General features: G+C 63.0%; 98 protein-coding genes, 2 pseudogenes and 1 riboswitch (1 of these 101 running past the window's edge). Of the genes and pseudogenes, 48 read left to right on the top strand and 52 right to left on the bottom strand.

Annotated elements, in window-relative coordinates; genetic code table 11:
* The 14 genes and pseudogenes from AC788_RS16980 to AC788_RS16915 form a co-directional block, all read right to left on the bottom strand.
* Positions 1-212: pseudogene (locus AC788_RS16980) on the bottom strand (amino acid ABC transporter permease); the annotation flags it as partial.
* Between the two features lie 75 nt (positions 213-287).
* Positions 288-1,085, bottom strand: coding sequence for a transporter substrate-binding domain-containing protein (locus tag AC788_RS16975; RefSeq protein ID WP_049861738.1), 798 nt, complete (start codon positions 1,083-1,085; stop codon positions 288-290).
* A gap of 237 nt (positions 1,086-1,322) precedes the next feature.
* A complete protein-coding gene (gene mdoH / locus AC788_RS16970; RefSeq protein ID WP_049861737.1) occupies positions 1,323-3,899 on the bottom strand; it encodes a glucans biosynthesis glucosyltransferase MdoH in 2,577 nt (858 codons plus the stop codon).
* Positions 3,892-5,592, bottom strand: coding sequence for a glucan biosynthesis protein G (locus AC788_RS16965; protein WP_177327973.1), 1,701 nt, complete (start codon positions 5,590-5,592; stop codon positions 3,892-3,894). Before AC788_RS16965 ends, mdoH begins: the two co-directional genes overlap by 8 nt.
* A gap of 320 nt (positions 5,593-5,912) precedes the next feature.
* On the bottom strand, positions 5,913-6,350 hold the full coding sequence (dtd, locus tag AC788_RS16960; RefSeq protein ID WP_049861736.1) for a D-aminoacyl-tRNA deacylase: 438 nt from the start codon (positions 6,348-6,350) through the stop codon (positions 5,913-5,915).
* Complete coding sequence (gene pip / locus AC788_RS16955; RefSeq protein ID WP_049861735.1) at positions 6,347-7,318, bottom strand: prolyl aminopeptidase; 972 nt, start codon at positions 7,316-7,318, stop codon at positions 6,347-6,349. Before pip ends, dtd begins: the two co-directional genes overlap by 4 nt.
* A gap of 90 nt (positions 7,319-7,408) precedes the next feature.
* Positions 7,409-8,554, bottom strand: a complete 1,146-nt coding sequence (gene srmL, locus AC788_RS16950) for a PheS-related mystery ligase SrmL (RefSeq protein ID WP_049861734.1) — start codon at positions 8,552-8,554, stop codon at positions 7,409-7,411.
* Positions 8,555-8,713: 159 nt separating this feature from the next.
* On the bottom strand, positions 8,714-9,535 hold the full coding sequence (locus tag AC788_RS16945) for a quaternary amine ABC transporter ATP-binding protein (protein WP_049861733.1): 822 nt from the start codon (positions 9,533-9,535) through the stop codon (positions 8,714-8,716).
* Positions 9,532-10,383, bottom strand: coding sequence for an ABC transporter permease (locus tag AC788_RS16940; RefSeq protein WP_049861732.1), 852 nt, complete (start codon positions 10,381-10,383; stop codon positions 9,532-9,534). Before AC788_RS16940 ends, AC788_RS16945 begins: the two co-directional genes overlap by 4 nt.
* Positions 10,384-10,424: 41 nt before the next feature.
* Positions 10,425-11,393: an ABC transporter substrate-binding protein gene (locus tag AC788_RS16935; protein WP_049861747.1), complete on the bottom strand. Its 969-nt coding sequence runs from the start codon at positions 11,391-11,393 to the stop codon at positions 10,425-10,427.
* A 113-nt stretch (positions 11,394-11,506) separates the two neighbouring features.
* A complete protein-coding gene (gene hutC / locus AC788_RS16930) occupies positions 11,507-12,217 on the bottom strand; it encodes a histidine utilization repressor (RefSeq protein WP_177327972.1) in 711 nt (236 codons plus the stop codon).
* 142 nt (positions 12,218-12,359) lie between these two features.
* Complete coding sequence (locus AC788_RS16925) at positions 12,360-12,884, bottom strand: lipocalin family protein (protein WP_442965547.1); 525 nt, start codon at positions 12,882-12,884, stop codon at positions 12,360-12,362.
* 301 nt (positions 12,885-13,185) lie between these two features.
* Positions 13,186-14,196, bottom strand: a complete 1,011-nt coding sequence (locus AC788_RS16920; protein ID WP_049861729.1) for a class 1 fructose-bisphosphatase — start codon at positions 14,194-14,196, stop codon at positions 13,186-13,188.
* Positions 14,197-14,510: 314 nt separating this feature from the next.
* Positions 14,511-16,961 (bottom strand): glycogen/starch/alpha-glucan phosphorylase, encoded by a 2,451-nt coding sequence (locus AC788_RS16915; protein WP_049861728.1) that lies wholly within the window; start codon positions 16,959-16,961, stop codon positions 14,511-14,513.
* 187 nt (positions 16,962-17,148) lie between these two features.
* Between AC788_RS16915 and AC788_RS16910 the strand changes: the two genes are divergently transcribed.
* Entirely contained in the window at positions 17,149-17,559 is a 411-nt protein-coding gene (locus AC788_RS16910) for a YkgJ family cysteine cluster protein (RefSeq protein ID WP_049861727.1), read from the top strand.
* 136 nt (positions 17,560-17,695) lie between these two features.
* Here AC788_RS16910 and AC788_RS22260 read toward each other — a convergent pair whose 3' ends face one another.
* The 4 genes and pseudogenes from AC788_RS22260 to thiI form a co-directional block, all read right to left on the bottom strand.
* The gene (locus AC788_RS22260; RefSeq protein WP_442965546.1) at positions 17,696-18,394 is read right to left on the bottom strand and encodes a methyl-accepting chemotaxis protein; all 699 of its coding nucleotides are present in this window, start codon (positions 18,392-18,394) and stop codon (positions 17,696-17,698) included.
* A 420-nt stretch (positions 18,395-18,814) separates the two neighbouring features.
* Positions 18,815-19,603: pseudogene (locus AC788_RS22255) on the bottom strand (cache domain-containing protein); the annotation flags it as partial.
* A 399-nt stretch (positions 19,604-20,002) separates the two neighbouring features.
* Complete coding sequence (gene typA, locus AC788_RS16900; RefSeq protein WP_049861725.1) at positions 20,003-21,823, bottom strand: translational GTPase TypA; 1,821 nt, start codon at positions 21,821-21,823, stop codon at positions 20,003-20,005.
* 151 nt (positions 21,824-21,974) lie between these two features.
* Entirely contained in the window at positions 21,975-23,429 is a 1,455-nt protein-coding gene (gene thiI, locus AC788_RS16895; RefSeq protein ID WP_049861724.1) for a tRNA uracil 4-sulfurtransferase ThiI, read from the bottom strand.
* Positions 23,430-23,849: 420 nt separating this feature from the next.
* On the opposite strand from thiI, the gene glnA reads away from it, so the two are divergent.
* From glnA to ntrC, 5 genes are all read left to right on the top strand, one after another.
* Entirely contained in the window at positions 23,850-25,256 is a 1,407-nt protein-coding gene (gene glnA / locus AC788_RS16890; protein ID WP_049861723.1) for a glutamate--ammonia ligase, read from the top strand.
* A gap of 132 nt (positions 25,257-25,388) precedes the next feature.
* Positions 25,389-25,904 carry a DUF4124 domain-containing protein gene (locus AC788_RS16885; protein WP_049861722.1) on the top strand — a complete coding sequence of 172 codons (516 nt, stop codon included), beginning with the start codon at positions 25,389-25,391 and terminating at the stop codon, positions 25,902-25,904.
* Positions 25,901-26,500, top strand: a complete 600-nt coding sequence (locus tag AC788_RS16880) for a DUF4124 domain-containing protein (protein ID WP_049861721.1) — start codon at positions 25,901-25,903, stop codon at positions 26,498-26,500. Before AC788_RS16885 ends, AC788_RS16880 begins: the two co-directional genes overlap by 4 nt.
* 270 nt (positions 26,501-26,770) lie before the next feature.
* Complete coding sequence (gene glnL, locus AC788_RS16875; protein ID WP_043191452.1) at positions 26,771-27,856, top strand: nitrogen regulation protein NR(II); 1,086 nt, start codon at positions 26,771-26,773, stop codon at positions 27,854-27,856.
* Positions 27,853-29,289, top strand: a complete 1,437-nt coding sequence (ntrC, locus tag AC788_RS16870; RefSeq protein ID WP_049861720.1) for a nitrogen regulation protein NR(I) — start codon at positions 27,853-27,855, stop codon at positions 29,287-29,289. Before glnL ends, ntrC begins: the two co-directional genes overlap by 4 nt.
* Before the next feature lie 716 nt (positions 29,290-30,005).
* On the opposite strand, the gene AC788_RS16865 is transcribed toward ntrC, so the two are convergent.
* Positions 30,006-30,446, bottom strand: coding sequence for a hypothetical protein (locus tag AC788_RS16865; protein WP_049861719.1), 441 nt, complete (start codon positions 30,444-30,446; stop codon positions 30,006-30,008).
* On the opposite strand from AC788_RS16865, the gene trmL reads away from it, so the two are divergent.
* Complete coding sequence (gene trmL / locus AC788_RS16860) at positions 30,445-30,900, top strand: tRNA (uridine(34)/cytosine(34)/5-carboxymethylaminomethyluridine(34)-2'-O)-methyltransferase TrmL (RefSeq protein WP_049861718.1); 456 nt, start codon at positions 30,445-30,447, stop codon at positions 30,898-30,900. The genes AC788_RS16865 and trmL overlap by 2 nt on opposite strands.
* Positions 30,901-31,002: 102 nt before the next feature.
* On the opposite strand, the gene secB is transcribed toward trmL, so the two are convergent.
* Genes secB through AC788_RS16845 form a run of 3 tightly spaced genes read right to left on the bottom strand, consistent with a single transcriptional unit; the run spans position 31,003 to position 32,202 of the window.
* Positions 31,003-31,485: a protein-export chaperone SecB gene (gene secB / locus AC788_RS16855; RefSeq protein ID WP_049861717.1), complete on the bottom strand. Its 483-nt coding sequence runs from the start codon at positions 31,483-31,485 to the stop codon at positions 31,003-31,005.
* A 47-nt stretch (positions 31,486-31,532) separates the two neighbouring features.
* The gene (gene grxC / locus AC788_RS16850) at positions 31,533-31,787 is read right to left on the bottom strand and encodes a glutaredoxin 3 (protein WP_049861716.1); all 255 of its coding nucleotides are present in this window, start codon (positions 31,785-31,787) and stop codon (positions 31,533-31,535) included.
* A 1-nt stretch (position 31,788) separates the two neighbouring features.
* A complete protein-coding gene (locus AC788_RS16845; RefSeq protein WP_049861715.1) occupies positions 31,789-32,202 on the bottom strand; it encodes a rhodanese-like domain-containing protein in 414 nt (137 codons plus the stop codon).
* A 217-nt stretch (positions 32,203-32,419) separates the two neighbouring features.
* Here AC788_RS16845 and gpmI point away from each other — a divergent pair, with 217 nt between their 5' ends.
* The 4 genes from gpmI to AC788_RS16825 all read left to right on the top strand — a co-directional run bounded on the left by gpmI (position 32,420) and on the right by AC788_RS16825 (position 37,396).
* On the top strand, positions 32,420-33,955 hold the full coding sequence (gpmI, locus tag AC788_RS16840; RefSeq protein ID WP_049861714.1) for a 2,3-bisphosphoglycerate-independent phosphoglycerate mutase: 1,536 nt from the start codon (positions 32,420-32,422) through the stop codon (positions 33,953-33,955).
* Between the two features lie 3 nt (positions 33,956-33,958).
* Positions 33,959-35,251, top strand: coding sequence for a murein hydrolase activator EnvC family protein (locus tag AC788_RS16835; RefSeq protein ID WP_049861713.1), 1,293 nt, complete (start codon positions 33,959-33,961; stop codon positions 35,249-35,251).
* 62 nt (positions 35,252-35,313) lie between these two features.
* The gene (locus AC788_RS16830; RefSeq protein WP_049861712.1) at positions 35,314-36,639 is read left to right on the top strand and encodes a S41 family peptidase; all 1,326 of its coding nucleotides are present in this window, start codon (positions 35,314-35,316) and stop codon (positions 36,637-36,639) included.
* A 1-nt stretch (position 36,640) separates the two neighbouring features.
* Positions 36,641-37,396: a divergent polysaccharide deacetylase family protein gene (locus tag AC788_RS16825; RefSeq protein WP_082223697.1), complete on the top strand. Its 756-nt coding sequence runs from the start codon at positions 36,641-36,643 to the stop codon at positions 37,394-37,396.
* Between the two features lie 17 nt (positions 37,397-37,413).
* Here the strand turns inward: AC788_RS16825 and AC788_RS16820 are convergent, their stop codons facing one another.
* The 7 genes from AC788_RS16820 to AC788_RS16790 all read right to left on the bottom strand — a co-directional run bounded on the left by AC788_RS16820 (position 37,414) and on the right by AC788_RS16790 (position 46,174).
* Positions 37,414-38,172, bottom strand: a complete 759-nt coding sequence (locus tag AC788_RS16820) for a substrate-binding periplasmic protein (protein ID WP_049861711.1) — start codon at positions 38,170-38,172, stop codon at positions 37,414-37,416.
* 87 nt (positions 38,173-38,259) lie between these two features.
* Positions 38,260-38,715, bottom strand: a complete 456-nt coding sequence (locus AC788_RS16815; protein ID WP_049861710.1) for a chemotaxis protein CheW — start codon at positions 38,713-38,715, stop codon at positions 38,260-38,262.
* Positions 38,708-42,697 (bottom strand): response regulator, encoded by a 3,990-nt coding sequence (locus tag AC788_RS16810; RefSeq protein WP_049861709.1) that lies wholly within the window; start codon positions 42,695-42,697, stop codon positions 38,708-38,710. The genes AC788_RS16815 and AC788_RS16810 overlap by 8 nt, the downstream gene beginning before the upstream one ends.
* Positions 42,698-42,699: 2 nt before the next feature.
* The gene (locus AC788_RS16805; protein ID WP_049861708.1) at positions 42,700-44,757 is read right to left on the bottom strand and encodes a methyl-accepting chemotaxis protein; all 2,058 of its coding nucleotides are present in this window, start codon (positions 44,755-44,757) and stop codon (positions 42,700-42,702) included.
* Positions 44,758-44,815: 58 nt separating this feature from the next.
* On the bottom strand, positions 44,816-45,355 hold the full coding sequence (locus AC788_RS16800) for a chemotaxis protein CheW (protein WP_049861707.1): 540 nt from the start codon (positions 45,353-45,355) through the stop codon (positions 44,816-44,818).
* 9 nt (positions 45,356-45,364) lie between these two features.
* On the bottom strand, positions 45,365-45,730 hold the full coding sequence (pilH, locus tag AC788_RS16795; RefSeq protein WP_049861745.1) for a twitching motility response regulator PilH: 366 nt from the start codon (positions 45,728-45,730) through the stop codon (positions 45,365-45,367).
* Positions 45,731-45,784: 54 nt separating this feature from the next.
* Positions 45,785-46,174, bottom strand: a complete 390-nt coding sequence (locus AC788_RS16790) for a response regulator transcription factor (RefSeq protein ID WP_049861706.1) — start codon at positions 46,172-46,174, stop codon at positions 45,785-45,787.
* Positions 46,175-46,393: 219 nt separating this feature from the next.
* Between AC788_RS16790 and gshB the strand changes: the two genes are divergently transcribed.
* The 7 genes from gshB (at position 46,394) to AC788_RS16750 (ending at position 52,565) form a co-directional block, all read left to right on the top strand.
* The gene (gene gshB / locus AC788_RS16785; protein WP_049861705.1) at positions 46,394-47,347 is read left to right on the top strand and encodes a glutathione synthase; all 954 of its coding nucleotides are present in this window, start codon (positions 46,394-46,396) and stop codon (positions 47,345-47,347) included.
* Positions 47,348-47,436: 89 nt separating this feature from the next.
* Entirely contained in the window at positions 47,437-48,342 is a 906-nt protein-coding gene (locus AC788_RS16780) for an energy transducer TonB (RefSeq protein ID WP_049861704.1), read from the top strand.
* 61 nt (positions 48,343-48,403) lie between these two features.
* Positions 48,404-48,973 carry a YqgE/AlgH family protein gene (locus AC788_RS16775; RefSeq protein ID WP_049861703.1) on the top strand — a complete coding sequence of 190 codons (570 nt, stop codon included), beginning with the start codon at positions 48,404-48,406 and terminating at the stop codon, positions 48,971-48,973.
* The gene (gene ruvX / locus AC788_RS16770; protein ID WP_049861702.1) at positions 48,973-49,413 is read left to right on the top strand and encodes a Holliday junction resolvase RuvX; all 441 of its coding nucleotides are present in this window, start codon (positions 48,973-48,975) and stop codon (positions 49,411-49,413) included. The genes AC788_RS16775 and ruvX overlap by 1 nt, the downstream gene beginning before the upstream one ends.
* A gap of 349 nt (positions 49,414-49,762) precedes the next feature.
* Entirely contained in the window at positions 49,763-50,281 is a 519-nt protein-coding gene (pyrR, locus tag AC788_RS16760) for a bifunctional pyr operon transcriptional regulator/uracil phosphoribosyltransferase PyrR (RefSeq protein WP_049861700.1), read from the top strand.
* Positions 50,282-50,292: 11 nt separating this feature from the next.
* Positions 50,293-51,297 (top strand): aspartate carbamoyltransferase catalytic subunit, encoded by a 1,005-nt coding sequence (locus AC788_RS16755; protein WP_049861699.1) that lies wholly within the window; start codon positions 50,293-50,295, stop codon positions 51,295-51,297.
* Entirely contained in the window at positions 51,294-52,565 is a 1,272-nt protein-coding gene (locus AC788_RS16750) for a dihydroorotase (protein WP_049861698.1), read from the top strand. Before AC788_RS16755 ends, AC788_RS16750 begins: the two co-directional genes overlap by 4 nt.
* 135 nt (positions 52,566-52,700) lie before the next feature.
* On the opposite strand, the gene AC788_RS16745 is transcribed toward AC788_RS16750, so the two are convergent.
* Positions 52,701-53,108, bottom strand: a complete 408-nt coding sequence (locus AC788_RS16745) for an NINE protein (RefSeq protein WP_049861697.1) — start codon at positions 53,106-53,108, stop codon at positions 52,701-52,703.
* Between the two features lie 249 nt (positions 53,109-53,357).
* Here AC788_RS16745 and AC788_RS16740 point away from each other — a divergent pair, with 249 nt between their 5' ends.
* On the top strand, positions 53,358-53,993 hold the full coding sequence (locus AC788_RS16740; RefSeq protein WP_049861696.1) for a C40 family peptidase: 636 nt from the start codon (positions 53,358-53,360) through the stop codon (positions 53,991-53,993).
* A gap of 154 nt (positions 53,994-54,147) precedes the next feature.
* Here AC788_RS16740 and AC788_RS16735 read toward each other — a convergent pair whose 3' ends face one another.
* Positions 54,148-55,182 (bottom strand): type IV pilus twitching motility protein PilT, encoded by a 1,035-nt coding sequence (locus AC788_RS16735; RefSeq protein ID WP_043191513.1) that lies wholly within the window; start codon positions 55,180-55,182, stop codon positions 54,148-54,150.
* A gap of 66 nt (positions 55,183-55,248) precedes the next feature.
* Between AC788_RS16735 and AC788_RS16730 the strand changes: the two genes are divergently transcribed.
* The 8 genes from AC788_RS16730 to AC788_RS16695 all read left to right on the top strand — a co-directional run bounded on the left by AC788_RS16730 (position 55,249) and on the right by AC788_RS16695 (position 61,610).
* Positions 55,249-55,989: a YggS family pyridoxal phosphate-dependent enzyme gene (locus tag AC788_RS16730; protein ID WP_049861695.1), complete on the top strand. Its 741-nt coding sequence runs from the start codon at positions 55,249-55,251 to the stop codon at positions 55,987-55,989.
* Positions 55,986-56,807 (top strand): pyrroline-5-carboxylate reductase, encoded by an 822-nt coding sequence (gene proC / locus AC788_RS16725; RefSeq protein WP_049861694.1) that lies wholly within the window; start codon positions 55,986-55,988, stop codon positions 56,805-56,807. Before AC788_RS16730 ends, proC begins: the two co-directional genes overlap by 4 nt.
* A gap of 9 nt (positions 56,808-56,816) precedes the next feature.
* Positions 56,817-57,407, top strand: a complete 591-nt coding sequence (locus AC788_RS16720) for a YggT family protein (RefSeq protein ID WP_049861693.1) — start codon at positions 56,817-56,819, stop codon at positions 57,405-57,407.
* Between the two features lie 151 nt (positions 57,408-57,558).
* A complete protein-coding gene (gene metX / locus AC788_RS16715; protein ID WP_049861692.1) occupies positions 57,559-58,698 on the top strand; it encodes a homoserine O-succinyltransferase MetX in 1,140 nt (379 codons plus the stop codon).
* Between the two features lie 7 nt (positions 58,699-58,705).
* Complete coding sequence (gene metW / locus AC788_RS16710) at positions 58,706-59,326, top strand: methionine biosynthesis protein MetW (RefSeq protein WP_043191520.1); 621 nt, start codon at positions 58,706-58,708, stop codon at positions 59,324-59,326.
* A gap of 168 nt (positions 59,327-59,494) precedes the next feature.
* Positions 59,495-60,091, top strand: coding sequence for an RdgB/HAM1 family non-canonical purine NTP pyrophosphatase (gene rdgB / locus AC788_RS16705; protein ID WP_049861691.1), 597 nt, complete (start codon positions 59,495-59,497; stop codon positions 60,089-60,091).
* On the top strand, positions 60,088-61,275 hold the full coding sequence (hemW, locus tag AC788_RS16700) for a radical SAM family heme chaperone HemW (RefSeq protein WP_049861690.1): 1,188 nt from the start codon (positions 60,088-60,090) through the stop codon (positions 61,273-61,275). Before rdgB ends, hemW begins: the two co-directional genes overlap by 4 nt.
* Before the next feature lie 11 nt (positions 61,276-61,286).
* Entirely contained in the window at positions 61,287-61,610 is a 324-nt protein-coding gene (locus AC788_RS16695; RefSeq protein WP_043191527.1) for a DUF3392 domain-containing protein, read from the top strand.
* 134 nt (positions 61,611-61,744) lie between these two features.
* Here AC788_RS16695 and trmB read toward each other — a convergent pair whose 3' ends face one another.
* The 4 genes from trmB to AC788_RS16675 form a co-directional block, all read right to left on the bottom strand.
* On the bottom strand, positions 61,745-62,467 hold the full coding sequence (gene trmB / locus AC788_RS16690) for a tRNA (guanosine(46)-N7)-methyltransferase TrmB (RefSeq protein WP_049861689.1): 723 nt from the start codon (positions 62,465-62,467) through the stop codon (positions 61,745-61,747).
* Between the two features lie 9 nt (positions 62,468-62,476).
* Positions 62,477-63,271 carry a thiazole synthase gene (locus AC788_RS16685; protein ID WP_043191531.1) on the bottom strand — a complete coding sequence of 265 codons (795 nt, stop codon included), beginning with the start codon at positions 63,269-63,271 and terminating at the stop codon, positions 62,477-62,479.
* A 54-nt stretch (positions 63,272-63,325) separates the two neighbouring features.
* Complete coding sequence (gene thiS, locus AC788_RS16680) at positions 63,326-63,526, bottom strand: sulfur carrier protein ThiS (RefSeq protein WP_049861744.1); 201 nt, start codon at positions 63,524-63,526, stop codon at positions 63,326-63,328.
* An 85-nt stretch (positions 63,527-63,611) separates the two neighbouring features.
* Positions 63,612-63,983, bottom strand: coding sequence for a DUF423 domain-containing protein (locus AC788_RS16675; protein WP_049861688.1), 372 nt, complete (start codon positions 63,981-63,983; stop codon positions 63,612-63,614).
* A 46-nt stretch (positions 63,984-64,029) separates the two neighbouring features.
* Between AC788_RS16675 and mtgA the strand changes: the two genes are divergently transcribed.
* The gene (mtgA, locus tag AC788_RS16670; protein ID WP_049861687.1) at positions 64,030-64,785 is read left to right on the top strand and encodes a monofunctional biosynthetic peptidoglycan transglycosylase; all 756 of its coding nucleotides are present in this window, start codon (positions 64,030-64,032) and stop codon (positions 64,783-64,785) included.
* Between the two features lie 79 nt (positions 64,786-64,864).
* On the opposite strand, the gene rpoH is transcribed toward mtgA, so the two are convergent.
* From rpoH to ftsY, 4 genes are all read right to left on the bottom strand, one after another.
* The gene (gene rpoH / locus AC788_RS16665; RefSeq protein WP_043191535.1) at positions 64,865-65,719 is read right to left on the bottom strand and encodes an RNA polymerase sigma factor RpoH; all 855 of its coding nucleotides are present in this window, start codon (positions 65,717-65,719) and stop codon (positions 64,865-64,867) included.
* Between the two features lie 165 nt (positions 65,720-65,884).
* The gene (gene ftsX, locus AC788_RS16660; protein WP_049861686.1) at positions 65,885-66,916 is read right to left on the bottom strand and encodes a permease-like cell division protein FtsX; all 1,032 of its coding nucleotides are present in this window, start codon (positions 66,914-66,916) and stop codon (positions 65,885-65,887) included.
* Positions 66,913-67,584 carry a cell division ATP-binding protein FtsE gene (gene ftsE, locus AC788_RS16655; protein ID WP_043191541.1) on the bottom strand — a complete coding sequence of 224 codons (672 nt, stop codon included), beginning with the start codon at positions 67,582-67,584 and terminating at the stop codon, positions 66,913-66,915. The genes ftsX and ftsE overlap by 4 nt, the downstream gene beginning before the upstream one ends.
* Positions 67,581-69,044 (bottom strand): signal recognition particle-docking protein FtsY, encoded by a 1,464-nt coding sequence (ftsY, locus tag AC788_RS16650; RefSeq protein ID WP_049861685.1) that lies wholly within the window; start codon positions 69,042-69,044, stop codon positions 67,581-67,583. Before ftsY ends, ftsE begins: the two co-directional genes overlap by 4 nt.
* Positions 69,045-69,276: 232 nt before the next feature.
* Between ftsY and AC788_RS16645 the strand changes: the two genes are divergently transcribed.
* Genes AC788_RS16645 through AC788_RS16630 form a run of 4 tightly spaced genes read left to right on the top strand, consistent with a single transcriptional unit; the run spans position 69,277 to position 73,743 of the window.
* Positions 69,277-70,632 carry a M16 family metallopeptidase gene (locus AC788_RS16645; protein ID WP_049861684.1) on the top strand — a complete coding sequence of 452 codons (1,356 nt, stop codon included), beginning with the start codon at positions 69,277-69,279 and terminating at the stop codon, positions 70,630-70,632.
* Positions 70,625-72,100 (top strand): M16 family metallopeptidase, encoded by a 1,476-nt coding sequence (locus tag AC788_RS16640; protein WP_049861683.1) that lies wholly within the window; start codon positions 70,625-70,627, stop codon positions 72,098-72,100. Before AC788_RS16645 ends, AC788_RS16640 begins: the two co-directional genes overlap by 8 nt.
* Positions 72,100-72,687 (top strand): 16S rRNA (guanine(966)-N(2))-methyltransferase RsmD, encoded by a 588-nt coding sequence (rsmD, locus tag AC788_RS16635; RefSeq protein ID WP_049861682.1) that lies wholly within the window; start codon positions 72,100-72,102, stop codon positions 72,685-72,687. Before AC788_RS16640 ends, rsmD begins: the two co-directional genes overlap by 1 nt.
* Positions 72,688-72,708: 21 nt before the next feature.
* Positions 72,709-73,743: a hydrolase gene (locus AC788_RS16630; protein WP_049861681.1), complete on the top strand. Its 1,035-nt coding sequence runs from the start codon at positions 72,709-72,711 to the stop codon at positions 73,741-73,743.
* Here AC788_RS16630 and AC788_RS16625 read toward each other — a convergent pair.
* Positions 73,706-74,560 (bottom strand): sulfurtransferase, encoded by an 855-nt coding sequence (locus tag AC788_RS16625; RefSeq protein WP_049861680.1) that lies wholly within the window; start codon positions 74,558-74,560, stop codon positions 73,706-73,708. The genes AC788_RS16630 and AC788_RS16625 overlap by 38 nt on opposite strands.
* Before the next feature lie 269 nt (positions 74,561-74,829).
* Here AC788_RS16625 and coaD point away from each other — a divergent pair, with 269 nt between their 5' ends.
* Together coaD and AC788_RS16615 are read left to right on the top strand one after the other, a co-directional pair.
* Positions 74,830-75,312 carry a pantetheine-phosphate adenylyltransferase gene (gene coaD / locus AC788_RS16620; protein WP_049861679.1) on the top strand — a complete coding sequence of 161 codons (483 nt, stop codon included), beginning with the start codon at positions 74,830-74,832 and terminating at the stop codon, positions 75,310-75,312.
* Between the two features lie 101 nt (positions 75,313-75,413).
* Positions 75,414-75,665: a YfhL family 4Fe-4S dicluster ferredoxin gene (locus AC788_RS16615; RefSeq protein WP_049861678.1), complete on the top strand. Its 252-nt coding sequence runs from the start codon at positions 75,414-75,416 to the stop codon at positions 75,663-75,665.
* 21 nt (positions 75,666-75,686) lie between these two features.
* Here AC788_RS16615 and AC788_RS16610 read toward each other — a convergent pair whose 3' ends face one another.
* Entirely contained in the window at positions 75,687-76,034 is a 348-nt protein-coding gene (locus AC788_RS16610) for a hypothetical protein (protein ID WP_049861677.1), read from the bottom strand.
* A gap of 153 nt (positions 76,035-76,187) precedes the next feature.
* Positions 76,188-77,000 (bottom strand): bifunctional DNA-formamidopyrimidine glycosylase/DNA-(apurinic or apyrimidinic site) lyase, encoded by an 813-nt coding sequence (mutM, locus tag AC788_RS16605; protein ID WP_049861676.1) that lies wholly within the window; start codon positions 76,998-77,000, stop codon positions 76,188-76,190.
* A 187-nt stretch (positions 77,001-77,187) separates the two neighbouring features.
* On the opposite strand from mutM, the gene AC788_RS16600 reads away from it, so the two are divergent.
* The 3 genes from AC788_RS16600 to AC788_RS16590 all read left to right on the top strand — a co-directional run bounded on the left by AC788_RS16600 (position 77,188) and on the right by AC788_RS16590 (position 82,231).
* On the top strand, positions 77,188-78,384 hold the full coding sequence (locus tag AC788_RS16600; RefSeq protein ID WP_049861675.1) for a class I SAM-dependent rRNA methyltransferase: 1,197 nt from the start codon (positions 77,188-77,190) through the stop codon (positions 78,382-78,384).
* 408 nt (positions 78,385-78,792) lie between these two features.
* Positions 78,793-80,634 (top strand): dihydroxy-acid dehydratase, encoded by a 1,842-nt coding sequence (ilvD, locus tag AC788_RS16595; protein WP_049861674.1) that lies wholly within the window; start codon positions 78,793-78,795, stop codon positions 80,632-80,634.
* A 205-nt stretch (positions 80,635-80,839) separates the two neighbouring features.
* Entirely contained in the window at positions 80,840-82,231 is a 1,392-nt protein-coding gene (locus AC788_RS16590; RefSeq protein ID WP_049861673.1) for an L-cystine transporter, read from the top strand.
* 58 nt (positions 82,232-82,289) lie between these two features.
* Here the strand turns inward: AC788_RS16590 and AC788_RS16585 are convergent, their stop codons facing one another.
* Positions 82,290-82,802, bottom strand: a complete 513-nt coding sequence (locus tag AC788_RS16585; RefSeq protein ID WP_049861672.1) for a dihydrofolate reductase — start codon at positions 82,800-82,802, stop codon at positions 82,290-82,292.
* A 65-nt stretch (positions 82,803-82,867) separates the two neighbouring features.
* Between AC788_RS16585 and AC788_RS16580 the strand changes: the two genes are divergently transcribed.
* Positions 82,868-84,247 (top strand): DUF2868 domain-containing protein, encoded by a 1,380-nt coding sequence (locus tag AC788_RS16580; protein ID WP_049861671.1) that lies wholly within the window; start codon positions 82,868-82,870, stop codon positions 84,245-84,247.
* Positions 84,240-85,598 (top strand): DUF3482 domain-containing protein, encoded by a 1,359-nt coding sequence (locus tag AC788_RS16575; RefSeq protein WP_049861670.1) that lies wholly within the window; start codon positions 84,240-84,242, stop codon positions 85,596-85,598. The genes AC788_RS16580 and AC788_RS16575 overlap by 8 nt, the downstream gene beginning before the upstream one ends.
* Positions 85,599-85,803: 205 nt before the next feature.
* Here AC788_RS16575 and AC788_RS16570 read toward each other — a convergent pair whose 3' ends face one another.
* Entirely contained in the window at positions 85,804-88,068 is a 2,265-nt protein-coding gene (locus AC788_RS16570; protein ID WP_049861669.1) for a heavy metal translocating P-type ATPase, read from the bottom strand.
* Positions 88,069-88,152: 84 nt separating this feature from the next.
* On the opposite strand from AC788_RS16570, the gene cadR reads away from it, so the two are divergent.
* The 4 genes from cadR (at position 88,153) to AC788_RS16550 (ending at position 90,849) form a co-directional block, all read left to right on the top strand.
* Positions 88,153-88,602: a Cd(II)/Pb(II)-responsive transcriptional regulator gene (cadR, locus tag AC788_RS16565; protein ID WP_049861668.1), complete on the top strand. Its 450-nt coding sequence runs from the start codon at positions 88,153-88,155 to the stop codon at positions 88,600-88,602.
* Positions 88,603-88,717: 115 nt separating this feature from the next.
* Complete coding sequence (locus AC788_RS16560; RefSeq protein WP_049861667.1) at positions 88,718-89,017, top strand: helix-turn-helix domain-containing protein; 300 nt, start codon at positions 88,718-88,720, stop codon at positions 89,015-89,017.
* Complete coding sequence (locus tag AC788_RS16555) at positions 89,014-90,279, top strand: type II toxin-antitoxin system HipA family toxin (RefSeq protein ID WP_049861666.1); 1,266 nt, start codon at positions 89,014-89,016, stop codon at positions 90,277-90,279. Before AC788_RS16560 ends, AC788_RS16555 begins: the two co-directional genes overlap by 4 nt.
* Positions 90,280-90,375: 96 nt before the next feature.
* Positions 90,376-90,849 carry a GNAT family N-acetyltransferase gene (locus AC788_RS16550; protein ID WP_049861665.1) on the top strand — a complete coding sequence of 158 codons (474 nt, stop codon included), beginning with the start codon at positions 90,376-90,378 and terminating at the stop codon, positions 90,847-90,849.
* 136 nt (positions 90,850-90,985) lie between these two features.
* Here AC788_RS16550 and AC788_RS16545 read toward each other — a convergent pair whose 3' ends face one another.
* Both AC788_RS16545 and lgt read right to left on the bottom strand, forming a co-directional pair.
* Positions 90,986-91,957 carry a thymidylate synthase gene (locus tag AC788_RS16545; RefSeq protein WP_049861664.1) on the bottom strand — a complete coding sequence of 324 codons (972 nt, stop codon included), beginning with the start codon at positions 91,955-91,957 and terminating at the stop codon, positions 90,986-90,988.
* A 54-nt stretch (positions 91,958-92,011) separates the two neighbouring features.
* Entirely contained in the window at positions 92,012-92,824 is an 813-nt protein-coding gene (gene lgt / locus AC788_RS16540) for a prolipoprotein diacylglyceryl transferase (RefSeq protein ID WP_049861663.1), read from the bottom strand.
* Between the two features lie 352 nt (positions 92,825-93,176).
* Between lgt and AC788_RS16535 the strand changes: the two genes are divergently transcribed.
* Positions 93,177-93,920 carry an NRDE family protein gene (locus AC788_RS16535; protein ID WP_049861662.1) on the top strand — a complete coding sequence of 248 codons (744 nt, stop codon included), beginning with the start codon at positions 93,177-93,179 and terminating at the stop codon, positions 93,918-93,920.
* 6 nt (positions 93,921-93,926) lie between these two features.
* On the opposite strand, the gene AC788_RS16530 is transcribed toward AC788_RS16535, so the two are convergent.
* The 3 genes from AC788_RS16530 to AC788_RS16520 all read right to left on the bottom strand — a co-directional run bounded on the left by AC788_RS16530 (position 93,927) and on the right by AC788_RS16520 (position 96,490).
* Entirely contained in the window at positions 93,927-94,754 is an 828-nt protein-coding gene (locus tag AC788_RS16530; RefSeq protein WP_049861661.1) for a TIGR03915 family putative DNA repair protein, read from the bottom strand.
* Complete coding sequence (locus AC788_RS16525) at positions 94,751-95,971, bottom strand: putative DNA modification/repair radical SAM protein (protein ID WP_049861660.1); 1,221 nt, start codon at positions 95,969-95,971, stop codon at positions 94,751-94,753. Before AC788_RS16525 ends, AC788_RS16530 begins: the two co-directional genes overlap by 4 nt.
* 123 nt (positions 95,972-96,094) lie before the next feature.
* Positions 96,095-96,490 carry an acyl-CoA thioesterase gene (locus AC788_RS16520; RefSeq protein ID WP_043191602.1) on the bottom strand — a complete coding sequence of 132 codons (396 nt, stop codon included), beginning with the start codon at positions 96,488-96,490 and terminating at the stop codon, positions 96,095-96,097.
* 197 nt (positions 96,491-96,687) lie between these two features.
* A riboswitch (S-adenosyl-L-homocysteine riboswitch) is annotated at positions 96,688-96,795 on the top strand.
* Positions 96,796-96,815: 20 nt separating this feature from the next.
* Between AC788_RS16520 and ahcY the strand changes: the two genes are divergently transcribed.
* The 4 genes from ahcY (at position 96,816) to AC788_RS16500 (ending at position 102,213) form a co-directional block, all read left to right on the top strand.
* Entirely contained in the window at positions 96,816-98,225 is a 1,410-nt protein-coding gene (ahcY, locus tag AC788_RS16515; RefSeq protein WP_049861659.1) for an adenosylhomocysteinase, read from the top strand.
* Between the two features lie 69 nt (positions 98,226-98,294).
* On the top strand, positions 98,295-99,140 hold the full coding sequence (gene metF / locus AC788_RS16510) for a methylenetetrahydrofolate reductase [NAD(P)H] (RefSeq protein ID WP_049861658.1): 846 nt from the start codon (positions 98,295-98,297) through the stop codon (positions 99,138-99,140).
* Positions 99,141-99,280: 140 nt separating this feature from the next.
* A complete protein-coding gene (locus tag AC788_RS16505) occupies positions 99,281-100,111 on the top strand; it encodes a substrate-binding periplasmic protein (RefSeq protein WP_049861657.1) in 831 nt (276 codons plus the stop codon).
* 221 nt (positions 100,112-100,332) lie between these two features.
* Complete coding sequence (locus AC788_RS16500) at positions 100,333-102,213, top strand: DEAD/DEAH box helicase (protein ID WP_049861656.1); 1,881 nt, start codon at positions 100,333-100,335, stop codon at positions 102,211-102,213.
* Between the two features lie 137 nt (positions 102,214-102,350).
* On the opposite strand, the gene AC788_RS16495 is transcribed toward AC788_RS16500, so the two are convergent.
* From AC788_RS16495 to AC788_RS16485, 3 genes are all read right to left on the bottom strand, one after another.
* Positions 102,351-102,950, bottom strand: coding sequence for a YceI family protein (locus AC788_RS16495; protein WP_049861655.1), 600 nt, complete (start codon positions 102,948-102,950; stop codon positions 102,351-102,353).
* A 37-nt stretch (positions 102,951-102,987) separates the two neighbouring features.
* Positions 102,988-103,539, bottom strand: a complete 552-nt coding sequence (locus AC788_RS16490) for a cytochrome b (RefSeq protein WP_049861654.1) — start codon at positions 103,537-103,539, stop codon at positions 102,988-102,990.
* A 195-nt stretch (positions 103,540-103,734) separates the two neighbouring features.
* Positions 103,735-105,209, bottom strand: the 3' portion of a protein-coding gene (locus AC788_RS16485; protein ID WP_049861653.1) for a flavin monoamine oxidase family protein. Its footprint extends 298 nt past the window's final position; only the last 1,475 of its 1,773 coding nucleotides appear in the window; its start codon lies beyond the right edge, outside the window; its stop codon occupies positions 103,735-103,737.

The raw sequence follows: 105,209 nt of genomic DNA, 5'->3' as shown, positions 1-105,209 counted from the left end.
CGCCCGCCCTCCCGAGTGATCTGTTCGACGCTGCCGTAGCCTTCGGCGCGCTGCGGCTGTTCGGCCTGGTAGACGAAGTATTGCGGCACCCGATTCCAGTGCCACTCGTAGGAGATGCGCGAGGTCGCGGCGTACAAGCTGAAAGCCAGGCCGATGAGCACCAGCGCGGTCAGCCCGTGCCAGGGCCATTGGGCTTTGTGGTGTTTGATCACAGGGAGTTCAATCCGCTAGGAGACCGACGCGCGGGGCAAGCCCGCGCGTCAGGGAGAGTCTGGCCAGAGGCGCAGTCACTGCATTTCGTTGAGCCAGTTCTTGTTCACGAACCACTTCTTGTGGATACGATCGTAGCTGCCGTCTTCACGGGCCTGGCGCAGGAAGTTGTTGATGAAGTTGAGGCTGTCGTAGTCGCCCTTCTTCAAGCCGAACGCCAGCGGTTCGTAGGTGAAGGGCTCGTCGAGGTAGACCAGCTTGCCGTTGCCGACCTTGTCCACCGCCACCACGTTGTAGGGCGAATCATAGATGAATGCGTCGGCCTTGCCGTTGACCACATCGAGTACCGCTTCGGGCTCGTTGTCGTAGCCATGGTATTGCGCCTTGGCGATCAGCTTGCGCGCCACGAACTCACCGGTGGTGCCTACTTTGGAAGTGATACGGTAGTCCTCCGAGTTCAAGTCCTTGTAGGTCTTGATCTTCTCGGCCAATTCCTTGCGAATCAGCAGGGTCTGGCCGACGACGATGAATGGATCGCTGAAGTTGATGCGCAGGTTGCGTTCCTGGGTCAGGGTCAGGCCGCTGCCGATCATGTCGAACTTGTCGGTCATCAGGGCGGGAATGATGCCGTCCAGGCTGGTCGATACCAGTTCCAGCTTGACGCCCATGGACTTGGCCATGGCCTTGAGCAGGTCGACTTCGAAACCGATGATTTCGCCACGCTTGTTGGTCATTTCGAACGGCATGTAGGTGGGGTCCATGCCCACGCGCAGTGTGCCGCGCTTGACCGCTTCATCGATAGCGCCCGCGTGCGCCGAACCCACGGCCGCCATGGCCATGACGCCGAGCAGCAGCATCGACAGATACTTGTTCATCACCAATTCCCCTAGCCAACTTCGGGCACGACCCGGCCTGGGCGCACCATTTCGGGGTGCGATCCTAACTCAAACGGGGGGCTGGACAAAGTTTGGTACTGAAATTAGTGCCGGATGGCACTGTTGGGGGGCATGGCGGGGATATTGGGGTGCGACCTTCGCGGCCACTGACTGCTCCTACAGGTGTTTAGAGATTCCTGTAGGAGCGGTCAGCGGCCGTGAAAAGGTCAAGTGCGGTCAGGCGTTCTGCAGGCCTGTTGCCGGTACAGCACCGAGCGGTTGCTCAGGCTGAGCCGGGCGTTCCGCTTGCTTGGACTGGCGCCAGGCATCCAGCCAGGCCGTGTTCTGATCGGCCCAGACATGCTCATGCAGACGCGAGATCGCCACCGGATCGCTGAGCAGCGACATGCGCGTGTTGTTATCGAGCTTCTGCGGACCACCTTGCAAAGCCTGATGGACCCACTGCGCACGCATGCTCTCGATCGGTGCGGCCTTGCCATGCCGTGCTGTACCCAAACCATAGGCCAGGGCGTTCTGGCGCGGATCGACGACCGCACGCACGAAACCGTCCTTGAGCGCGTTGTCGCGGTTTTCCTGGGTGTAGCGATCGGTGGAAACCAGTTCCTGTGGCGTGTCGTACTCTTCCGGGATCAGGAACAGCTTCTCCTCCCGAGCCTGCACACCCAGGTTGGTCCGGCTGGAAATCACCGATACCGGAATCGACAGCATCAGCGAACCCACGATTGGCGTCAGCCACCATAGGAAGCTGGGGTTCAACCAGATCACCAGGGCAGCCCAGGCCGCACCCAGCAGGGTTTGCGAGCCGTGACGCTTGATCGCCTCGCTCCATGAAGTGGAGTCGTCGTCGCGTTGCGGCGAGTTCCAGGTAGCCGCCCAGCCCAGGAACGCGGCCAGCACGAAACGGGTGTGGAACAGCATCCGCACCGGCGCCAGCAGCATGGAGAACAGCATCTCCAGCAGCATCGACAGGGTGACCTTGAAGCGACCGCCGTATTCCTTCGCACCCTTGGCCCAGATCAGGATGATGCTCAACAGCTTGGGCAGGAACAGCAACACGATGGTGGTGGAGAACAGCGCCACCGCCTTGTCGGGGTGCCATTGCGGCCACAATGGGTACAGCTGTCGTGGCGCCAGGAAGTAGGTCGGCTCCATCAGCGTGTTCACCGCCAGCAGGGCCGTGGACAACACCAGGAAGAAGAACCACAACGGTGCCGACAGGTACGACATCACGCCGGTCAGGAACACCGCCCGGTGAACCGGGTGCATGCCCTTGACCAGGAACAGACGGAAGTTCATCAGGTTGCCGTGGCACCAGCGGCGATCGCGTTTGAGTTCGTCGAGCAGGTTGGGCGGCAACTCTTCGTAGCTGCCTGGCAGGTCGTAGGCAATCCACACGCCCCAGCCGGCACGGCGCATCAAGGCCGCCTCGACGAAGTCGTGGGAGAGGATCGCACCAGCGAACGCACCCTTGCCCGGCAACGGCGCCAGGGCGCAGTGCTCGATGAAGGGCTTCATGCGAATGATCGCGTTGTGGCCCCAGTAGTGCGATTCGCCCAACTGCCAGAAGTGCAGACCGGCCGTGAACAGCGGACCGTACACGCGCGTGGCGAACTGCTGCATGCGTGCATACAGGGTGTCCATGCCCGACGCCTTCGGCGCAGTCTGGATGATGCCGGCGTCCGGCGTCGCTTCCATCAAGCGCACCAGGCTGGTCAGGCATTCGCCGCTCATCACGCTGTCCGCGTCGAGTACGACCATGTAGCGGTATTCGCTGCCCCAGCGACGGCAGAAGTCGTCGAGGTTGCCGCTCTTGCGCTTGACCCGACGACGACGGCGACGATAGAAGATGTGGCCGAAACCACCGGCTTCGCGGCACACCTGCAACCACGCCTGTTGCTCGGCAACGGCGATGTCGGGGTCATTGGTGTCGCTGAGCACGAAGAAATCGAAGCGATCCAGATCGCCGGTCGCCTTCACCGATTCGAACGTGGCGCGCAGACCGGCGAAGACGCGTGTCACGTCTTCGTTGCAGATCGGCATCACCAGCGCGGTACGCGCCCCTGCTTCGATCGGCTCATTGCCCGCGCTGGCACCGGAAATGCGGTACTTGTCGCGACCGGTGAGCAGTTCGAGGAAGCCCATCAACGCCGTCCAGAACCCCGCCGATACCCAGCAGAAAAGGATACCGAAGAGGATCAGGATGCTGGTCTGCAGGAAGTACGGCAGGACCTGGGTGGCGGTCTGCATGATCGGCTGACGAACCACTTCGTCGAGGTCGACCATGCCCCAGCCCTGGTACGGCATGATGCCTTTCATGTACCAGCCGGCGACGATGGTCTGGCCGAGCATCAGCACCAGCAGAATGTAGCGACGCATCGAACCGACCCAGCGCCAGCGCGCTTTCGGTAGCTCGCGCTTGTCGCTGGTCGGCTCGGGCTTGCTGGCCTTGCCGGTCAGCTTGCGCCATGCCCGAACCAGGACATTGGTGCGCCAAGGCTCGGGAACCACCAGCGTGCGGTGGATCGGTGGCGTGGCCTTGAGCTGCAGGCGACCGCTGGCGTCGACGCCGAACATCTCGGCCTCTTCCAGTTCGACAGCCGAATCCAGCCGCAGGCGCTGTTCGACCGAGTTCTGTGCGCCGAGCACGGCATCGTGCGCCGGGCGCCCGGACAGGCGCTCGTGCAGTTCGGTGAAGGACGTGCAGTCGGCAAGTTCTGCGCGCTGCGCGTCCCCCAAGGGCAATTGAGCCAGGTATTCGCCAAGCGATTCTGGCCGAGCTGGAGAATTAGTCATCGGCGGGCAACTGGTAGCTCCAGGTTTCAGTCAGGACCTGTTCGGTCTTGACCGGTTCGGTAGGTGTGACAGGAGCGGTTTCGGCAGCGGCTTCCGGCGCGGTCGCTGCAGGGGCCTGGGCCACTTCGGCTGGCTTCTCGGCCTTGCCGTGCGCCTTGTCATGCTTGTGCGCAGCCTTGTCTTCGACCGGTTCGGCAGCCTTGACGGGCTCCACCGGCAGATCCTTGACCAGCGCCGCACGCATTTCCACGGCCTTGTTCGGATCCTTGACCTTGACCCGCAGGGTCAGGCGCCAGCCTTTGGTTTCCGGGTTGTAGCGAACGTTGTTCTCGACCAGCTCGGCGTTGTCATCGACGCTGACCTGGCTGCGAACGGCGGCGTCCTCAGGCAGAGCGGCCAGCACCGGACCCTGATAGTCGATCAGGAAGGCGATGCTGCCATCGGCCTGACGAATCAGGTTGGACTGCTTCACGTCGCCGGTCGAGCGCAGAGTCTGGTCGACCCAGGCAATGTCGGGCGAATGGAACTCGTCTTCGTCCATCGTCCAGTGCAGGCGGTAGTTGTGCTCCAGCGCCACGCCCGGCTCCGGGATCTTCTCCGGGTTCCAGAACGCCACGATGTTGTCGTTGGTTTCGTCCGCAGTGGGGATTTCCACCAGGTCGACGGTGCCCTTGCCCCAATCACCCTTCGGCTCGATCCAGGCGCTTGGGCGCTTGTCGTAGCGGTCGTCGAGGTCTTCGTAGCGGGAGAACTCGCGGCCACGCTGCAGCAGACCGAAGCCCTTGGGGTTCTCGACGGTGAAGCTGCTCACGGCCAGGTGCTTGGGATTGTTCAGCGGGCGCCACAGCCACTCACCGTTGCCGGCATGGATGGACAGGCCGGTGGAGTCATGCAGCTCGTGGCGATAATTCTGCACACGGGACGGCTGGTTGGAGCCGAATAGGAACATGCTGGTCAGCGGCGCGATACCCAGGCGGCTGACACGGTCACGCAGGAACACCCGCGACTCGACGTCGACGGTGGTGTCCTTGCCAGGACGCAGGGTCAACTTGTAGGCGCCGGTGGAGCGCGGCGAATCGAGCAGGGCAAAGATTACCAGCTGCTTGTCGCCTTCGTTTGGCCGTTCTACCCAGAATTCGCGGAAGCGCGGGAACTCTTCACCCGACGGCAGTGCCGTATCCAGGGCCAGGCCGCGGGCCGAGAGGCCATAGACCTGACCCTTGCCGATGACGCGGAAGTAGCTCGCGCCCAGCATGGTCATGATCTCGTCCTGCTTGTCCGCCTTGTTGATCGGGAACAGTACGCGGAAACCGGCGTAGCCCAACTGCTCGGTGGACTTGGGATCGAACTGCAGGTCGCCGAAATCGAAACGCGCAGGGTCGTACTTGATTTCATTGACGGCAGTGGCGGTGACTTCGTTGATCTTCACCGGCGTGTCGAAATGCATGCCCTGGTGATAGAAAGACAGCTTGAACGGGGTCTTGGCATCAGCCCATTCTGCGTTCTCGTTGCGGAAACGGATTTTCTGGTAGTCCGCGAACTTCATGTCGCGAAACTCTTTGGGCAAGTTGCTGCGCGGGGTTTCGAATTTCTGACCGGCAAGCTCCTTGGCGCGTCCGGCAACATCGTCCAGGCTGAAGGCCCAGAGTTGGCTGGCGCTGAACAGGCAGAACAGTGCAGACCCGGCCAGCATCGCTTTGCGCAACCGAGTGCGGGGTGTTCTTGAAGCATTTAAAGGACTAACAATCACGAGCAACCCTCGCCGAAAACATATCGAAAAACCAACGGCCAGCAATCTTGCGCCGGGTTGGCGAGCACTGTTCCGACTCCAAAAGGGCTTAATGATTCCCCAAGCGGAGCCAGACACGCTTCAAACTGGAAATACCGGGTAGCAAAACGTGGCCCCCCTGGCGCGCGATTATCTAGTACGTCGCGTCACAACGCATCAGGGTAGCCCAAGTATTTATGCTACGAAGAGAGGTCGACGACCGCAAACTCGCCATCAATAGGCCACTAACTTTGTAACAGGAAGGTTACAGGCCCATCATTGGTCAAGCTTACCTGCATATCGGCACCGAATTGCCCTACCTGAACCTGCCCATGCGCTTTTTTTGCAGCCTCGACCAGGTGGTCGAAAAGCGCCTGCGCCAAGGCCGGTGGCGCTGCGGTGGAGAAGCCTGCGCGCAGGCCGCTGCGGGTGTCCGCCGCCAGGGTGAATTGCGACACCAGCAGCAACCCGCCGCCGACGTCCTTGAGCGACAGATTCATCCTGCCCTGCTCATCGCTGAACACTCGATAGTTGAGCAGCTTATGCAGCAGCTTGTCGGCACTGGCGGCGGTGTCGTCCGGTTCGACGGCCACCAGTACCAGCAAACCCTGATCGATGGCGCCTATGGTCTGCCCGGCGACCTCGACACGGGCCTGGCTGACCCGTTGCAGCAGCCCCTTCATGCCTCTTCCAGAGGCAAATCCAGCAAACGGCGCGCCATCTGTTCGGCGGCACGCACCAGCGCATCGGTGATGCCCGGCTCGGAGGCGGCGTGGCCGGCGTCGCGAATCACCTGCAGTTCGCTGTTGGGCCAGGCTTGATGCAGCGCCCAGGCGTTGTCCAGCGGACAGATCACGTCATAGCGGCCATGCACGATCACCGCCGGCAAATGGGCGATACGCGGCATGTCGCGGATCAATTGATCCGGCTCCAGGAAAGCGTTGTTGACGAAGTAGTGGGTCTCGATGCGGGCAATCGACAGTGCACGTTGCGGCTCGGAGAAGCGGTCGACCACCAACGGGTTGGGTCGCAGGGTCGCGGTACGGCCTTCCCAGGTGGACCACGCCTTGGCAGCGTGCATCTGGGCGATCTGGTCATTGCCGGTGAGGCGCTTGTGGAAGGCCTGCAACAGGTTGCCGCGCTCCTCCAGCGGGATCGGGGCGACGTAGTCCTGCCAGTAGTCAGGGAACAGGCGGCTGGCGCCGCACTGGTAGAACCATTCGATTTCCTGAGGGCGGCACAGGAAGATTCCGCGCAGAATCAGGCCATGCACGCGCTCGGGGTGCGTCTGCGCATAGGCCAGTGCCAGGGTCGAGCCCCAGGAACCGCCGAACAGGACCCACTTGTCGATGCCAAGGTGTTCACGAATGCGCTCCATGTCCGCCACCAGCCGCCAGGTGGTGTTGTTCTCGATGCTGGCGTGGGGCGTGGAACGACCGCAGCCGCGCTGGTCGAAGGTGACGATGCGATAGACGTTCGGATCGAAGTAGCAACGGCTCTGCGCGTCGCACCCCGAACCCGGACCGCCGTGGATGAAGAGCACCGGCAGGCCCTGCGGCGAACCGCTCTCGTCGACATACAGCACGTGCGGCTCTTCCACGGCCAGATCATGCCTGGCGTAGGGTTTGATCTGCGGGTACAGGGTTTGCATCGTGCGCTCCGTTGGAAGTTGGGTCTCTGCCGTCGGCCATCATAAACCCGAATGGCCACTTGGCGCATTCTCCCTATCCATTGCAGGGTTTCACAAGCGCTCTCCTACCAGATAGGCGCCACCGGGCACGCCTCGATGAAGGGCCGCGCGGATGTCCCGGTACAGGTCATCGGCCTGTTGCGCGGTCAAGGACTGGGCATGGTCGCGCAGCACCACCTGCAGCACCAGGTTGTGCTGGCCACGCACGATACCCAGACGCTTGATGGTCAGGGAAGGCAATTCCTCGAACGACCAGCAGCCCCGTATGTGCAGTTCTTCGATCCAGCCGGCGCGATAGCCGGCCACCTGCAGGACATGCTCTGTGATGTCCTCGATGCCCAATCCCGGTTCCACCGCCAGCGACAGGTCACGGCTGATGGCCGGCTGGCGATACAGCGGTTGCCAGGCCTTGAGGTCGCCCATCTGCGCCTGGACCTGGGGATGGCCGTCACGCAGCAGACGAATGTCCGGAACACCCTTGCGCAGCATCGCCAGGCGATCCAGCCCCAGGCGCAGCACCAGACCGCCATGGGCCTGGGGATCGACGTCCAGGCGTTGCAGGAACGCCGGGCAGATGCAACCGCAAGCCAGAATATCCACCGGCGCCTGGCGGGTGACCAGGCTGACATTGAGGCCATCGCGGGTAAAACCGCAGACGCCCGAGCTGTGCGCCCACATGCGTCCCGGCACGGCGATGTCCAGCACGTCGCCTACCAGCCGCAGCAGCTCCTGACGATTGCCCAGCGCGGCGTCGCCCACTACCCAGATGTCCATCTGGTGCGGTTCGGCGCAGTGCCAGCGATCGCGGATGTCGCGACGGAAAGTGATGCCGGGCGCGGCGAGCATGATGGTTTCGCCCGGCGCGCGACGCCCCGCCGCCGCCTGCAGGCCGGTGATGACCGCGCTGCTGGTCTGGGTGCGCAGCAGCAATTCATCATCGACCCAACAGCTGTGAGTGCTGACTTCATCCATCACTTGGGGATCGTCACCGCACAGCTGAAAGTTTTCCACTGCGGAGATGATCCGCGGTCCCTTGTGCACTTCGGCCAGGGGCCAGCCTTGGCGCACCAGACCCGCGAGCAGATCCCTGACCAGCAGGCGTACCGCGTGGGGCGGTTCGCAGGCATCGGTCAAGTCGGCAATGCGCAACGCCTTGTGGATGGCTTCATGGCTGAGGTAGTGCTTGGTGACGGGCATGCAGGCATTCCTTGTTCCTGAACGGATGCCTGCACGCTAGGCAGGGTATTGCGGGACAACAATCGGAAGTTTCTGAAAGAGGCACTTTTCAGAAACTTCCGACAGAAATGTCTGACAGCAATGTCGGCAGACGCTTTCGAGACCCCACCACCGGTTGCCTCAAACCGCAACGCTGCGACGCTGCACGAACCGGTCGACGTAATCGTCAGCCGGGTTGTGCAGAATTTCCCTGGCAGTCCCGGCCTGGATCAAGCGCCCATCCTTGAGGATGGCGATCCGGTTGCCCAGGCGAATCGCCTCGTCCAGGTCGTGGGTGATGAACACGATGGTCTTGTGCAGGCGGGTCTGCAGCTCCAGCAGCTGGTCCTGCATTTCCGCGCGGATCAACGGGTCCAGAGCGCTGAACGCTTCGTCCATGAGGATGATGTCGGTGTCCGCCGCCAGTGCCCGCGCCAGGCCCACGCGCTGGCGCATGCCGCCGGACAGCTGCTGGGGATAGGCACGCTCGTAGCCGTTGAGACCGACCGCCTCGACCCACTGCTGCGCCCGCTCCTGGCACAGCGCCTTGCTCTCACCGCGAACCTTGAGCCCATAGGCAACGTTGTCGAGCACGCTCTTGTGCGGCAACAGGCCGAAGCTCTGGAACACCATGCTGATCTTGCGGCGGCGAAATTCGCGCAGCGCTGGCATGCCATAGCGCAGGATATCTTCGCCATCCACCAGAATCTGGCCACTGGAAGGGTCTACCAGTCGGTTGAAATGCCGCACCAATGTCGACTTGCCCGAACCGGACAGCCCCATGATCACGAACACCTCCCCCGCTGCGATCGACAACGACAGGTCATCGACGCCAACCACGCAACCGGTTGCGGCCAGCACCTGTTCCTTGCTTTGGCCTTGCTGGCTCAGCGCCAGCGCCTCTTTCTCGCGCTTGCCGAATACTTTGTAGACGTTGCGCACTTCGATCTTGGGTGGGTTCATCGGCCTACCTCGTGACGGGGACGACCATAGGCCTGAGTGATGCGGTCGATTACGACCGCCAGAATGACGATCGCCAGCCCCGCCTCCAAGCCCTTGCCCACGTTCAGCGTCTGAATGCCGACCAGCACGTCTTCGCCCAGGCCGCGCGCGCCGATCATCGAGGCAATCACCACCATGGACAGCGCCATCATCGTGGTCTGGTTGATACCAGCCATGATGCTGGGCAAGGCCAGCGGCAGTTGCACGCCGAACAGCTGTTGCCAGCGGTTGGCGCCGAAGGCGTTGATCGCTTCCATGACCTCTCGATCCACCTGGCGAATACCCAGGTCGGTCAGGCGAATCAGCGGCGGTGCCGCGTAGATGACGGTGGCGAAGATGGCAGGCACCTTGCCCAGGCCGAACAGCATCAGCACCGGGATCAGGTACACGAAGCTGGGCATGGTCTGCATGATGTCGAGCAGCGGCATCAACACCGCACGCAGCCGGTCGCTACGCGCAGCAAGAATGCCCAGGGGAATGGCGATCACTACGGAAATCACCGTGGCCACGAGCATCAAGGCCAGGGTCTGCATGAGCTTGTCCCACAAGCCCACGGCTCCCACCAGAAACAGCAGGCCAACGATGACCACGGTGGTCAGCCATTTGCGCGAGGCATGCCAGGCGATGCCGCCGACGATGGCCAGCATCAGCCACCAAGGCGTCATGCGCAGCAGGCTTTCCAGGTTGACGATGGCCCACAGCAGTGTGTCGGAGATCTGCCGGAACACATCGCCGTAGCGGGTGACCAGCGCATCGACGCCGTCGTTGACCCAGTCGGCGATGGAGAAGGTGAAACTCTCAGGAAACATGGAGCGCTCTCGGTGCAAGGGGCTTCAATACAAGGGGCACGTTACAGCGCCGCTTCGATCTTGCTGGCTGCCGCTTCACTGACCCACGGTTTCCAGACTTCCGGGTGCTCCTTGAGGAACAAGCGCGCCAGCTTGGGCGACTCGATACGCTCGCGGCTCATGCGCGCCAGGTTCTGGTTGAGCAGGTCGATGGGCAGGTTGACCTTCTCGAACACGGGAAGCAATTCCGGTGCACCTTCGTGGAAGGCTTTGGACAGGCCCACCTTGATGCTGATGGTCTTGTCCACACCGGGCTTTTCCGCCAGCTTGACCACATCGACCTGACCCAGCAGCGGAGTCGGCGACCAGTAGTAGAACAGGATCGGTTCGCCACGCTTGTAGCTCGACAGCACAGCCGCATCCAAGGCTGGCCCGGTGCCGGGGCGGAAATTGGTGTAGCTGTCCTGCAAGCCATAGCTCTTGAGCATTTCGCTGTTTTCCAGCTCGCACGTCCAGCCTGCCGGGCAGTTGTAGAAACGGCCCTTGCTCGGCTCTTCCTGGTCCTTGAACACCTTGGCGTATTTGCCCAGGTCGGCGATGGCGGCAAGATCGGGGGCCTTGGCGTCAAGGCCGCGCTTGGCGTCGCCTTCGATCACGTAGCGCGGCACGTACCAGCCTTCCACGGCGCCGGTGATCGGTGCGCCGACCCCGACCACTTTGCCCGCCTGCTCGGCCTTGTTCCAGACTTCGCTGCGGCCGACCCACTCCTCGGCAAACACCTGGATGTCGTTACTGCCCAGAGCACTTTCCATGGTGATGGAGTTACCGGGCAAGCTGTCGGTCTTGCAGTCGTAGCCATGCTCGAGGACGAATTGCAGCAGGTCGGTGAGCAGCATGCCGCTCTCCCAGTTCAGGCCGGCGAATTTCACCGGCTTGCCCGATTCGCACCAGCCAGCGGCTTGGCTGCTGGTGGCACCGGCCAGCAAGCCCAGAGACAGGGTCGTTGCCAGGAGGGTCTTGTTCAGTTTCATCGGGTCCTGCTCCACATAGGCCATGGTCACGGCGATCTATGGGTGTGACCGCACGATGAGCCATTGTTCTGCGCGACGAACGGCAGATTGGCATATTTGTGCCGTGGGGAGGCCTATTTGGTGAAGCGGCCTTCCAGGCGATGGCGTGATCCGGGGTGGATCAGGCGCGCGGCGGTGACGGGCGTCTTGCCCGACCAGGTACGCCGCAGGATCAGCAGGCAGGGTTCGCCACGCTCGATCTGCAGCAGCTCGCACTCGCTGGGGTTGGCCAGCATGGCTTCGACCACGTGCTCGCCGGCAGTCAAAGGTGCCACACGGGTCAGGTAGGCATAGGGGGTTTCTTCGACGAAATCCTGCTGCAGGTACTGCGGGGCGATCTGTGCGTTGACGTAACGATCCTCGATCTGCACAGGGATGTCGTTTTCGTAGTGCACGATGATCGAATGAAACACCCGCTGGCCTTCGCGCATGTTCAGGGTCAAGGCGCGTTCGGCACCGGCCGCCTCTTCTTCCAGCAGCACTAGGCGGCTGCTGTGACGATGGCCGCGAGCGGCGATCTCGTCGGCGACGTTATGCACTTCGAACAGCGCCGACTGGCTTTTCGGCTCGGCCACGAACGTACCCACGCCCTGCATGCGCACCAGCAGGCCTTCGGCCGTCAGCTCGCGCAGGGCACGGTTGATGGTCATTCGGCTGAAGCCCAACTGATTGACCAGCTCGCTTTCCGAGGGCACCCGGTAGTGCGGTGGCCAGGTGCCGTTGAGGATCTGCACCGCGATCATCTGTTTGACGCGGGCATACAAGGGCGCCGGACTTTCGCCCATCTGGGCAGCCAGCGCAGGGACAACAGGCGGAGTCGGCACGGGAATTCCTTGATTGATTCGTAGGGCACAGCGAGCGACATTGTAACGCGACTCGCGCCTGGGCTGTAACGCCACTCGTGCCGGGCGCAAGTCGCGACAGGCCTTATTTGCCGATATCGGCATCCGCCGCGCGCCAGATCAGGCGACTGGTGTCATAGCCCTGCTGACGTGCCTTCGCCAACATCCGCTCGCGCACTGCGGTGGACACCTGGGGAGTACGTGACAGCAGCCACAGGTACTTGCGGCTCGGACTGCCGACCAGCGCATGCTGGTAGCTGTCGTCCACGTCCAAGACCCAGTAGTCGCCTTTGGCCAGGCTTGGCGCCATCCGGGAGAACCAGTTGTCGAACACTACCCACAGCTTGTCGGTCTTGCCCAGGACCTGTGGCGACGCCGTGCCCTTGGCTTCGCTCCATCCACCACTTTCGGTACGGCAACGGTTGAGCACGCCGATATTGCCATCGGTTTGCAGGGTGTAGTGGGCTTCGGACTGGGCGCAGTTGCGTTGGAAGAACATGGGCAATCTGGCCACTTCGTACCAGGTGCCTTGATAGCGTTGCAGGTCTACGCTGTCGACGGTGCGTGGCGCCATGCTGGCGTCGGGGGCGTTGCTGCAGCCGGCGATCATCAGCGACAGGCACAGGGGTAGCAAGGCGAACTTGCGCAACGACATGGGGGCTCTCCTTGAACGACAGACACAGGGTGTGTGCTGCTTAGAAGAGCGCAGACCGCGTGGGTTCCAATTGCGACCCTCATGGCTTGTGGGTTGGGGGTTGGGGGTTGTGGGTTGTGGCCTGTGGGAGCGGGCTCTGCCCGCGAAGAGAGCAGCGCGGTATATCAGGCAGATCGAGGTGAAGCCTTCGCGGGCAGAGCCCGCTCCCACAAAAGGGGGGGCGGGAATCTGCTGAAGCTTGCTAGCCGCGCGACGTTTACTTGGTGTGGTAGCCGGTCACGCGCTCGACTTCCTGCTTGGAGCCCAGGAACACCGCCACACGCTGGTGCAGGCCTTCGGGCTTGATGTCCATGATGCGCTGGCGGCCGTCGGTCGAAGCGCCGCCGGCCTGCTCCACCAGGAACGACATCGGGTTGGCTTCGTACATCAAACGCAGCTTGCCTGGCTTCTCCGGCTCGCGGCTGTCGCGTGGGTACATGAACAGGCCACCGCGGGTCAGGATGCGGTGCACATCGGCGACCATCGAAGCGATCCAGCGCATGTTGTAGTTTTTCTTCAGCGGGCCTTCTTCACCGGCCAGCAACTCGTCCACGTACTGGGTCACCGGGGCTTCCCAGTGGCGCTTGTTGGACATGTTGATGGCGAATTCGGCGGTGGTTTCCGGGATCTGAATGTTTTCGTGGGTCAGCACGAAGCTGCCCATCTCGCGGTCCAGGGTGAAACCCTTCACGCCGTTGCCCAGCGTCAGGATCAGCATGGTCTGCGGGCCGTAGATGGCGTAACCGGCAGCGACCTGCTGGGTGCCAGGCTGCAGGAAGGCTTGTTCCTTGAGGCTGTCGTTCTGGCTCAGGTGCTCGGTAGGGCAGCGCAGCACCGAGAAGATAGTGCCGACCGAGACGTTGACGTCGATGTTGGAGGAGCCGTCCAAGGGGTCGAACACCAGCAGGTACGCACCTTTGGGGTACTGGCCGGGAATCTGGTAAGCGTTGTCCATTTCTTCGGACGCCATGCCGGCCAGGTGACCGCCCCATTCGTTGGCTTCGAGCAGGATGTCGTTGGACAGCACGTCCAGCTTCTTCTGCACTTCGCCTTGGACGTTTTCGGTGCCCATGCTGCCAAGCACGCCACCCAGGGCGCCCTTTGACACCGCATGGCTGATCTCTTTGCACGCGCGCGCCACCACTTCGATCAGGAAGCGCAGATCGGCCGGCGTGTTGTTGCTACGGGTCTGCTCGATCAAGTAGCGACTCAGGGTAACGCGGGACATGGACGACTCCGGAGTAGAAAAGGGGGTTGGGGAAAGCCCGCACAGTTTACACGGGTGCGGTCAAACCTAGCGAGCGCTAGCCACGCCGCGGCAGCTATCAGATGGCTATCAATGGAGATAGTTCGGTAAGGGGGTGTATCAGGTGCACCGCCGCATGCCCTTCGCGGGCAGAGCCCGCTCCCACAGTTGGCAGGTGTGGGAGCAGGATGTATCAAGTGCGCCGCCGCACGCCCTTCGCGGGCATAGCCCGCTCCCACAATTGGCAGGTGTGGGAGCGGGCTCTGCCCGCGAAGGAAACACCGCGGTTCCTGGCCTTACTCCAGCGCCTGCCAGATATCCTGCGCATACTCGCGAATGGTCCGGTCAGACGAGAACCACCCCATCCGCGCCGTGTTGAGCACGGCCATGCGCCACCACTTGTCGGCGTCGTGCCAGGTCTCCTCGACCTTGCGCTGCGCATCCCAGTACGCATCGAAATCGGCACACAGCAGGAAGCGGTCATAGCTGGTCAACGAGTCGACCAGACCAGCGTAGCGCGATGGATCGTCGGACGAGAACACACCGCCACGAATGGCCTGCAGAACGTCGTTCAAACGATGAGAAGCAGCGACATCACCATGGGCGCTGAAGCCCCCGGCATGTTTGCGCTCTTCGACCTGGGCAGCAGTCATGCCGAAGATGAACATGTTCTCCTTGCCCAGGAAGTCGCACATTTCCACGTTGGCGCCGTCCAGCGTACCGATGGTCAACGCGCCATTGAGGCCGAACTTCATGTTGCTGGTGCCCGACGCTTCGTAGCCGGCCGTGGAAATCTGCTCGGACAGGTCGGCCGCCGGAATGATGCTTTCGGCCAGGCTGACGTTGTAGTTGGGCAGGAACACCACCTTGAGCAGACCGCGTACGGTCGGATCGTTGTTCACCACCCGAGCGATGTCGTTGGCCAGCTTGATGATCAGCTTGGCCTGGTGATAACTGGCCGCCGCCTTGCCGGCGAAGATCTTCACCCGCGGCACCCAGGCCGTTTCCGGCTCGGCGCGAATCGCCTGATAGAGCGCCACGGTGTGCATCAGGTTGAGCAACTGACGCTTGTACTCGTGGATTCGCTTGACCTGAACGTCGAACATCGCCTCGGGATTGACCGTTACGCCGACGCGCTCATGAATGATGCGAGCCAGCGCTTTCTTGCTGTTCAGTCGTTGCGCCGCGAAGGCCTTGCGGAACTCGGGTTGCTCGGCATACGGCTCGAGGTTCTTGAGCAGCCCTTCCGGATTGTCGAGCAGTTCCGGGCCGAGCTTGTCGACCAGCATCGCGGTCAGCTCGCTGTTGGACTGATACAGCCAGCGGCGGAAGGTGATGCCGTTGGTCTTGTTGTTGATCCGATCGGGATAGAGCTTGTGCAGCTCGGAAAACACCGTGCTGCGCATCAGCTGGGTATGCAGGCCCGATACGCCGTTGACGCTGTGCGAACCGAGGAACGCCAGGTTGCCCATGCGCACACGGCGACCGTTGTCTTCTTCGATCAGCGAGACCGCGCGCAGCACGTCGACATCGTGCTGGCCTTTGGCGCGCAGCGAGTCGATGTGATAGGCGTTGATCAGGTAGATGATCTGCATGTGGCGCGGCAGTACACGCTCCATCAGGCCCACCGGCCAGGTTTCCAGCGCCTCGGGCAACAGCGTGTGGTTGGTGTAGGCCAGGGTGTTGACGGTGATTTCCCACGCGGTTTCCCACGCCAGACCATGTTCGTCCACCAACTGACGCATCAATTCCGCCACGGCGATGGAGGGGTGGGTATCGTTGAGCTGGATCGCGGCCTTGTCGGCCAGGTTGAGGAGGCTGTCGTTGCCGTTCAGGTGACGACGCAACAAGTCGTGGAGGGAGGCTGCAACGAAGAAGTACTCCTGGCGCAGACGCAACTCCTGACCGGCTTCGGTGCTATCGGCCGGGTACAGCACCCGCGAGATGCTCTCGGCACGGGCCACTTCGGCCACGGCGCCGAGGTGGTCGCCCGCATTGAAGCGCTCCAGGTGCAGGTCTTCCATCGCCCGTGCGCGCCACAGGCGCAGGGTATTGACGCTGGAGCCACGCCAACCGACCACCGGGGTGTCGTAGGCGATCGCGCGTACGGTTTCGCTGGGCCACCAGACCTGCTTCTGCTGGCCTTCGCTGTCGGTGACGGTTTCCACATGGCCGCCGAAGCTGATCGGGTAGATCACCTCGGGACGCTCGAACTCCCAGGGGTTGCCGAAATTAAGCCAGTTTTCGGTCTGCTCCTGCTGCCAGCCATCGACGATGGCCTGACGGAACAGACCGTGTTCGTAGCGGATGCCATAGCCATGGGCGGCGACGCCCAAGGTCGACATGCTTTCCATGAAGCAGGCCGCCAAGCGTCCAAGGCCGCCGTTGCCCAGCGCCGCATCGGGCTCGAGCAGGCGAATGCGCTCCAGATCCACGCCCAAGTCGGTCAACGCTTCACGTGCGATGTCCAGCAGGCCGAGGTTGCTCAGGCTGTCGTAGAGCAGCCGACCAATGAGAAATTCCAGGGAGAGGTAATAGACCCGTTTCTGGCCCTTGCGGTAGATCTGCCGGGTGTGATCCATCCAGTGCTCGACCATGTGGTCGCGCGCCGCGAGGGCAATGGCCTCGAACCAGTCATGGTCGAATGCGTGATCGGGGTCCTTGCCCACCGCGTAGGTGAGTTTGGCGAGTACAGCAGCGCGAAAATCGGCCACCTCGGCGTCACGGACAAGCGGTTCCTGAGACATGCAATGCGTCCTCGGGGAAATTGACGATACTGGATGGAATACCTGAGCCTAGACGCTTCGACACACACTCAATGCTCAGGTTCGTAACTTTGCACCATTCGCGGGGTTTCGGGCAGAAGGTTGTTCACTTTTTCACCAATGCCGGTATGATCGCGCGCCCTGATCCATCTTGCCTGATGACCTGACGATGAAAAGCTCTTTGATTGCCGCCGCCGAAGTGGACCGCCTGGACACCTGGCAGAAATATTCTGCGCCGATGTGCGGCGCCTGTATCTCGACCTGCTGCACGCTGCCGGTGGAAGTGAAGATCAAAGACCTGATCCGTATCGGTGTGGTGGACGAGTTCGAGAAAGGCGATCCACCCAAGAACGTCGCCAAGCGGTTGCAGAAGGAAGGCATCGTCGAGCGCTTCAACCAGAAGTCGGGCATTTTCACCCTGACGCGCATGAGCAACAACGATTGTCTGTACCTGGACAAGAAAAGCCGCCTGTGCACGATCTACGAAAAGCGCCCGGACACCTGCCGCAACCACCCCAAGATCGGACCTCGCCCCGGCTACTGCGCCTACCAGCCCAAACCGATATCGCGCCAAGGCTGACCCACCCCAGCTCAATGCGGGAGCGGGGTGCCAATGCCGGCCTCTTCGCGGGCAGAGACCCGCTCCCACAGAGGCGGTGATCATCTGTGGGAGCGGGTCTCTGCCCGCGAAGGGGGCGCCGCCGAATGACCGCCGGTCACCGCTGCCGACTCACCCCCGCCAGCCGCGTCGACAGCGCCTGCATACCCTGGCTCAGTTCGCTGAGACTGGACGCGTCACGCGCGCCGTCCTCACTGGCCGCGTGAATGCGCACCGCCAGCTCGGTGATCTCCTGAGTGACATGGCTCTGCTCCTGGGCCGCCACGGCGATCTGCTGGGTGCGCTGGACGATGTCGTCGAAACCCACCACCGTGCTGCCCAGCGATACGCTCAGCACACCGGCCTGCTGCGCCACGGTGCGCGTCCGGTCCTCGCCCGCCACCATGGTATCGACCGCCTTTACCGACGCCTGACGCAGCTCGCCGATCATCTGCTGAATCTCGTCGGCCGACGTCTGGGTGCGCCCGGCGAGGGTGCGCACCTCATCGGCGACCACCGCAAAGCCTCTGCCCTGCTCGCCCGCGCGAGCCGCCTCGATGGCAGCGTTGAGCGCCAGCAGGTTGGTCTGCGCGGAAATCGACTTGATCACGTCGAGCACACCGCTGACGCTCTCGATGTCCTGACCCAAGCGGGTGATGGCCTGAGCCACGCTGGCAATATCGCCGGTCAGAGAATCGATCGTCTGACTGTTCTGCTGCACATGCCCCTGACTCTCGCGCGCCGTCGACAGCGACAGCTGCGCGGTGTCGGAACACTCCGTGGTGTTGGAGGCAACCTCTTGGGCGCTGGACGACATCTCGGTGATCGCGGTGGCCAGCAAGGTATTGTCCTGGCGCTGGGTTTCCGCGCGCTCGGCCATGATCACTGACAGCCGCGCGACATCATCGGACTGCTGCTGCAAGCGCAGCGCCTCATCGGCAATCGCCTTGAGCATGTTGCGCAGGTTGCCGGCGTAGCGGTTGACCGCTCCGCGCAACTGGCCGATCTCATCGGCCCGTGCCACGTCCAGTTCTGCGCTGGTGCCACCGCCCTGCTCGCCCAATTTGTCGATCTGTGCCGTGGTTTCGTTGATCTGACTGAACACCGCGCGTCCGGCCAGCCAAGCCAGGCCAAACACCAGTGCCAGGATCGGCAGCAGGGTGGTGAGGATATCGATGGTCAACTTGCTGGCAATGCCGGTCATGTGTGCCTGGGGCGTGGCCAGGCCCACTGTCCAGCCACTGGCCGGAACCCGCGTGAGGCTGATGTAACCTGCCCCACCCAGCTGCGCATCATGATCCACCTGAAAGGTCTGCGCCTCACGCTGGCCGCTGCTGCGCCACTGGGTGACGGCCTTGAACCAGGGATAGGCGGCGAGCAGTGCCGTTTCGTCAGCAGGCGCCGGTTGCTCGCCGGTGGCCGGGAAATACAGGACCTTGCCGGACGGATCGATCGCAAAGGCATAGCCACCGGTGACCTGCCCATTGGACTTGAGGAAGTCGGCCAGGCCCGTGAGGGTCAGGTCGATGGTCGCCACGCCGGCGAAACGGCCGTCGTGGCTGTAGGGCACGGTACAGGTGGTCATCAGAATCTTGCTGACCGGGTCCTCGTAGGCATCCGACCAGGCGCAGCGACCGGGCGTGGAGGCCTTGCCCTGCACGTACCAGTCGGCGGTGTGATAGTCATCCACAGTGCTGGCGTTGTACTCCTCCGAATACCCCAGGCTCTGGCCGCTGCGCGCCCAATAGAAACTGCGACGGGCCACGCCTGCGCTGAATGCGTCCGGCTCGGGCCACAGGCCACCGCCGGCGATGGCGGTATTGCCTTGGGAATCGATGATTGGAGCCAAGGTACTTTTCACCAGCTCGACGTCCGCTGGCAGCGTCGCTCCCAGGCTCGCCAGGGCAGCGACGCGGCCTTCGATCTCGGCCAGTTCGACCGACAGTTGCCGCGCGATGGCCGTGGCCGACTGCTCGGCGCTCTTGGTGTTGGACTGGATCAGCTTGGGCTCGCCGCTGAGCACCATGACCGCATAGATGGCGGCCGCAGTTACCAGCAGGATAAACACGATGCCCAGGCTGAAGCGGGACATGATCTTGGTGGGTAGCAGGCGCATGGGGCCCCCTTCGGAGGGAATCGATATTGCCTGCGCTATCGGCCTGGGGGTGGAAAACTGGAGGGCGAACGATAGAGGGCTTTGCGGTGCCAAAGCCGGCCTCTTCGCGGGCAGAGACCCGCTCCCACAGTGGTGGCGATCATCCGTGGGCGGCGAGCCCTCTGCCCGCGAAGGCCTCCCTGACACACCCAAGCCCCCTGTGGGAGCGGGTCTCTGCCCGCGAAGAGGCCAGACCTGCCAACGCACTGCCATAAAAAAGCCCCCGAACGCTTTCGCGCCGAGGGCTTTTCAATCAACCGGAACTACGAATCAGTTCTTGGCTTTCTTGGCAGCGCGGGTACGCTCGCCTTCGTCCAGGATCTTCTTGCGCAGACGGATCGACTTCGGCGTGACTTCGCACAGCTCGTCGTCCTGGATGAATTCCAGGGCCTGTTCCAGAGTGAAGCGAACCGGTGGAACCAGAGCGATGGTCTCGTCTTTACCCGAGGCACGCATGTTGTCCAGCTTCTTGCCTTTGGTTGGGTTGACGCCCATGTCGGTGTCACGGCTGTTCAGGCCGACGATCTGACCGTTGTAGATCTCCTGACCGTGCTCGACGAACAGCTTGCCGCGCGCTTGCAGGGTTTCCAGGGAGTAGGTCAGCGCCTTGCCGGTTTCGACCGAAACCAGTACGCCGTTCTGACGGCCGGACATGTGGCCCGACTTCATCGGAGCGTAGCGATCGAAGATCGAGGTCAGGATGCCAGCACCGTTGGTCAGGGTCAGGAACTGGTTACGGAAACCGATCAGACCACGAGCAGGGATGTTGTATTCCAGACGAACACGGCCCTTGCCATCCGGCACCATGTTGGTCAGGTCGCCTTTACGCAGACCCATTTCTTCCATGACCTTGCCCTGGGATTCTTCAGGGGTGTCGATGGTGACGTTCTCGAACGGTTCCTGCTTCTCGCCGTCAACCTGGCGGATGATCACTTCCGGACGACCAACACCCATTTCGAAGCCTTCGCGACGCATGGTTTCGATCAGTACCGAGAGGTGCAGCTCACCACGGCCGGAGACCTTGAACTTGTCGGCCGAGTCACCTTCTTCAACGCGCAGAGCCACGTTGTAGAGCAGTTCCTTGTCCAGACGGTCCTTGATGTTACGGCTGGTGACGAACTTGCCTTCCTTACCGCAGAAAGGCGAGTCGTTGACCTGGAAGGTCATCGAAACGGTCGGCTCGTCGACGGTCAGTGGCTTCATCGCCTCGACGGTGTCCGGGTGGCACAGGGTGTCGGAGATGAACAGCGAGTCCATACCGCTGATGCAGACGATGTCGCCAGCAGCGGCTTCTTCGACGTCCACACGGTGCAGACCGTGGTGACCCATCAGCTTCAGGATACGGCCGTTGCGCTTCTTGCCGTCGGCACTGATGGCCACAACCGGGGTGTTCGGCTTGACCGAACCACGAGCGATACGGCCAACACCGATGACGCCCAGGAAGCTGTTGTAGTCCAGAGCGGAGATCTGCATCTGGAATGGACCTTCACGGTCCACGGCTGGCGCTGGAACGTTGTCGACGATCGACTGGTACAGCGGGGTCATGTCTTCGGCCATGTCGTTGTGGTCCAGACCGGCGATGCCGTTCAGGGCCGAGGCGTAGACGACTTTGAAGTCCAGCTGTTCTTCGGTGGCACCCAGGTTGTCGAACAGATCGAAGATCTGGTCCAGAACCCAATCAGGACGCGCGCCCGGACGGTCTACCTTGTTGATGCAGACGATCGGACGCAGGCCGGCTTCGAACGCCTTCTTGGTCACGAAACGGGTTTGCGGCATAGGGCCGTCCTGGGCATCGACCAGCAGCAGAACGGAGTCGACCATCGACATCACGCGCTCTACTTCACCACCGAAGTCGGCGTGGCCCGGGGTGTCCACGATGTTGATGTGGTAGCCGTTCCAGTTGATGGCGGTGTTTTTCGCCAGAATGGTAATGCCGCGCTCTTTTTCCTGGTCGTTGGAGTCCATCACGCGCTCGTCGTTGAGCTCGTTGCGCTCCAGAGTGCCGGACTGACGCAGGAGTTTGTCTACCAGGGTGGTTTTACCATGGTCAACGTGAGCAATGATGGCGATGTTGCGTAGATTTTCGATCACTTGTGTATCTCGATCAGAGGATTCGGTTGCCGCGCATTCTACGTGGCGAATATTAATAAACAGCGAATTCGGTCAAGCGGCGCAGTGACTCCCGCGCTGCCTGCAATCGGGAGGGCGATGGCGGATGGATCCGCCATTCAACCCCGGAACTCTATGTCGGACGATAAACGCGCACATTGGCATGTCCCTCACTCAACAAATGGTGAGCATGCAGTCGGCTCATGACGCCCCTGTCGCAATACAGCAAGTACTGGCGTGTGAAGTCCAGTTCCTTGAAGCGGTTGTTCAGGGCATAAAAAGGCATTGCCTTGACCTCGATGCCGGCCAGTGACAATGGCTGGTCTTCCTGGGCATCGGGGTGGCGGATATCGATGACGACCTGTCCGGGCAGCACCTGGCTGACCTCTTCGACTTCGATATCCCGGCCCAGCTGGTCGATGACTTCATCGATGGACACCAGCTTGGCACGCTCCAGCGCTCGCTCGAGCACGGCCATGTCGAAAGACTTCTCTTCATGGACAACGCGCGGCAGTTTTGCGCTGGTGGTCGGGTTGACCGAAATCACGCCGCAATATTCTGGCATGTGTTTGGCAAAATCGGCAGTCCCAATTTCAACTGCTTGATCGATGATGTCCTGTTTATGGCTGGCCAGCAGTGGACGCAACACCAATTTGTCGGTGGCGCTGTCGATCGCCGACAGGTTGGGCAGGGTCTGACTGGAGACCTGGGAGATGGCCTCGCCGGTGACCAGCGCAGGAATCTTCAACTGGTCGGCCAGGCGCGTGGCGGCACGCAGCATCATGCGCTTGAGGATCACGCCCATGTGGCTGTTGTCGACCTTGCCGAGAATCTCGCCCAGCACTTCTTCGAACGGCACGCTGATGAACAGCACGCGTTGAGAGCTGCCGTACTTCTTCCACAGGAAGTGCGCGACTTCCATCACGCCCAGTTCATGGGCGCGACCGCCCAGATTGAAGAAGCAGAAATGGGTCATCAGGCCGCGACGCATGATCTGGTAGGCCGCGACGGTGGAGTCGAAACCACCGGACATCAGAACCATGGTCTGTTCCAGAGCACCCAAAGGGTAACCGCCCAGGCCATCGTGCTGGTCATGGATGACGAACAGGCGCTGGTCACGGATTTCCAGGCGCACCACGACGTCGGGCTTTTTCAGGTCGATGCCGGCAGCGCCGCACTCACGGCGCAACTGGCTGCCGACGGTGCGTTCCACGTCCATCGAGCTGAAGGCATGCTTGCCGGCACGCTTGGCACGCACCGAAAAGATCTTCCCAGGCAGCAGCGGGCCGAAGTGCGCCTTGCACTTGGCCACGATGTCATCCATATCGCCCAGCGGGTATTCGTCCACTTGCAGGAAATGCGCGATACCTGGCGTGCAGCTCAGGCGCTCAGTCATCTCGCGCAACACCTTGGCGTCCGTCAGCTTGGTCTGGACTTCAAGGTTGTCCCACACGCCATTGACCACCAGCTGCGGGTCCAGGTCACGGAGCACCATGCGGATGTTCTTGGCGAGCTGGCGGATGAAACGCTTGCGCACCGGCGGGCTCTTGATGGTGATCTCTGGGAAGACTTTTACGATAAGTTTCATGAAAACAGCGCGCGAAATGCCAGCCTGAAAAGAGGGGCGCGGATTATAGCGGAAATTGCTCAAGGTTTGACCAGTTATCGTACGAACGGCCGAATGCACCATTCTGGACCGCCCGCAAACACCCCGCACCAAACCAGCGCACCCACATTCACCACCGCCCCCTGTAGCAGCGGCGCAAGCCGCGTCCCGCCTTTATACGCATCGATGCCTGAAACAAAGCATCACGCGGCTTGCGCCGCTGCTACAGGGGAATGTGCTCGAACATAGGGATCGTGCACATCGGCGTTGCGCCCATCACGGGGCACTGGCATGCAAATTGCTCCCTTGTGAGGCAGGTTGCCTTGGCCGACTATCGGGCCCGGCATCACTCATATTTGGGGCCCTCACCATAATCGGCCCTATTCCACCCCGGAGGACAACATGTCGAAGTCGGTTCAACTCATCAAAGATCATGACGTCAAGTGGATTGATCTGCGCTTCACTGATACCAAAGGCAAGCAGCAGCACGTGACCATGCCAGCGCGCGATGCACTGGACGACGACTTCTTCGAAGTCGGCAAGATGTTCGACGGCTCCTCCATCGAAGGCTGGAAAGGCATCGAAGCCTCCGACATGATCCTGCTGCCCGACGACAGCACCGCCGTGCTCGACCCGTTCACCGAAGAGCCGACCCTGATTCTGGTCTGCGACATCATCGAACCGTCGACCATGCAAGGCTACGATCGCGACCCGCGCGCCATTGCCCACCGTGCCGAGGAATACCTGAAGTCGACCGGTATCGGTGACACCGTGTTCGTCGGTCCCGAGCCTGAGTTCTTCATCTTCGACGAAGTGAAGTTCAAGTCGGACATCTCCGGCTCCATGTTCAAGATCTTCTCGGAACAGGCTTCCTGGATGACCGACCAGGACGTCGACGGCGGCAACAAGGGCCACCGTCCAGGCGTGAAAGGCGGCTACTTCCCAGTGCCACCGGTCGACCACGACCACGAAATCCGTACTGCCATGTGCAACGCACTGGAAGAGATGGGTCAGGTCGTCGAAGTTCACCACCACGAAGTGGCGACTGCCGGCCAGAACGAAATCGGCGTCAAGTTCAATACCCTGGTCGCCAAGGCCGACGAAGTGCAGACCCTGAAGTATGTCGTGCACAACGTTGCCGACGCCTACGGCCGCACCGCGACCTTCATGCCCAAGCCACTGTACGGTGACAACGGTTCGGGTATGCACGTGCACATGTCGATCTCCAAGGAAGGCAAGAACACCTTCGCTGGCGAAGGCTATGCCGGTCTGTCCGATACCGCCCTGTACTTCATCGGCGGCATCATCAAGCACGGCAAGGCACTGAACGGCTTCACCAACCCGTCGACCAACTCCTACAAGCGTCTGGTCCCAGGTTTCGAAGCCCCAGTGATGCTGGCCTACTCGGCTCGCAACCGTTCCGCTTCGATCCGCATTCCTTACGTCAACAGCCCTAAGGGCCGTCGTATCGAAGCCCGCTTCCCGGATCCGGCAGCCAACCCGTACCTGGCCTTCGCAGCGCTGCTGATGGCTGGCCTGGACGGCATCCAGAACAAGATCCACCCTGGCGATGCCGCCGACAAGAACCTGTACGACCTGCCGCCTGAAGAGGCCAAGGAAATCCCGCAGGTTTGCGGCAGCCTGAAGGAAGCCCTGGAAGAGCTGGACAAGGGCCGTGCGTTCCTGACCAAGGGCGGCGTGTTCAGCGACGACTTTATCGATGCCTTCATCGCTCTGAAAAGCGAAGAAGAAATCAAGGTTCGTACCTTCGTACACCCACTGGAATACGACCTGTACTACAGCGTCTGATCCCTGTGATGTGACAGAAAGGCCACCCTCGGGTGGCCTTTTTTCGTTGCGCGGTTGCCACAGCCGCGGTGCACCCGACCTGCCATTTGCTCTATGCTGGCCTCCATGCAAGCGCCACTCAGAGAAGTTTCCATGCGCTCACCCCTAGCCTCTCTTTTACTGCTGTGTTCGCTGCCTGCCGCCGCGCAGATCTACAAGTACACCGATGCCCAGGGCAACACCGCCTACAGCAACCAGCCTCCCGAGGGGCGTGCGAGCCAGACGGTCGAACTGCCGCCGCTCAACAGCGTCGAGTCGCCGCGCAAGTCGGCGCCGGTGACCCTGCCCAGCACGGCCGTCCAGGTGCCGCAGACTCAGTACAGCCAACTGGAGCTGACCGGCCTGCCGAGCGACGAAGCCCTGCGCGCCAACAACGGTACCTTCGACGTCGGCGTAGCGATCGTGCCCCGCCTGCGCTCGGGGGACCGGCTGCGCCTGGTCCTCGACGGCCAGCCCTATGGCCAGCCGACCAACGTGCCGCGGTTGCAACTGGTGAACGTCGATCGTGGTGATCACAGCCTGGCGGTGCAAGTGGTCGACAGCCAGGAAGCGGTCATCCAGGAAAGCGCCACCGTTACCTTCACGGTGCAGCGGGTCCACCTTCCATGAGGTATTGGGCACTTCTCTGGCTGGCCTTGAGCACCGCGTCGGCCCAGGCTGCGGTGTACACCTACGTCGACGCCAACGGCAACCGCGTGTTCACCGACCAGCCCGGCAAAGGCGCCGAACGCGTGCCGATGCCGACACGCTCCGGCACCAGCGCACCGGCGACCGCCACACCGCCACGCACCGGCAAGGTGGCCGTTCCGACTAAATCGACGGTGATGCGCTATCAGATGCTGCGCATCCTCGGCCCGCTGCCGGACACCGCCGTGCGCGAGGAAGACGGTTCACTGATCGTCACCCTCACCAGCGAGCCGGCCTTGCAGCCGAACCATCGCTACCGCCTGCTGCTGGACGGTGAAATCGCGCAGGCTCCGGGCCGCAGCCCGGTATTCGCCCTGAGCAACGTTGACCGCGGTACCCATACCCTGGCTGCCGAGATCATCGATCAGGACGACCATGTGATCGAACGCACACCTGCCCAGCCGGTTCATCTGCAGCGCATCTCGCTGATCCAGAAGCGCCGTGTCCATCCTTGCCGGACTGCCGATTACGGCGTACGTCCGGAATGCCCGCTCAAAGACAAACCCGAAGACGACTGAGCCGCGACCCGGCGGCTAACACTGGCGCACTCGATTGGTGCACTATCACGGCTGCCGAGAGTCGGAACGTGCCATTTTGGTTCGTCCTGGCGACATGCCACGGGTTTTCGCGCAGACGCTGAGCACCTGTGGCACTCATTTGTACGATCGGCGCTTCTTTTCGGAGCCTTGGTTTGGTTCTTGCATTTTCCCTGCACCAGCGAGTTTGTTTCGCGCGCGAACCCGGGCATTGCCGCGGGCGCCCTGTGCCAAAAGAGGTCACCTGTCCCCATGACCATCAGCGATGCCCTGCACCGACTGTTACTCGACAACCTCACCACTGCCACCATTCTGCTCAATGCCGACCTGCGCCTTGAGTACATGAACCCCGCAGCCGAGATGTTGCTGGCGATCAGCGGCCAGCGCAGCCATGGTCAGTTCATCAGCGAACTGTTCACCGAATCGACCGAAGCCCTGAATTCCCTGCGCCAGGCCGTCGAGCAGGCGCACCCCTTCACCAAGCGCGAAGCGATGCTGACCGCGCTGGCCGGCCAGACATTGACGGTCGACTATGCCGTGACGCCGATCCTCAGCAACGGCGCGACCTGGCTACTGCTCGAAGTGCATCCGCGCGATCGCCTGCTGCGCATCACCAAGGAGGAGGCGCAGCTGTCCAAGCAGGAAACCACCAAGATGCTGGTGCGCGGCCTGGCCCACGAGATCAAGAACCCGCTGGGCGGCATCCGCGGTGCTGCCCAACTGCTGGCCCGCGAGCTGCCCGAGGAAAGTCTCAAGGACTACACCAACGTCATCATCGAGGAAGCCGACCGCCTGCGTAACCTGGTCGACCGCATGCTTGGCTCGAACAAGCTGCCCTCGCTGGCCATGACCAACATCCACGAGGTATTGGAGCGCGTGGCCAATCTGGTCGAGGCTGAAAGCCAGGGTTGCATCACCTTGGTGCGCGACTACGACCCGAGCATTCCCGATGTCCTGATCGACCGCGAACAGATGATCCAGGCGGTGCTCAACATCGTGCGCAATGCCATGCAGGCCATCAGCGGCCAGAACGAGCTGCGCCTGGGCCGTATCAGCCTGCGCACCCGCGCCATGCGCCAGTTCACCATCGGCCACGTGCGCCATCGCCTGGTGAGCAAGATCGAGATCACCGACAACGGTCCGGGCATTCCGGCCCAACTGCAGGAAACCATCTTCTACCCCATGGTCAGTGGCCGTCCCGACGGCACCGGCCTGGGGCTGGCCATTACCCAGAACATCATCAGTCAGCACCAAGGCTTGATCGAATGTGAAAGCCACCCCGGCCACACCACCTTTTCGATCTTCCTGCCGCTGGAACAAGGAGCCGCTTCGTCATGAGCCGTAGTGAAACTGTCTGGATCGTCGATGACGACCGTTCCATCCGCTGGGTACTGGAAAAGGCCCTGCAGCAAGAAGGCATGACCACCCAGAGCTTCGACAGCGCCGATGGCGTCATGAGCCGGCTGGCACGCCAGCAGCCCGACGTGATCATCTCCGACATCCGCATGCCCGGCGCCAGCGGCCTGGACCTGCTGGCGCGCATTCGCGAACAGCATCCGCGCCTGCCGGTAATCATCATGACCGCCCATTCGGACCTGGACAGCGCGGTGGCCTCCTACCAGGGCGGAGCTTTCGAGTACCTGCCCAAGCCGTTCGACGTCGACGAGGCGGTCTCGCTGGTCAAGCGCGCCAACCAGCATGCCCAAGAACAGCAGGGCCTGACCGAAGTCCCGGCATTGACCCGCACGCCCGAGATCATCGGTGAAGCGCCGGCCATGCAGGAAGTCTTCCGCGCCATCGGCCGACTCAGCCACTCCAACATCACCGTGCTGATCAACGGTGAGTCGGGCACCGGCAAGGAACTGGTCGCCCACGCCCTGCACCGGCACAGCCCACGGGCCGCGTCTCCCTTCATTGCGCTGAACATGGCGGCGATCCCCAAGGACCTGATGGAGTCGGAGCTGTTCGGCCATGAAAAGGGCGCCTTCACCGGCGCGGCCAACCTGCGCCGTGGCCGTTTCGAACAGGCCGACGGCGGCACGCTGTTTCTCGACGAAATCGGCGACATGCCGGCCGATACCCAGACGCGCCTGCTGCGCGTGCTGGCCGATGGCGAGTTCTATCGCGTTGGCGGGCACATTCCGGTGAAGGTCGACGTGCGTATCATCGCCGCCACCCACCAGAACCTGGAAACCCTGGTGCACGCCGGCAAGTTCCGCGAAGACTTGTTCCATCGCCTCAATGTGATCCGCATCCACATCCCGCGCCTGTCGGACCGCCGTGAAGACATCCCGACCCTGGCCCGCCATTTCCTCAGCCGTGCCGCCCAGGAACTGGCGGTCGAGCCCAAGCTGCTCAAGAGCGAAACCGAGGAATACCTGAAGAACCTGCCGTGGCCCGGCAACGTGCGTCAGTTGGAGAACACCTGCCGCTGGATCACCGTGATGGCGTCGGGTCGGGAAGTGCACACCAGCGATCTGCCGCCCGAACTGCTGAGCCTGCCGCAGGACGCGGCACCGGTAACCAACTGGGAGCAGGCGCTGCGCCAGTGGGCCGACCAGGCCCTGGCACGCGGCCAGTCGAGCCTGCTCGACAGCGCCGTGCCCAGTTTCGAGCGGATCATGATCGAGACGGCCCTGAAACACACCGCCGGACGCCGTCGCGACGCCGCCGTGCTCCTGGGTTGGGGCCGCAACACCCTGACGCGCAAGATCAAGGAGCTGGGCATGAAGGTCGATGGCGCCGACGAGGACGAAGTCGAGGAAGCCTGACGTCCCGCACACCGCCTCGGGCATACCCGATCCCTGTAGCAGCGGCGCAAACCGCGTCCGGCCTCACCGCAGTGAGTCTGATGCACCGCACATACCGCCGACGCGGCTTGCGCCGCTGCTACAGGCGTACGTCAGATGCCCTCCACACCCCCCATGGCATACCCGATCCCTGTAGCAGCGGCGCAAGCCGCGTCCGGCCTCACCGCGGTGGGTCAGATAGACCGCATATACCGCCGACGCGGCTCGCGCCGCTGCTACAGGGGCTTGTAGAAACTCTCCGCTTTTGTGCATTGGCCTTGTGCAGTGCACCCACACGATGCGCTGCTGAACATCGCTGACCGTTCGGATAAAACCTCGTTCGTTTCAATGAGCTAAAAGACCGATATCCGAGAAAAATTATTTTTTCTTATATTTCAATCAGATAGAAAGCATATAAAAATTTCTGGGGTGCTCAGAAAGCTTCTGCAACAAAACTGGCACGCGCGCTGCAATGTACTAATCATTACCCAGTTTCGGGAACCTTGGTACAGGCAGGCCGGGGATTCCCTCTTTACACCGCGACTCCAGCCAAGGCTGGAATACCGCACTACTGTTTTGGGGACCTTGGTACAGGCAGGCCGGGACTCCCCTTCTTTACACCGAAACACCTGGCCCCGCGCCAGGTATTTCATCCCCGCTTGGGGGGCTCCGGTACAGGCAGGCTGGAGTCCCCTCTTTTATTGCTCGCCCAGCTCGATGGTGGTTTGCCAACGTTCATCGACCTGCACCGCGCGCCATTGCATCTGCAAGGGGCGCGCCGCCACGGCGGTCAACAACAACCCCTCCTCACTGCGCTGAATGCGCCAGGTTACCGGCTTGCCGTCCACCAGCAACCGCCCGCTGGCCGGCGCACCCGTGGCGTCGAACAGCATCGCCACCGTTCCTTCCACCACCTCGGCATGCACCTTCGGCTCGTCGTTGAACCACAGCACCAGCTGGTCGCGGTGCACTTCGATGTTGTCCAGGCGAGCAGGCTCGGGATTGGTCAGGCGGCCGATCATCAGGCCGATCAGCAGGCCGAACAGGGCTAGCGAGCCCAAGACCCGTGGCCACAGTTGCGAACGCTCGCTCGGATCAGGAGTAGAATGCTGCCCGTCCTTCAGTTCGGTGCCGCGCATGTTTCACGTGATCCTTTTTCAACCAGAGATTCCGCCCAATACGGGCAACATTATCAGGCTGTGTGCCAACAGCGGTTGTGCCCTGCACCTGATAGAGCCGATCGGCTTCGAGCTGGACGACAAGCGCTTGCGTCGGGCCGGCCTGGATTATCACGAATATGCCACTCTGCAGCGCCATGCCGATCTGGCCAGTTGCCTGGAAAGCCTGGGGCAGCCACGGGTGTTCGCGTTCACCACCAAGGGTTCGCGGCCGTTTCATGATGCCAGCTTCGAGAAGGGCGATGCGTTCCTGTTCGGTCCGGAAAGCCGTGGGCTGCCGGCCGAGGTGCTGGACGCGCTGGACAGCCAGCACAAGTTGCGCCTGCCGATGCGCGAGGGGTGCCGCAGTTTGAATCTGTCCAATACGGTGGCGGTGGCTGTCTATGAAGCCTGGCGACAGTTGGGGTTTGAGTAGGGCCTGAGGGCCTCTTCGCGGGCAGAGGGCTCGCGAAAGAGGCAGCACGCACACACAAAAAAGCGCCCCGAAAGGCGCTTTTTGTTCACAGCACGGCCATGCTTACTGGGCCGAAGGCGCTTCGCCCGATTCCTGCATGCGTTGCAGTTCCTGCGCGTAGAGCATGTCGAAGTTCACCGGAGCGAGCATCAGCGCCGGGAACGAACCGCGGGTTACCAGGCTGTCCAGGGTCTCGCGCGCATACGGGAACAGGATGTTGGGGCAGAAAGCACCCAGGGTGTGGCTCATCGAGCCTTCGTCCAGACCCTTGATCAGAAAGATACCGGCCTGTTGCACTTCGGCGATGAACGCCACTTCTTCGCCGTTCTTGACCGTGACCGACAGGGTCAGCACGACTTCGTGGAAGTCGCCTTCCAGGCCTTTCTGGCGGGTGTTCAGGTCCAGGGAAACGCTGGGTTCCCACTGCTGGCGGAAGATCGCCGGGCTTTTCGGGGCTTCGAACGACAGGTCACGCACGTAAATGCGCTGCAGCGAGAACTGCGGTTCGTTTTCGGCGGCAGCGCCATTGTTCGCTTGATCGGTCATCGCTGATCCTTGTGATCTTCAGAGGTGTGGGGGTAAAGGGGACCGAATCAGGCCCCCAGCAACGCGTCCAGCTTGCCGGCGCGCTCAAGGGCGAACAGATCGTCGCAGCCGCCGACGTGCAAGTCGCCGATCCAGATCTGTGGCACCGAGGTGCGGCCGGCCTTGGCGGCCATTTCGCGGCGCAGATCGGACTTGCCGTCGACCTTGATCTCGGTGAACTTCGCTTTCTTGCTTTCCAGCAGGTACTTGGCGCGCGAGCAGTACGGGCAATAGTCACTGGAGTAGACGACGATCGGCTTCATGTCACTTCACCACGGGCAGGTTGTCGGCACGCCAGCTCGATACGCCACCGGCCAGCTTGGCGGCGGTGTGGCCGGACTTGACCAGCTCGGCACAGGCAGTGCCGGCGTGCTGGCCGATGGCGTCGACCACGATCAGGGTCTTGCCCTTGTACTTCTCCAGCTCGCCGACGCGGCTGGCCAGCTTGTCCTGAGGAATGCTCAAGGCACCGACGATGTGGCCGGCGGCGTATTCCTTCTTGTTGCGGATGTCCACGACCACGCCCTGCTCGCTGTTGACCAGCGCAGTCAGCTCGCGGGGGCTGAGGCTTTTGGCACCCTTGCTCATTTCCAGCATGATCAGCATGACCAGCAGGACCACGAACGCGGTCACGAGCAGATAGTGATTTGTGGCGAATTCAATCAGGTGAGCAACCATCAGCGGGTTCCAGGGCGTTAAAATGTCGGCCAGTATACACAGCCGCCAAGTCCGGCCAAAGCCCGCCGGACGGAACCGCTCGGCCTCATTGCGGGTCTGTGCTTGTTGTTCTTGCGTCCGCGATGAAATAAACCGCCATGATTCGTCACACAGCCCCGCAATGCCCTAAAATGCCGGGCTTCTCCTGAATGCTCTTCTGACATAGCGAGTGGGATCCATGACAACCACGCCCAAACCCCTGGTCCTGATCATCCTCGATGGTTTCGGTCACAGCGAAAACCACGAGTACAACGCGGTCTATTCGGCGCGCAAGCCGGTGCTCGATGCACTCACGGCAAGCCAGCCCAACGGCTTGATCTCGGGCTCGGGCATGGATGTCGGCCTGCCCGACGGGCAGATGGGCAACTCGGAAGTCGGCCACATGAACCTGGGCGCCGGGCGTGTGGTGTATCAGGACTTCACTCGCGTGACCAAGGCCATCCGCGATGGCGAGTTCTTCACCAACCCCACCATCTGCGCGGCCGTGGACAAGGCCGTCGCAGCCGGCAAGGCGGTGCACTTCATGGGTCTGCTGTCCGACGGTGGCGTGCACAGCCATCAGGACCACCTGGTCGCCATGGCCGAGCTGGCCGCCGGTCGCGGTGCGCAGAAGCTCTACCTGCATGCTTTCCTCGACGGCCGCGACACACCGCCCAAGAGCGCGCAGGCCTCGCTGGAACTGATGGACGCGACCTTCGCCCGTCTCGGCCACGGCCGCACCGCCAGCCTGATCGGGCGTTACTTCGCCATGGATCGCGACAACCGCTGGGATCGCGTCAGCGCCGCGTACAACCTGATCGTCGACGGCGCGTCGGAATTCCATGCCGCCACTGCCGTGCAGGGTTTGCAGGCCGCCTACGAGCGTGGCGAGAGCGACGAATTCGTCAAGGCCACCACGGTAGGCGAGCCTGTCCGTGTCGAAGACGGCGACGCCGTGATCTTCATGAACTTCCGCGCCGACCGCGCGCGCGAGCTCAGCCGCGTATTCGTCGAAGACGATTTCAACGATTTCCCACGCGCACGCCAGCCCAAGCTGGCCGGCTATGTCGGCCTGACCCAATACTCGGCGAAGATCCCGGCACCGGCGGCATTTGCCGCTACCGGCCTGAACAACGTGCTGGGCGAGTACCTGGCGAAGAACGGCAAGACCCAGCTGCGCATCGCCGAAACCGAAAAGTACGCCCACGTGACGTTCTTCTTTTCCGGCGGCCGCGAAGAAGAGTTCCCTGGCGAAGAACGCATTCTGGTGCCTTCGCCGAAGGTTGCAACCTACGACCTGCAGCCGGAAATGAGCGCGCCGGAAGTGACCGACCGCATCGTCGAAGCCATCGAGCAGCAGCGCTATGACGTCATCGTGGTCAACTACGCGAACGGCGACATGGTTGGCCACAGCGGCATCATGGCCGCCGCGATCCAGGCGGTAGAGTGCCTGGACACCTGCGTGGGCCGTATCACCGCCGCACTCGACAAGGTCGGTGGCGAAGCGTTGATCACCGCCGACCACGGCAACTGCGAGCAGATGGAAGACGTCTGCACCGGTCAGGCACATACCGCGCACACCACCGAGCCGGTGCCCTTCATCTACGTCGGCAAGCGCGACGTCAAGGTTCGCGAAGGCGGCGTGCTGGCCGACGTGGCGCCGACCATGCTCTGGTTGATGGGCCTGCCCAAGCCCGAAGAAATGACCGGCACCTCGATCCTGGTACAAGGCTGACCCATGCTCCGCGCCCTGACGTTCCTAACCCTGACCTGCCTGCTCGGCCCGGCCTTCGCCGACGAGCGCGCGCAAACCCAGCAGCAGATCGATGCCACCCGCAAGGACATCGCCGAGCTGCAGAAAACCCTTGGCACGCTGCAGGCAGAAAGATCCGGGGTGCAGAAAGAGCTGCGCACGACCGAAACCGAGATGGGCAAGCTGGAAAAGCAGGTGGAGGCCCTGCAGAAAGAACTAAAAAAGACTGAGGGCGAGCTGGAGCGTCTCGATGGCGAGAAAGCCAAGCTCCAGGCCGCCCGGGTCGAACAGCAGCGCCTCATTGCCATCCAGGCCCGCGCGGCCTATCAGAGCGGGCGTCAGGAATACCTCAAGCTTCTGCTCAACCAGCAGAACCCGGAGAAGTTCGCCCGCACCCTGACCTATTACGACTACCTGAGCCAGGCCCGCCTGGAACAGTTGAAACGCTTCAACCAGACCCTGCAGAAGCTGGCCGGTGTGGAAAAGGACATCAACCTGCAACAGGCGCAGCTGTTGGTGCAGCAAGGCAACCTGGACAGCCAGCGCGAAGACCTCGACAAGGTGCGCAAGGAGCGCCAGGTCGCTCTGGCCAAGCTCAACGACCAGTACAAGCAGGGCGATCAGAAACTGCAGGCCCGCCAGCAGGATCAGGAAGACCTGGCCAAGGTGCTCAAGACCATCGAGGAAACCCTGGCCCGCCAGGCACGCGAGGCCGAGGAAGCGCGGCAGAAGGCCCTGCTCGCCGCTCAGGAGGCCGAGCAGCGTCGCCAGCGTGAGGCGGCTGCAGCCGCAGCTCGAGAGGCGCCGGCACCCGCGCCCCAGGCGCCTCGTGCGCCGTCGGGCCCGATGGTGTCGAGCAGCGGCGAGAGCTTCGGCGGTGCATTTGCCTCGGCGCGGGGAAAACTTCCATGGCCTGTCGATGGTCGACTGTTGGCACGCTTCGGGGAAACCCGCGGTGACGACGTTCGTACCAAATGGGATGGGGTGATGATCAGTGCCTCGGCCGGCAGCCAGGTGCATGCAGTGCATGGTGGCCGTGTGGTCTTCGCCGACTGGTTGCGCGGCGCCGGGCTTCTGGTCATTCTCGACCATGGCAATGGCTATCTCAGCCTGTACGGTCACAACCAGACCCTGCTCAAATCGGCCGGCGACGTGGTCAAGGCCGGTGATGCCATCGCCACCGTAGGAACCAGCGGCGGGCAGAGCACGCCAGCGCTGTATTTTGCAATACGCCAGCAAGGTAAACCGACCGACCCTTCGCAGTGGTGTCGCGGTTGACTGGCGCAGTCGTTCAAAAGCAGCCCTCAAAGGCGCGAACCCGTATCAGGAGTCTGTTAGACATGCCGCATCTGTCCCGCCTTACCTCGCTGGCCCTGACGATCGCCGTGGCCACCGCCGCCCCTGCGGTGGTCGCTGCCGATCTGTCCCCCCAGCCCGCCCGGGCAGCGAGTGCGGCCCCGGCCGCAGCGCCTTTGCCGCTGGACGAGCTGCGGACCTTTGCCGAGGTGATGGACCGCATCAAGGCGGCCTATGTCGAGCCTGTGGATGACAAGACCCTGCTGGAGAACGCCATCAAGGGCATGCTCAGCAACCTGGATCCCCACTCGGCCTACCTGGGCCCCGAGGACTTCCAGGAGCTGCAGGAAAGCACGAGCGGCGAGTTCGGCGGCCTGGGCATCGAAGTGGGCAGCGACAACGGCATGATCAAGGTGGTCTCGCCCATCGATGACACGCCAGCCTCCAAGGCCGGCATCGAGGCGGGCGACCTGATCGTCAAGATCAACAACCAGCCCACCCAGGGCCTGAGCATGACCGAGGCTGTCGACCTGATGCGCGGCAAGCTCGGCGAGAAGATCACCCTGACCCTGGTCCGCGACGGTGGCACGCCATTCGACGTGACGCTTGCGCGCGCCACCATCCAGGTCAAGAGCGTCAAGGCGCAATTGCTGGAAAACGGCTACGGCTACCTGCGCATCACCCAGTTCCAGGTGAAAACCGGCGAAGAAGTCGGCAAGGCCCTGGCGAAGCTGCGCAAGGACAACAACGGTAAGCTCAAGGGGCTGATCCTCGACCTGCGCAACAACCCCGGCGGCGTGCTGCAAAGCGCAGTGGAGGTGGCCGACCACTTCCTGACCAAGGGCCTGATCGTGTACACCAAGGGCCGTATCGCCAACTCGGAACTGCGCTTCTCCGCCGATCCGGCAGACGCCAGCGAGCGCGTGCCTCTGGTCGTGCTGATCAACGGCGGCAGCGCCTCGGCGGCGGAAATCGTTGCCGGTGCGCTGCAGGACCAGAAGCGCGGCATCCTCATGGGCACCGACAGCTTCGGCAAGGGCTCGGTGCAAACCGTGCTGCCGCTCAACAACGATCGTGCCCTGAAGATCACCACGGCGCTGTACTACACACCCAATGGCCGCTCGATCCAGGCCCAGGGCATCGTCCCGGACGTCGAAGTGCGCCAGGGCAAGGTGACCCGCGACGCCGATACCGAAAGTTTCAAGGAGGCCGACCTGCAAGGTCACCTCGGCAACGGCAACGGTGGCGCCGACCGGCCATCGGGCAAGACAGCGATCGGCGCCCGCAAGGCGCGGCCGCAGGACGATGACTTCCAGATCAGCCAGGCGCTCAGCCTGCTCAAGGGCCTGAGCGTGACGCGCGGCAACTGACATGCGCCGCATTCTGTTGCTGGCCATGTTTCTGCTGACGGCCGGACCGGCCTTCGCCGGTCCGGCCTACCTGAGCCTGATCATCGACGACCTTGGCCAGTCACCTGCCCGAGACAGTCGCACCCTGGCCCTGCCCGGTCCGGTGACCCTGGCGATCATGCCCGATACCCCGCATGCGGCCGATTTCGCTCGTCAGGCGCACAAAGCCGGCAAGACCGTGATGGTGCACATGCCCATGGACCCCGCGACCGGCCCGTTCGCCTGGCGTCCCGACATGCCTGCCAGTGAATTGCTCGGCCGACTGCAGGCTGCCTTGCGGGCCGTACCCTATGCCGCCGGCCTGAACAACCACGAGGGCAGCCGCATGACGTCGCAGCCCGAGGCCATGGCCCTGCTGATGAACGAATTGCAGCAGCACGGCATGTTCTTCGTCGACAGCCGCACCAGCGCAGCCACCGTGGCCGCCGCCAAGGCCCAGAGCATTGGCCTGGCCAGCCTGTCGCGGGATGTCTTCCTGGACGACACGCGTACCGTCGAGGCCATCGCTGGCCAGCTCGAGAAAGCCATTGCCCTGGCGCAAAAGCAGGGCACGGTGGTGATCATCGGCCACCCTTATCCACAGACCCTGGAAGTGCTGGAGCGCGAACTACCGCACTTGAAGGCCAAGGGAGTGGAGTGGATACCGGTCCGGCAGATGATCGGCGAGCGCGGCAACCGCGCGACGGCCGCTCACGGCAAGGGTGGGATCTACCACTGATCCACGCTTGCCGAGTGTCATAGATACTTGGCGAAGACCCGGTCGACCACGCCTTCGCGACGCATGTCATCGAGCGCTCGCTGCAGGCGCTCGACCACCTCCGGCGGTGTCTCCTTGTTCAGCGCCAGAAACAGCTCGGCGCTGTTGAAACGCAGCACCGTCTTGAGCCCATTGATCCCTTCCAGACGAGCCAGGTATCGACCCGCCGGGTCACCCGTGGCCCACAGGTCGATCTGCCCGTCGAGCAGCTTGCGCGCGTTGTCCTGGTCGCGCAGCGCGAGGATCGGACGCATGTCCCGCTCGGCCAGACTTTGCGCGATGGCATCGCCCTTGTAGGCGCCGATCCGATAGGGCCGGGCCTGGTCGAGATTCTCCAGGGTGATCGAGCTGTCTGCCCGGGCCAGCATGATCCAGTCATCCGGCCCCAGAGGACCGACCCACTTGAAGGCCTGTTCGCGCTCGGGCAGACGGGCGGTGACGAATACCCCATAGCCGGGATTGTTCAGGGCCAGCTTGTAGATACGGTCCCAGGGAAAGCGCAGGGTCATGCTGTAGGGAATCCCGGCACGCCGATACATTTCCTGCACCAACTCGGTCGCGATCCCGCGAATGTTGTCTTCCTGAGCGAAGTTCTTGTCGTTGCTGGCCATGTTGTAGGGCGGAAAATTCTCGGTCAGCAACACCATCGAGTAGCCCGCCGGAACTTCGGCGCGCACGGCACTGCCACTGAACAGCGCAGCACAGAAGGCGAAGGCGAGAAAGGTGCGGTCGAGCATTACGAGGTCTCTGCAGCAATGACAATGGCCAGAGTGCCGGGCGCATCGACTGCTGTAAAGCGCTGCAACGATTACGCGACAATGTGTCTACAACGCGCTGTGCAGCAGGTTTTCCAGAGCGGCCAGGTCCGGCACCCGGGCCACGGTTTCGCCGACCTGCACGGCGGCCATTTCCAGCGGCTTGAGCGGCACGTCCACGTAGCTCAACTGACTGTCGACCCGGCACGAGCGAGGCACGTGCTGGATCAACACGGCGATGAAACGCATCGAGGTTTCGCCCAAGGCGTTGAGCACGACGATGCGTGCGCGCTCGCCGATCACCGCCTCGCCGCCACTGGCGGCCTCGAAGCTGACCAGCGGCAGGCGCAGGTTGCGCCACTCGATCATCCCCAGGTGCCAACGCGGGGCTCCCAGCACCGGCTCGCCGGGCAGGTAGTCGATCAGCTCGGCCACCGCCACGTTGGGCAGCAGCAGATTGCGGTCGGCAAGGGGCAGCATCAGCGCGGGGAGGCTGTCGCGGCGACCGATCGCCCGGTCAAGCATGGGAGTCACCCCAGCGTTCGATGCATTCGAGCAACTGATTCTCCTGATAGGGCTTGCCCAGGTATTCGTTGACGCCAATGGCCATCGCCCGCTCACGATGCTTCTGCCCAGTGCGTGACGTGATCATGATGATGGGCAGATCCTTGAGCGTAGGATGCTGGCGAACCCGGCGCGCCACTTCGAAACCGTCCATGCGCGGCATCTCGATGTCCAGCAGGAGAATGTCGGGGCTGTACTCCTGCAGCAGCGCCATGGCATCGACCCCATCCTTGGCCGTCAGCACCTGCATGCCGTGGCGCTCCAGCAGGCGGCTGGTGACCTTGCGCACGGTCACCGAGTCGTCCACCACCAGTACCTGCAAGCGCCGCACCTGCGCGCCGTGCTGGTAGCCGGTACGGGGCACGTGCACCCCCTGGCGGGCCCGCAGCTGCGCCAGCAGATCGAGAATCAGGACCACGCTGCCATCGCCGAGAATGGTCGCCCCACCCAGGCCTGGTACCGCTGCGAACTGAGTGCCCAGGCTCTTCACCACGATTTCGCGGGAGCCGGCCAGGGCATCGACCTGTACCGCCACCTGCTGATCGAAGGCGCGCACCAGCAGTACCGGCAAAGGCTGGCTTTGCGCGGTCAGCGAGGGCACGGCAAGCCCATGCAGCAAGGTACCCAGGTAGCGCAGGTCGTAGACCCGCCCGGCGTAGCCGTAGCGCGGTGGAGCGGATTGGTAGGCGTCGTGCAACTCGCCGGGCAAGACCCGCACGATGCCCTCGATGCTGTTCAGCGGGATCGCGTACTGTTCCTCACCGCACTGCACCATCAAGGCACGATTGACCGACACAGTGAACGGCAGGCGAATCTGGAACCGTGCGCCCTGCCCTGGCCGCGAGTCGATACTCATGGCGCCGCCCAACTGCTTGACCTCTTCATGGACCACGTCCATGCCCAGGCCCCGGCCGGAAATCTGTGTGACCTTGGTGGCCGTGGAGAAACCGGGTTGCAGGATGAACTGCAGCACGTCGTGATCGCTGAGCTCGCTGTGCGGATCCAGCAAGCCGCGCTTGATCGCCTTGGCTCGCACCGCAGCCAGGGGCACCCCGGCACCGTCGTCACTCATTTCGATGACGATGTCGCCGCCCTGGTGCAGCAAGGCCAGGCGAATGTGCCCCACAGCGGGCTTGCTGGCCGCCATTCGCATCTCGACCGGCTCCAAGCCATGGTCGACGGCGTTGCGCAGCATGTGTTCGAGCGGCGCGATCATGCGCTCCAGCACACTGCGGTCCATCTCGCCCTGTGCCTCGCTGACTTCGAACTCGACCTCCTTGCCCAATTCCTCGGCGACCTGCCGCACCACCCGCTGCAAGCGCGGCACCAGGCGCTCGAACGGCACCATGCGCGTACGCATCAGGCCTTCCTGCAACTGGCTGTCGACCCGCGCCTGCTGCTGCAGCAAGGTCTGCGCCTCCAGGTTGCGTCCGGCCAGGGTTTCCTTGAGGTCGAGCAGGTCCGACGCCGATTCGAACAAGGCACGTGACAGCTGCTGCAACTGCGAATGACGATCCATTTCCAATGGGTCGAAATCTTCGTAACCCTGGCCCTCCACCTGCTGGCGGCTGAGGATGCGGCTTTGGGTTTCGGTGTCCAGACGGCGCAACTGGTCGCGCATGCGTTCGATGGTGGTTTCCATTTCTTGCAACGCCACCTGAGCGTCATTGACCTGCTGTTCGATGCGCCCGCGAAAGATGGATGTCTCGCCAGCCAGGTTGCCCAACTCGTCGAGCAGCTCGGCGCCGACCTTGATCACATCGACCGGACCACGCTCCGCCGCCACCGGTTCGGCAGCCGCAGGCTTGGGCAGGTTGGCAGGCGCTGGCTCACTGCCCGTAGCGAACTCGGCGATCGCGGCAATCAGCTTCCCGGCCGCCGGCAAGGGTTGCCCGGAGCGAACCGCATCGAGCATCTGCGCCAGACGGTCGTGACCTTTGTGCAGCAAGCCGAACAACTGCGTCGAGGCCTGCAGCTGGCCTTGAGAGATGCGTTCGTAGACCGATTCCAGTTCATGGGCCAGATCGCCCAGCGGACCGATCTCCACCATCCGCGCCCCGCCCTTGAGTGTGTGCAGGTCGCGCAGCAGGTTTTCCGCTTCGAGGTGGTTGGCGGGCTCGGCCTGCCAGCGCAGAAGCGCAGCGCCGGCGCTTTCGACGATGTCCAGGCCTTCTTCGATGAAGATACTCAACAACTCGCCGTCGTCGGCGTCCTCGGCCTCGCTGTCAGCGTCCGACTCGCTCAGCCAGCGCCGCTGGGTCTGTTCAATCGATTCTTCGTCGCCAGCGTTGGCAACCCCGCTGCCAAGCCGGGCGAGATCGATCATCGCCCCACCGTCGCGCGGCACTACGCCCATGGCGTGCGGATCCAGAGACCCCTGCAGCAACGTGCGCAGGGCGCGCACAGGGATGGGCTGCGCCTTGACCTCCTGGCCTGCGGCCAACTGGTCGAGCATGCCGATCATGGCTTCCTGGGCCTGCTCGGCTTCCTGGAAAAAGCCGGGACTGACGCTCAGGCTGCTTTCTTCGACCGCACCGTAGAGGTCGAGCAAGGCCTCGCACAGCTCGTCGAGCGCCTGCACATCGGTCAATTGCGCCTGTTCGCCCAGCAGCGTCAGTTGGTCGAGCAGAATCGGTAACTCCTGACGGCTGTCCGGGTGCTGCTGCCAGCGCTGCAGCAGACGCTCGGCATCCAGGAGGATATCCATGCCCTCGTCCAGCAGCCGCTCGATCAGTTGCGGCGCCTGGACCTGCCGGGCATCACCTTGCGCCTGCACGCCCTGCAGACGCTCGGCGGTGCGTTCCTGCACACGCTGGATCAACTCGACAGCGCCTGGGATGGGCGTCAACGGTTGCGCGGGCAACTGCAGCAGCTTCTGCCGCATCAGATAGTGGGCGTCGCCCAGCAGGCTCAATTCCCGGGCCTGGAACGGTAGCCGGCGGGCACGCAGCTCGCGGGCCATGACGTCGAACGCGGTGGCCAACTCGGCCAACGGCGTGACACCGGCCACCAGCGCACTGCCCTTGAGCGTGTGCAAGGCCCGCTGCAACTCGTCGGTGATCGCTACATCGCTGCCCTGCTCGTCCAGCGCGAGAAACCGCTCGACACCGCTCAGGTGGCTCAGGGCTTCACTGTGAAAGATCTCCAGCAGTTGCGTATCCAGCGGTTCGGGCTCCAGGCCCCGCTGGGTTGCTGGGATGGCAAGTGGCTCGGCTTGCGGAGCCGTCATTGCCAACGCCGCCTCAGCCACTTCCAGCACAGGCTCGTGGGCGAGCTGCGGTGCCTCGCTGGTGCGTTGCAGATAGTCCTCGACGGCCGCCAGTCCGGTCACGACCCGTTCCCAGGAAGCCTGCGGGCCGGCCAGCAGGCTGTCTTGAACGGCCTGGTTGCAGGCTTGCAGCACGGCAGCCGCCCGGGGCAGCGCCAGCATGACCAGGGCGCCGCGCAACTGCGTCAGCAGCGGGGCCAGTGTCCGCAGGCGTGGCAGATCCCATTGCCCGTCGGTGGAGTCGGTCAGGACGTCCCTGGCCTCCTGCAGCCCGAAGCGAATTTCGCGCATCACCACCTGGCGAATCTGCGTCAGGTCGGTGCTGGACGCCTGCGGCTCGTCGCGGCCGGGCGCATCGCTGGGGCCGGCCATTCCGGCCAGTGTGGACTCGACATAGAGCAGGGCTCCGGCGACGTCCATCAACACCGCATCGTTGGGTTCGCGCGTGCCCTGCACCAGACCCTGAATGACTGCCAACTGATCGATGATCACCTTGCGTGGCTGACCGAAACCCAGCACCGCCAAGGCGTCGGCAATCTGCCGCAACGGTGCCATCAGGGCGTTCAATTCCTGGGTGTACTCGCGCCCGCCGCGCACGAACAGGTCCAGTTGAGCCTTGACCTTGAGCAACTCCTCGCACAAGGCCGGGAGTACGTATTCGTGCCGTTCGGCCATGATCACTCCGGGTTCGCATCGGGGCTGGGCGCAGGCAGGGTGAAGCCGGACACCGAACGGCGCATCTCGCTGGCCATCTGCGCCAGGTTGCCGATGCTTTCAGCCGTGGCACTGGAGCCTGAGGACGTCTGCTCGGTGATCTGCTGGATCACCGACATGGTGTGCGAGATCTGCCCTGCCGAGCTGGTCTGCTGCTGGGCCGCGCTGGAAATGATCTGGATCAGCTCGGCCAGATCCTGGGATACGCCTTCGATCTCTTCCAGGGCAATGCCGGCATCGTGGGCCAGGCGCGCACCGCGCACCACCTCGAAGGTGGTCTGCTCCATGGAAGTGACCGCCTCATTGGTGTCGGCCTGGATCGCCCGCACCAGCGTCTCGATCTGCCGGGTCGCAGAGGACGAGCGCTCGGCCAGGCGCTGCACTTCATCCGCCACCACGGCAAAACCACGACCGGCCTCGCCCGCCATGGAGGCCTGAATCGCCGCGTTCAGGGCGAGAATGCTGGTCTGGTCGGCAATGTCGTCGATCAGACTGACGATATGGCCGATTTCCTGGGACGATTCACCCAGCCGCTTGATGCGCTTGGCGGTGTCCTGAATCTGCTCGCGGATGTTGTCCATGCCCTGGATGGTGTTGTTCACCACCTCGCTGCCCTTGTTGGCGATGGTTACCGAACGGTCGGCGACCTTGGCCGATTCCCACGCGTTGGTCGACACCCGGTCGATCGACTGGGCCATGTCGCTGATCGCCACCGACGCATCGCTGATCTGCTGCGCCTGATGCCCCGACGCACGTGCCAGTTGGTGGGCAGTGGCCTGGGTGTCCTGGACGGCAGTCGCCACTTCTTCGGCGGTCAGGTTGATGGTGGCGACCAAGTCGCGCAGCTGGTCGATGGAGTGATTGATCGAGTCGGCAATGGCACCGGTGAATTCTTCGGTGACCGAGGCGGTCACGGTCAGGTCGCCATCGGCCAACCCGCCGATCTCGTCGAGCAGACGCATGATCGCGGCCTGGTTGCGCTCGCTTTTCTCGGCCGTTTGACGCAGTTGCCGCTTGGTTTCACGCACCATCACCAGCGCGATCAGAATGATCGAAGCCAGCGCCAACAGGCCGAGGATATAGCCTCCGACGGTGCCGGCAGAACGGCCGTTGGCCAGGTTCTCGAAGCCGCTGGCCAGGCGCGAGGCTTCTTCGAGCAGGGTCTGCGACTGGTTGAAAATGTTGCTGGCCGAAGCCCGTACCTGAAACAGTTCGGGCGAGGTTTCCAGGATCTCGTCGACGCTGCCCGAGACGAACTGGAACAGCTCGGCGATCTCGCGCAAACGGGCACGGGCTTCCGGGTCCTGCACCTGGGTCACCCGGATCAGCGCATTGCCGTCGAGCATGCCGCCCAGCACTTGACCGAAGCGGTTGGCGTCGCGACCAAAGCTCTCCGCTGCCTGGGCCGCGCTTTCATCGCCGGACAGCACCGTGTTGACGGCCCCCAGAATGCGCTCGGCCAGCAGCGACTGACGTTGCGCCACGGCCACTTGGCTGGCAGGCGCTGCCCCGCGCAGCAGGGTGTCGACGACCTTGTCGTATTCGACCTGCAGCTGCGGCACCGTTTCGGCCAGGGTCGCGGCCACCTGGTGCAGCGACAACACGGTCTGTTCGCTGGCCAGGATGGCATCGGCATTCTGTCGCAACTCGTCCCAGTCACGCTGCACCAGGCGCATCTGCTCACGCATCGCCGCGGGGGCTGCAGGCAGCCCGGTGGCGCTGTCGCCTTCCTTGAGAAAGCCCCAGCGCCGCTCGAAATCGTTGCGCGCATCCGCCAGCAGCTTGAACGCTGCGGTCTTGCCGGCGGCGGCCTCGGTGGCGTTCTTGGCGATGCGCTGAGACAACACGCGCAACTCGCCAGCATGGCCGATGTACTGCTTGTCGTAGGTGGACTGGGTGTTGAGGTAGGTGAAGTTGGCGAACAACAACACGATGAAGATCACCAGGGCCACGAACAGCCCGATGATCTGCGCACCGGCTCGGGAGCCCAGCAGGGAGTTGCCTGGCCAGCGCTTGATCATCGTGCAAACCTGCGCAGGAAGAATTCGGTGCAAAAGATGGAGATACGCATAGGCATGCTCAGAGTGCTACATCCAGAAAAGCGCGGGCTTGTACCAGGCGGTCCGGGCTGAACACGCACCAGCGGTGTTCACGCACGAAGTGCCCTTGCAGGAACGGCACGGCCGCAGGGAGTGCCGTGTCAGGCACTGAAGGCTCGTGGCTGGCGGAACCGAAGTGCTGCAGGCCGGCCACTTCGTCCACCAGCAGGCCGACGAAGATGTCCGCGCGGTCCACCACTAATACTCGATGCTGTTTGCGCTGCGGCGACAGGGCATGGCCAAAGAAGCCGCCCAGGTCGATGACCGGCAGCAGGCGCCCACGCAGATTCGACACACCCACGACCCAAGGCCTGACGCCCGGCAAGCGGGTGCTGCGTGGTTCGGGCAGCACTTCGGCGACCTCGCCCATCGGCGCGACGTACCAGTGCCCGGCCAGGCGAAAGCCAATGCCGCTCCACGTCTGCAGACGCAGTTCCTGAGAAGGCAATTCGGCGGCCAGCAAACGGCAGCGCTGGTCGATATCCAGCAGCAGGTCGAATGCGGTGCGTGACTCCAGCATCGGCGCGGGTCAACCGGCCAGTACGGTGTTCAACGTCTGGATCAGGGTCTCCTCATCCACCGGCTTGGTCAGGTAGCCCTTGGCGCCCTGACGGGTGCCCCAGACCTTATCGGTTTCCTGATCCTTGGTAGTGATCATGATCACCGGAATGCCCACGGTTTCTTCATCCTTATGCAACTGGCGTGTCGCCTGGAAGCCGTTCAGGCCCGGCATGACGATATCCATCAGGACCGCGTCGGGCTTTTCCTGCCGGGCCAGGGCCACGCCATCGGCACCGTTCTGAGCCTTGAGCACTTCATGACCGTGCTTTTCCAGCATGCCGGTGAGTTTGTAGGTTTCCGTCTGCGAATCATCGACGATCAGGATTCGAGCCATGCTGTTCCCCATGCGGTGAAGACCCTGGCACGCGCCAGGGCCGGACATCGTTCGCTACGCGGCGAAACCCGGCACATGGGCACGGATCGCGGCGAGCAGTTCTTGCTTGCTGAAAGGCTTGGTCAGAAATTGATCCGAGCCTGCGGTGCGGCCGCAGGCCTTGTCGAACAGGCCATCACGCGACGACAACATCACGACCGGAATCGCACTGAAGTCACTGTTGCTCTTGAGCAGCGTGCAGGTCTGGTAGCCATCCAGGCGCGGCATCATGACATCGATAAAGATGATATCGGGACGCTCGTCGACGATCTTGGCCAAGGCGTCGAAACCATCGAGGGCCGTGATCACCTGGCAGCCTGCCTGTTCGAGCAACAGCTCGGCGGTGCGACGAATCGTCTTGGAGTCGTCGATCACCATGATCTTGAAGGCGTCAGGCGTTTTCATGGAGGCTCTGGTGTGCGATTTTTCCGATGGGCCCGTTCGCGGGCAGACGACTCGCGAAAGGGCCATCCGGCCAATAGAGATGCCCGAGCCTTTTTAGCACACTCTCCCACGGCGTTCCATGGCCGCTGCCCCTTGACCTGCGGGCCACGCGGCGCCACCCTGACGCCACTTTCCAAGACCCATTCGCAAGCGGCACGTCCCGCGTACAGGAGCTACCCCATGAGCGTTCGCCTCGGCATTGTCATGGACCCGATCGCCAACATCTCCTACAAGAAGGACAGCTCGCTGGCCATGCTGCTGGCCGCACAGGCGCGTGGCTGGTCGCTGTTCCACATGGAAATCCAGGACCTGTATCAAGGCCAGGGCCAGGCCCGCGCCCGGATGCGTCCGCTCAAGGTCTTCGCCGATCCGCAGCACTGGTTCGAGTTCGAGTCGGAATTCGACGCACCGCTGGCCGATCTCGACGTCATCCTGATGCGCAAGGACCCACCCTTCGATCTCGAATTCGTCTACAGCACCTACCTGCTCGAACAAGCCGAAGCCGCTGGCGTGCTGGTGGTGAACAAGCCGCAGAGCCTGCGCGACTGCAATGAGAAGATGTTCGCCACGCTGTTCCCGCAACTGACTCCGCCCACGCTGGTCAGCCGCCGCGCCGACATCCTGCGCGAGTTCGCTGCCGAGCATGGCGACGTCATTCTCAAGCCGCTGGACGGCATGGGCGGCACCTCGATCTTCCGCCATCGGGTGGGCGACCCGAACCTGTCGGTGATCCTCGAAACCCTGACGGCCATGGGCACCCAACAGATCATGGCGCAGCGCTACCTGCCGGCGATCAAGGACGGTGACAAGCGCATCCTGATGATCGACGGCGAGCCGGTGCCGTACTGCCTGGCGCGCATTCCGGCCAGCGGTGAAACCCGCGGCAACCTGGCCGCCGGTGGTCGCGGCGAAGCGCGCCCGCTGAGCGACAAGGACCGCTGGATTGCCGAACAGGTCGGTCCGTCGCTGCGCGCCAGGGGCCTGCTGTTCGTCGGCCTGGACGTGATCGGTGAGCACCTGACCGAAATCAACGTCACCAGCCCCACCTGCATTCGCGAAATCGACGCGGCTTTCGGCACCGATATCGGTGGCCAATTGATGGAAGCCATCGATCGCAAGCTCAAGGCACGCTGACCCTACGTCCCTGCTACGGGTTATGATGCACGCCCTTTCAGTTGCCGGGCGCGCATTGTCGCCCGGGTTGCATGCCTGCCGGATTCTTCATGACGCTGCCCGCCGACCTCCCTGCTGAACTGACCCGCATCGGTGCTCGCCCTGCGGATCGGCTGGGTTTTACCCTCTTTCTTGCGGCATTGCTGCACGTCGCCCTGATCGCCGGGGTGGGCTTCGGCATCCAGCCACCGACTCAGATCAGCAAGACGCTGGAAGTGACCCTGGCACCGCTCAAGAGCCAGACCGCGCCCAAGGATGCGGACTTTCTGGCCCAGGACAACCAGCAGGGCAGCGGCACCCTGGATAAGAAGGCGGTGCCCAAGACCACCGAAGTGGCGCCCTTCCAGGACGACAAGATCAACAAGGTGACGCCACCGCCCGCGCCCAAGCCGGTCACCCAGCCCGAGCCTGCGCCGGTCAAGAAGGCCATCGCCACCACGGCGCCCAAACCCGTGAAGACCGAGGCACGACCGCCGCCGGTCAAGCCCGAGCCCAAGCCCAAGGCCGCCACCCCCGAATTCGACAGCTCGCAGCTGTCCAGCGAGATCGCCAGCCTGGAAGCCGAGCTGTCCCATGAACAGCAGGCCTACGCCAAGCGCCCGCGCATCCACCGCTTGAGTGCGGCCTCGACCATGCGCGACAAGGGCGCCTGGTACAAGGACGACTGGCGCAAAAAGGTCGAACGCATCGGCAACCTCAATTACCCCGACGAAGCGCGGCGCCAGCAGATCTACGGCAGCCTGCGCCTGATGGTCTCGATCAACAGCGACGGGTCGCTCTACGAGGTGCTGGTGCTGGAGTCGTCCGGCCAGCCGCTGCTCGACCAGGCCGCTCAGCGCATCGTACGCCTGGCTGCGCCGTTCGCACCGTTTACCGGCGATCTGGCCGACGTCGATCGCCTGGAGATCATCCGTACCTGGCGCTTCGCCAAGGGCGACCGTCTGCAAAGCAACTGAAGCGGATGAAACTGTGCCCCCACGCTTGTCAGGCCGACGAGGCAACGCCACACTACAAAGTATGAAAAACCTCGAAACCAGCTACCTCAGGAACCAGTTCCTGATCGCCATGCCACACATGGCGGACCCCAATTTCGCCCATACCTTGACCTACATCGTCGAGCACACGCCCAATGGCGCGATGGGCCTGGTGGTGAATCGCCTGCAGGACCTGAACCTGGCGGATATACTCGAGCAACTGCGACCGGAAACCGAACCCGCAGCCTCCTGCCAACAGGTGCCGATCTACAATGGCGGACCGGTGCAGACCGACCGCGGTTTCGTCCTGCATCCCAGCGGCCCGGTGTTCCAGGCCACGGTGGACCTGGGCGAGGTTTCGCTGTCCACCTCCCAGGACATCCTGTTCGCCATCGCCGACGGCGAAGGCCCCGCGCAAAGCCTGATCACCCTGGGTTACGCGGGCTGGGAAGCCGGCCAGCTGGAGGCCGAGCTGGCCGACAACGCCTGGCTGACCTGCCCGTTCGACCCCGACATCCTGTTCAACACCGACAGCGAGCAGCGCCTTGGCGCCGCCGCCGCACGCCTGGGCATCAATCTCAGCCTGCTCACCAGCCAGGCGGGTCACGCCTGATGGCCGCCCCCAGACTGCTGCTCGGCGTCGACTACGGCACCAAGCAGATCGGCTTCGCGGTGGGCCAGGTGATCACCGGCCAGGCGCGCGAACTGTGCACCCTGAAGGCCCAGAACGGGGTGCCTGACTGGACTCGTGTCGAAGCGCTGATCAAGGAGTGGCAGCCGGACGCCATCGTCGTTGGCCTGCCGTTGAACATGGACGGCAGCCCCAGCGAAATGAGCGAGCGCGCGGAAAAGTTCGCCCGCCGCCTGAACGGCCGTTTCAACATCCCGGTGCACACCCACGACGAACGCCTGACCACCTTCGAAGCCAAGGGCGAACGCATGGCCCGCGGTGGCCAGCGTGGCAGCTACCGTGACAACCCGGTCGATGCCATCGCCGCCAAGTTGCTGTTGCAAGGCTGGCTGGAGGCCAACGCGCTGGGTGACAACGCCTGAAGATGACAGCCGCCGTACCCCAGCCCCCTGTAGCAGCGGCGCAAGCCGCGTCCGGCCTCGACGCATTCTTCCAGATACACCGCACGACCGCCGACGCGGCTCGCGCCGCTGCTACAGGTGGGGTGCAAGCCGCGTCCGGCCTCGACGCATTCTTCCAGATACACCGCACGACCGCCGACGCGGCTCGCGCCGCTGCTACAGGTGCCGTGCAAGCCGCGTCCGGCCTCGACGCATTCTTCCAGATACACCGCACGACCGCCGACGCGGCTTGCGCCGCTGCTACAGGTGCGGTGCAAGCCGCGCCACGTTGCACCCCTCTCTTCGGACGATCTCAACCACAGGAGCACACATGAGCCTTCCCAACCCGGCCGAGCTGATCGGCGCGATGGCAGTCGACCTCAAGGCCCATCTGGCCAGGCGCTCCATTGCCGAGCCACGCTACATCGGCATTCACAGCGGCGGTGTCTGGGTCGCTCAAGCGTTGCTGCAGGCCATGGACAGCGAAGCACCGCTGGGCACCCTGGACGTATCGTTCTACCGCGACGACTTCAGCCAGAACGGCCTGCACCCACAGGTACGGCCCTCGGCCCTGCCCTTCGAGATCGAGGGCCAGCATCTGGTGCTGATCGATGACGTACTGATGAGCGGCCGCACCGTCCGCGCAGCCCTCAACGAGCTGTTCGACTACGGGCGCCCCGCCAGCGTGACCCTGGTCTGCCTGCTCGACCTGGACGCCGGCGAACTGCCGATTCGTCCCGACATCGTCGGCGCCACCCTGTCACTGGCCGCCCATGAGCGGGTAAAATTGCTCGGCCCGTCCCCGCTCGCCCTCGAGCGCCAGGACCTCGCTTCCGCCTCCAGCCTTTAAGAGCCCCCGCCATGACGCCTATCGACGCCAAGCGCCCGCTGCAGCTCAATGACCAGGGCCAGCTACGCCATTTTCTTTCCCTCGACGGCTTGTCCCGCGAACTGCTGACCGAAGTGCTCGACACGGCCGACTCGTTTCTGGAAGTCGGCGCGCGCGCGGTCAAGAAAGTCCCGCTGCTGCGCGGCAAGACCGTGTGCAACGTGTTCTTCGAGAACTCCACGCGCACCCGCACCACCTTCGAACTGGCCGCCCAGCGCCTGTCGGCCGACGTGATCACCCTGAACGTGTCGACCTCCTCGACCAGCAAGGGTGAAACCCTGTTCGACACCCTGCGCAATCTCGAAGCGATGGCCGCCGACATGTTCGTCGTGCGCCATGCCGACTCCGGAGCCGCACACTTCATCGCCGAGCACGTCAGCCCGGAAGTGGCCATCATCAACGGTGGCGACGGCCGCCACGCCCACCCGACCCAGGGCATGCTCGACATGCTCACGATTCGTCGGCACAAGGGCGGCTTCGAGAACCTGTCGGTGGCGATCGTTGGCGACATCCTGCATTCGCGCGTGGCCCGCTCGAACATGATCGCACTCAAGACCCTGGGCTGCCGGGACATCCGCGTGATCGGGCCGAAGACGCTGCTGCCCGTGGGCGTCGAGCAGTATGGCGTCAAGGTGTTCACCGACCTGGAACAGGGCCTCAAGGACGTCGACGTGGTGATCATGCTGCGCCTGCAGCGTGAGCGCATGAGCGGCGGCCTGCTGCCCAGCGAAGGCGAGTTCTATCGGCTCTACGGCTTGACCACCGCACGCCTGGCTGGCGCCAAGCCCGATGCCATCGTCATGCACCCCGGACCGATCAACCGCGGCGTCGAGATCGAATCGGCCGTCGCCGACGGCCCCCATTCGGTGATTCTCAACCAGGTCACCTACGGCATCGCGGTCCGCATGGCGGTGCTGTCGATGGCCATGAGCGGGCAGACAGCCCAGCGTCAATTCGAGCAGGAGAACGCCCAGTGAGCCTCAGTATTCTTGGCGCCCGGGTGATCGACCCGGCCAGCGGCCTGGACCAGATCAGCGACCTGCACATCAGCCAGGGCCGGATCGTGGCGATCGGCGACGCACCCGTCGATTTCACCGCCAGCCAGCGCGTGGACGCCACTGGCCTGGTCGCCGCCCCAGGCCTGGTCGACCTCAGCGTGTCGCTGCGCGAGCCCGGCTACAGCCGCAAGGGCACCATCGCCAGCGAAACCCGTGCCGCCGCAGCCGGTGGTGTCACCAGCCTGTGCTGCCCGCCGCTGACCAAACCGATTCTGGATACCTCGGCGGTGGCCGAACTGATCCTGGATCGCGCCCGCGAAGCCGGCCATGCCAAGGTGTTCCCGATCGGCGCCTTGAGCAAGGGTCTGGAAGGGGAGCAACTGGCCGAGCTGATTGCCCTGCGCGATGCCGGCTGCATTGCCTTTGGCAACGGCCTGAACAGCTTCGGCAACAATCGCACGCTGTGCCGCGCGCTGGAATATGCCGCCACCTTCGACCTGACCGTGATCTTCCATTCTCAGGACCGTGATCTGTCTGCGGGCGGGCTTGCCCACGACGGGCCAACCGCTGCCTTTCTGGGCCTGGCGGGCATTCCCGCCACCGCAGAAACCGTCGCCTTGGCGCGCGACCTGCTGCTGGTCGAGCAGAGCGGCGTGCGCGCGCACTTCAGCCAGTTGACCACCGCCCGCGGTGTGGAGCTGATCGAACAGGCGCAGGCGCGCGGCCTGCCGGTCACGGCTGACGTGGCGCTGTACCAGTTGATTCTGACCGACGAAGCGCTGACCGGATTTTCCAGCCTGTACCACGTGCAACCGCCACTGCGATCCGTAGCGGATCGGGAAGGCCTGCGCGCGGCGGTGAAGAAGGGCGTGGTGCAGGCGATTGCCAGCCACCACCAGCCGCACGATCGCGACGCCAAGCTGGCGCCATTCGGTGCGACCGAGCCAGGCATCAGCAGTGTGGAACTGTTGTTGCCCTTGGCACTGACCTTGGTACAGGACGGCCTGCTCGACCTGCCGACCCTGCTGGCCCGTCTGGGCCAAGGCCCGGCCGACGCCATGCGGCTACCGGCTGGGCGCCTGCAAGTGGGCGCGGCGGCGGATCTGGTGCTGTTCGATGAAAACGTCTCGACGGTGGCCGGGGAGCGCTGGCTGTCCAAGGGCGCCAACTGCCCGTTCCTCGGTCACACCTTGCCGGGTGCCGTGCGTTACACCCTGGTGGACGGGCATATCAGCTTCAGTCACTGATACCGCAGCGCACCCTTCGCGGGCAGGGCGGCGTACCCTGTGGGAGCGGGGCGGGCGGCTGAGCCCTCTGCCCGCGAAGGCCTCCCTGCAATCTACCTGATACATCACACACAGACCATATGGCCTTGTCACCAACTACCGACGCTGCGCGTTCTTCATCGACACCTGATCATTCAGGGTCCAGAAGTCATACAGCACCCCCACCAGAAACAATCCCCCGGTCAGCAGGTAGATCACACCCGTGATCCACTTGCCTTGGTACATGCGGTGCACACCGAACAAACCGAGGAACGTCAGCAACACCCACGCCACGTTGTAGTTGGTATCGCCGCTGTGAAAGCGCATGTCGGCCTGCCGGTCCATGGCCGGGATCAGGAACAGGTCGATGATCCAGCCGATACCGAACAGGCCCAGGGTGAAGAACCAGATCGTTCCGGTGACCGGCTTGCCGTAATAGAAGCGATGAGCGCCGGTGAAGCCCAAAATCCACAGCAGATAGCCCATGATCTTGCTGTGGGTATCATGGATCCGATAGGTGTTCATTCTCGATGCAAGTCCTCTGATATAAAAATTTTCTAAACAAATTTGTGACTTTTTTGTCCCGTCCCGACGTATGGCATTTCTGTGACCGACATCGGCTGAACCCTTGCAGCACCTGACTTGCGTGCCGCACAAAGGACAATTCTGCGCCGAAATGGTGCCATTTGCGACCTTCGAGCCTCGACCAGCGGATTAAAAACCCTACAAAAAGCTGTTATAAAGTCGCGCGCCTACCCATATGAGCCCTGCCGAATGCGTCCATTTTTCAAGACATGGCTGACCATCTGCCTATTATTGCCCCTGGCCGCCCACGCCACCAATCGTGAGCAACGACTTCCCGCTGGCTTCAATGGCTACACCGCCAAGCCCGCTTCCGAACAATCGCAACGTGCGCCACGCATCGTCGTGACCCGCCCCGCCGGTAACAACCAGGCCCTGGCCAAGGTCACCACCGTCAAGGTTGGCACCTCGGCCTCCAGGCAGAGCAGCGATGTACTCAGCCGCGCCGTCAACGTGCTCGGCACCCCCTATCGCTGGGGCGGCAGCAGCCCGAGCAAGGGGTTCGACTGCAGCGGTCTGGTCAAGTATGCCTTCAACGATGTGAAGGCCGTCGACTTGCCACGCACGTCCAACGCAATGGCCGCTGGCCACGGCATCAAGGTCGAGCGCAAGGACCTGAAGCCGGGTGACCTGGTGTTCTTCAACATCAAGAGCCGCAAGGTCAACCACGTTGCCATCTACCTGGGCAACGACCGCTTCATCCACGCCCCGCGCCGCGGCAAGGCCGTGACCATCGACACCTTGAAGAAGCCGTACTGGAACACCCACTACGCCGTCGCCAAGCGCGTCCTGCCCAAGGAACCTGCGCTGCGCATCGTGCAACGCTGATCTCCATCGACTGCGGCGCGCCCTTCGCGGCCGCTGACCGCTCCTACAGGAGTCCTTCGCGGCTGCTGACCGCTCCCCCGGGATGCTGAGGTACCCCGTAGGAGCGGTCTGTGGCCGCGAAAGGAACACCGCCGTCCAGCCGGATTGATGCAGATCAGAAGTTGTCCGGCGACTTGGCCTTTTCACGGGCCGAGTCGCGGCTGATGACACCTTGGGCCAGCAGGTTCTTCAGGCACATGTCCAACGTCTGCATGCCCAGCGACCCGCCCGTCTGAATCGATGAGTACATCTGCGCGACCTTGTCTTCGCGGATGAGGTTACGAATCGCCGGCGTGCCGATCATGATTTCATGCGCCGCCACCCGCCCGCCGCCGATCTTCTTCAGCAGGGTCTGGGAAATCACCGCCTGCAGCGATTCGGACAGCATCGAACGCACCATCGACTTCTCTTCCGCCGGGAACACGTCGACCACCCGGTCGATGGTCTTCGCCGCCGACGTGGTGTGCAGCGTGCCGAACACCAGGTGCCCGGTCTCGGCCGCGGTCAAGGCCAGGCGTATGGTTTCCAGGTCACGCATCTCGCCTACCAGGATCACGTCCGGGTCTTCGCGCAGCGCCGAGCGCAAGGCGTGGGAGAAGCCCAGGGTGTCGCGATGCACCTCACGCTGGTTGACCAGGCACTTCTTCGACTCGTGGACGAATTCGATCGGATCCTCAACGGTCAGGATATGGTGGTGCTTGTTGCTGTTGAGGTAGTCAATCATGGCAGCCAGAGTGGTCGACTTGCCCGAACCGGTCGGCCCGGTGACCAGCACCAGCCCGCGCGGCACTTCGGTAATTTTGCGAAACACATCTCCCATGCCCAGGTCGTCCATGCTCAGCACCTTGGACGGAATGGTCCGGAACACCGCACCGGCGCCGCGGTTTTGGTTGAACGCGTTGACCCGAAAGCGCGCCACACCCGGCACCTCGAAGGAAAAGTCGGTTTCCAGGAACTCCTCGAAGTCCTTGCGCTGCTTGTCGTTCATGATGTCGTAGATCAGCGCCTGGACCTGTTTGTCGTCCAGCGCCGGCAAGTTGATGCGGCGCACGTCGCCATCCACCCGAATCATCGGCGGCAGGCCTGCGGACAGGTGCAGATCGGATGCGCCTTGTTTCGCACTGAAGGCCAACAGCTCGGTAATGTCCATGAGACTCCCCAAATACAGACAAGCAGGTAGAATGCCGCAGACCTGAAACCCGCCGGCACGAATTCAATGTCCACGATAGCAGACAACATTTCGCAAGTGAGTGCCCGAATCGCAGCCGCTGCCCGGCAGGCGCAGCGGGAGCCGAGCCAAGTCGGCCTGCTCGCGGTCAGCAAGACCAAACCGGCCACGGCCATCCGCGAGGCATTCGCTGCAGGTGTCCGCGATTTCGGCGAAAACTACCTGCAGGAAGCGCTGAGCAAGCAGGAAGAACTTGTCGACCTGCCCTTGATCTGGCATTTCATCGGCCCCATTCAGTCGAACAAGACGCGAGCCATCGCCGAACACTTCGCCTGGGTACATTCCGTGGACCGCCTCAAGATCGCCCAACGGCTCAGCGAGCAGCGCCCGAGCACGCTGACGCCGCTCAACGTCTGCATTCAGGTCAACGTCAGCGGCGAGGCCAGCAAGTCCGGTTGCGCGCCCGACGATGTGCACGCCTTGGCCACGGCCATTGCAGCGCTGCCGAACCTGCACCTGCGTGGTCTGATGGCGATTCCGGAACCCACCGATGATCCGGCGGCGCAGAACGCTGCCTTTGCCCACGTTCGCGCGCTGCAACACGACCTGCAATTGCCGCTGGATACGTTATCCATGGGCATGAGCCACGACCTTGAGGCTGCCGTCGCCCAGGGCGCCACCTGGGTGCGCATCGGCACGGCATTGTTCGGCGCCCGCGACTACGGCCAGCACACTCCACCAGCGGACACGGGCGCGGCCCCTTCGCCTTTCACCAAGGATCCTTCATGAGCAAGACTCGTATTGCCTTCATCGGCGCCGGTAACATGGCCGCCAGTCTGATCGGCGGCCTGCGTGCGCAGGGTGTCGAAGCCAGCCACATCCGCGCCAGCGATCGCGGCGCCGAGCAGCGTGACAAGGTCGCGGCCGAACACGGCATCGACGTGTTCGCCGACAACGCCCAGGCGATCGAAGGGGTTGACGTCGTGGTGCTGGCGGTCAAGCCGCAGGGCATGAAAGAGGTCTGCCAGGCACTGGCGCCCAGCCTCGCACCCGGTCAGCTGGTGGTCTCGATTGCCGCTGGCATCAACTGCGCCAGCCTGCAACGCTGGCTCGGCAAGCAACAGCCGATCGTGCGCTGCATGCCCAATACACCGTCACTGCTGCGCCAGGGCACCAGCGGACTGTACGCCACCGCCGACGTCAACGCCGAACAACGCCAACAGGCCGAAGACCTGCTGGGCGCCGTCGGCCTGGCCCTGTGGCTGGAAGAAGAACAGCAGTTGGATGCCGTCACCGCCGTGTCCGGCAGCGGCCCGGCGTACTTCTTCCTGCTGATCGAGGCCATGACCGCCGCCGGGGAAAAACTCGGCCTGCCGCACGAGACGGCAGCCAAGTTGACCTTGCAGACCGCGCTGGGCGCCGCACACATGGCGGTTGCCAGCGATGTCGATGCCGCCGAGCTGCGCCGTCGCGTCACGTCACCCGCCGGCACCACCGAGGCGGCCATCCAGTCATTCCAGTCCGAGGGTTTCGAAACCCTGGTGCAGAACGCCCTGAACGCGGCAGCCCGGCGCTCGGCCGAACTGGCCGAGCAGCTGGGTCAATAAGGAGCTTTCATGTACGGTCTCAATACTGCGGCAATCTATGTCGTGCAAACCCTGGGCAGTCTGTACCTGCTGATCATGCTGCTGCGCTTCGTGCTGCAACTGGTGCGTGCCGACTTCTACAACCCGCTCAGCCAATTCATCGTGCGCGCCACGCAGCCGCTGCTCAAACCGGTGCGGCGCATCATTCCCAGCCTGTTCGGGCTGGACATGTCCTCACTGCTGCTGGCCATCGTCATCCAGATGATCATCATGGCGCTGACCCTGCTGCTGGCCTACGGCACCACGGGCAACCCCTTGCAATTGCTGGTGTGGGCGATCATAGGGGTGACGGCGCTGTTCTTGAAGATCTTCTTCTTCGCCATGATCATCAGCGTGATCCTCTCCTGGGTCGCGCCGCAGAGCCACAACCCCGGCGCCGAGCTGGTCAACCAGATCTGCGAACCGGCCCTGGCGCCGTTCCGGCGCATCGTACCCAACCTGGGCGGCCTCGACATCTCGCCGATCCTGGCCTTCATGGTGCTCAAACTGCTGGACATGCTGGTCATCAACAACTTGGCCATGACCACCGGCATGCCGCAGATTCTGCGCCTGCTGATCTGACCGCTGCACGCCAGCTGCGCGAGCGCTACAACGAGCGCTGGCGCAGCTGGCAAGACTGCCTGCACACTCGCCTGCACCCCCGCCAAGCGCTGCTTGCCCCTCTGCCCTGCGCTCTTTAGACTTACGCCTCATTCAAGCGTGAGCAGGGTCGATGTCCACTGTCTTTCCCGATGATTGCGTCGGTCTGGTCGTTCCACAAATTGCCCACTTCAGCGAACCCCTGGCCCTGGCCTGCGGCCGGTCGCTGCCCGCCTACGACCTGATCTACGAGACCTACGGCCAGCTCAATGCCAGCGCCAGCAACGCGGTGCTGATCTGCCACGCGCTGTCGGGCCATCACCATGCAGCCGGTTACCACTCCACCGAAGACCGCAAGCCGGGCTGGTGGGACAGCTGCATCGGCCCCGGCAAGCCCATCGACACCAACCGCTTCTTCGTGGTCAGCCTGAACAACCTCGGCGGCTGCAACGGTTCCACCGGCCCCAGCAGCATCGATCCCGAGACCGGCAAGCCGTTCGGCGCCGATTTCCCGGTCTTGACCGTGGAGGACTGGGTGCACAGCCAGGCCTGTCTGGCGGACGCGCTGGGAATCGCCCAGTGGGCGGCGGTGGTCGGTGGCAGTCTGGGCGGCATGCAGGCGCTGCAGTGGACCATCACCTACCCCGACCGCGTCCGCCACTGCCTGGCGATCGCTTCGGCGCCCAAGCTCAGCGCGCAGAACATCGCCTTCAACGAAGTGGCCCGCCAGGCCATCCTGTCCGACCCCGAATTCCATGGCGGCGATTTCCAGGCCCGTGGCGTGATTCCCAAACGCGGCCTGATGCTCGCTCGCATGGTCGGGCACATCACCTACCTGTCGGACGATTCGATGGGCGAGAAATTCGGCCGTGGCCTGAAGAGCGAGAAGCTCAACTACGACTTCCACAGCGTCGAGTTCCAGGTTGAAAGCTACCTGCGCTATCAGGGCGAGGAGTTTTCCGGTCGGTTCGACGCCAACACCTACCTGCTGATGACCAAGGCGCTGGACTACTTCGACCCGGCCGCTGCCCATGGCGATGACCTGGCCGCGACCTTTGCCAACGTCAAGGCCAAGTTCTGCGTGATGTCGTTCACCACCGACTGGCGCTTCTCGCCGGCCCGCTCGCGCGAACTGGTGGATGCATTGATGGCCGCCAAGAAAGACGTCTGCTACCTGGAAATCGATGCACCACAGGGCCACGACGCCTTTCTGATCCCCATTCCACGGTATCTGCAGGCGTTCAGCAGCTACATGAACCGCATTGCACTGTGAGGCATCCATGAGAGCTGACCTAGAAATCATCCAGGACTGGATCCCCGCCGGCAGCCGCGTGCTCGACCTGGGCTGCGGCAACGGCGAATTGCTCGCCTGGCTGCGCGACCACAAGCAGGTCACCGGCTACGGCCTGGAAATCGATGCCGACAACATCACCGAGTGCGTGCGCAAGGGCATCAACGTCATCGAGCAGGACCTGGACAAGGGCCTGGGTAACTTCGCCAGCAACAGTTTCGACATCGTGGTCATGACCCAGGCGCTGCAGGCCGTGGAATACCCGGATCGCATTCTCGACGAGATGCTGCGGGTCGGTCGGCAGTGCATCATCACCTTCCCCAACTTCGGTCACTGGCGCTGCCGCTGGTACCTGGCCAGCAAGGGCCACATGCCGGTGTCCGAGTTTTTGCCGTACACCTGGTACAACACGCCGAACATCCACTTCTGCACCTTCGCCGACTTCGAAGCCCTGTGCAGCGAGCGCCGGGCGCAGGTCCTCAATCGCCTGGCGGTGGATCAACAGCACCGGCACGGGTGGGCGAGCAAGATCTGGCCTAACCTTCTGGGTGAAATCGGCATCTACCGGGTCAGCAGCCCTGGTCTGCAGGAGCATCGGGTGGCGGTGTAACACTCGACGACCATGGCGCCTTCTTCGCGGGCAGAGCCCCGCTCCCACAGGATCGTGCGCAAAACTCACCTTGTGGGAGCGGGGCTCTGCCCGCGAAGCAGGCGACCCGATTCGTCAGGCCGCCCGCATGAACTGGCTCTTTGAACCCTTCGGAACCCATTCACAACCATGATCAATTTCACTCAACTCGTCCTCGCCAGCCACAACGCCGGCAAGCTCAAGGAACTCCAGGCCATGCTCGGCGGCGCGGTGCAGCTGCGTTCGGTCGGCGAATTCAGCCAGGTCGAGCCTGAGGAAACCGGGTTGTCGTTCGTCGAGAACGCCATCCTCAAGGCCCGCAACGCTGCGCGTCTCTCAGGTTTGCCTGCGCTGGCCGACGATTCCGGCCTGGCCGTGGACTTTCTCGGCGGTGCCCCCGGCATCTATTCGGCGCGCTACGCCGATGGCCAGGGCGATGCCGCCAACAACGCCAAGCTGCTCGATGCCCTGCAGGGCGTCCCGGACGAACAGCGCGGCGCGCAGTTCGTCTGTGTGCTGGCGCTGGTCCGGCATGCCGAGGATCCGTTGCCGATCCTCTGCGAAGGCCTCTGGCACGGTCGCATCCTGCACGCCGCCAGCGGCGCCCATGGATTTGGCTACGACCCACTGTTCTGGGTGCCCGAGCGCAACTGCTCCAGCGCCGAGCTCGACCCCACGCAAAAGAACCAACTGAGTCACCGCGCCCGCGCCATGGCCTTGCTGCGTCAACGCCTGAGCCTGGCATGAACGATTCACTGATCTACCCAGCGGCGCCGCCTCCCAGCCAGGTGCTGACGCAGCTGCCGCCGCTGGCGCTGTACATCCATATCCCCTGGTGCGTGCGCAAATGCCCGTACTGCGACTTCAATTCCCACGCGGCCAGTCCCGTACTGCCGGAAGAGGAATACGTCGACGCACTGCTGGCGGACCTGGATCAGGACCTGGCAGCGGTCTACGGACGGCCACTGAGCTCGATCTTCTTCGGCGGCGGCACGCCCAGCCTGTTCAGTGCTGCGGCATTGGGCCGACTGCTCGCGGGCGTGGAACAACGCATCCCGTTCACGGCGGATATCGAGATCACCCTGGAGGCCAACCCCGGCACGTTCGAACAGGACAAGTTCGTCGCCTATCGCAAGCTGGGGATCAACCGCCTGTCCATCGGCATCCAGAGTTTCCAGCCGAATAAGCTCGAAGCCCTCGGGCGTATCCATACCGGAGACGAAGCGCTGCGCGCCGCTGAAATGGCGCGTCGCGCCGGTTTCGACAACTTCAACCTGGACCTGATGCACGGCCTGCCCGACCAGTCCCTGGAAGAAGCCCTGGACGACCTGCGCCAGGCCATCGCTCTGGCGCCCACGCACCTGTCCTGGTACCAGCTGACCCTGGAGCCCAACACAGTGTTCTGGAACCAGCCGCCCGAGCTCCCCGAGGACGATATCCTCTGGGACATCCAGGAAGCCGGCCAGGCCTTGCTGGCCGAGCATGGCTTCAGCCAATACGAGGTGTCGGCCTATGCCCGGTCGGGCAAGGCCGCGCGTCACAACCTCAACTATTGGAGCTTCGGCGACTTCATCGGCATTGGCGCCGGCGCCCACGGCAAGCTGAGCCACCCCGACGGCCGCATCGTGCGCACCTGGAAAACCCGTCTGCCCAAGGATTACCTGAACCCTGGCAAGCAGTTCAAGGCGGGCGAGAAAACCCTGACTGCCGACGAGTTGCCGTTCGAGTTCCTGATGAACGCGCTGCGCCTCACCCAGGGCGTTGAAGCCGAGCTGTTCGCGCAGCGGACCGGCCTGCCCTTGCAGACCCTGGCCGCAGCACGCGCCGAGGCCGAACAAAAAGGCCTTTTACAGGTCGAACCGACGCGCCTGGTCGCCACCGCCCGCGGGCAGTTGTTCCTCAACGACCTGCTGCAATACTTCCTGGTATAAGGATTGTCCTGATGGATTTCGTACTCGATCTGCTCGCCACCGTGTCACGATGGGGCCGAGGCAACCTTTCGGAGATTTCCCTGGCCTTGGTAGGCTGCGTGCTGGTGTTGTTTGGCGCCGATGTGAAGGCGTGGGCCGAGGGCCGTCTGGGCTCGCTTTCGGGCGCGCTGCGAGTACCACTGATTGCCCTGATGTGCGTGATCGGCAGTGGCGCGGCATTGATCTATGCCACGCCCTGGGTGCTGAAGGGGTTGAGCCAGTTCAACAACTACAGCCTGGCGCCGGTGCTGTTGGTGGTGCTTGTGCTGCTAGGGATTGTCGCTGATCGCAAGTGATGCGTGAGCCATGCGGGCCTCTTCGCGGGCAGAGGGCTCGCCGCCCGCCCCGCTCCCACAAGGTGGGTTTTGTGCAAGCCCCTGTGGGAGCGGGCTCTGCCCGCGAAGAGGCCCGCCAGACCACTACATAACCCTCAGTCAACCCTCTCGAACTTCAAATCCCAAACCCCATGCCCGAGCCGCTCGCCGCGGCGTTCGAACTTGGTGACCGGCCGCTCGGCCGGACGCGGTACGCAGCCACCGTCGGCCGCCTGGTTGCGGTAACCGGGCGCCACGTTCATGACTTCCAGCATGTACTCGGCATAGGGCTCCCAATCGGTCGCCATGTGCAGCACACCCCCCACCTTGAGCTTGCTGCGGACCAGCTCGGCGAACGCCGGCTGGACGATGCGCCGCTTGTGATGGCGCGCCTTGTGCCAAGGATCCGGGAAGAACAGCAGCAGGCGATCCAGGCTGTTGTCGGCCACACACTGCTTGAGCACTTCGATGGCATCGCAGTCGTAGACCCGCAGGTTTTTCAGACCTTGAGTCAGCACGCCGTTGAGCAGTGCGCCAACGCCGGGACGGTGCACCTCCACGCCGATGAAATCCAGTTCCGGCGAGGCCGCTGCCATCTCCAGCAGCGAATGGCCCATGCCGAAACCGATTTCCAGGGTGCGCGGGGCACTGCGACCGAACACCTGGTCGAAGTCCGTCGGTGCGTCGGTCAGCGGCAGCACGAACAACGGCTTGCCTTGGTCAAGGCCGCGTTGCTGGCCTTCGGTCATGCGCCCAGCGCGCATCACGAAGCTCTTGATAGCACGGTGCTGGCGCGGTTCGCCTTCGTCGGCCGTTGGCGTTTCTTGCGAGTCAGTCATCGGGGGCTCTTACTTGATCAGACCATCCAGCGGCGAAGAGGCGCTGGCATAGAGTTTTTTCGGCATGCGACCGGCCAGATAGGCCATGCGCCCGGCAATGATGGCGTGCTTCATGGCTGCGCCCATCATGATCGGATCCTGCGCGTGGGCGATGGCCGAGTTCATCAGCACGGCCTCACAGCCCAGTTCCATGGCAATGGTGGCATCGGACGCAGTACCCACGCCGGCATCCACCAGCACGGGCACCTTGGCTTCTTCCAGAATGATCTGCAGGTTGTATGGATTGCAGATGCCCAGGCCCGTGCCGATCAGGCCAGCCAGCGGCATGACCGCGATGCAGCCGATCTCGGCCAGTTGGCGGGCAATGATCGGATCGTCGCTGGTGTAGACCATCACATCGAAACCGTCCTTGACCAGCACTTCGGCGGCCTTGAGGGTTTCGATCACATTGGGGAACAGCGTCTTCTGGTCGGCCAGGACTTCCAGCTTGACCAGGTTGTGACCGTCGAGCAGCTCGCGGGCCAGGCGGCAGGTGCGCACCGCTTCCACGGCGTCATAGCAGCCAGCGGTGTTGGGCAGAATGGTGTAGCGATCCGGCGGCAGCACGTCGAGCAGGTTCGGCTCGCCAGGGTTCTGGCCGATATTGGTGCGGCGCACGGCAACCGTGACGATCTCGGCACCCGAAGCCTCGATGGCCAGGCGGGTCTGCTCCAGGTCGCGGTACTTGCCGGTGCCGACCAGAAGGCGCGACTCGAAGGTGCGACCGGCCAGGGTGAATGGCTTGTCAATGCGAGCATTGCTCATCGGAATTCCTCTGCTGAGGTAAAGATACGGACGTGGAAGGTGCTGGCGACTCGATCAGCCGCCGCCGATGGCGTGAACCACCTCGATCTGGTCACCTTCGCCCAGTACGGTGTCACCGTGCTGGCTGCGCGGGACGATGTCCTGGTTCAGCTCGACGGCGACGCGACGCCCGACCAGTTCGAGGCGGGCAAGCAGCCCGGCAACGGTTTCGCCGTCGGGGAGTTCGAAAGGGTCGCCGTTCAATTGAATGCGCATGCGGTCGGCAGCCATCATTTTTTGGGGGTCGTTATTCTAGCCCGATCGCCGAGGATTCCCAAGGCCAAGCCGACCACGCGCGCGATCAACCCAGGCGCCAGGCCATCAGGCCCAGGCACAGCCACCCGGCCAGCAGGGCCAGACCGCCGAACGGGGTGACGATACCCAGCTTGCTGAAGCCGGTCAGGGTCAACAGGTAGAGGCTGCCCGAGAACAGGACGATGCCCAGACAGAACAGCGCGCCTGCCCACCCTACCAGACGCCCTGGCACATGGACGCTGAGCAGCGCGACGCCGAACAATGCCAGGGTGTGGATAAGTTGGTAGCTGACGCCAGTCTGGAAAATGGCCAGGTAATCGGCGCTCAGCCGGTTCTTCAACCCGTGTGCGGCAAACGCGCCGAGCGCCACACCGGTGAAGCCGAAGAACGCGGCCAGCATCATGAACGTACGCAGCATCCAGGTTTGTCCTCATAAAGCCGTGTTGCATCGCAGGGTCTGTATAATGGCCCCCTCACCCGGCCAGGCCAAGCCCTTCATGCTGCAATCCCTTTTCCGTCGTCTGTGCAAGGCACTGCTCTGGTTTGTCGCCGCAAGTGTGGCTCTGGTGGTGATCTTTCGCTTCATCCCGCCGCCGGGCACCATGCTCATGGTCGAACGCAAGATCGAGTCCTGGGCCGACGGTCAGCCAATCGATCTGCAGCGAGACTGGCAATCCTGGGCGAATATTTCCGACGATCTGAAGGTGGCGGTCATCGCCGGTGAAGATCAACGCTTTGCCGAGCACTGGGGGTTCGATATCGCCGCCATCCGCGCAGCCTTCGCCCATAACGAGGAAGGCGGTTCATTGCGCGGTGCCAGCACCCTGAGCCAGCAAGTGGCGAAGAACGTATTCCTCTGGTCGGGGCGCAGTTGGCTGCGCAAGGGCCTGGAAGCCTGGTTCACCGGATTGATCGAAATCTTCTGGTCCAAGCAGCGCATCCTCGAGGTCTACCTCAACAGCGCCGAATGGGACGACGGTGTGTTCGGCGCGCAAGCAGCGGCGCGCCATCATTTCGGCGTTGACGCGGCGCGGTTGTCCCAGCAGCAAGCCAGCCTGCTCGCCGCCGTACTGCCCAATCCGCGCAACTGGAGCGCCAGTCGGCCCAGCCCCTACGTGAGCCGTCGCGCTGGCTGGATTCGTCAGCAGATGGGTCAATTGGGCGGCCATGACTACCTCCTGCGCCTTGACCAGCCACGCCCCGCACCCTGGGCCGATTAGGCCGCGATCACGCCCTGCCAGACAACAAAAAGCCCCGAACCAGTCGGGGCTTTTGCATGCAGCGCGTCAACGGCTCACATCAGGCAGCGATAGAGACCTTCAGCTTGTTCATCGCGCTTTTTTCCAACTGACGAATACGCTCGGCCGACACGTTGTACTTCTCGGCCAACTCGTGCAGCGTCGCCTTTTCCTCGGCAAGCCAGCGCTGGTAGAGAATGTCGCGGCTGCGATCGTCCAGCACCTGCAGAGCTTCGTGCAGGTTGGTATTGGAGTTGTCGCTCCAGTCGGCGTCTTCGAGCTGACGCGCCGGATCGTAGCGATGATCTTCCAGGTAGTTGGCTGGCGATTGGAACGCGCTGTCGTCGTCGGCTTCGGCAGCCGGATCGAAGGCCATGTCATGGCCGGTCAGACGGCTTTCCATTTCGCGTACTTCACGCGGCTCCACGCCCAGGCTTTCGGCCACACGGTGGACTTCTTCGTTGTTCAGCCAGGCCAGACGCTTCTTCTGGCTGCGCAGGTTGAAGAACAGCTTGCGCTGGGCCTTGGTGGTCGCCACTTTGACGATACGCCAGTTGCGCAGGATGAACTCGTGGATTTCAGCCTTGATCCAGTGCACGGCGAACGACACCAGGCGCACACCCATTTCAGGGTTGAAACGCTTCACGGCCTTCATCAGGCCGACGTTGCCTTCCTGGATAAGGTCGGCTTGAGCCAGGCCGTAGCCCGAATAGCTGCGTGCGATATGCACGACGAAACGCAGGTGAGCGAGCACCATCTGCCGAGCCGCTCCAAGATCCTGCTCATAGTAGAGACTCTCGGCCAGTTCACGCTCCTGCTCGGGCGTCAGCAAGGGAATGCTGTTCACCGTATGCACATAGGCTTCCAGGTTCGCACCCGGGACCAGCGCATAAGCAGGTTGCAAAGAAGTGGTCATACGAAAAAACCTCCGACTCACATGACTCGTGCCCGTAGGCACTGCGAAAAATAGACCGGGAACCAGTTGACAAGTTCCCTATGACGCTTTAACGGTCCATGACAATAAAGTTAACTCAACTACACACTCAAAGAGCCTACATAGGTACTGCACAGATACTGCGGGCTAACGCGGCGCCAGTTCGCGCAGGTGCCGCCAGACCGCAATCCATGCACCGATATACCCTAACAATACCGCGCCTAGCAAGAGCGACAATCCGTCCGCCACAGGTACACCGCCCAGGGCGAAGTCACTGCCGTACAAGCCGGACAATCCAGTGACCGCATCGTTGAGCCAATCCAGGCCGAAGGCCAGGATGCCCCAGGCGAAAATGCCTGCACCGAAGCCGTACAGCGCACCCATGTACAGAAACGGCCGACGCACATAGCTGTCCGTGCCGCCTACCAATTTGATGACCTCGATTTCGATGCGGCGGTTCTCGATATGCAGACGAATGGTGTTGCCGATCACCAGCAACAACGCTGAAACCAGCAGCAGGGTCAGACCGAAGACGAATCGATCACCCAGCTTCAGAATGGCTGCGAGCCGCTCTACCCATACCAGATCAAGCTGCGCCTGCTGCACCTTCGGCAACTCGGCGAGCTGCTGGCGCAGGCTCTCCAACGCAGCCTTGTCGATCTCCAGAGGCGTCACTACCACCACGCCGGGCAGCGGGTTTTCAGGCAGCTCCTTGAGCGCCTCGCCCAGCCCGGACTGCTGCTGGAACTCACTCAGCGCCTGCTCGCGGCTGACGAACTCGGCCTGGGCCACGCCCGACAGCCCCTTGATCTGGGTCACCAACGCCTGGCCTTCCCGCTCGCCGGCGTCGAGGTCCAGGTACAGCGAAATCTGCGCCGCACGCTGCCAGGAACCGCCCAGACGCTCGACGTTCTTGAGCAGCAGGGACAGCCCCATGGGCAAACTCAGGGCCACCGCCATGACCAGGCAGGTAAAGAAACTGCCGATCGGCTGCTTGCCCAGACGGCGCAGGCTGTCGGTCCAACTGGCCCGATGGCTTTCGATCCAGGCGCGCAGCAGGCTGCTGAAATCCGGCCCGTCATCGTCGTCATTGCGACGTTTCTTCGGCTTCTGCGGTTGGGGCTCGCCTCCCTTGGGCGCTACCCGGTCCGCGACCTTGGGACTGCGTGTCGCACTCATTGTCCTGCCTCTCCGTCACCGATCAGACGCCCACGCTGCAAAGTCAGCATGCGATGACGCATGCGCGCGATCAGCGCCAGATCGTGGCTGGCAATCAAGACGCTGGTGCCAAGCCGGTTGATGTCTTCGAAGACCCCCATGATCTCGGCCGCCAGACGCGGATCGAGGTTGCCGGTAGGTTCATCGGCGAGCAGCAAGGCTGGCTGATGGACGATGGCGCGGGCAATGCCCACACGCTGTTGCTGGCCCGTGGACAAGTCGCCGGGGTACAGCTCGGCCTTGTCCGCCAGCGCCACACGCTCCAGCGCCGAATCGACCTTCTTGGCGATTTCCGGCTTGCTCAGGCCAAGGATCTGCAGCGGCAGGGCGATGTTGTTGAACACCGTGCGATCGAACAATAACTGGTGATTCTGAAACACCACGCCGATCTGCCGACGCAGGAACGGAATCTGCGCGTTGGTGATCTGCCCCAGGTCCTGGCCGGCCAGCAGCAGCTTGCCGCTGGTGGGTCGCTCCATCGCGAGCAACAGACGCAGCAGGGTACTTTTGCCCGCGCCGGAATGACCGGTAACGAACAGGAATTCGCCACGCCGGACCCGAAAGCTCAGTTCATGCAGACCGACATGGCCATTGGGGTAGCGCTTGGCAACCTGTTCGAATCGAATCATGAAGGCTCCCGCTCGGCGAACAATGCCTGGACGAAGGGTTCTGCCTCGAAGGTGCGCAGGTCGTCGATACCTTCCCCCACGCCGATGTAGCGGATGGGCAAACCGAACTGCTTGGCCAGGGCGAAGATCACCCCACCCTTGGCGGTACCGTCGAGCTTGGTCAGGGCCAGGCCGGTCAGGGCCACCGTCTGGTTGAACTGCTTGGCCTGGTTGATCGCGTTCTGCCCGGTGCCGGCATCGAGCACCAGCAGCACTTCGTGCGGCGCCTGCTCGTCGAGCTTGCCCATCACGCGGCGGACCTTTTTCAGCTCTTCCATCAGGTTGTCTTTGGTATGCAGACGGCCGGCAGTGTCGGCGATCAACACGTCGATGCCGCGCGACTTGGCAGCCTGCACGGCGTCGAAGATGACCGAAGCGGAATCGGCGCCGGTGTGCTGGGCGATGACCGGGATCTTGTTGCGCTCGCCCCACACCTGCAGTTGCTCCACAGCCGCGGCACGGAACGTGTCGCCCGCCGCCAGCATGACTTTCTTGCCTTCGAGCTGCAGCTTCTTGGCCAGCTTGCCGATGGTGGTGGTCTTGCCGGCGCCGTTGACGCCCACTACCAGAATCACGAACGGCTGGTGCTCGGCCTTGATCACCAGCGGTTGCTCGACCGGACGCAACAGTGCCGTCAGCTCACCTTGCAGCGCCTTGTACAAAGCGGCGGCATCGGTGAGCTCCTTGCGCGCGACCTTGCGGGTCAGGCTCTGGATGATCACCGAGGTGGCTTCGACACCGACGTCGGCGGTCAGCAGGCGGGTTTCCAGTTCTTCGAGCAGATCGTCATCGATGATCTTGCTGCCCAGAAACAGGCTGGCCATGCCTTCGCCGAGGCTGGCGCTGGTCTTGGCCAAGCCCTGCTTGAGACGCGCGAAGAAGCCGGTCCTGGCCTGCCCTGCAGGTTGCGAGGCAACGACGGCAGGGGGCGATGCTTCGATAACGGGCGGCACGATGGTTGCCACAGGCGCTGGAGCCGGAGCTGGAGCAGGTGCCGGGGCTGGTGCGCTGGGCGCTGCAGGAGCAAGTGGCGGAACAGGAGCGGCAACCGGCTCTGCCGCGGCTGGGGCCGACACTTCCGGCCGTGGGGCGATGGCCGGCGGTGTCTGCGGCGCATCGTCCTCGACCAGCGCCACCGGTTCCTCGGGCACCGGCAGCACCAACCCGTGCGCAACGGGCTGCTCGGTTGGCGTCGGTACGGGCTCAGGTTCGGCTTCGGTCTTGGGCGGCAGCACCGGCTCCGGGGCGAGCGCCACGGCGGCTTGCGCAGCCGTCTCGGCTTCGGTCCGCAGCTCCTGGGCCTCGGGGGTCGGTGGCGGTTCGGCGACAGGTGTCTGCGGCTTCTTGCGCAGCCATCCGAACAGGCCTTTCTTTTCACCGGCCGGGGCCGGGGTCTTTTTGTCGTCGTTGGAACCAAACATGGAAGACGGCTATCTCAAGGTAGCGACACGCCAGGCGGCTTGTCGGAAAAAATTCGAAGACGCAACACAGACTGCTTTTACGCCGGCTCGTTCACGCGCAACATTTTGTCGAGTTGCCCGGGCAGGTTCATGCCAACCAGGCATGGCCCCCAGCGAACCGGATCAGTATCCTAGCACCTCCTCGCCCGTAGACGCTAAGGCCAAGCGGGTAGCTCTCAAGGTTCTGAATCCCATGAATGTCCTCGCCCGCCGCGCTGCAGGCCTGCTGCTCTGCACGCTCAGCCTGCCCTTGGCAGCTTTTGCCGCCGATACACAGCCCACGCACGAATTCACCCTGGACAACGGCCTCAAGGTCATCGTGCGCGAGGACCACCGCGCCCCGGTGGTGGTGTCCCAGATCTGGTACAAGGTCGGTTCCAGCTACGAAACGCCGGGCCAGACCGGCCTGTCCCACGCGCTCGAACACATGATGTTCAAGGGCACCGAAAAACTGGGCCCCGGTGAAGGCTCGCGCATCCTGCGCGACCTCGGCGCCGAGGAAAACGCCTTCACCAGCGACGACTACACCGCCTATTACGAAGTGCTGGCCAAGGACCGCCTGGCCGTGGCGTTCGACCTCGAAGCCGACCGCATGGCCAGCCTGAGCCTGCCCGCCGAAGAATTCGCGCGTGAAATCGAAGTCATCAAGGAAGAACGCCGCCTGCGCACCGACGACAAGCCCAGCGCCAAGGCCTACGAGATGTTCAAGGCCATGGCCTTCCCGGCCAGTGGCTACCACACGCCCACCATCGGCTGGATGGCTGACCTCGATCGCATGAAGGTCGAAGAGCTGCGCCACTGGTACCAGGCCTGGTACGTGCCCAACAACGCCACTCTGGTGGTGGTGGGCGACGTCCAGCCTGACGAGGTGAAGGCGCTGGCTCAACGTTTCTTCGGCAACATCGCCAGCCGTGCCACGCCACCGGCGAAGATCCCGCTGGAACTGGCCACCCCTGGCCAGCGCCTTGCCACATTGCATGTGCGCACCCAACTGCCGAGCCTGATGTACGGTTTCAACGTTCCGGCCCTGGCCACTGCCGACAAGCCGCGTGATGTCCAGGCCTTGCGGTTGATCTCGGCATTGCTCGACGGTGGCTACAGTGCACGCATGGCGACACGCCTGGAGCGCGGCCAGGAGCTGATTTCCAGCGGCGGCGCCCAGTACGACCCTTTCACCCGCGGCGACAGCCTGTTCTTCATTTCCGCAACCGCCAACGCGCAGAAGAAAAAGACCCTGGCCGATGTCGAGAAAGGCATCTGGAAGCTGCTCGATGAGCTCAAGACCACGCCGCCCTCGGCCGAGGAGCTCGAGCGCGTGCGGGCCCAGGTCATCGCCGATCTGGTCTACAGCCGCGACTCCATCAGCAGCCAGGCCACCACCATCGGCATGCTGGAAACCGTGGGGCTGTCGTGGAAGCTGATGGACAGCGAACTCGAAGATCTCAAGAGCGTGACGCCGCAGGACATCCAGAGCGCCGCCCGTACCTATTTCACCCGCGATCGCCTGAGCATCGCCCACGTTCTGCCCGAGGAAGCCGCTCATGAGTGAGCCCATCACCCCCCGTCGCCTCCTGGCTGGCTCGACCCTTCTGGTGCTGGCCGGCTGGCTCGTGACTTTCGGAGCCCAGGCCGCAGACACTGCCAGCGCCAGCCAACCCGCGCGCGGCCTGCAATCGGTGAGCGAGTTGGGCAACACCGCCCCCAGCCATCGCCGCCTGGACATCCAGAACTGGACAACCGCCGAAGGCGCCAAGGTCTTGTTCGTCGAAGCTCACGAATTGCCGATGTTCGATCTGCGCCTGACTTTCGCCGCCGGTAGCAGTCAGGATCAGAACCACCCTGGCATCGCTCTGCTGACCAACGCCATGCTCAACGAAGGCGTGGCCGGCAAGGACGTCAGCGCCATCGCCCAAGGCTTCGAGGGCCTGGGCGCGGACTTCTCCAACGGTGCCTATCGCGACATGGCCGTGGCCTCGTTGCGCAGCCTCAGCGACACCGACAAGCGCACCCCGGCCCTCAAGCTGTTCGCCGAAGTCGTCGGCAAGCCGACCTTTCCGGCCGATGCGCTGGCTCGCATCAAGAACCAACTGCTCGCCGGCTTCGAGTTCCAGAAGCAGAACCCCGCCAAGCTGGCCAGCAACGAGCTGTTCACACGCCTGTATGGCAGCCACCCGTATGCACACCCCAGCGAAGGCGACGCCAAGAGCCTGCCCGGCCTGAGCATCGAACAGATGCGTGCCTTCCATAAGCGTGCCTATGCTGCCGGCAATGCGGTCATCGCCATCGTCGGCGACCTGTCGCGAAACGAAGCCGAGCAGATCGCCGCACAAGTCTCCAGCGCCCTGCCCAAGGGCCCTGCCCTGGCCAAGCCGGCACAGCCAGCCGTGCCCGCGGCTGGCGTGACCCACATCGACTTTCCGTCCAAGCAGACGCAGATGTTCATTGCGCAGCTGGGCATCGATCGCAAGGATCCGGATTTCGCCGCGCTGTCCATGGGCAACCAGATCCTTGGGGGTGGCGCGTTCGGTACGCGGCTGATGAGCGAAGTCCGGGAGAAACGCGGCCTGACCTACGGCGTCTACTCGGCTTTCACCCCGATGCAGGTCCGTGGACCGTTCATGATCAACTTGCAGACCCGCGCCGAACTCGGCGATGGCACCCTGAAGCTGGTGCAGGACATCCTGCGCGACTACCTCAAGACCGGCCCTACTCAGGAAGAACTGGACAACGCCAAGCGTGAACAGGCCGGCAGCTTCCCGCTGTCCAATGCCAGCAATGCGAGCATCGTTGCGCAGCTAGGTGCCACCGGGTTCTATGACATGCCGCTGACCTGGATGGAAGACTTCCTGCAGCAGTCACAGGCGCTGACCGTGGAGCAGGTGAAAACCGCGATGAACAAACACCTGGATGCCGATAAACTGGTGATCGTCACGGCTGGCCCCAAGGTTGCGCAGCAACCCTTGCCGGCCCCCACGGACAAACCCTCCGAGCAACCGCTCGGCGTACCGGAGCATTGATGGCCAGCGTCAAACCCAAGCAACCCCATGGTGGCCAAGGTCACCTGCGCATCATCGGTGGCCAGTGGCGCAGCCGCAAGCTGGGCTTCCCGGAAGCACCCGGCCTGCGCCCAACGCCTGATCGGGTGCGCGAAACGCTGTTCAACTGGCTGGCAGCGCACATCGAAGGTGCCAAGGTGCTGGATGCCTTCACCGGCAGTGGTGCCCTGTACCTCGAAGCGCTGTCCCGTGGCGCCAGCATGGCATTGGCGCTGGATGCCAATGCCACCGCCATTTCCAGCCTTCGGCACAATCTGGACCTGCTCGGTTGCGCCACGGGCCAGTTGCTGCAAAGCGATGCGTTGAAGTACCTGGAAACCCAGACTCCGAGCGCATTCGATCTGGTATTCCTCGACCCACCCTTCCACCAGAACCTGCTGCCGGCGACCTGCACGCTGCTGGAAGAAAAAGGCTGGCTGGCAGAGCGCGCCTGGATCTACACCGAGAGCGAGACACCGCCTTCGGCCTTGCAGATGCCGGCTACCTGGCGCTTGCACCGCGAGAAGAAAGCCGGGCAGGTCTACTACTCCCTGTGGCAGCGTGGCTGACACCGGCTTGTCAGGGCATTCATGTTGAACGCAGCGCATCCTCGCTTTCGCCCAGCCCTCGGGCTGGGCAACCCACACCTGCAGACGTTGTGGGGCCCCTTGTGGCGCAAGCAACCGGCGTTGCCGCGCGAGCGCGAGCGTCTGTGGCTGGCGGACGGTGATTTCGTCGACCTCGACTGGCACGGCCCCCACACACCCCACGCCCCGTTGGTGGTGGTACTGCACGGGCTGACCGGATCATCCAACTCGCCCTACGTCGCCGGCCTGCAAAGGCAATTGGGCGAGTACGGGTGTGCAAGCGTGGCGGTCAACTGGCGCGGCTGCTCCGGCGAGCCCAACCTGCTCGCGCAAAGCTACCATTCGGGCGCCAGCGAAGACCTCCAGCACGTACTCGATCACCTGGGCGCACAGAGACCCCAGGCGCCGCTGTTCGCCGTGGGCTACTCATTGGGCGGCAACATTCTGCTCAAGCACCTGGGCGAAAGCGGGCTGAACAGCCCGTTGCAGGCGGCCGTGGCGGTCTCTGTGCCGTTTCGCCTGGATCAGTGCGCCGACCGCATGACCCAAGGTTTCTCCAAGGTGTACCAGGCCCATTTCATGCGCGCCATGCTCGCCTACCTGACCGACAAGCGCAGTCGCTTCCAGCAGGAAGGCCATCACGAAGGGCTGGCGGCGCTGGAGGCGCTTGGGTCACTGCAGGGCATCAAGACCTTCTGGGACTTCGATGGCCAGGTCACGGCGCCGCTGCACGGTTTCAAGGACGCGCACGACTACTATCGACGCTCTTCGAGTCGGTACTACCTGGGTGGCATTGCAAAACCCACGTTGATCATCCAGGCGCAGGACGATCCATTCGTGTTCACCCACAGCCTGCCGACCGCCGAAGAGATGTCGCCCTGCATAGAATTCGAACTGCATGCACGGGGCGGACATGTCGGTTTCGTCGAGGGCAGCCTGCGCCAACCCGGCTATTACCTGGAGCGGCGCATACCGCAATGGCTGAATCAGTGGATCGAGTTCATGAGCCCTTCTGCACAGGTCGCTGCGGATCGGTGATCCAGTCGCTCCAGGAGCCTGCATACAGTGTCGCCAACGGGTAACCGGCCAGGGCCATGGCGAACAGGTTGTGGCAGGCGGTGACGCCGGAACCGCAATAAGCCACCGCCTGTTCCGCGGTCCGGCCCTGCAATTGGGCGGCGAAGCGCTCACGCAATTGCGCTGGCGGCAGGAAGCGGCCATCGGGCCCCAGGTTTTCGGTGAAGGCCGCACACTGCGCACCGGGGATATGCCCGGCGACAGGATCGATGGGCTCCACCTCGCCCAGAAATCTGGGCAACGCGCGTGCATCCAGCAAGGTCAACTGTGGATCTTCCAGGCGTGCCTGCAGATCGGTCGCATCGACCACCCGTGCGCCATCCGGTGTGCCGACAAAATCGCCGGGCTCAGTGGGCGCAGCATCCAGGCTCAAGGGCAGCCCGGCGGCGTGCCAGGCGGCCAGCCCACCATCGAGCAGAAAGACGCCATCGCGCTTGCCCAGCCAGGTCAGCAGCCACCACGCCCGCGCCGCATAGGCGCCGGGCCCGTCGTCATAGACGACGACTTTGCTGTCTGCATCGATGCCCCAGCGCTGCAACCGTTCCTGCAAGTGTGCAGGTTCGGGCAACGGATGACGCCCGGTCACGCCCTTGATCACCGGCGCACTGAGGTCGCGGCCCAGGTCGGCGAAATGGGCACCGGCGATATGGCCTTCGGCATAGCTGCGCTGGCCATAGTCGGCGTCTTCGAGGCTGTAGCGGCAGTCCAGCAGGACCCATTCGGGGGAGTCGAGGTGTTCGGCGAGTGCTTGCGGGCTGATCAGTTGCGCGAGGGGCATGAAGGACTCCAGCGGTGAATGAATGATGGACTTGCCCTTCGCTGGAACAGCTCAGACAGCATCCATCGCGGCATGATTCACTGTAGCAGCAGGCACGTCGGCGCACGCGGCACACCTGGCCTGCCCGTCATCCTACCGCGGACGCGCGCGTACCGCGACAGCGTGCCACAGGCGATCACCCTTGCATTGCGCCCACGATGCAGGCTTGGCCGACCTCTCCGGCTGCGATACCATCGCACTCCCCAACCGATTCCCGCCAGGACGCCGTGATGAACCGAGTGTTGTACCCAGGTACCTTCGACCCGATCACCAAGGGTCACGGTGATCTGGTCGAACGCGCTTCGCGCCTGTTCGATCACGTGATCATCGCGGTCGCCGCGAGCCCCAAGAAGAATCCGTTGTTCGCCCTCGAACAACGCGTGGAGTTGGCGCGCGAAGTGACACGGCACTTGCCGAACGTCGAAGTCGTCGGTTTCTCGACCCTGCTCGCGCACTTCGCCAAGGAGCAGAACGCCAACGTGCTGCTGCGTGGCCTGCGAGCGGTGTCCGATTTCGAATACGAGTTCCAGTTGGCCAACATGAACCGGCAATTGGCGCCGGACGTGGAAAGCCTGTTCCTCACGCCTTCGGAACGCTATTCCTTCATTTCTTCGACGCTGGTGCGAGAAATCGCCGCGCTGGGCGGAGACATCACCAAGTTCGTTCACCCGGCCGTGGCTGAGGCCTTGACCCAGCGCTTCAGCAAGAAGTAGGCATCCGGTGTTGCGCCCGCGTGCACTGCGGGCGCTAATGCGGCACAATTGCGGCCATTGGTTTTCACATGCCTGGGCCGCAGTCTCGGGCCGGAGTTTTCATGTCCCTGATCATCACCGACGATTGCATCAATTGCGACGTCTGCGAACCCGAGTGCCCGAACGCTGCCATTTCCCAGGGGGAGGAGATCTACGTGATCGATCCCAACCTGTGTACCCAGTGCGTAGGCCACTACGACGAGCCACAGTGTCAGCAGGTCTGCCCGGTGGATTGCATTCCACTGGACGAAGCGCACCCTGAATCCCAGGAACAGCTGATGGCTAAGTACCGCCAGATCACTGGCAAGCACTGAGTTCCCATGCCAATGCCTGGCTTAATTGCCGGCGTTGTTATAGCCGCTCTGCGTGCAGCCCAGACAACGCACGAACGCTGCCTTGCCTGGATCCACCACCAGGGCCTTGCCGCTGGCCCCGACGTTGCCACCGGCTGCGGTGAACGGTAAAGAGATCACGAAAAGACCTGCGCCCACGATGGTGGCGGCGACCAGCAACGGCCGTGCGATCAGCAGGTCGCCGATCATGGCGTAGGCCGGAGGATTCTGGATCTGGTAGGTCGGGTCACCGCTGCTTGCGCTCATGCTCGAGTCGGCAGCGATGGCCGGCACGGCGTGCAGGCCGAAACTGACGATCAGCGCCAGCGACAGGGTTCGAAACAGGTTCATGGCACAATCCTTCTGCTCACGTGGGCGACTGCGATTTGCGATGCGGTAACTATATCAGTTGCTCGGGATTGTGCAGGACAGGGGCGAGCCGCTTCTTGAAGAGCCGAAGGCTTGGCTATCCCTGCCCCTCTCGACACCGTCCGTGCAGCACCGTCATTTCTGGCAACGCGGGCAATACACGCTGGCACGTTGGCCCAGCTTGACCTCGCGCAGGGTGGTACCGCAGACCTTGCACAGCTGCCCACCGCGACCATAGACGAACAACTCCTGCTGGAAGTAGCCCGGCTGGCCATCCCCGCCGATGAAATCACGCAACGTGGTGCCGCCGCGCTCGATCGCATAGGTCAGGATGCGTTTGATCTCGACCGCCAGGCGCAGGTAGCGGGCACGGGATATGCCCCCTGCCGCGCGGCGCGGATCGATACCGGCGGCGAACAGCGCTTCGGTCGCGTAGATATTGCCCACACCCACGACCACGGCGTTGTCCATGATGAACGGCTTGACCGCCATGCTGCGCCCACGCGACAGCTGGAACAGCCTTTCGCCGTCGAACAGCTCGGTCAACGGCTCGGGGCCCAGGCGCAGGAGCAGTTCGTGGTTTAGCGGATCCTGGCTCCAGAGCATGGCGCCGAAGCGCCGAGGATCGGTATAGCGCAAGGCCATGCCCGACTCCAGCTCGATATCGACGTGCTCGTGCTTGAGCGCCGGCAAGCCGGCTTCGACCAGGCGCAGATTGCCCGACATCCCCAAATGGCTGATCAAGGTACCCACTTCGGCGTTGATCAGCAGGTACTTGGCCCGCCGCTCGACCGCCACGATCCGTTGCCCGGACAGGCGCGCATCCAGGTCTTCGGGAATCGGCCAGCGCAAGCGTCGATCGCGCACGATGACGCGGCTCACACGCTGCCCTTCCAGGTGCGGGGCGATGCCGCGACGGGTGGTTTCTACTTCGGGTAATTCAGGCATGGGGCTCCTGACTGGAAACGCGGATCGATAGGCAAGCATGCCCCAGGCTCGACGCCTCGGACAGCGCGGATTCTAACCGCTGCGGCCCCTAGCGCCCACCGTGCGCGGCGGGTCATTTGTCGAATCCTCCATTCGAGGCCGGGACCAAAGGGGTATACTCCCGCTCTTTTTTACCCGGAGCGACTTCATGTCCCTGCCCAGCCTTCGCCTCAAAGCCAACGCCGACCGCCGCCTGCGCGCCGGCCACCTGTGGGTCTACAGCAACGAGATCGACGTGGCCGCGACCCCGCTGAACGGTTTCCAGGCGGGCGACCAGGCCATTCTCGAAGCGGCCGGCGGCAAGCCTCTGGGCATCGTCGCACTGAGCCCGAACAACCTGATCTGCGCCCGCCTGCTGTCGCGCGACGTCAAGCTGAGCCTGGACAAGTCGTTGCTGGTGCATCGCCTAAACGTCTGCCTGTCGTTGCGCGAGCGGCTGTTCGACAAGCCGTTCTATCGCCTGGTGTACGGTGATTCCGACCTGCTGCCGGGCCTGGTCGTGGATCGCTTCGGCGACATTCTGGTGGTGCAGCTCGCTTCGGCCACCATGGAACGCTACAAGGCCGATGTCATGGCCGCGCTGATCCAGGTGATCAAGCCCAGCGGTATTCTGTTCAAGAACGATTCCGCCGCCCGCGATGCCGAAGGCCTGGAGCGCTACGTGGAAAGCGCGTTCGGCGTGGTCCCGGAGTGGGTCGCTTTGGAAGAGAACGGCGTGAAGTTCGAAGCCCCCGTGATGGAAGGCCAGAAGACCGGCTGGTTCTACGACCACCGCATGAACCGCGCGCGCCTGGCGCCGTACGTCAAGGGCAAGCGCGTGCTCGACCTGTTCAGCTACATCGGCGGTTGGGGCGTGCAGGCCGGCGCATTCGGCGCCAGCGAAGTGTTCTGCGTCGACGCTTCGGGCTTCGCCCTCGATGGCGTCGAGCGCAATGCCGCGCTCAATGGCTTCGCCGAGAAAGTCACCTGCGTGGAAGGCGACGTGTTCGAGGCCTTGAAAGAACTCAAGGCCGCCGAAGAGCGCTTCGACGTGATCGTCGCCGACCCACCTGCGTTCATCAAGCGCAAGAAGGACTTGAAGAACGGCGAAGGCGCCTACCGCCGCCTCAACGAGCAAGCCATGCGCCTGCTCAGCAAGGACGGCATCCTGGTCAGCGCTTCGTGCTCCATGCACCTGCCCGAGGACGACCTGCAGAACATCCTGCTGACCAGCGCCCGCCACCTGGACCGCAACATCCAACTGCTGGAACGCGGCGGCCAAGGCCCGGACCATCCGGTGCATCCAGCGATTCCGGAAACGCGGTACATCAAGAGCATTACGTGCCGGTTGTTGCCCAACAGCTGATGCAACGGCGCTTTTAACGCGGCTCGCGCCGCTGGTACAGGGAATTGTGTCGCCCGTGGGAGCGGTCATCGGCCGCGAAAAGGACGACGCGCACTCGCTGATGCACCGCGGCGCCTGGTTCGCGGCCACGGACCGCTCCTACGGATAATCAAGAGGGCCTGCCCGCGTCAGGCCCTACTGGCGATTACTTGCCCTGCCCCACGTTCCATCCTTCCCCCATGGGTGTAGAATCGCCCTACTCTTCGCCAATCATCCCCCGGCGGGTTTATGAGCTCGGCCGTACGCGTGGCGATCCCGCAGCGTTACCGGCCTCATCCGCAAGCACGGCAACACACCGACCGAGCGTGCCGCGGACCAGGAAAAGCTCACTCCCTCACTGAAACCCGATTAGCCGCCCGGAGTCGTTCCATGCCTGACTATCGCTCGAAAACATCCACCCACGGCCGCAACATGGCCGGTGCCCGCGCGCTGTGGCGCGCCACTGGCATGAAGGATGACGATTTCAAGAAGCCGATCATCGCCATCGCCAACTCGTTCACCCAGTTCGTACCGGGCCATGTGCACCTCAAGGACCTGGGTCAGCTGGTTGCACGCGAGATCGAGCGCGCGGGTGGCGTGGCCAAGGAATTCAACACGATTGCGGTGGACGACGGCATCGCCATGGGCCACGACGGGATGCTGTATTCCCTGCCCAGCCGCGAGATCATCGCCGACTCGGTCGAGTACATGGTCAACGCTCACTGCGCCGACGCCATCGTGTGCATCTCCAACTGCGACAAGATCACCCCGGGCATGCTGATGGCCGCCTTGCGCCTGAACGTGCCGGTGATCTTCGTTTCCGGCGGGCCGATGGAAGCCGGCAAGACCAAACTGGCCAGCCATGGCCTGGACCTGGTCGACGCCATGGTGATCGCCGCCGACGCCACCGCTTCGGATGAAAAGGTCGCCGAGTACGAGCGCAGCGCCTGCCCTACCTGCGGTTCGTGCTCGGGCATGTTCACCGCCAACTCGATGAACTGCCTGACCGAAGCCCTGGGCCTGGCCCTGCCGGGCAACGGTTCCACACTGGCGACCCACAGCGACCGCGAGCAGCTGTTCCTGCAGGCCGGCCGTACCATCGTCGAGTTGTGCAAACGCTACTACGGCGAGAACGACGAATCGGTGCTGCCGCGCAACATCGCCAACTTCAAGGCGTTCGAAAACGCCATGATGCTGGACATCGCCATGGGCGGTTCGACCAACACCATCCTGCACCTGCTGGCCGCAGCCCAGGAAGCCGAGATTGATTTCGACCTGCGCGACATCGATCGTCTGTCGCGCAGCGTGCCGCAGCTGTGCAAGGTGGCGCCGAACATCCAGAAATACCACATGGAAGACGTGCACCGTGCCGGTGGCATCTTCAGCATCCTCGGTTCGCTGGCCCGTGGCGGCCTGCTGCACACCGACCTGCCAACCGTGCACAGCCGCAGCATGGCCGAAGCCATCGCCAAGTGGGACATCACCCAGACCACCGACGAAGCGGTGCATCACTTCTTCAAGGCGGGCCCGGCGGGCATTCCGACACAAACCGCATTCAGCCAGTCGACACGCTGGGACACGCTGGACGACGACCGCGAGAACGGCTGCATCCGCAGCTTCGAACATGCCTACTCTCAGGAAGGCGGCCTGGCCGTGCTCTACGGCAACATCGCGCTGGACGGTTGCGTGGTGAAAACCGCCGGTGTGGATGAGTCGATCCATGTGTTCGAAGGCAATGCCAAGATCTTCGAAAGCCAGGACAGCGCGGTGCGCGGCATCCTTGCCGACGAAGTGAAGGCCGGTGACATCGTGATCATTCGCTACGAAGGCCCCAAGGGTGGCCCGGGCATGCAGGAGATGCTGTATCCCACCTCCTACCTGAAATCCAAGGGCCTGGGCAAAGCCTGCGCATTGCTGACCGACGGCCGTTTCTCGGGCGGTACCTCGGGCCTGTCCATCGGTCACGCTTCGCCTGAGGCAGCCGCCGGTGGGGCCATCGGTCTGGTGCAGGACGGCGACAAGGTGCTGATCGACATCCCCAATCGCTCGATCAACCTGCTGGTGGACGATGCCGAGTTGGCAGCCCGTCGTGCCGAGCAGGACAAGAAGGGCTGGAAGCCGGTCGAGGTGCGTCCACGCAAGGTGACCACCGCGCTCAAGGCCTACGCCCTACTGGCCACCAGCGCTGACAAAGGTGCCGTGCGCAACAAGGCGATGCTCGACGGGCTGTAAGCACACGCCGTTTCATGGCTATGGGTGGGTCTTCACAGCGCTAGTGTGGAGATCCACTCCAGGCCTTGGAAATGTGCCTGGCGCTTATTCCAAAAATACCTAAGCATCTTCCATTCCGGTATTAATCGGCTTTCGATTCAAGGTGTTAGCATCCGCGATTGACCAGCGCCCGCAGAGGTGCGGTCCTTCATTTTCCGGAGCTGACATGAACCTGCCCCTCTTGTTGAATCTGCTGATCTTCGCAGCGCTGCTGCTGGGTTTGGCACAAACGCGTCGCACCGATTGGAGCCTGGCCAAGAAGGTCCTGCTGGGTCTGGGTCTGGGCGTGCTGTTCGGTATTGGCCTGCACACCGTCTACGGCGCCGGGCACCCCGTGCTCAAGAGCACCATCGGCTGGCTGGAACTGGTCGGCAACGGCTATGTGCAGTTGCTGCAGATGATCGTCATGCCGTTGATTTTCGCGTCCATCCTCAGCGCCGTGGCGCGTCTGCACAACGCATCCTCGCTGGGCAAGATCAGCTTCCTGACCATCGGCACGCTGCTGTTCACCACCGCCATCGCCGCGCTGATCGGCATCGGCCTGACCAACCTGTTCGGCCTGACCGCCGAAGGCCTGGTGGCCGGGACTCAGGAAGCTGCGCGTCTGGCCACGATCCAGAGCGATTACGCGGGCAAGGTCGCCGACCTCAACGTGCCGCAACTGTTGCTGTCGTTCATTCCCCAGAACCCTTTCGCCGACCTGGCGCGAGCCAAGCCTACCTCGATCATCAGCGTGGTGATCTTCGCTGCGTTCCTCGGGATGGCGGCACTGCAACTGCTCAAGGACGATGCGGACAAGGGCACGAAAGTGCTCGGCGCGATCGACGTGCTGCAAGCCTGGGTGATGCGCCTGGTGCGCCTGGTGATGAAGCTGACGCCCTATGGTGTGCTGGCCCTGATGGCCAAGGTGGTGGCCAGCTCCAACGTGCAGGACATCGTCAAGCTGGGCAGTTTCGTGGTGGTGTCGTACATCGGCCTGGCGCTGATGTTCGCAGTGCACGGGCTGCTGCTGAGCCTGGCTGGGGTCAACCCGCTGCGGTTTTTCCGCAAGGTGTGGCCGGTGCTGACCTTCGCCTTCACCAGCCGCTCCAGTGCGGCAACCATTCCACTGAGCATCGAAGCGCAGACCCGGCGTCTGGGCGTGCCTCAGGCCATTGCCAGCTTCGCGGCATCGTTCGGCGCGACGATCGGCCAGAACGGTTGCGCCGGTCTTTATCCGGCCATGCTGGCGGTGATGGTCGCGCCCACGGTTGGGATCAATCCACTGGATCCGCTGTGGATCGCCACGTTGGTGGGCATCGTCACCCTGAGTTCGGCCGGTGTGGCCGGGGTCGGCGGCGGCGCGACGTTCGCAGCGTTGATCGTGCTGCCGGCCATGGGCTTGCCGGTCACCTTGGTGGCGCTGTTGATTTCAGTCGAACCGTTGATCGACATGGGCCGCACCGCCCTGAACGTGAGCGGTTCGATGGCGGCGGGCACCATCACCAGCCAGGTGATGGGTCAGACCGACAAGGCGCTGCTGGCGGCCGATGAGCACAAGGAGCTGGCCTCGGCCTAACCAGTGTTGCCTGTTCGCGGGTGCCTTCTGGTAAAGGCAGCGCGAACAGGCAACCCGATCACCTGCGTTCCCACACCTCGAACGCATAGGCCGGTTTGTCATCGACCGCTTCGTTCGCCACGCTCGACACCTTTTGCCACTGGTTCTCGTCGAACTTGGGAAACCAGGCGTCCCCTTCCGGCTGCAAGGCGACTCGCGTCAAGTACAGGCGGTCCGCCTGAGCAAGGCCCAGCTCGTACAGCTGAGCACCACCGATGAGCATTACCTCGTCCGCGCCCTGTTCGTGAGCCCAGGCTTCGGCCCGCTCGATGGCCGCGTCCAGCGAAGCGAACACTTCCGCACCCGGCAAGTCGAGATCCGGCTGGCGGCTGACCACCAGGTTCAGACGGCCGGGCAGTGGTCGGCCCAGCGAATCCCAGGTCTTGCGACCCATGATGATCGGCTTGCCCAGGGTGGTGGCCTTGAAATACTTGAAATCGCCCGGCAGGTGCCAGGGCATGCTGTTGTCGATGCCGATCACGCGGTTCTCGGCGAGTGCCGCGATCAGGCTTAAAGGGAGAGATGTCTTCATGGCCGGCAGAATAGCAGAGCCTCCTTGGGTTATGCTCATGGCGAATCCGCCGCCTGGAAAAACGCGTGAGCGCACCCACTCCCTTGCACACACTCTGGCTCAGTGAAGCCATCCGCCTGCGCGAAGAACAGGCAGGCCCCCTGGAAGACCTGGAAGCCAACCGCCGAGCGCGGCAACAGGGGGGCGACCTGGCCGCACGCATCGAACATCGCGCCCTGATACTGGCCGACCGCGATGGACAGCGCCAGGCCCTGCGCCACTGGCTGCAGGGCGCACGGCTGGCGGTGCTGCTGCTGGCCGTGCTGGCGGTATTCAGCGGGGCCGGATTGGCGTTCGCGGCGCTGGGCGATGGGCTGCAGCCGGTCAATGTGTTCTGGGCGCTGGGCAGCCTGCTGGGGCTCAATCTCATTCTGTTGCTCAGCTGGTTGCTGGGGCTGGTCGCCGCCGGTGGCCACGGCGCGGTACTGGGACGGCTGTGGTTGTGGCTCAGCGAGAAACTGGCGCGTGATGCGCAGGCCGTGCACCTGGCGCCGGCGCTGGTACTGCTGCTGCAACGTCGTCGGCTCAACCGCTGGGCACTGGGCACGCTGGTGCATGGCTTGTGGCTGCTGGCCCTGCTCAGTGCGCTGGCCGTGCTGCTGTTGCTGCTGGCCACCCGTCGCTACGGCTTCGTCTGGGAGACCACCATTCTTGGCGCGGACACCTTCATCAGCCTGACCCAGACCTTGGGCGCCGTGCCCGCGCTGCTGGGTTTCAGCGTACCGGACATCGCCATGATCCGCGCCAGTGGCGATCAAGCGACCAACGTCGAAGGGGCACGCCAGGCCTGGGCCGGCTGGCTGGTCGGCGTGCTGCTGGTCTATGGAATCGGCCCGCGCCTGCTGCTGGCCGCCTTCTGCCAGTGGCGCTGGCGCCAAGGCCGGGCACGCCTGACGCTGGATACCACCCTGCCGGGCTACAGCCAGTTGCGTGAACGGCTGATGCCCAGCAGCGAGCGCCTTGGTGTGCGCGATGAGGCGCCCGACGCCCTGCCCCAGGTTACGACGGCGCCAGCCAGCGAGCCGAGTGATGGCGCGGTGCTGGTAGGTCTGGAGCTCGACGGCCAGCACCCATGGCCGCCCGCCCTGGCCACCGGCATTCAGAACGCTGGCGTGCTCGACAGCCGCGAGTCGCGCCAGCGGCTGCTGGAACAGATGACCCGCTTCCCGCCCGCGCGGCTGGTGATCGCTTGCGATCCGCGGCGCTCGCCCGACCGCGGTAGCCTCGGCCTGATCGCCGAAATGGCCCGCTGCGCCACGGTCACCCGCGTGTGGCTGTTGCCGGCACCGCCCGGCCAGGTGCTCGACCCGCAACGGCTTGGCGATTGGCGGACCGGTCTGGATGCACTGGGCCTGGCCATTGATGAATCGACCCCACTGCACTGGCTGGAGACCGGCCATGAGTAAGCCCCTGACCCTGGCCGTAGTCGGCCATACCAATGTCGGCAAGACCTCCCTGCTGCGCACGCTGACCCGCGACGTAGGCTTCGGCGAAGTGTCGCACCGGCCCAGCACCACGCGTCATGTGGAAGGCGCACGCCTTTCGGTCGATGGCGACGCCCTGCTGGAACTCTACGACACCCCTGGCCTGGAAGATGCCATCGCCTTGCTGGATTTCCTCGAGCGCCTGGACCGCCCCGGCGAGCGGCTCGACGGTCCGGCGCGGGTCGAGCGGTTCCTGCAGGGCACCGAGGCGCGCCAACGTTTCGAGCAGGAGGCCAAGGTGCTGCGCCAGCTATTGGCTAGCGATGCCGGCCTGTATGTGATCGACGCGCGCGAGCCGGTGCTGGCCAAGTACCGCGACGAACTGGAAGTGCTGGCCAGCTGCGGGAAACCGTTGCTGCCGGTGCTCAACTTCGTCAGCAGCAGCCAGCAACGCGAGGGGGATTGGCGCGAGGCGCTGGCTCGCCTCGGTCTGCACGCCTTGGTTCGCTTCGACAGTGTGGCACCGCCCGAGGATGGCGAGCGGCGGCTGTATGAAAGCCTGGCATTGCTGCTGGAACATTCGCGCCCGGCTTTGCAACGGCTGATCGATGATCAACAGGCGCAACGACTGGCGCGTCAGGGGAGTGCACGGCGGTTGATCGCCGAACTGTTGATCGACTGCGCGGCCTGTCGCCGCAGCGTGACCAGCGAAGCGGCCGCAGGCGCCATCGAAGAACTTCGCCAGGCGGTACGCAAGCGTGAGCAGCGCTGCGTGGAAGCCTTGCTCAAGCTGTATGCCTTTCGCAGCCAGGATGCGTCGGCCGGCGACTTGCCACTGTCAGATGGGCGCTGGGGCGACGATCTGTTCAATCCCGATACGCTCAAGCAGTTGGGCGTGAAGGTCGGCGGCGGCATTGCGGCCGGCGCTGCGGCGGGCGCTGGCGTCGATCTGCTGGTGGGCGGCTTGACCCTGGGCATGGCAGCCATCGCCGGCGCCATTGCCGGCGGCGCCCTGCAGACCGCCCGTGGCTATGGCGCGCGCCTGTTGGGCAAGTTCAAGGGCGAGCGCGAACTGACCGTGGACGACAACGTGCTGCGGCTGCTGGCCTTGCGTCAGCAGCAACTGGTGAAAGCGCTCGATGCCCGTGGCCATGCCGCCATGGGCACCATCGAGGTGGCGGCGCCACAGGAGCAGACCTGGCGCGAAGGCAAGCTGCCCGAAGCCCTGAACAAGGCCCGAGCCTACCCGCAATGGTCCTCGCTCAACGGCCACAAGCACCTGGCCCAGCGCGAGCGTGAAGAACAGATCGAAGCCCTGGCCCAGCAGCTCTGACGCCTTAATCGACCAATGGCCACGCTGTAGCCCTTCGCGGCCGATGACCGCTCCTACAGAAGGTTTGCGGTATCACAGAGCAATGTAGGAGCGGCCAGTGGCCGCGAAAGGAACACCGCGCAGCTACAGGTACACCGCAGTGGCATCTTCGCGGCCGATGACCGCTCCTACGGATTCGATGCCGCAGGAGCAGCATGGTAGGCGGTTACTTGCGCAGCAACCGCAGCCCGTTGAACACCACCAGCAGGCTCACCCCCATGTCGGCAAACACCGCCATCCACAGCGTCGCCATGCCGGCCACGGTCATCAGGAGGAACACTGCCTTGATCGCCAGGGCCAGCACGATGTTCTGCAACAGCACCGAACGGGTCTGCCTCGACAGCCGAATGAACGCCGGTATCTTGCGTAGATCATCGTCCATCAAGGCGACATCGGCCGTTTCAATCGCGGTATCGGTACCTGCGGCCGCCATGGCGAAACCGATTTCCGCCCGTGCCAGTGCTGGCGCGTCATTGATCCCGTCGCCCACCATGCCGACCCGGTGACCCTGAGCGTACAACTGCTCCACAGCTTTGAGCTTGTCGGCAGGCAACAGGTCGCCAATCGCCTGATCGATGCCCACTTGAGCTGCGATCGCCTTGGCGGTATGCGGGTTGTCTCCGGTCAGCATCACGGTCTTTATGCCCAACGCATGCAGCTGGGCAATGGCCTCGCGGCTGGTCTGCTTCACCGTGTCGGCCACCGCGAACAAGGCCACCGGCCCTTGCGGGCCCAGCAATACCACGACCGATTTACCTTCACGCTCCAGCTGATCGAGTTGCGCTTCCACCGCCGGGGAGCACTGACCCAGCTCTTCCACCAGGCGATGGTTGCCCAGGTGATAGGTCTGCCCTTCCACCTGACCCTTGATGCCTCGCCCAAGCAAGGCCTCGAAGTTGTCCAAGGTCAGGGCCGCCCCATTGGCGTCAGCAGCAATGGCTCGCGACACAGGATGGTCCGAACGTCCCGCCAACGTCTGGGCAATCGCCTGTGCCCGGCCTTCGAAGGCGGGATCGAGCAGCGCGTAGTCGGTCTGCACCGGCTTGCCATGGGTAAGCGTGCCGGTCTTGTCCAGCGCCAGATGGTCCAGCTTGTGACCACCTTCCAAGTACACGCCCCCCTTGACCAGGATGCCTTTGCGCGCAGCAGCGGCCAAGGCACTGACGATGGTGACGGGCGTGGAAATCACCAGCGCACACGGACAGGCGACCACCAACAGCACCAGCGCGCGGTAGATCCAGTCGAACCACGCGCCCAACCCCACCAGCGGCGGGACCACCGCGATCAGCAGGGCCAAGGCAAACACCACGGGTGTGTAGACCCGTGAAAAGTTATCCACGAAGCGCTGGGTAGGCGCACGCGCACCTTGGGCCTGCTCGACCGCGTGGATGATGCGCGCCAGTGTCGATTGGCCGGCGGCGGCCGTGACCCGGTATTCCAGCGAGCCGGCCTGATTGATGGTCCCGGCGAACACCTTGTCGCCCACACTCTTCTCGACCGGCAGGCTTTCACCGGTAATGGGCGCCTGATCGATGCTGGATTGACCGGAAATCACTTCACCATCCAGACCAATGCGTTCCCCTGGACGCACGCGCACGATGGCCTCCAGGGCGACGCTCTTGACGTCCTGTTCCAGCCATTGGCCATCGGCCTGGCGCACGGTGGCCGTGTCCGGCGTGAGGCGCATCAGACCGCCAATGGCATTGCGGGCGCGATCCAGGGATTTGGCCTCGATCAATTCGGCTACGGTGAACAGGAACATCACCATCGCCGCTTCCGGCCATTGACCGATCAGCACCGCGCCGGTCACCGCAATGCTCATCAACGCATTGATGTTGAGGTTGCCGTTCTTGAGTGCGATCCAGCCTTTGCTGTAGGTGCCCAGACCACAACTGGCGATCGACACCAGGGCCAGCAATGCCACGACCCAGGTCGGCGCCGCCTGGGTGAAGTGGACCACTTCGGCCGCCACTGCCGTCACACCCGAAAGCGCCAGCGGCCACCAGGGTTTGCGCGGCGCCGGCAGGTCGTTGGTAGCAGGTTCGTCCCCGGTGATGGGTTCGGCGTGCATGCCCAGTGATTTGATGGCGCTCTCGATCGCCTGGGTATCGGGCAGCGAATGGCGCACGCCGAGCACCCGATTGATCAGGTTGAAATCCAGCTGCTGCACGCCTGTCAGCTTGGCCAGCTTGTTCTGGATCAGCGTCTGCTCGGTGGGGCAGTCCATCGCCTCGATGCGGAACTGACTCAGCCGGGCATCCTGGCTGTCGCCGGGTGCCAACTGGACGGTCGACGGCGCGGTCGATTTGCTCGAGCAGCAGTGGCTCGACGGTGCGGAGCTTGGCTGGTGCTCGTGCTCGTGCTCGTGCTCGTGCTCGTGCTCGTGCTCGTGCTTATGATCGTGGACATGGCCGGAAGTGGGGTGGCTCATTGGTCGCAATTTCCTGAAGTGCAGGTTGCCAAGTGAACACCCTGTAGCCACTATAGGGTCAAGCATCTTCCAAGGGTTATGAGCATGAAAATCGGCGAACTGGCGAAAATCACCGACTGCCAGGTCGAAACCATCCGCTATTACGAACGCGAAAGCCTGTTGCCGCCCCCTGCCCGCAGCGAAGGCAACTATCGCCTCTACACCCAGGCTCACGTGGAACGGCTGACGTTCATCCGCAACTGTCGCATCCTGGACATGACCCTCGACGAGATCCGCAACCTGTTGACCCTGCGCGACAGCCCCCAGGACCAGTGCCAGAGCGTCAACGACCTGATCGATGAACACATCCATCACGTCAAGGCGCGGATAGACGGCCTGGTAGCCTTGCAGGAGCAGCTCGTTGCTCTGCGCCAGAAATGCCACGGCGGTACCGCCGAAGAGCACTGCGCGATTCTCCAGCGTTTGGAAGTCAGCGGCGCCGTCACCGTTCCCGATGCTGAGCACTCACATGTGGGCCGCAGTCACGGGCATTGAAAAAAATACGTCGCGGTTCAGCAGATATACCCTGGCATTCGAATCGCCCAAGAAATATGAATAATATATGACTCATTCTATTTGACATGAACCATATCAGGCTCATACTCAGCCTATGTTAACCACACTTCTGCAACAGATCCGCAACCGCCGCCAACAACTGGGTCTTCAGATTCAGGACATGCCCCTGCGCACTGGCCTCACCCGCCAGCAATACGGAAAGATCGAAAAGAACGGCAACCCGCGCCTCAACACCCTGGACCTGATTGCCGAAGGTCTGGATGCAAGCATGGTCCTGGTGCCCAAGGACCAACTCAAACTGATCGAAAAGATCCTCGCAGGCGCGCCGGTGTATTTAGAGGATGATCGACCTGTGGATAACTATCCGGAAAATCCTTGGGATGATCTGCCATGAGTGTAGAAACCGTAGCGGCCTTGAAGCTGACGCTGCATTCGCAATTGGTCGGTTACGTTACCGGCCATTCGAATGGCAAGAATGTACTCACCTTGGCGCCGGATTACATCGCTGATCCACATCGACGCACGCTGACTTTGTCTCACCTCAATCCGGACGTATTCAGACGTCAACTGGCAGACAAGCACCCTTACGTCACCCATCACCGGCTTCACCCCGTGTTGAGCAATCTACTTCCGGAAGGCGCGCTGCGTAGCCTGGTTGCACAAGCCATGAAAGTGCACCCAGACAGTGAATTTCCCTTATTGAGCTGGCTCGGTCTGGACTTGCCGGGTGCATTGGTCGCAACCCCGGTATCCGCCGACCATATCCCAGCCTATGCACTGGGCAACCACGGTAAGATCAGTCCAGTATCCATCGACACATCCGATCATCGCTCGCACTTCTCGCTGGCCGGCGTACAGATGAAATTCTCCATGCACAACAGGGATGGCCGTTACATAACCGCCGATCCTGCGGCGCCGGGAGACTGGATCATCAAGACGCCCTCCACCGTTCACCCATTCGTGCCGCTCAACGAATACACCTGCATGCAGCTGGCACAGTTGGCAGGCGTCGACATTCCTGAAATACGCCTGATCGGCATGGACATGATCGACAGCTTGCCCGCAATCAACCTGCCCGACGAGCAGTGGGCCTACGGCATTCGTCGTTATGATCGGCTTGCCGGAGGTCAGCGCGTTCATTCAGAAGACTTCGCCCAGGTGCTTTACGCTTACGCCCACGATAAATACCGCAGCGGCCGTTATGAACAGATCGCCAGATTGCTCTACACCCAGACCCGTCATGGGCAACGCGATGTCACGCAAATGGCTGTGCGTTTGCTGGTCAATGTGCTGCTGGCCAACGGCGACGCGCATCTGAAGAACTGGAGCCTGATCTATCCAGACACTTTCAGCGCAGAACTGTCCCCGGCTTACGACATCGTCGCGACCAAGGTATTTATTCCCGGCGAGAGCCAGTTTGCGTTGAACATGGCCGATACCAAAGCCTGGTATGACGTCTCGCTCGAACACTTCAAACGATGGGCCGAGACCTCTGGAATACCTTGGCGACCCGTGCTCGTTCATCTACGAGAAACACTGGACGCAGCACGAACGCTGTGGCCTGAAGCCCTAGCCGCCAGCGCCATGAAGCCAAACCAGCAAGCGATCCTGCGCCAGCATTGGCAACAGCTGCATGCGGACTTTCGGATCTATTAACTGAATCAGCGAGCAAGGTTTTGAAACAATCCTAGTTTCGCTATTGCAAAGCCTGCCTATAGGTTCGTTGCACATGTCCATCAAAAAGAACCTGTCATGAATCGCACCGCAACCCCCTTTCAAATATCAGATCTGCGCACTGAACCTGGTTTTCTTGCCGTCGTGGGCGAGCGGCTGTGGCAAGCCTGGTGGAAGGACGACGGCCACACTTTGGAAGATGTGCTGACGCTTCTGGAAGACAGCCTGCGTTCCAAGCCCATTCCCACCACTTTGGTCGCTCATGCAGGCGAGCGGTTCATGGGCACGGTATCGCTGATCGTTTCGGACATGGATGAACGAGTGCAGTACTCGCCCTGGTTGGCGGCGCTGTGGGTGGAGGCCGAGAGCCGCAATGAGGGCGTCGGGGCGGCATTACTCACAGCCGGAATGCAGAAAGCGAAAGCTGAGGGTGTCGAGCGGGTCTATCTATGTGCCGTCGAGGAAAAGTCGGCGTACTACCGTCGGCTTGGCTGGGAGCAGATCGAGACTGACGTTGGGGGGATGAACATCTTCACCAAAGCGTCAGGGTAATTGCATTGAAACGCCTGGCCGCGGTGCAGCAGGCAGACTGCGGTGTCCGTTTCGCGGCCACAGACCGCTCCTACGAGGTCTGCGATGGCGTAGGAGCGGTCAGTGGCCGCGAAACAGACTCCACGGTTTGTCAGGCTCACACCGCCATCGGTGCAGTCAGTGGCGCGTGGTGTTCGTAGCCTTCCAGGGTAAAGTCGCTGGGTTCGATCAGCTCCAGCCACTCTGGTTGGTACACACCAGTCTTCGCGAACTCAGGCACGCGGTCGGAGATCACCAGCTTAGGGGCCGGTAACGGCTCGCGTTTCATCTGCTCGTTGAGCATGTCCAGATGGTTCTCGTACACATGGGCGTCGCCGATGAAGTAGGTGAACCAGCGCGGCGTGTAGCCTGTCAGGCGCCCGACCAGCGACAGCAGCGCGGCGCCTTCAGTGAGGTTGAACGGCGTGCCCAGACCCAGGTCGTTGGAGCGGATGTACAGCGTCAACGAGATCTCGCGGGTTTCCGGGTTGGGGTGGAACTGGTACAGCAGATGGCACGGCGGCAGTGCCATTTCATCGAGCTGGGCGCAGTTCCAGCCGTGGAACAGGATCCGACGGCTGCCCGGGTCCTTGATGATGGTGTCGACGCACTGGCGAATCTGGTCGATGGCCTTGTACAGCACCACGAAGCTCTCGCCGTTTTCCTCGGCCTGGGCAATCTGCTGATAGCCTTGGCTGGTGGCCAGTTCGATCGCTGCCGGGTTGCTCAGGGCGATGCGTTTGTAGGCTGGCCACTGACGCCACTGCACGCCATAGATCTCGCCCAGGTCGTCTTCACCCTGGCGGAAGGGGTTGGCCAGCCATTGGGCGTTCTCGTTGGCGTTCTGGTCCCAGACCTTGCAGCCCAAGGCGCGGAATTCGGCGGCATTGTTGACGCCGCGCAGGAACCCGACCATTTCGCCGATGGCCGACTTGAAGGCCAGGCGCCGGGTGGTGATCGCCGGAAAGCCTTCCTGCAGGTCGAACCGCAGCATGGCACCCGGGAAACTGATGGTGCGCACGCCGGTGCGGTTGCTTTGCAAGGTGCCGTTCTTGATGACGTGGGCGACCAGTTCCAGATATTGCTTCATGACGTACCTGCATCGTTCAGGGCGCAACCTTGGTCACGCCCAGGCAAAAAAGAATCAAACAGCCGGGCGCGGAGCCGCCGGCGCGCGGTGGTAGGCTAACCAGATCAGCCCCAGACCGCCCAGGATCATCGGCAGACACAGCACCTGCCCCATCGTCAGCCAGCCCCACGCCAGGTAGCCCAACTGCGCATCGGGCACGCGGACGAACTCGACGATGAAGCGGAAGATGCCGTAGAACAGGGCGAACATGCCCGATACGGCCATGGTCGGCCGCGGCTTGCGCGAGAATAGCCAGAGGATGACGAACAACGCGACGCCTTCCAGCGCAAACTGGTAGAGCTGCGAAGGGTGACGGGGCAACTGCGCCGGATCGCTGAAAGGCGGGAAGATCATGGCCCAGGGCACGTCGGTGGGTTTGCCCCACAGCTCGGCGTTGATGAAGTTGCCGATACGCCCGGCACCCAGACCGATGGGTACCAGCGGAGCGATGAAGTCCATCAGCTGGAAGAACGACTTGTTGTTCTTCTTGCCGAACCACCACGTGGCCAGCATCACGCCCAGCAGCCCGCCATGGAACGACATGCCGCCCTTCCACACCTCGAATATCAAGGTGGGGTTGGCGATGTATTGCTCCAGATCGTAGAACAGCACGTAGCCGAGGCGGCCGCCGAGGATCACCCCCATTGCGCACCAGAACACCAGGTCCGAGAGTTTTTCCTTGGTCCAGGTCGGGTCGAACCCGTTGAGCCGGCGCGAGGCCAGCAACCAGGCGCCACCAATGCCCACCAGGTACATCAAGCCGTACCAGTGGATTTTCAGCGGTCCGATGGCCAGTGCCACCGGGTCGATCTGCGGGTAAGGCAGCATTGCAATTCCTCAGCTAAGCAAAAAACTCATGCCGACGCTGAACAGCAGCGCGGCGAGCAGGTGTTTGAGCACCTTGAACGATAATCTGGGCGCCCGGCGCGCCGCGTATCTGAAGAAACCAGACGGTGATGGCGATGCATGCCAAGGCGGGCGCATGGACGAATTCGGAACTATACGCTGGGCCAGGGCACCCGTGCAGGCACCGAGCGGCTGGTACATCGCAATTTCACGATTGCACCCGCAAGCAAGTGCGGCATGGTACCGGAACCCATGCCTGGCGCTCCACCTCGCAGCGATGGATAGGACAACGATGGACCGGTAGAGTGAAGTCAAACTACAAGGATCTTTCCGTATGTGTCTGATCGTTTTCACCTGGCAGCCCGGCCATGCCCAACCCCTGGTACTGGCAGGCAACCGTGACGAATTCCACGCCCGACCCACGGCGCCGTTGTCCCAGTGGCGGGAGTCTTGCGGGGTGTACGCCGGTCGGGACCTGGAGGCAGGCGGTAGCTGGCTGGGGATCGGGCCGAACGGGCGTATCGCCGCGCTGACCAATATCCGTCGTCCCGGTCAGCCACCGGCGCGGCGCTCCCGTGGTGATCTGGTGGCGGGTTTTCTGACCGGTGAACAGTCGATCGAGGCTTACCTGCAGGCCGCCACGGATCGCCTGGACCAATACGCCGGATTCAATCTTCTGCTCGGTGATGGTCAGCGCCTGTGCTATCTGCACTCCGCTGCAGGCACGCCGCAGTACCTGGAGGCAGGCACCTACGGGCTTTCCAATGCCAGCCTCGACACGCCATGGCCCAAGCTGGTGAAAGCCCGTCACGGGCTGGAGGTCGCCGGTAGCCAGCCTGACGCATTACTGGCAATGCTGGCTGATGCCGACCAGGCACCGGAACATGCGCTACCCGATACGGGCGTGGGCCTGGCCACCGAGCGGCTGCTGTCGAGCGTGTTCATCACCGGCGCCAGTTACGGAACGCGGGCCAGCACGGTGGTTATCGTTAACGCCGAGGGTCATCGGGAAATGATCGAGCGCAGCTTTGGCCCGTTGGGCAGCACGCTGGGTGAGGTTCGTCTGCAGGGGGTCTAGCGAGCGCTAAACCGAACGCCCGATGCGCTTGCCCTGGCGTTTGCCGATGTCGCGAGCCTGGCCATCGCGCTGCTTGCCGGTACGCGCATCGCTGATCAGGCCGGGAATCAACGCGCCTTCAGGCAGATTCTTCCAGAAGCGAGTGGGCAAGTGGCCTTGCATGACCTTGGGGTTCAAGCGCGCCGGGTTGAAGATGTGGCTGTAATAGGTCAGCCACAGCTCGCCCTGGGGGTCATGGGCCTGCTGCGCGAGTTGCTGCCACTCCAATGGGCATCGCCGTTCGTGGATCAACTGGGTGCCGTCGTAATACACACCGTCCTGAGGCGTCGCTATCAGCCAGCGACTGCGCCCCATGCGCCCGATGAAATGCTCGCTGGCCAAGGCCAGGATGTCGTGCGCCGGTTCGTGCCAAGCCACGTATTCAGGACCGGGGGGACCCGCGGTCGCGACCGGCATCTCGACGAAGCGCAGAAAGGCATGCAGATGATGGCTCTCGCGCCGAACCTGCTTGATACGCCGGTGCAGCTCACTGCCCAGGCGATCACCGGCCAGCATGGCCGTGCGGTCGCCATGGCTGACGCGCCAGAGCACTTCGTACAACAGGCTCCAGCGTTGCTCGCCACGGTACTGCGCAGCGCTTTGCAGCAGCTCGATGAGGGCCACGGGAATGCGCGCCTGGAAAGGACCGATTTCCTCCGGGTAATGCTCGTCCGTGGCGAACAGGTCCGCTACGGTGTTCCAGCCCACATGACTCGGATCGATCTGATGGCTGAGCAGCCAACGCGCCTGCTGCCGCCAGGTGGCGAACAGGTCGTCGCAGTCCAGACATATCATCCCCAGAGCCCCAATTGCTGGGGCTGGGGGCGATCACGCAGTTGGTCGCGCAGCAGCAAAGTAGAGATTTCTGCCTGCTGTGGGTGGTAGTCGCTGGTGATGAAGAACGGCTTGGCCTTAGCCAGTACGCAACGCAGGCGGGTCAGGTCTTCATAGCGGATTCGCCGCTGCCGACGCAGCTCCACCAGGCGCTTGGTGGTACGCAGACCGATGCCGGGAATGCGGGCGATCAGCGCAGGTTCCGCACGGTTCAGATCCAATGGGAAGACGCTTCGGTTTTCCAGCGCCCAGGCCAGCTTGGGGTCGATATCCAGCGCCAGGTCGCCCGGGCCGGAGAGCAGCTCGTCGGCCTTGTAGCCATAGCTGCGCAGCAGGCAGTCGGCCTGGTAGAGGCGGTGCTCGCGCATCAGCGGCGGTGCTGCCAGCGGCACGCTCTTGGGGCTGTTGGGGATGGGGCTGAACGCCGAATAGTAGACCCGCTTCAGGCCGTAGTTGCCGTACAGGGATTCGGCGCTGTGCAGGATGGTGCTGTCGTCGGTCTGGTCGGCACCGACGATCATCTGCGTGCTTTGCCCAGCCGGTGTGAAGCGTGGCGCGCGCGGTTCGTTGAGCACGGTCTGCTGGCCCGTGTAGATGGTGCTCATGGCTTTCTTGATCGATTTCACATCCTTTTCCGGCGCCAGGGTCTGCAGGCTGGCATCGGTGGGCAGCTCGATGTTCACGCTCAGACGATCGGCGTAGCGACCCGCCTCTTCGATGAGTGCCGGGTCGGCTTCGGGAATGGTCTTGAGGTGGATGTAGCCGCGGAACTGATGTTCCTCGCGCAGCAGGCGCGCCACGCGGATCAGCTGTTCCATCGTGTAGTCGGCCGAACGGATGATGCCGGAGCTCAGGAACAAGCCGCTGATGCAGTTGCGCCGATAGAAGTCCACGGTCAGGCGCACCACTTCCTCAGGCGTGAAACGCGCCCGTGGCACGTCGCTGGAACGGCGGTTGACGCAGTACTGGCAGTCGAACAGGCAGAAATTGGTCAGCAGTATCTTGAGCAGCGATACACAGCGACCATCCGGCGTGTAGCTGTGGCAAATGCCCATGCCGTTGGTCGAACCCAGCCCGCCCTTGCCTTCGGAGCTGCGCTTGGGCGCACCGCTGCTGGCGCACGAGGCATCGTACTTGGCGGCGTCGGCGAGGATGCTGAGCTTATCGATCAATTGCATGAAATTTCCCGATACTGTTTTTATGTACAGTACAGAAATACATGCACTTCATCAACGCCGCCGGTCGGCCAGAAGCCAGGCCACACGCGGCCTGGAACGGGACGAGCGCTACATGGGCCGGGTTCAGTCGATGGTTTCGAACTGATCCTTGATGTAGCGGATTTCGGTGCGCCCATGGGGTGCCGGCAGGCCGTCTTCGCCCAGGTTGACGAACACCAGCTTGTCCACGGTGAGGATGCTCTTGCGCGTGATCTTGTTGCGCACCTCGCAGGTCAGCGTGATGGAGGTCCGCCCGAATTCAGTGGCGGTGATGCCCAGTTCGATGATGTCGCCCTGGCGCGAGGCGCTGACGAAATTGATCTCGGAGATGTACTTGGTCACCACCCGCTGGTTGCCCAACTGCACGATGGCGTAGATAGCCGCTTCTTCGTCGATCCAGCGCAGCAGGCTGCCACCGAACAGGGTGCCGTTGGGATTGAGGTCTTCAGGTTTTACCCATTTGCGCGTATGAAAATTCATGCTGGCTCCTCTGCTCTTCACCTAAGTGTGTCGAATCATGGCAGACCACAGCGCCCGCCTCCATTGAGCTTTGCCTATGAATACCATTATCCATCCGGCGGTAATCGTCAGAAATACTTTGGAAGCTGGCCACACCTCTATATAATCGCCAGCGATTCACTCAACGGCCTTCTTCATTTCCCGGCCGTTCCCGCCACCCGTCCGAGGGGCGCTGCAGCAGGTTCGACCTGTCAGGCTCGGATGGGGCGTTGTCCCTACAGGTCTTGCCTGGGGACGCCAAACGCATACAACGGCGCCCATTCGAACCTACGAATGGAGGCTCTTAATGAGCGCTGTACTTACGCCTGCTGGTTTTTCCGATTTCAAAGTCGCCGACATCTCCCTGGCTGCCTGGGGCCGTCGCGAAACCATCATTGCCGAGTCGGAAATGCCCGCACTGATGGGCCTGCGCCGCAAATACGCCGGCCAGCTGCCGCTGCAGGGCGCGAAGATCCTGGGCTGCATTCACATGACCATCCAGACCGCCGTACTGATCGAAACCCTGGTCGCCCTGGGTGCCGAAGTTCGCTGGTCCTCGTGCAACATCTTCTCCACCCAGGATCAGGCCGCCGCCGCCATCGCCGCCGCCGGTATCCCGGTGTTCGCCTGGAAAGGTGAAACCGAAGAAGAATACGAGTGGTGCATCGAGCAGACCATCCTCAAGGATGGCCAGCCATGGGATGCCAACATGATTCTTGACGACGGCGGCGACCTGACCGAGATCCTGCACAAGAAATACCCGGCCATGCTGGACAAGATCCACGGCGTGACCGAAGAAACCACCACTGGCGTGCACCGCCTGCTGGACATGCTGGCCAAGGGCGAGCTGAAGATCCCGGCCATCAACGTCAACGACTCGGTGACCAAGAGCAAGAACGACAACAAGTACGGCTGCCGTCACAGCCTCAACGACGCCATCAAGCGCGGCACCGACCACCTGTTGTCGGGCAAGCAGGCACTGGTGATCGGCTATGGTGACGTGGGCAAGGGCTCGGCTCAGTCGCTGCGTCAGGAAGGCATGATCGTCAAGATCTCCGAAGTCGACCCGATCTGCGCGATGCAGGCCTGCATGGACGGCTTCGAGCTGGTTTCGCCGTTCATCGATGGCATCAACGACGGCACCGAAGCAAGCATCGACAAGGCGCTGCTGGGCAAGATCGACCTGATCGTCACCACCACCGGTAACGTCAACGTCTGCGATGCCAACATGCTCAAGGCGCTGAAGAAGCGTGCCGTGGTCTGCAACATCGGCCACTTCGACAACGAAATCGACACCGCTTTCATGCGCAAGAACTGGGCATGGGAAGAAGTGAAGCCACAGGTCCACAAGATCCACCGTACCGGTGCCGGTAGCTTCGACGCGCAGAACGACGACTACCTGATCCTGCTGGCCGAAGGCCGTCTGGTGAACCTGGGCAACGCCACCGGCCACCCAAGCCGCATCATGGACGGTTCGTTCGCCAACCAGGTGCTGGCGCAGATCTTCCTGTTCGAGCAGAAGTACGCCGACCTGGACGCCGACGGCAAGGCTGCCCGCCTGACCGTCGAAGTGTTGCCGAAGAAACTGGACGAAGAAGTGGCCCTGGAAATGGTCCGCGGCTTCGGCGGCGTGGTCACTCAACTGACCCAGCAGCAGGCCGACTACATCGGCGTGACCGTCGAAGGTCCGTTCAAGCCAGAAGCCTACCGCTACTAAGCGTTCAGGCTCTTGATACGGCGGGCCAGTCAACGCTGGCCCGCTCGATGGGTTTACCGAGAAACTGCCATGTCTCACGATCGTCCCTTAAGCTTCGAGTTCTTTCCCACCAAGACCGATGCCGGGCATGAAAAGCTGATGGGCGTCGCCCGCCAGTTGGCTGCCTACAAACCCGATTTCTTTTCCTGCACCTACGGCGCCGGCGGTTCGACCCGCGACCGTACCCTGAACACCGTTCTGCAGCTGGAAAACGAAGTCAACGTCCCCGCCGCCCCGCACCTTTCGTGCGTGGGCGACAGTAAACAAGACCTGCGCGGCCTGCTCGACCAGTATCGGTCGGCCGGCATCAAGCGCATCGTCGCGCTGCGCGGCGACCTGCCGTCGGGCATGGGCATGTCCAGCGGCGAACTGCGCCATGCCAATGACCTGGTCGAGTTCATACGCGCCGAAACCGGCGACCACTTTCACATCGAAGTGGCGGCCTACCCCGAGATGCACCCGCAGGCACGCAACTTCGAAGACGACCTGGTCAACTTCGCGCGCAAGGCCAACGCCGGCGCGAGCAGTGCGATCACCCAGTACTTCTTCAACGCCGACAGCTACTTCTACTTCGTCGAGCGCGTGCAGAAGCTGGGCGTGAACATTCCAATCGTGCCGGGCATCATGCCGATCACCAACTACAGCAAGCTGGCGCGCTTCTCCGATGCCTGCGGCGCGGAAATCCCGCGCTGGGTGCGCAAGCAGTTGGAAGCCTACGGCGATGACGTGAAAAGCATCCAGGCGTTCGGCGAGGAAGTGATCACGCAGATGTGCGAGCGGTTGTTGCAGGGCGGTGCCCCCGGCCTGCATTTCTATACCCTGAACCAGGCAGAACCCAGCCTGGCGGTATGGAACAATCTGAAACTGGGCCGCTGAGTCTTCTCGCACAGCCTCAAGGCCCTGGCATTCTGCCGGGGCCTTTTTGTATCGATCAGTCGCAATAGAATCAGGTCAGTGGTGCCTGAAGCCCGGCATAGACCTTTTCAAGCGCGGCAAGGCGTCGTAATCTCCGGCCCATGGTTGCCATCCTCCGCTCGTTGCCCTCTGCGCTTCTCCTTTGCTGGTGCCTGCAGGCCCATGGCGAAACGCTGCGCATCGTTACCGATTCCTGGGCACCTTATGCCTTTGAAGAGAACGGCACCGCGCAAGGGATCGACTATGACATCACGGCGCTGATCTTCGAACGCCTGGGCATCCAGGTGCAGTGGCAATTCCTGCCATGGAAACGCTGCCTGGCGATGCTCGACCAGGGCCAGGCGGATGGGATCCTCGACATCTTCCAGACCAACGAACGCGACGCAAGCCTGTTCTATGCCAAGGAACCGCTGTCGGAAGTGGAATGGGTGTTCTACCAGGCCAATGACCGACCGCACCCGGTGCACAGCATGACCGACCTCGACGGGCTGACCGTGGGCATCACCGCTGGCTACGACTACGGCGACGCATTCGAACAGGCGCCCGGTGTCGTTCGCGAGAGCGGGCCCAGCCAGGAAGCCAACTTCGGCAAACTGGCCAAGGCACGCATCGATCTGTTGATCACCGACCGCCGCGTCGGCGAGTACACCGTCAAGCGGTTGGGCCTGCAACAGCGGGTCAGTCCCCTGCCCATGGAGATCGGTAACAATCCGCAGTTTCTGGCGGTGCGCCGAGGTGCCGGAATGGATCTGCTGGTGCAGCGCTTCGCCGCCGAACTGCGCCGGTTCAAGCAGGAGCCAGCCTATGCACAGCTGCTGGCTCGCTATGCCGTCGAGCCAATGAGTGGTAAAACGATACCTTCCGCTGCGCCGCAGACACTGCAGCCATCGCCCGCAGGCACCGCTGGGCAGCGTGAAAGCAGCGCAATGTGATTGCTCTGTTATACTCGGCCCTTGTGCCAGGCTTACGTCCGGCCGCTCGGCCTTGCCAAGGCCTCCCGAAGCACCTGCCAGCTGGGCCTGAGCCCGCGCACCGCTTCGTGAAGCGCACTTTGCAACCCCAGCAGGACCGGACGCGACAGTGTCACCCCACACCCGTCGCGCCAGGCAAGATTATCCCTCGGGCATAAGCCCCTACTAGAACAGGATTACTCATGTCCTTTGCTTCCCTCGGTCTCTCCGAGGCTCTAGTCCGCGCCATCGAGGCAGCGGGCTACACCCAGCCCACCCCGGTGCAACAGCGGGCCATTCCCGCCGTGTTGCAAGGCCGCGACCTGATGGTCGCCGCTCAGACAGGTACAGGTAAGACCGGCGGCTTCGCCCTTCCGATTCTGGAGCGGCTGTTCCCAGGTGGTCACCCGGACAAATCCCAACGTCACGGCCCGCGCCAACCGCGCGTACTGGTCCTGACCCCCACTCGCGAACTGGCTGCCCAGGTTCACGACAGCTTCAAGCTCTACGCCCGCGACCTCAAGTTCGTCAGCGCCTGCATCTTCGGCGGCGTCGGCATGAATCCGCAGGTACAGGCCATGTCCCGCGGCGTCGACGTGCTGGTGGCCTGCCCCGGCCGTCTGCTCGACCTGTGTGGTCAGGGCAGCGTCGATCTGTCCCACGTTGAAATCCTCGTGCTCGACGAAGCCGACCGCATGCTCGACATGGGCTTCGTGCACGACGTTAAGAAGGTCCTTGCGCGCCTGCCGTCCAAGCGTCAGAACCTGCTGTTCTCGGCGACGTTCTCCAAGGACATCACCGACCTGGCCGGCAAGCTGCTGCACAACCCCGAGCGCATCGAAGTCACGCCGCCCAACACCACGGTCGAGCGTATCGAGCAGCGCGTCTATCGCCTGGCCTCCAGCCACAAGCGTTCGCTGCTGGCGCACCTGATCACTCAGGGCGCGTGGGAGCAGGTGCTGGTGTTCACCCGTACCAAGCACGGCGCCAACCGCCTGGCCGAGTACCTGGAGAAGCACGGTCTGAGCGCCGTGGCGATCCACGGCAACAAGAGTCAGAACGCGCGCACCAAGGCCCTGGCCGACTTCAAGGCCGGCTCCGTACGCATCATGGTCGCCACCGACATTGCCGCGCGTGGCCTGGACATCGACCAGCTGCCACACGTGGTCAACTTCGAGCTGCCCAACGTCGACGAAGACTACGTGCACCGTATCGGCCGTACCGGTCGTGCCGGTCGTAGTGGCGAGGCGATCTCGCTGGTTGCGCCAGACGAAGAGAAGCTGCTCAAGAGCATCGAGCGCATGACCAAGCAGAAGATCCCGGACGGTGATCTGATGGGGTTCGATGCCAGCACCGTGGAAGCGGAAAAACCCGAGGTGCGCGAGCGTCCTCAGGCCAACAATGCCCGCGGTGCTCGCGCACCTCGCGGCGATGGCACCAGCAACGCCAGCAGCGGTCGCAAGGACAAAGGGAAGGACAAAGGCAAGGAAAAGCCCGCCGGGGCGCGTTCTGAACGCCAACCCCGTGACCAGAAGCCACGTCAGCCACAGGCTGCACGCGCGGCCGTAGAACCGGCGGTTTCCGCCAACCGTGCGCCGGACGAATTCCTCGATGACGAAGTGGACAACTTCGGCAACCGTGCGGATTACGTCAGCCCCTATCAGGGCAAGAACCAGGGTCGCGGTCGTCGTCCTGCAGGTTCTGCACCGGCCGGTGGTACTGCTCCAGCAGCAGCGCCTCGCCAGGGTCGCCCTGCCGGTGGCGCACCGCGCAACGGTGGAGGCGCACGTTCGGCCGGCACTGGCGACAACGCCGGCGCCAAGCGCGGTCCGCGCAGCAACGGGGGTGGCGCTCGTGACGGCCAGCCACGTCGTGACAGCAACCCGCGCAACCGTCGTCCGGCACGCGACGAGCAGCCACGCCAGGAACCGGCGGTGAGCAACTCGCGCAACCCGAGCCAACCGGTGATCGTGCACAAGGAATCGAAGATCGATCGTTTCCCGACTGCCGAGCAACTGGAGCAATTGCCGAGCCGCCCGCGGGGTGAAAAACCTGCACTGCTGACGCGCAATCGCGAAGGCTGAGCATGAGGTAGGCAGGCTCGCTGCCCTGTGGGAGCGGGCTCTGCCTGCGAAGGTTTCACCACGGCGCCCATGCCGGATACAAAAAAAAACGCCGCAGCCCTCACAGGCTGCGGCGTTTTTTCATGTCAGCGAATCGCTTACTTCGCTTTCACACCTTCGAAGGTGAAGTACAGCTCGACGGTGTCCGACTGTGGACCCAGGTCCATGGACTTGGGTGCGAAGTCCTTGCGGTTGATCGAAGTGGTGCCTTCGAAGCCGGCACGGTAGCCGCCCCATGGATCCTTGCCTTCACCCAGGAAGGTGGCCTTGATCACGACGGGCTTGGTCACGCCATGCAGGGTCAAGTCACCGGTCACGTCAGCAGTGGTCTTGCCATCGGCGCTCTTGCCCGTCGGCTTGACGCTGGTGGACTTGAAGGTGGCTTCCGGGAAGTTGGCCACGTCCAGGAAGTCCTTGCTGCTGATGTGCTTGTCACGCTCGGCGTGGTTGGTAAACACGCTGGCAGTCTTGAGGGTCACGTCGATCTTGGCGTCTTCGGGCTTGGCGGCATCGAAGCTGAACTTGCCGTCGAAGTCCTTGAAGGTACCGGTGATGAAGCTGTAGCCCAGGTGGCTGATCTTGAAGTCGACGAAAGCGTGCTGGCCTTCCTTGTCGATGGTGTAGTCAGCGGCCATGGCCTGGCCTGCGGTGAACAGGGCAGTGCCAATGGCGAGTGCAGCGAGGGTCTTTTTCAACATGGGGAGTATTCCTCTTGAAGTTTGATAGGTACGGCAGTCAAGCTTTGCGACCCAGCATACGGATGAGGGTTGCATCACGATCGATGAAGTGGTGTTTCAATGCAGCCAAGCCGTGCAGTACGGCGAATATCACCAGTACCCACGCCAGGTAGAAATGCACGGTACCGGCGGTTTCCGCCTGATTGGGCAGGCCGCTGACCAGCGCCGGTATTTCGAACAGCCCGAAAACCGGAATGCCTACCCCGTCTGCGGTCGAGATCAGGTAGCCGGCGCTCATCACCAGGAACAGGTCCGCATAGAGGAACAGGTGCCCCAGATGAGCCGCCGTGCGGGTCAGCTTGCCCTGGTTGGGTGTGGGCGGCGGGGGTGGGCTGATGAAGCGCCAGACCACGCGCACAAGCATGAAGAAGAACAGCACTAGGCCGATGCTCTTGTGCAGGTCAGGGCCGGCCTTGCGCCATGGGTCGTAGTAACCCAGGCCCACCATCCACAACCCAAGAGCGAAAAGCCCGAATACGGTCAGCGCGACGCCCCAGTGCAGGACGATGCTGACCCAGCCATAGCGTGAAGTGGAATTACGTAGTTGCATGTGCCTGGACCTTGTAAGAACTGCGCTCAAGATGACTGACTTATCTATCGGATTAAAGCGGAAAATCTCGCTTTGAAATATCGATAAAGTTGATTAAGACAGTATTAAGCGGACTGCTATGAGGCCAGGCACGCGGTTTTATACGCGTAAAGGCGCCGCCGACCCGTGAAAAGGCCGACGGCTGCGGTGCGAAACCTACGGCTGCACTGTAGGTTTGGTTACTTCAACCTTGTTTTTGGATTCAACCGGTTTTTTCGCTTCGGCTGGCTTTTTGACCACAGGCTTCTTGGTTTCCGCCTTCTTGGGCTCCGGTTTTTTCGTTTCCACCTTCTTCACCGGCGCGGCTTTCTTCGCAGGCTCCGCCTTGACCGGTGCGGGCGCGGGCACGACGGCGGGCACCGGAACAGGTGCAGGCGTGGGCGCTGGAACGGGAGCAGGTGCAGGCGCCGGTACTGGCGCAGGTGCAGGCTCGACGGGCTTGGCCGCTGGCGTCTCGCCGCCGCCGAACCACTTGGAGAAGAACCCAGGCTTGCTCTCGGCAGCCTTGACCGGCGCTGCTGCAGGCGGGGCGACCTTGACCGGTTCGAAGGACTTGCCTGCCGCCAGATCAACCACTTGGCCGGCAGCACGCTGACCGCTGCGCAGCGCGCCTTCCAGCGTGCCGGGGTACAGCGAGTCGGTGTGTTCGCCCGCGAAGGCGATGCGCTGCTGAGGCTTCTCCCAGACCTTCCAGAACTTGCTGATCTGCCCCGGTCCGTAGGCCAGGTACGCGCCGCCATACGAAGGATCGGTGCTGTAGCGACGGATCTCGTAGCCGGTGTAGGCACCGCGTGCCTGTGGGTAGAACGCGTGCAGGCGGATCAATACCTGGTCGACCATCTGCTTGTCGCCAAAGGCCTGCAGCAGGCGGGCGTTGTCACCGGACAGGTTGATCACCACATTGGCGCCACCCTTCAAGGCTGGCTCGATCCACAACATGCCCAGCCCGGTGTTGCTGTAGATCTCGCCGGACATCCGCGCCTTGCTGTCCCACACCGGCGTCTTGAATTTGAGCAGCAGTTGGTCACGCCAGCCATAGTTGGTGCCCTTGATTGCCGCCAGCTGGCGGTTGTCCAGTGCAGGGGTGAAGGCGATCTTGCCCAATGCGCGCAGAGGGACGGCCAGGACCACGTAGCTGGCCTGGTAGCCCACGGCGCCCACTTTGACGGTCACGCCGTCCTTGTCCTGGCTGATGGCCGACACCGGTGAATCGGTCTTGATGGTCTTGATCTGCTTGACGAACGCCTGCGCCAGCACCGGGCTGCCACCGATCAGGCGCGAGGCGCGCAGATCACGGTCGTCGATGTCCTGATAGACCCGGTTCTGCTGGGCGAAATACAGCAGTGACAGACGCGACGGTTCGTCGTAGCGAGTACGAATCTTCTGGTTGATCAGTTGCCGTGCCGTAGGGGGCAGTTGCAGGCGATCCAGCCAGTTGGACACGTTGATCTGGTCCAGGGCGAACAGGGTGCTGGTCGCGCCGGGGTTTTCCGGATCCTTGACCGAGCGGGCGAGGTCATCCAGGGTTTTCTCGTAGCGCTTGAGGGCTTCCGCAGTCGCTGGCTGCTTGGTGGCCAGGTCGGCAGCGGTGAAGTATTCGCCGTCGATCAGGTAGCCAGGGTTGCGGACGA

The organism is Pseudomonas sp. RIT-PI-a, from assembly GCF_001187875.1.
Classification (GTDB): domain Bacteria; phylum Pseudomonadota; class Gammaproteobacteria; order Pseudomonadales; family Pseudomonadaceae; genus Aquipseudomonas; species Aquipseudomonas coleopterorum.
This window is presented reverse-complemented; position numbering and strand designations above follow the sequence as displayed.

Bases quoted from the DNA above. Each gene is read 5' to 3' on its own strand.
- AC788_RS16975 (WP_049861738.1), bottom strand. From the start codon at position 1,085: ATGAACAAGTATCTGTCGATGCTGCTGCTCGGCGTCATGGCCATGGCG.
- mdoH (WP_049861737.1), bottom strand. From the start codon at position 3,899: ATGACTAATTCTCCAGCTCGGCCAGAATCGCTTGGCGAATACCTGGCT.
- AC788_RS16965 (WP_177327973.1), bottom strand. From the start codon at position 5,592: ATGCTGGCCGGGTCTGCACTGTTCTGCCTGTTCAGCGCCAGCCAACTC.
- dtd (WP_049861736.1), bottom strand. From the start codon at position 6,350: ATGAAGGGGCTGCTGCAACGGGTCAGCCAGGCCCGTGTCGAGGTCGCC.
- pip (WP_049861735.1), bottom strand. From the start codon at position 7,318: ATGCAAACCCTGTACCCGCAGATCAAACCCTACGCCAGGCATGATCTG.
- srmL (WP_049861734.1), bottom strand. From the start codon at position 8,554: ATGCCCGTCACCAAGCACTACCTCAGCCATGAAGCCATCCACAAGGCG.
- AC788_RS16945 (WP_049861733.1), bottom strand. From the start codon at position 9,535: ATGAACCCACCCAAGATCGAAGTGCGCAACGTCTACAAAGTATTCGGC.
- AC788_RS16940 (WP_049861732.1), bottom strand. From the start codon at position 10,383: ATGTTTCCTGAGAGTTTCACCTTCTCCATCGCCGACTGGGTCAACGAC.
- AC788_RS16935 (WP_049861747.1), bottom strand. From the start codon at position 11,393: ATGAAACTGAACAAGACCCTCCTGGCAACGACCCTGTCTCTGGGCTTG.
- hutC (WP_177327972.1), bottom strand. From the start codon at position 12,217: ATGGGCGAAAGTCCGGCGCCCTTGTATGCCCGCGTCAAACAGATGATC.
- AC788_RS16925 (WP_442965547.1), bottom strand. From the start codon at position 12,884: ATGATCGCCGGCTGCAGCAACGCCCCCGACGCCAGCATGGCGCCACGC.
- AC788_RS16920 (WP_049861729.1), bottom strand. From the start codon at position 14,196: ATGTCCCGCGTTACCCTGAGTCGCTACTTGATCGAGCAGACCCGTAGC.
- AC788_RS16915 (WP_049861728.1), bottom strand. From the start codon at position 16,961: ATGTCTCAGGAACCGCTTGTCCGTGACGCCGAGGTGGCCGATTTTCGC.
- AC788_RS16910 (WP_049861727.1), top strand. From the start codon at position 17,149: ATGAAAAGCTCTTTGATTGCCGCCGCCGAAGTGGACCGCCTGGACACC.
- AC788_RS22260 (WP_442965546.1), bottom strand. From the start codon at position 18,394: ATGTCGTCCAGCGCCCAAGAGGTTGCCTCCAACACCACGGAGTGTTCC.
- thiI (WP_049861724.1), bottom strand. From the start codon at position 23,429: ATGAAACTTATCGTAAAAGTCTTCCCAGAGATCACCATCAAGAGCCCG.
- glnA (WP_049861723.1), top strand. From the start codon at position 23,850: ATGTCGAAGTCGGTTCAACTCATCAAAGATCATGACGTCAAGTGGATT.
- AC788_RS16885 (WP_049861722.1), top strand. From the start codon at position 25,389: ATGCGCTCACCCCTAGCCTCTCTTTTACTGCTGTGTTCGCTGCCTGCC.
- AC788_RS16880 (WP_049861721.1), top strand. From the start codon at position 25,901: ATGAGGTATTGGGCACTTCTCTGGCTGGCCTTGAGCACCGCGTCGGCC.
- glnL (WP_043191452.1), top strand. From the start codon at position 26,771: ATGACCATCAGCGATGCCCTGCACCGACTGTTACTCGACAACCTCACC.
- ntrC (WP_049861720.1), top strand. From the start codon at position 27,853: ATGAGCCGTAGTGAAACTGTCTGGATCGTCGATGACGACCGTTCCATC.
- trmL (WP_049861718.1), top strand. From the start codon at position 30,445: ATGTTTCACGTGATCCTTTTTCAACCAGAGATTCCGCCCAATACGGGC.
- AC788_RS16865 (WP_049861719.1), bottom strand. From the start codon at position 30,446: ATGCGCGGCACCGAACTGAAGGACGGGCAGCATTCTACTCCTGATCCG.
- secB (WP_049861717.1), bottom strand. From the start codon at position 31,485: ATGACCGATCAAGCGAACAATGGCGCTGCCGCCGAAAACGAACCGCAG.
- grxC (WP_049861716.1), bottom strand. From the start codon at position 31,787: ATGAAGCCGATCGTCGTCTACTCCAGTGACTATTGCCCGTACTGCTCG.
- AC788_RS16845 (WP_049861715.1), bottom strand. From the start codon at position 32,202: ATGGTTGCTCACCTGATTGAATTCGCCACAAATCACTATCTGCTCGTG.
- gpmI (WP_049861714.1), top strand. From the start codon at position 32,420: ATGACAACCACGCCCAAACCCCTGGTCCTGATCATCCTCGATGGTTTC.
- AC788_RS16835 (WP_049861713.1), top strand. From the start codon at position 33,959: ATGCTCCGCGCCCTGACGTTCCTAACCCTGACCTGCCTGCTCGGCCCG.
- AC788_RS16830 (WP_049861712.1), top strand. From the start codon at position 35,314: ATGCCGCATCTGTCCCGCCTTACCTCGCTGGCCCTGACGATCGCCGTG.
- AC788_RS16825 (WP_082223697.1), top strand. From the start codon at position 36,641: ATGCGCCGCATTCTGTTGCTGGCCATGTTTCTGCTGACGGCCGGACCG.
- AC788_RS16820 (WP_049861711.1), bottom strand. From the start codon at position 38,172: ATGCTCGACCGCACCTTTCTCGCCTTCGCCTTCTGTGCTGCGCTGTTC.
- AC788_RS16815 (WP_049861710.1), bottom strand. From the start codon at position 38,715: ATGCTTGACCGGGCGATCGGTCGCCGCGACAGCCTCCCCGCGCTGATG.
- AC788_RS16810 (WP_049861709.1), bottom strand. From the start codon at position 42,697: ATGGCCGAACGGCACGAATACGTACTCCCGGCCTTGTGCGAGGAGTTG.
- AC788_RS16805 (WP_049861708.1), bottom strand. From the start codon at position 44,757: ATGATCAAGCGCTGGCCAGGCAACTCCCTGCTGGGCTCCCGAGCCGGT.
- AC788_RS16800 (WP_049861707.1), bottom strand. From the start codon at position 45,355: ATGCTGGAGTCACGCACCGCATTCGACCTGCTGCTGGATATCGACCAG.
- pilH (WP_049861745.1), bottom strand. From the start codon at position 45,730: ATGGCTCGAATCCTGATCGTCGATGATTCGCAGACGGAAACCTACAAA.
- AC788_RS16790 (WP_049861706.1), bottom strand. From the start codon at position 46,174: ATGAAAACGCCTGACGCCTTCAAGATCATGGTGATCGACGACTCCAAG.
- gshB (WP_049861705.1), top strand. From the start codon at position 46,394: ATGAGCGTTCGCCTCGGCATTGTCATGGACCCGATCGCCAACATCTCC.
- AC788_RS16780 (WP_049861704.1), top strand. From the start codon at position 47,437: ATGACGCTGCCCGCCGACCTCCCTGCTGAACTGACCCGCATCGGTGCT.
- AC788_RS16775 (WP_049861703.1), top strand. From the start codon at position 48,404: ATGAAAAACCTCGAAACCAGCTACCTCAGGAACCAGTTCCTGATCGCC.
- ruvX (WP_049861702.1), top strand. From the start codon at position 48,973: ATGGCCGCCCCCAGACTGCTGCTCGGCGTCGACTACGGCACCAAGCAG.
- pyrR (WP_049861700.1), top strand. From the start codon at position 49,763: ATGAGCCTTCCCAACCCGGCCGAGCTGATCGGCGCGATGGCAGTCGAC.
- AC788_RS16755 (WP_049861699.1), top strand. From the start codon at position 50,293: ATGACGCCTATCGACGCCAAGCGCCCGCTGCAGCTCAATGACCAGGGC.
- AC788_RS16745 (WP_049861697.1), bottom strand. From the start codon at position 53,108: ATGAACACCTATCGGATCCATGATACCCACAGCAAGATCATGGGCTAT.
- AC788_RS16740 (WP_049861696.1), top strand. From the start codon at position 53,358: ATGCGTCCATTTTTCAAGACATGGCTGACCATCTGCCTATTATTGCCC.
- AC788_RS16735 (WP_043191513.1), bottom strand. From the start codon at position 55,182: ATGGACATTACCGAGCTGTTGGCCTTCAGTGCGAAACAAGGCGCATCC.
- AC788_RS16730 (WP_049861695.1), top strand. From the start codon at position 55,249: ATGTCCACGATAGCAGACAACATTTCGCAAGTGAGTGCCCGAATCGCA.
- proC (WP_049861694.1), top strand. From the start codon at position 55,986: ATGAGCAAGACTCGTATTGCCTTCATCGGCGCCGGTAACATGGCCGCC.
- AC788_RS16720 (WP_049861693.1), top strand. From the start codon at position 56,817: ATGTACGGTCTCAATACTGCGGCAATCTATGTCGTGCAAACCCTGGGC.
- metX (WP_049861692.1), top strand. From the start codon at position 57,559: ATGTCCACTGTCTTTCCCGATGATTGCGTCGGTCTGGTCGTTCCACAA.
- metW (WP_043191520.1), top strand. From the start codon at position 58,706: ATGAGAGCTGACCTAGAAATCATCCAGGACTGGATCCCCGCCGGCAGC.
- rdgB (WP_049861691.1), top strand. From the start codon at position 59,495: ATGATCAATTTCACTCAACTCGTCCTCGCCAGCCACAACGCCGGCAAG.
- hemW (WP_049861690.1), top strand. From the start codon at position 60,088: ATGAACGATTCACTGATCTACCCAGCGGCGCCGCCTCCCAGCCAGGTG.
- AC788_RS16695 (WP_043191527.1), top strand. From the start codon at position 61,287: ATGGATTTCGTACTCGATCTGCTCGCCACCGTGTCACGATGGGGCCGA.
- trmB (WP_049861689.1), bottom strand. From the start codon at position 62,467: ATGACTGACTCGCAAGAAACGCCAACGGCCGACGAAGGCGAACCGCGC.
- AC788_RS16685 (WP_043191531.1), bottom strand. From the start codon at position 63,271: ATGAGCAATGCTCGCATTGACAAGCCATTCACCCTGGCCGGTCGCACC.
- thiS (WP_049861744.1), bottom strand. From the start codon at position 63,526: ATGCGCATTCAATTGAACGGCGACCCTTTCGAACTCCCCGACGGCGAA.
- AC788_RS16675 (WP_049861688.1), bottom strand. From the start codon at position 63,983: ATGCTGCGTACGTTCATGATGCTGGCCGCGTTCTTCGGCTTCACCGGT.
- mtgA (WP_049861687.1), top strand. From the start codon at position 64,030: ATGGCCCCCTCACCCGGCCAGGCCAAGCCCTTCATGCTGCAATCCCTT.
- rpoH (WP_043191535.1), bottom strand. From the start codon at position 65,719: ATGACCACTTCTTTGCAACCTGCTTATGCGCTGGTCCCGGGTGCGAAC.
- ftsX (WP_049861686.1), bottom strand. From the start codon at position 66,916: ATGAGTGCGACACGCAGTCCCAAGGTCGCGGACCGGGTAGCGCCCAAG.
- ftsE (WP_043191541.1), bottom strand. From the start codon at position 67,584: ATGATTCGATTCGAACAGGTTGCCAAGCGCTACCCCAATGGCCATGTC.
- ftsY (WP_049861685.1), bottom strand. From the start codon at position 69,044: ATGTTTGGTTCCAACGACGACAAAAAGACCCCGGCCCCGGCCGGTGAA.
- AC788_RS16645 (WP_049861684.1), top strand. From the start codon at position 69,277: ATGAATGTCCTCGCCCGCCGCGCTGCAGGCCTGCTGCTCTGCACGCTC.
- AC788_RS16640 (WP_049861683.1), top strand. From the start codon at position 70,625: ATGAGTGAGCCCATCACCCCCCGTCGCCTCCTGGCTGGCTCGACCCTT.
- rsmD (WP_049861682.1), top strand. From the start codon at position 72,100: ATGGCCAGCGTCAAACCCAAGCAACCCCATGGTGGCCAAGGTCACCTG.
- AC788_RS16630 (WP_049861681.1), top strand. From the start codon at position 72,709: ATGTTGAACGCAGCGCATCCTCGCTTTCGCCCAGCCCTCGGGCTGGGC.
- AC788_RS16625 (WP_049861680.1), bottom strand. From the start codon at position 74,560: ATGCCCCTCGCGCAACTGATCAGCCCGCAAGCACTCGCCGAACACCTC.
- coaD (WP_049861679.1), top strand. From the start codon at position 74,830: ATGAACCGAGTGTTGTACCCAGGTACCTTCGACCCGATCACCAAGGGT.
- AC788_RS16615 (WP_049861678.1), top strand. From the start codon at position 75,414: ATGTCCCTGATCATCACCGACGATTGCATCAATTGCGACGTCTGCGAA.
- AC788_RS16610 (WP_049861677.1), bottom strand. From the start codon at position 76,034: ATGAACCTGTTTCGAACCCTGTCGCTGGCGCTGATCGTCAGTTTCGGC.
- mutM (WP_049861676.1), bottom strand. From the start codon at position 77,000: ATGCCTGAATTACCCGAAGTAGAAACCACCCGTCGCGGCATCGCCCCG.
- AC788_RS16600 (WP_049861675.1), top strand. From the start codon at position 77,188: ATGTCCCTGCCCAGCCTTCGCCTCAAAGCCAACGCCGACCGCCGCCTG.
- ilvD (WP_049861674.1), top strand. From the start codon at position 78,793: ATGCCTGACTATCGCTCGAAAACATCCACCCACGGCCGCAACATGGCC.
- AC788_RS16590 (WP_049861673.1), top strand. From the start codon at position 80,840: ATGAACCTGCCCCTCTTGTTGAATCTGCTGATCTTCGCAGCGCTGCTG.
- AC788_RS16585 (WP_049861672.1), bottom strand. From the start codon at position 82,802: ATGAAGACATCTCTCCCTTTAAGCCTGATCGCGGCACTCGCCGAGAAC.
- AC788_RS16575 (WP_049861670.1), top strand. From the start codon at position 84,240: ATGAGTAAGCCCCTGACCCTGGCCGTAGTCGGCCATACCAATGTCGGC.
- AC788_RS16570 (WP_049861669.1), bottom strand. From the start codon at position 88,068: ATGAGCCACCCCACTTCCGGCCATGTCCACGATCATAAGCACGAGCAC.
- cadR (WP_049861668.1), top strand. From the start codon at position 88,153: ATGAAAATCGGCGAACTGGCGAAAATCACCGACTGCCAGGTCGAAACC.
- AC788_RS16560 (WP_049861667.1), top strand. From the start codon at position 88,718: ATGTTAACCACACTTCTGCAACAGATCCGCAACCGCCGCCAACAACTG.
- AC788_RS16555 (WP_049861666.1), top strand. From the start codon at position 89,014: ATGAGTGTAGAAACCGTAGCGGCCTTGAAGCTGACGCTGCATTCGCAA.
- AC788_RS16550 (WP_049861665.1), top strand. From the start codon at position 90,376: ATGAATCGCACCGCAACCCCCTTTCAAATATCAGATCTGCGCACTGAA.
- AC788_RS16545 (WP_049861664.1), bottom strand. From the start codon at position 91,957: ATGAAGCAATATCTGGAACTGGTCGCCCACGTCATCAAGAACGGCACC.
- lgt (WP_049861663.1), bottom strand. From the start codon at position 92,824: ATGCTGCCTTACCCGCAGATCGACCCGGTGGCACTGGCCATCGGACCG.
- AC788_RS16535 (WP_049861662.1), top strand. From the start codon at position 93,177: ATGTGTCTGATCGTTTTCACCTGGCAGCCCGGCCATGCCCAACCCCTG.
- AC788_RS16530 (WP_049861661.1), bottom strand. From the start codon at position 94,754: ATGATATGTCTGGACTGCGACGACCTGTTCGCCACCTGGCGGCAGCAG.
- AC788_RS16525 (WP_049861660.1), bottom strand. From the start codon at position 95,971: ATGCAATTGATCGATAAGCTCAGCATCCTCGCCGACGCCGCCAAGTAC.
- AC788_RS16520 (WP_043191602.1), bottom strand. From the start codon at position 96,490: ATGAATTTTCATACGCGCAAATGGGTAAAACCTGAAGACCTCAATCCC.
- ahcY (WP_049861659.1), top strand. From the start codon at position 96,816: ATGAGCGCTGTACTTACGCCTGCTGGTTTTTCCGATTTCAAAGTCGCC.
- metF (WP_049861658.1), top strand. From the start codon at position 98,295: ATGTCTCACGATCGTCCCTTAAGCTTCGAGTTCTTTCCCACCAAGACC.
- AC788_RS16505 (WP_049861657.1), top strand. From the start codon at position 99,281: ATGGTTGCCATCCTCCGCTCGTTGCCCTCTGCGCTTCTCCTTTGCTGG.
- AC788_RS16500 (WP_049861656.1), top strand. From the start codon at position 100,333: ATGTCCTTTGCTTCCCTCGGTCTCTCCGAGGCTCTAGTCCGCGCCATC.
- AC788_RS16495 (WP_049861655.1), bottom strand. From the start codon at position 102,950: ATGTTGAAAAAGACCCTCGCTGCACTCGCCATTGGCACTGCCCTGTTC.
- AC788_RS16490 (WP_049861654.1), bottom strand. From the start codon at position 103,539: ATGCAACTACGTAATTCCACTTCACGCTATGGCTGGGTCAGCATCGTC.